The organism is Phycisphaerae bacterium, from assembly GCA_035275405.1.
Classification (GTDB): Bacteria; Planctomycetota; Phycisphaerae; order UBA1845; family UTPLA1; genus DATEMU01.
The window spans coordinates 1,094,892-1,179,204 of sequence record DATEMU010000003.1; the positions used below are offsets into that span (position 1 = coordinate 1,094,892).

The 84,313-nt window shown below is 61.5% G+C and carries 74 protein-coding genes (1 of these 74 running past the window's edge); 46 read left to right on the forward strand and 28 right to left on the reverse strand.

Annotated elements, in window-relative coordinates; all coding sequences use genetic code 11:
- A protein-coding gene (locus tag VJZ71_06600) for a class I SAM-dependent methyltransferase (protein ID HKQ47718.1) crosses the window boundary here: on the forward strand, positions 1 to 412 show its 3' portion. It extends 320 nt beyond the left edge of the window; the window shows 412 of its 732 coding nt (coding positions 321-732); the start codon falls outside the window, past its left edge; the stop codon is at positions 410 to 412.
- Positions 413 to 656: 244 nt separating this feature from the next.
- A complete protein-coding gene (locus VJZ71_06605; protein HKQ47719.1) occupies positions 657 to 1,157 on the forward strand; it encodes a hypothetical protein in 501 nt (166 codons plus the stop codon).
- A gap of 169 nt (positions 1,158 to 1,326) precedes the next feature.
- Here VJZ71_06605 and VJZ71_06610 read toward each other — a convergent pair whose 3' ends face one another.
- The 9 genes from VJZ71_06610 to VJZ71_06650 form a co-directional block, all read right to left on the reverse strand.
- Positions 1,327 to 1,620: a hypothetical protein gene (locus VJZ71_06610; protein HKQ47720.1), complete on the reverse strand. Its 294-nt coding sequence runs from the start codon at positions 1,618 to 1,620 to the stop codon at positions 1,327 to 1,329.
- Complete coding sequence (locus tag VJZ71_06615; GenBank protein ID HKQ47721.1) at positions 1,617 to 3,257, reverse strand: protein kinase; 1,641 nt, start codon at positions 3,255 to 3,257, stop codon at positions 1,617 to 1,619. The genes VJZ71_06610 and VJZ71_06615 overlap by 4 nt, the downstream gene beginning before the upstream one ends.
- A 26-nt stretch (positions 3,258 to 3,283) precedes the next feature.
- Entirely contained in the window at positions 3,284 to 4,000 is a 717-nt protein-coding gene (locus VJZ71_06620) for a site-2 protease family protein (GenBank protein ID HKQ47722.1), read from the reverse strand.
- Between the two features lie 347 nt (positions 4,001 to 4,347).
- Positions 4,348 to 4,692 carry a type II toxin-antitoxin system PemK/MazF family toxin gene (locus VJZ71_06625; GenBank protein ID HKQ47723.1) on the reverse strand — a complete coding sequence of 115 codons (345 nt, stop codon included), beginning with the start codon at positions 4,690 to 4,692 and terminating at the stop codon, positions 4,348 to 4,350.
- 9 nt (positions 4,693 to 4,701) lie between these two features.
- On the reverse strand, positions 4,702 to 4,938 hold the full coding sequence (locus tag VJZ71_06630; protein HKQ47724.1) for a hypothetical protein: 237 nt from the start codon (positions 4,936 to 4,938) through the stop codon (positions 4,702 to 4,704).
- 231 nt (positions 4,939 to 5,169) lie between these two features.
- Entirely contained in the window at positions 5,170 to 7,083 is a 1,914-nt protein-coding gene (locus VJZ71_06635) for a radical SAM protein (GenBank protein HKQ47725.1), read from the reverse strand.
- A 244-nt stretch (positions 7,084 to 7,327) separates the two neighbouring features.
- A complete protein-coding gene (locus VJZ71_06640) occupies positions 7,328 to 7,783 on the reverse strand; it encodes an RNA-binding protein (GenBank protein HKQ47726.1) in 456 nt (151 codons plus the stop codon).
- Positions 7,784 to 8,051: 268 nt separating this feature from the next.
- Positions 8,052 to 8,420 carry a VOC family protein gene (locus VJZ71_06645; GenBank protein HKQ47727.1) on the reverse strand — a complete coding sequence of 123 codons (369 nt, stop codon included), beginning with the start codon at positions 8,418 to 8,420 and terminating at the stop codon, positions 8,052 to 8,054.
- 44 nt (positions 8,421 to 8,464) lie between these two features.
- Entirely contained in the window at positions 8,465 to 9,130 is a 666-nt protein-coding gene (locus VJZ71_06650) for a ribulose-phosphate 3-epimerase (protein ID HKQ47728.1), read from the reverse strand.
- Between the two features lie 76 nt (positions 9,131 to 9,206).
- Between VJZ71_06650 and VJZ71_06655 the strand changes: the two genes are divergently transcribed.
- Both VJZ71_06655 and VJZ71_06660 read left to right on the forward strand, forming a co-directional pair.
- Positions 9,207 to 9,449, forward strand: coding sequence for a hypothetical protein (locus tag VJZ71_06655; protein HKQ47729.1), 243 nt, complete (start codon positions 9,207 to 9,209; stop codon positions 9,447 to 9,449).
- 117 nt (positions 9,450 to 9,566) lie between these two features.
- Positions 9,567 to 10,520, forward strand: coding sequence for a hypothetical protein (locus VJZ71_06660; GenBank protein ID HKQ47730.1), 954 nt, complete (start codon positions 9,567 to 9,569; stop codon positions 10,518 to 10,520).
- Positions 10,521 to 10,613: 93 nt separating this feature from the next.
- Here the strand turns inward: VJZ71_06660 and VJZ71_06665 are convergent, their stop codons facing one another.
- Positions 10,614 to 11,636 (reverse strand): hypothetical protein, encoded by a 1,023-nt coding sequence (locus VJZ71_06665; protein HKQ47731.1) that lies wholly within the window; start codon positions 11,634 to 11,636, stop codon positions 10,614 to 10,616.
- A gap of 286 nt (positions 11,637 to 11,922) precedes the next feature.
- On the opposite strand from VJZ71_06665, the gene VJZ71_06670 reads away from it, so the two are divergent.
- Together VJZ71_06670 and VJZ71_06675 are read left to right on the forward strand one after the other, a co-directional pair.
- Positions 11,923 to 12,492 (forward strand): hypothetical protein, encoded by a 570-nt coding sequence (locus tag VJZ71_06670; GenBank protein ID HKQ47732.1) that lies wholly within the window; start codon positions 11,923 to 11,925, stop codon positions 12,490 to 12,492.
- Between the two features lie 163 nt (positions 12,493 to 12,655).
- Positions 12,656 to 13,951 carry a PP2C family protein-serine/threonine phosphatase gene (locus VJZ71_06675; protein HKQ47733.1) on the forward strand — a complete coding sequence of 432 codons (1,296 nt, stop codon included), beginning with the start codon at positions 12,656 to 12,658 and terminating at the stop codon, positions 13,949 to 13,951.
- 41 nt (positions 13,952 to 13,992) lie between these two features.
- On the opposite strand, the gene VJZ71_06680 is transcribed toward VJZ71_06675, so the two are convergent.
- The 4 genes from VJZ71_06680 to VJZ71_06695 form a co-directional block, all read right to left on the reverse strand.
- The gene (locus tag VJZ71_06680) at positions 13,993 to 14,751 is read right to left on the reverse strand and encodes a GNAT family N-acetyltransferase (protein HKQ47734.1); all 759 of its coding nucleotides are present in this window, start codon (positions 14,749 to 14,751) and stop codon (positions 13,993 to 13,995) included.
- 177 nt (positions 14,752 to 14,928) lie between these two features.
- A complete protein-coding gene (locus VJZ71_06685) occupies positions 14,929 to 16,092 on the reverse strand; it encodes a hypothetical protein (protein ID HKQ47735.1) in 1,164 nt (387 codons plus the stop codon).
- Between the two features lie 173 nt (positions 16,093 to 16,265).
- Complete coding sequence (locus VJZ71_06690; protein HKQ47736.1) at positions 16,266 to 16,520, reverse strand: hypothetical protein; 255 nt, start codon at positions 16,518 to 16,520, stop codon at positions 16,266 to 16,268.
- Positions 16,521 to 16,821: 301 nt separating this feature from the next.
- A complete protein-coding gene (locus tag VJZ71_06695) occupies positions 16,822 to 17,079 on the reverse strand; it encodes a hypothetical protein (protein ID HKQ47737.1) in 258 nt (85 codons plus the stop codon).
- 216 nt (positions 17,080 to 17,295) lie between these two features.
- Here VJZ71_06695 and frr point away from each other — a divergent pair, with 216 nt between their 5' ends.
- The 5 genes from frr to VJZ71_06720 all read left to right on the forward strand — a co-directional run bounded on the left by frr (position 17,296) and on the right by VJZ71_06720 (position 23,005).
- Positions 17,296 to 17,865 carry a ribosome recycling factor gene (gene frr / locus VJZ71_06700; protein HKQ47738.1) on the forward strand — a complete coding sequence of 190 codons (570 nt, stop codon included), beginning with the start codon at positions 17,296 to 17,298 and terminating at the stop codon, positions 17,863 to 17,865.
- Between the two features lie 100 nt (positions 17,866 to 17,965).
- Positions 17,966 to 18,658, forward strand: a complete 693-nt coding sequence (locus VJZ71_06705) for a zinc metallopeptidase (GenBank protein ID HKQ47739.1) — start codon at positions 17,966 to 17,968, stop codon at positions 18,656 to 18,658.
- Positions 18,659 to 18,911: 253 nt separating this feature from the next.
- Positions 18,912 to 19,610 (forward strand): choice-of-anchor E domain-containing protein, encoded by a 699-nt coding sequence (locus VJZ71_06710; GenBank protein HKQ47740.1) that lies wholly within the window; start codon positions 18,912 to 18,914, stop codon positions 19,608 to 19,610.
- Between the two features lie 305 nt (positions 19,611 to 19,915).
- Positions 19,916 to 21,271, forward strand: a complete 1,356-nt coding sequence (locus VJZ71_06715) for a kelch repeat-containing protein (protein ID HKQ47741.1) — start codon at positions 19,916 to 19,918, stop codon at positions 21,269 to 21,271.
- A 72-nt stretch (positions 21,272 to 21,343) separates the two neighbouring features.
- A complete protein-coding gene (locus tag VJZ71_06720; protein ID HKQ47742.1) occupies positions 21,344 to 23,005 on the forward strand; it encodes an FG-GAP-like repeat-containing protein in 1,662 nt (553 codons plus the stop codon).
- A 117-nt stretch (positions 23,006 to 23,122) separates the two neighbouring features.
- On the opposite strand, the gene VJZ71_06725 is transcribed toward VJZ71_06720, so the two are convergent.
- A complete protein-coding gene (locus tag VJZ71_06725) occupies positions 23,123 to 24,475 on the reverse strand; it encodes a Glu/Leu/Phe/Val dehydrogenase (GenBank protein HKQ47743.1) in 1,353 nt (450 codons plus the stop codon).
- A 2,692-nt stretch (positions 24,476 to 27,167) separates the two neighbouring features.
- Positions 27,168 to 27,416 (reverse strand): YgiT-type zinc finger protein, encoded by a 249-nt coding sequence (locus tag VJZ71_06730; GenBank protein ID HKQ47744.1) that lies wholly within the window; start codon positions 27,414 to 27,416, stop codon positions 27,168 to 27,170.
- A gap of 373 nt (positions 27,417 to 27,789) precedes the next feature.
- On the opposite strand from VJZ71_06730, the gene VJZ71_06735 reads away from it, so the two are divergent.
- Complete coding sequence (locus tag VJZ71_06735) at positions 27,790 to 28,182, forward strand: carboxypeptidase-like regulatory domain-containing protein (protein HKQ47745.1); 393 nt, start codon at positions 27,790 to 27,792, stop codon at positions 28,180 to 28,182.
- 42 nt (positions 28,183 to 28,224) lie between these two features.
- On the opposite strand, the gene VJZ71_06740 is transcribed toward VJZ71_06735, so the two are convergent.
- Positions 28,225 to 29,415 (reverse strand): pilus assembly protein TadG-related protein, encoded by a 1,191-nt coding sequence (locus VJZ71_06740; GenBank protein HKQ47746.1) that lies wholly within the window; start codon positions 29,413 to 29,415, stop codon positions 28,225 to 28,227.
- A gap of 214 nt (positions 29,416 to 29,629) precedes the next feature.
- Positions 29,630 to 30,352, reverse strand: coding sequence for a radical SAM protein (locus tag VJZ71_06745; GenBank protein ID HKQ47747.1), 723 nt, complete (start codon positions 30,350 to 30,352; stop codon positions 29,630 to 29,632).
- A 134-nt stretch (positions 30,353 to 30,486) separates the two neighbouring features.
- On the opposite strand from VJZ71_06745, the gene VJZ71_06750 reads away from it, so the two are divergent.
- Positions 30,487 to 32,076 (forward strand): SpoIIE family protein phosphatase, encoded by a 1,590-nt coding sequence (locus tag VJZ71_06750; protein ID HKQ47748.1) that lies wholly within the window; start codon positions 30,487 to 30,489, stop codon positions 32,074 to 32,076.
- 14 nt (positions 32,077 to 32,090) lie between these two features.
- Here VJZ71_06750 and VJZ71_06755 read toward each other — a convergent pair whose 3' ends face one another.
- Positions 32,091 to 33,200, reverse strand: coding sequence for a DegT/DnrJ/EryC1/StrS family aminotransferase (locus VJZ71_06755; protein HKQ47749.1), 1,110 nt, complete (start codon positions 33,198 to 33,200; stop codon positions 32,091 to 32,093).
- Positions 33,201 to 33,545: 345 nt separating this feature from the next.
- On the opposite strand from VJZ71_06755, the gene VJZ71_06760 reads away from it, so the two are divergent.
- The 18 genes from VJZ71_06760 to VJZ71_06845 all read left to right on the forward strand — a co-directional run bounded on the left by VJZ71_06760 (position 33,546) and on the right by VJZ71_06845 (position 53,265).
- Positions 33,546 to 34,613, forward strand: coding sequence for a HEAT repeat domain-containing protein (locus VJZ71_06760; GenBank protein ID HKQ47750.1), 1,068 nt, complete (start codon positions 33,546 to 33,548; stop codon positions 34,611 to 34,613).
- Positions 34,613 to 35,677, forward strand: a complete 1,065-nt coding sequence (locus tag VJZ71_06765; protein HKQ47751.1) for a Rieske 2Fe-2S domain-containing protein — start codon at positions 34,613 to 34,615, stop codon at positions 35,675 to 35,677. Before VJZ71_06760 ends, VJZ71_06765 begins: the two co-directional genes overlap by 1 nt.
- 464 nt (positions 35,678 to 36,141) lie before the next feature.
- Positions 36,142 to 36,927 (forward strand): cytochrome b N-terminal domain-containing protein, encoded by a 786-nt coding sequence (locus tag VJZ71_06770; protein ID HKQ47752.1) that lies wholly within the window; start codon positions 36,142 to 36,144, stop codon positions 36,925 to 36,927.
- A 56-nt stretch (positions 36,928 to 36,983) separates the two neighbouring features.
- Positions 36,984 to 38,168 carry a hypothetical protein gene (locus tag VJZ71_06775; protein ID HKQ47753.1) on the forward strand — a complete coding sequence of 395 codons (1,185 nt, stop codon included), beginning with the start codon at positions 36,984 to 36,986 and terminating at the stop codon, positions 38,166 to 38,168.
- Between the two features lie 3 nt (positions 38,169 to 38,171).
- Positions 38,172 to 42,632 (forward strand): cytochrome c, encoded by a 4,461-nt coding sequence (locus VJZ71_06780; protein ID HKQ47754.1) that lies wholly within the window; start codon positions 38,172 to 38,174, stop codon positions 42,630 to 42,632.
- A 191-nt stretch (positions 42,633 to 42,823) separates the two neighbouring features.
- The gene (locus VJZ71_06785; protein ID HKQ47755.1) at positions 42,824 to 43,666 is read left to right on the forward strand and encodes a TonB-dependent receptor; all 843 of its coding nucleotides are present in this window, start codon (positions 42,824 to 42,826) and stop codon (positions 43,664 to 43,666) included.
- A 225-nt stretch (positions 43,667 to 43,891) separates the two neighbouring features.
- A complete protein-coding gene (locus VJZ71_06790; protein HKQ47756.1) occupies positions 43,892 to 44,884 on the forward strand; it encodes a hypothetical protein in 993 nt (330 codons plus the stop codon).
- A 3-nt stretch (positions 44,885 to 44,887) separates the two neighbouring features.
- Positions 44,888 to 46,684: a cbb3-type cytochrome c oxidase subunit I gene (locus tag VJZ71_06795; protein HKQ47757.1), complete on the forward strand. Its 1,797-nt coding sequence runs from the start codon at positions 44,888 to 44,890 to the stop codon at positions 46,682 to 46,684.
- A 3-nt stretch (positions 46,685 to 46,687) separates the two neighbouring features.
- The gene (locus VJZ71_06800) at positions 46,688 to 47,479 is read left to right on the forward strand and encodes a heme-copper oxidase subunit III (protein ID HKQ47758.1); all 792 of its coding nucleotides are present in this window, start codon (positions 46,688 to 46,690) and stop codon (positions 47,477 to 47,479) included.
- Between the two features lie 10 nt (positions 47,480 to 47,489).
- The gene (locus tag VJZ71_06805) at positions 47,490 to 47,798 is read left to right on the forward strand and encodes a cytochrome C oxidase subunit IV family protein (GenBank protein ID HKQ47759.1); all 309 of its coding nucleotides are present in this window, start codon (positions 47,490 to 47,492) and stop codon (positions 47,796 to 47,798) included.
- The gene (locus tag VJZ71_06810) at positions 47,798 to 48,004 is read left to right on the forward strand and encodes a hypothetical protein (protein ID HKQ47760.1); all 207 of its coding nucleotides are present in this window, start codon (positions 47,798 to 47,800) and stop codon (positions 48,002 to 48,004) included. The genes VJZ71_06805 and VJZ71_06810 overlap by 1 nt, the downstream gene beginning before the upstream one ends.
- Before the next feature lie 12 nt (positions 48,005 to 48,016).
- Positions 48,017 to 48,280 (forward strand): hypothetical protein, encoded by a 264-nt coding sequence (locus VJZ71_06815; GenBank protein ID HKQ47761.1) that lies wholly within the window; start codon positions 48,017 to 48,019, stop codon positions 48,278 to 48,280.
- Between the two features lie 16 nt (positions 48,281 to 48,296).
- Positions 48,297 to 49,364 carry a COX15/CtaA family protein gene (locus VJZ71_06820; protein HKQ47762.1) on the forward strand — a complete coding sequence of 356 codons (1,068 nt, stop codon included), beginning with the start codon at positions 48,297 to 48,299 and terminating at the stop codon, positions 49,362 to 49,364.
- A complete protein-coding gene (gene cyoE / locus VJZ71_06825) occupies positions 49,361 to 50,314 on the forward strand; it encodes a heme o synthase (GenBank protein HKQ47763.1) in 954 nt (317 codons plus the stop codon). The genes VJZ71_06820 and cyoE overlap by 4 nt, the downstream gene beginning before the upstream one ends.
- A 3-nt stretch (positions 50,315 to 50,317) precedes the next feature.
- On the forward strand, positions 50,318 to 51,259 hold the full coding sequence (locus tag VJZ71_06830; GenBank protein ID HKQ47764.1) for an ABC transporter ATP-binding protein: 942 nt from the start codon (positions 50,318 to 50,320) through the stop codon (positions 51,257 to 51,259).
- Entirely contained in the window at positions 51,249 to 52,070 is an 822-nt protein-coding gene (locus VJZ71_06835) for an ABC transporter permease (GenBank protein HKQ47765.1), read from the forward strand. Before VJZ71_06830 ends, VJZ71_06835 begins: the two co-directional genes overlap by 11 nt.
- An 86-nt stretch (positions 52,071 to 52,156) precedes the next feature.
- Positions 52,157 to 52,837 (forward strand): SCO family protein, encoded by a 681-nt coding sequence (locus VJZ71_06840; GenBank protein ID HKQ47766.1) that lies wholly within the window; start codon positions 52,157 to 52,159, stop codon positions 52,835 to 52,837.
- Positions 52,834 to 53,265, forward strand: coding sequence for a DUF420 domain-containing protein (locus VJZ71_06845; GenBank protein ID HKQ47767.1), 432 nt, complete (start codon positions 52,834 to 52,836; stop codon positions 53,263 to 53,265). The genes VJZ71_06840 and VJZ71_06845 overlap by 4 nt, the downstream gene beginning before the upstream one ends.
- A gap of 155 nt (positions 53,266 to 53,420) precedes the next feature.
- On the opposite strand, the gene VJZ71_06850 is transcribed toward VJZ71_06845, so the two are convergent.
- The 4 genes from VJZ71_06850 to VJZ71_06865 form a co-directional block, all read right to left on the reverse strand.
- Positions 53,421 to 53,924: a hypothetical protein gene (locus VJZ71_06850; protein ID HKQ47768.1), complete on the reverse strand. Its 504-nt coding sequence runs from the start codon at positions 53,922 to 53,924 to the stop codon at positions 53,421 to 53,423.
- A 73-nt stretch (positions 53,925 to 53,997) separates the two neighbouring features.
- Positions 53,998 to 56,523 (reverse strand): tetratricopeptide repeat protein, encoded by a 2,526-nt coding sequence (locus VJZ71_06855; GenBank protein HKQ47769.1) that lies wholly within the window; start codon positions 56,521 to 56,523, stop codon positions 53,998 to 54,000.
- Complete coding sequence (locus VJZ71_06860; protein HKQ47770.1) at positions 56,520 to 59,297, reverse strand: tetratricopeptide repeat protein; 2,778 nt, start codon at positions 59,295 to 59,297, stop codon at positions 56,520 to 56,522. The genes VJZ71_06855 and VJZ71_06860 overlap by 4 nt, the downstream gene beginning before the upstream one ends.
- A gap of 9 nt (positions 59,298 to 59,306) precedes the next feature.
- Positions 59,307 to 61,508 carry a tetratricopeptide repeat protein gene (locus VJZ71_06865; GenBank protein ID HKQ47771.1) on the reverse strand — a complete coding sequence of 734 codons (2,202 nt, stop codon included), beginning with the start codon at positions 61,506 to 61,508 and terminating at the stop codon, positions 59,307 to 59,309.
- A gap of 270 nt (positions 61,509 to 61,778) precedes the next feature.
- Between VJZ71_06865 and VJZ71_06870 the strand changes: the two genes are divergently transcribed.
- Together VJZ71_06870 and VJZ71_06875 are read left to right on the forward strand one after the other, a co-directional pair.
- The gene (locus tag VJZ71_06870; GenBank protein ID HKQ47772.1) at positions 61,779 to 63,623 is read left to right on the forward strand and encodes a 30S ribosomal protein S1; all 1,845 of its coding nucleotides are present in this window, start codon (positions 61,779 to 61,781) and stop codon (positions 63,621 to 63,623) included.
- Positions 63,624 to 63,751: 128 nt separating this feature from the next.
- The gene (locus tag VJZ71_06875; protein ID HKQ47773.1) at positions 63,752 to 64,717 is read left to right on the forward strand and encodes an RNA polymerase sigma factor RpoD/SigA; all 966 of its coding nucleotides are present in this window, start codon (positions 63,752 to 63,754) and stop codon (positions 64,715 to 64,717) included.
- 27 nt (positions 64,718 to 64,744) lie between these two features.
- Here the strand turns inward: VJZ71_06875 and VJZ71_06880 are convergent, their stop codons facing one another.
- Entirely contained in the window at positions 64,745 to 66,214 is a 1,470-nt protein-coding gene (locus VJZ71_06880; GenBank protein ID HKQ47774.1) for a family 20 glycosylhydrolase, read from the reverse strand.
- Between the two features lie 66 nt (positions 66,215 to 66,280).
- On the opposite strand from VJZ71_06880, the gene asnB reads away from it, so the two are divergent.
- Positions 66,281 to 68,164, forward strand: coding sequence for an asparagine synthase (glutamine-hydrolyzing) (gene asnB / locus VJZ71_06885; GenBank protein ID HKQ47775.1), 1,884 nt, complete (start codon positions 66,281 to 66,283; stop codon positions 68,162 to 68,164).
- 60 nt (positions 68,165 to 68,224) lie between these two features.
- Here the strand turns inward: asnB and VJZ71_06890 are convergent, their stop codons facing one another.
- Together VJZ71_06890 and VJZ71_06895 are read right to left on the reverse strand one after the other, a co-directional pair.
- Positions 68,225 to 69,223 (reverse strand): glycosyltransferase, encoded by a 999-nt coding sequence (locus VJZ71_06890; GenBank protein ID HKQ47776.1) that lies wholly within the window; start codon positions 69,221 to 69,223, stop codon positions 68,225 to 68,227.
- A 30-nt stretch (positions 69,224 to 69,253) separates the two neighbouring features.
- Positions 69,254 to 71,266, reverse strand: a complete 2,013-nt coding sequence (locus tag VJZ71_06895; protein ID HKQ47777.1) for a tetratricopeptide repeat protein — start codon at positions 71,264 to 71,266, stop codon at positions 69,254 to 69,256.
- 156 nt (positions 71,267 to 71,422) lie between these two features.
- Between VJZ71_06895 and VJZ71_06900 the strand changes: the two genes are divergently transcribed.
- The 5 genes from VJZ71_06900 to VJZ71_06920 all read left to right on the forward strand — a co-directional run bounded on the left by VJZ71_06900 (position 71,423) and on the right by VJZ71_06920 (position 74,113).
- Positions 71,423 to 72,145, forward strand: a complete 723-nt coding sequence (locus tag VJZ71_06900) for a glycosyltransferase family 2 protein (GenBank protein ID HKQ47778.1) — start codon at positions 71,423 to 71,425, stop codon at positions 72,143 to 72,145.
- Positions 72,142 to 72,483: a DUF2304 domain-containing protein gene (locus VJZ71_06905; GenBank protein HKQ47779.1), complete on the forward strand. Its 342-nt coding sequence runs from the start codon at positions 72,142 to 72,144 to the stop codon at positions 72,481 to 72,483. The genes VJZ71_06900 and VJZ71_06905 overlap by 4 nt, the downstream gene beginning before the upstream one ends.
- A gap of 93 nt (positions 72,484 to 72,576) precedes the next feature.
- Complete coding sequence (locus VJZ71_06910; GenBank protein ID HKQ47780.1) at positions 72,577 to 72,861, forward strand: antibiotic biosynthesis monooxygenase family protein; 285 nt, start codon at positions 72,577 to 72,579, stop codon at positions 72,859 to 72,861.
- 39 nt (positions 72,862 to 72,900) lie between these two features.
- Complete coding sequence (locus tag VJZ71_06915) at positions 72,901 to 73,638, forward strand: sulfite exporter TauE/SafE family protein (GenBank protein ID HKQ47781.1); 738 nt, start codon at positions 72,901 to 72,903, stop codon at positions 73,636 to 73,638.
- A 19-nt stretch (positions 73,639 to 73,657) separates the two neighbouring features.
- The gene (locus VJZ71_06920) at positions 73,658 to 74,113 is read left to right on the forward strand and encodes a hypothetical protein (GenBank protein HKQ47782.1); all 456 of its coding nucleotides are present in this window, start codon (positions 73,658 to 73,660) and stop codon (positions 74,111 to 74,113) included.
- Here VJZ71_06920 and VJZ71_06925 read toward each other — a convergent pair.
- Complete coding sequence (locus VJZ71_06925) at positions 74,044 to 74,844, reverse strand: biotin/lipoate A/B protein ligase family protein (GenBank protein ID HKQ47783.1); 801 nt, start codon at positions 74,842 to 74,844, stop codon at positions 74,044 to 74,046. The two genes, VJZ71_06920 and VJZ71_06925, sit on opposite strands and share 70 nt — an antisense overlap.
- A gap of 88 nt (positions 74,845 to 74,932) precedes the next feature.
- Between VJZ71_06925 and VJZ71_06930 the strand changes: the two genes are divergently transcribed.
- Entirely contained in the window at positions 74,933 to 76,156 is a 1,224-nt protein-coding gene (locus VJZ71_06930; GenBank protein ID HKQ47784.1) for a glycosyltransferase, read from the forward strand.
- Entirely contained in the window at positions 76,153 to 77,325 is a 1,173-nt protein-coding gene (locus VJZ71_06935; GenBank protein HKQ47785.1) for a glycosyltransferase, read from the forward strand. Before VJZ71_06930 ends, VJZ71_06935 begins: the two co-directional genes overlap by 4 nt.
- Here the strand turns inward: VJZ71_06935 and VJZ71_06940 are convergent.
- The gene (locus VJZ71_06940; GenBank protein HKQ47786.1) at positions 77,282 to 77,620 is read right to left on the reverse strand and encodes a YlbF family regulator; all 339 of its coding nucleotides are present in this window, start codon (positions 77,618 to 77,620) and stop codon (positions 77,282 to 77,284) included. The two genes, VJZ71_06935 and VJZ71_06940, sit on opposite strands and share 44 nt — an antisense overlap.
- A gap of 91 nt (positions 77,621 to 77,711) precedes the next feature.
- Here VJZ71_06940 and VJZ71_06945 point away from each other — a divergent pair, with 91 nt between their 5' ends.
- From VJZ71_06945 to VJZ71_06965, 5 genes are all read left to right on the forward strand, one after another.
- Complete coding sequence (locus tag VJZ71_06945; GenBank protein ID HKQ47787.1) at positions 77,712 to 80,090, forward strand: VacB/RNase II family 3'-5' exoribonuclease; 2,379 nt, start codon at positions 77,712 to 77,714, stop codon at positions 80,088 to 80,090.
- Positions 80,091 to 80,340: 250 nt separating this feature from the next.
- Complete coding sequence (locus tag VJZ71_06950; protein ID HKQ47788.1) at positions 80,341 to 81,342, forward strand: TlpA disulfide reductase family protein; 1,002 nt, start codon at positions 80,341 to 80,343, stop codon at positions 81,340 to 81,342.
- A gap of 179 nt (positions 81,343 to 81,521) precedes the next feature.
- On the forward strand, positions 81,522 to 82,616 hold the full coding sequence (gene gcvT / locus VJZ71_06955) for a glycine cleavage system aminomethyltransferase GcvT (GenBank protein ID HKQ47789.1): 1,095 nt from the start codon (positions 81,522 to 81,524) through the stop codon (positions 82,614 to 82,616).
- Between the two features lie 24 nt (positions 82,617 to 82,640).
- Complete coding sequence (gene gcvH / locus VJZ71_06960) at positions 82,641 to 83,021, forward strand: glycine cleavage system protein GcvH (GenBank protein ID HKQ47790.1); 381 nt, start codon at positions 82,641 to 82,643, stop codon at positions 83,019 to 83,021.
- A gap of 119 nt (positions 83,022 to 83,140) precedes the next feature.
- The coding region (locus VJZ71_06965; GenBank protein HKQ47791.1) for a glycine dehydrogenase (aminomethyl-transferring) at positions 83,141 to 84,313 on the forward strand (1,173 nt) is incomplete at its 3' end.

The window sequence follows — 84,313 nt, forward strand, 5'->3', positions numbered from 1 at the left end:
GGTGGGCGTGGACCTGTGGCGCAGCGCGGATCAGTCCGGCAATTCCGCCGAGGCCACCCGGCGCAACGCCGAAGCGGAGGGCGTCGGGGATCGCGTTGAATTGCATGACGGGGACATGACGACGCTGCCCTTTGGAGACAACAGCTTTGACCTGGTCCTTTCCAGTCTGGCGGTCCACAACATCAGGGGAAGGGCCGGTCGGGAGAAAGCCGTCCGCGAAGCGGTGCGGGTGCTGCGTCCCGGTGGTCGGCTGCTGATCGCCGACGTTCGGGCCACTCGGCAATACCAGGCCGAGCTTGCCAGGATCGGGATGAACGATGTAGCCCGCCGGCGACTGTGGCGGTTCTGGTGGGGCGGCCCCTGGGCTGCCACGCGTCTCGTGACCGCCACGAAGCCGGAGCGTCAGATTTGACGGCAAAAATAACGAGGTCCTGCGGACACGGCGGGGTCCACCACCCACTGCGGCGGGTAGACTCTGGATCTTCGACCCGCCCAGGTCGCCCAGGCGGCTCGACCAGGCGAGCGGATCTGCGACTTCGACGTGGCGGGGAAGCCGCGTGAACTGGGCTGGACGTCGGGGTGCCGTTTCGGAGGCGGTTCATTCCGGCGGCGGGGCTGGATATCATATTTCTGAACACGGAGCCAAAGGACGATTCATGCCCACGAGCCAGCGTACATTGAGGGAACTGTCGGGAATGCGCTGGCTCGTCGAGGCCCGGAACAAAACCCAGAGCTTGATGGCCGATTTATACGAGGCGTTTCCGTGCGAGCATGTTAGTGTCGACGAGACGCTCCGAGACCGACTTCATCTAATGCTCGGCGCAGCCTTTTCACTGTGGCGCGCAGTCTTTCTCATCAGCCCCGAAGACAGCGAACGATCGTTCGCCGACTTAGAAGGAGACGCCAGGGAGTTTCTGAAACGAGTGATCGATACTAACGCGATCACGTTCAATGACGAACTCAGGTGGCGCGCTTGGTCGGGCGGCTATTACCTAAACAACGCCAGACAGCGCGTCTTTGACCTCGGAAAAAAAAGGGGGTTTGAGGGGTCTGTCCCATCGAATGTGGTGTTGAGGAAGGCGTGGAACAAGATTTATGAAGAACTAGACAAGATCATCAAGAAACACCAACAAATGGGTGAGAGTCAACGCTCATGAAAACGTGCGGCCAAACGCGCGGTAGAGTAGAGCAAGTAGCGCGGCACCATAGCGGCGGGGTGTATCTTGTTGCTGGTCGCGGGGCAGGAGGAGCAGGTTCGAGAGGTTTGGCGGCGCTTGAGTAGCGCGGATGCAACCAGGAACTGCTGAGGTTGCGAGGATTTCGGTCTTAGGTGGAGAGTTTTTCGAGGGCGTTCGCTATCGCTTTTTGTCCAATTGTTTTGAACGCATCGTCGGGCATGTCTTTGTATCGTGAGTGAATCTGGCGGCTTTGAATCGACGGGTGATCCAATCCGGGCTGCCCTGCAAGAAACTTGTAATTTGCAATCTTCTGATTCATGCTGGCCCAGCCCATGCCGAGGCGGTCGGCTAACTCCTGCTTCGAAGTGCCCAGCCCCGCGTCCCCAAAGCGGAAGAGGTAGTAGCCGATGAGGTCGTCATCTTCTGACCATTTGTGATTCATAACGGGTGGCTGTCCGAGTTTCCGGGGGAGCGGAGTTTAGCGAGTTGGGCGATTGCAAAGTTGTCGTTTGGAACCAAATCGAGGACTCTGACGAAACATTGGATCGCCTGATCAATATCTCCCTTGCTGAGGGCAATTAGACCGAAATTGTGCCACGCATTCGCATCTGATGGTCGAGCTTTGGTCCAAGAAGATAGCAATGTTTCGGCGGCTGCAAAGTTCTTTTCATTAAGAACCTCCCTGAGCAGCGCTTCCGCTTTTTCCAGGACAAGCGGCTTGGAGGGGCGAAGCCTGATTGCCTTAGCCGTGAGGGCCGCTGCTTCCGTAAACTGCTTTCCCAGGACGAGAGGTCCAACAAGATTCATCATGGCGGCCGTATTCTCAGGATCAAGGACTAGCGCAGTCGCGTAAGCTTTTCGGATTTCATCAATAGGCGCACTCATCCTGTTGAGCAATATCCCGAGGTTGTTCCAAGAATGAGTATTGTATGGGTTTAACTCCAACGACTTTCGTGTCGCTATAATGGCATCTTGGTATTCACCGCGTTCAATGTGTAGTCGGCCTTTCTCGGTCCATCCGCAAGCGTTCTCCGGATATTGCGACACGTACTTACAGATTGCATCTAGTGCGCGGTCCTTATTCCCAAGAGCCACGTAGCTCTGTGCCTGAGCATAGAGTTCCTCGTCTTCCTTGGCGACTTGTGTTTGTTTCACGAGCTTTGTTTTCAACTTTTTCGCGACGGTGCTCAAGTTATCGAGCAACTCGTTGTAGCTTGCGTATCTTCGGTTTGGGTCCTTCGCCAGGCACCGTGCAACGATCGGCATTAGGGGCGACTCAAGTGGCACGGGCTTCTGTTGGCTGTGCGCCCGGAAAAACTCAGCGGTAACATCAGCAGCTTGCTGATTGATTCGATACGGATACCGATTCCCGGAGGCCATCTGATAAAGGACAATGCCAAAACTATAGATATCGGCTCGATGATCAACATTTCGAGCATTCGTGAATTGCTCCGGCGCCATGAAGGGAGTGGTGCCCATCGCGACCCCCTTGATCGTTCTCGCAAGTGGGCTTGCCTCACGCTTTTTTGCGAAGATCCACCAGCGGCGCTTGTCACTAACGGCGTTGGTGTTAATCGATTTAGCCAGCCCAAAGTCGGTAACTTTGAGCGTCATGGCCTTGTCGATCATCAGATTGTCCGGCTTGATGTCGCGATGGGCAACGACCCCTTTCGATTTCGCATAATCCATGCCGTAACAGAACTGCGTCGCCCAAAGAAGGACAACCTCTGGGCACAATTGGGAAGCCGTCAGAAAGTGTGACAGGTTGTTTCGACCGTCCTCGTCGGGTTCTATGTATTCGGCGGCGATGAAAAGCTGTCCGCCGATTTCACGAACCCAATACGCTTGGACAAGATTTGCATGTGCCCCAGCACTTATCCAAGCATTTGCCTCTGAAATAAATCGGCACCTTGTGCCTTCGTCGCCCGCACCTTGGAAGGTCTTGAGCACGATGGGTCTTGGAATCTCCCAGTCTTGGACGAGATAGACGACGCCCATGCCGGACTGGTTTGCCCCACCGAATACATTCAGGACGGTGTACTCGCCACCTATCTCGTCACCGGTTTTATATTGCTGCATCAGCCTGCTCTTGCTGGTCCTTTTGTTCAGAAGCCAAGCTGACGAATTACAAAGGTCCCTATCGCTAACGCCCATCCTACAAGAAAAGCTGAGAGAACGACTACGCCAATAAGCGACACGCCTACCTGCTGCTTGACGTACTTTTCATAGTCAGTCCGTTTCCACTGGATCAAGGTAAAGAGCGCCTGGCCGCCAGCGAAAAGTGGGATGGGAATGCTGTTAATCGCTGCGAATTTTGCAGCGACCGTGCTTAGGCCAATGGCAACCGTACTATCTCCGATGAATTTCAAAGCTCGTCCTATTAACTCAGGCCCGACGACGAAGGGATGGCGTGCGCCTTCCCAGAATTGGCCGAAAGTCTCTACGGCTTCCGCTGCAACATTTCGGGGGGGTGACAATGTGCAGGCGAGAACGAGCAAAGAGATTGGGCCGCTCAAAATGATAAATGCCCTTGCGATCGGATGGACGTCATCAAAAGTGTCGGTTGGGATGCTCGACCGTGGCATAAGCTCATCGGCCGACGATGCTCGGGTTCGAAACTTAGCGAAACTACCGGTCGGGATCCAACCAACAGACACCTTTACCTGATGGACGACAACCGTTACCAATCGGCGTCCATAGAAGAGCTGGATTTCTTCGAGACGGACGCCGCATATGATCGCGAAAAGGGCTTGCGATCCGGTGAAACACGCGGTACAGAGCGCTGCGTACGCGCAGAACTGCAGGAAGGCAATCACGTCCATTCGTAACCGTTCAGAATCAGAATTCGCTGAATAATAATGCCTTGGCGCTCAGCAAAAAAAATTGAGTGATGCGCATTAGGCCTTTGTCGTGACTCCGTTGTACACCACGGAAATATCATCATCCCGAGCACAGGGCCTGTCGAGGGACGGAGGACCGCTCGATGAAGTCGCCGTCAGGCTGGGACGAGTTCGCGGGGTTGCGCTTGGACGATCGGCGCGCGGCGGATGGGCGGCGTGGGCGATTCTTCCGGCAAATGCTGGATCGCCCAGTTCAACTGCTTGCCGGTCGCCGGGGTGATCATGGATGGGGGCGGGGCGGGGGGAGGTTTCGCCGCGCACGGCCACGGTTATGGTACGGCGATACCGAATGACCGCATCAGGGCTTTTTCGATTTCCTGAAGCAGGGCGGGGCTTATTTTTCCGGCAAAACCGCCCCGGCGCAGGCGGGATCGCATGATGTAGCTGACGTTCTCACATCGGGCCATCGACGGCTGTGATATCCCGCCTTGTCCCTTGGGCAGCGGGACATGCGTCGGGGCCGGGCGGAGGTTGGTGGTCAAAGGAACAGCCAACACGCTGTTGCTGAATTGATTGCGCGCATCCAGCGATACGATCAGCGCCGGCCGCGACTTGGCCTCGTCGGGAAATTCAACCAGCCACACTTCGCCGCGCTCCGGGAATTGACGTTCCACGGCCAGGGCCTATTTTCCTTCCCATGCCTCGCGGCTGTCTCGGGCCACGGCCTCGCCCCACGAATCGTCGTCGGCGTCGGGTGGCGCCTGCTTCTCGTAATACTCGCGCGTCGCGACCTCGAGTTCGCTCGCCGAGTTGCCGTTGGACGATTCGAGCAGCACAACGACCTGCGTCTGCGGCGACGCCTCCAGCGGCTCGTCGGGGACGACGACCGATCCGTCGAAATGTGCCCTAATTCCGATCATGCCTCCATCTTAGCGGCGAGGGGGGCCGTAAACAAGAAAGGAGGGGCAAACGAGAGCCGATAAAGACCATCGCGGCGGACAGGCTGCGCACCAGCGAACCGTACGAAATTGGAGTCTCGCCCTCCCAGGCGTATGCGGCAAGGCGGAGCCTCGCCGTCCCCGCAGCGAAGAAGGTCCCTCGCTGGCGGTTGGCCCCCCGGTGACTCACCGGGGGCTAAGGTGATTTGATGATTACGCGGGGACGAGTTCGCGTGATTTTGCATGAACGACAGGCGCGAGGCGGATCGGGGGTGTCAACGTCTCATCGGGCAAATGCTGGATCGCCCAGTTCAACTGCTCCCCCGTCGCCGGGGCGATCATGGGGATGCGGGCGGGTTGGAGACCGTCCCACATTTCGATGGGGCCGCGCTTCAGTTTGCGGGACCAGGCGAGCATGGGGGGGAAGGTCATGGCGATGCCGATCTGACCGACGATCTGGAAGAGCAGGCGGCGCGCGGAGAGCTTGTCGTTTCGCCAGTTGGCGAGGATGCGCAGCGTGTTGATGGGGTTGTAGAAGGTCGCGTAGCCGCGGAGGACGTTCATCTGCCGCTCCCACGGGCGCGGGTGCTTGCTGGCGGCGACGTGGTTGCCGTCCTGATAGGCCTGGGGGATGGGCTGGCCGCCGACGCTCTTGAAGATGATCTTCGACTTGGCGGCGGGCTCGAAGTCGAGCGTGCCGACGGCGGGGCCGAGATACGTGCATTGATAGGAGACGGCGCCCTTGTCGAACATGTAGCGGGCCTGGTTGACGAGACCGCGGAGACTGTCCTTGGGCGTGCGGAGCGGCTGGTCGTCGTTGTGGATCATCATGGCCATCGGCTCGATGCCGAGCTTGCGGAGGGCCTCGTAGACGATCGTCGTCTTGCCGGGGGTCTGGCCCTTGTTGACCAGTTCGGCGGTGATGTCCTCGATGCCGAACCAGATCGCGCGCATGCCGGCCTTGCGACAGAGGGGGAGGATGTCCAGGTTCTTGTGGACGTCGAACTCGGTCGCCTCGGTGAAGAAGCTGATCACGTCGCCCATGGGCTTGCCGCGGATCTTCGTATTGGCCATCTCGGTCATCAGGTCGATGACGGTCTGGCGGGTGTTGAAGAAGTTGTCGTCGGTGCCGAAAAACTGCTTGATGCCGAAGTTTTCGTAAATGTGCTTGATCTCGGCGGCGAGGCGCTTGGGACTCTTGAAGCGCCAGGTGCGCTGATTGACCGCGGGGATGGGGCAGTAGGTGCAGGCGAACTTGCAGCCCTGGGTGCTGATGAGCGAGGAGACGATGGAGAGCTTGCCGACCTTGTGGGCGGGGTAGGGCTTTTCGGCGAGGGTCTTGCGGCGGTGGGGCGGCTCGATGAGGCGGTAGCCGGCGTCGGGCATGGGCATTTCGTCCAAGTCGCGGAGGAGGCGCTGGACGCCGGTGTTAATCGCGTAGTAGCTGACTTTGGAGAGCGGCCGCCCTCGGCTCGATTCTTCTTCGTCCAGCACTTCGCGCGGCAAGTACACGAGGCCGGGGATGTCGTTGAGTTGCCCATCGTCGCGGGTGCGCTGGTAGGCGCGGAGCATCGACTCGCCCGCGGCGCGGTTGTCGAGCAGGCGTTCGAGCAATTCGAGGAAGACGTAGCCCTCGCCGGTCGAGACGCAGTCGGCGTGCATGCCGGGTTCGGGGCCGAGGTCGAAGTAGTCGACGGGTTCGTAGATGGCCTTGGGGCCGCCGGCGAGGATGAGCGGGCGATTCGCGCCCATGCGGAGGGCGTCGCGGACCATGTCGTAGGCGGGCTCGGCGTGGACCTGCATGGCGGAGACCATGAGGATGTCGAGGGGGCGACCGTTTATGAGCGCGCGGCTGGGCGTGAAGTTGGGGGTCCACTGCTGGAGGACGACGCGGACGTGGCGGAAGCCGGCGGCGTCGAGGCAGTCGGCGAGGGTGCGCACGGAGCAGGGGGCCATCCGCTTGTCGGCGTACCAGTAGGGGAGCATCCGCGTGCGGAAGTCGAAGGCGTAGGGGATGCAGATTCGCAGGTCGTGCGCTTCCGTGCGCTTTCGCAGTCGGCCGAGGATGGCGGTGAATTCGCCGTCGGGGAGGTAGACGTCATTCGGTTTGCGGCGAGGTAGTTCCACTCGGTTCTCCGGGGGGTTGGCGGTCGCTGCAGGGCGGGTTCCACCCGCCACGATGGGGCGCTGGATGCACGGGGGGCTCAGCCCGCCTTACGTGTCGATTCGACCCCGCCGCGCGAGGGGTCAGTGCGCCGAACGATCAGAATCATACGGGTAAAGGAGGATGGTCGCTACAGAGAAATCCGTACGCGGGTTTCACCCGTGGCGAAGGGGTTTTTGCGATGAGCGGGCAGGGACGCCCGCTCCACTACCAGCCGCCCTGATCGCGGCCGCCGCCGCCGCGGTCACCGCGGTCACCGCCACGACCACCACCGCCGCCGCCGTAACCACCGCGCCCGCCGCCGCCGCCACCACCGTAGCCGCCGCGACCTCCACCACCGCCGCCACCGCCGTAGCCACCGCGACCACCACCACCGCCGCCGTAGCCACCACGACCACCGCCACCGCCGGAGCGCGGGGGCTTGGGCTGGGCTTCGTTGACCTTGAGGCTGCGGCCGTCCAGATCGGCGCCGTTCATGGCGGTGATGGCCGCCTGGGCCTCGGCGTCATTGTCCATCTCGACGAAGGCGAAGCCGCGCGATTCGCCGCTGTCGCGATCGCGGACGAGCGAGACCTTGGAAACCGAGCCGTGCGCGGCGAAGGCCTCGCGAAGTGCGTCTTCGGTGGTCGAGAACGAGAGATTGCCAACATAGATATTCTTCAAGCGACTACTCCAATCAAAATCGGCCCTTGCGCCCCCATCCGACCCCGCGGCCCATTACCGCTGGCGGTCCGACCGGATAGGGAGGCAACTGTTCCTTGCGTCGACGAGTTTAGCATCTGGCCGGTGCGAAAATCAGGTCGCCGCAAGGGTTAATTTTGTACCGGGGAGGGCCGAAAGCGTCAAGCGGGGGGTAGCGCGGTCGAGGCCGGGGGACACCGGCCAAGAAAGCGGCCGAGGGCGGCTGCCCTCCAACCGTATCGGGCGCGGGTCATTGCGGCGCTTTGAATTCCACAAGGTAGAGTTCGTTGCCATCGGGGTCGCCGAAAAAAGCGAGCTGGACCGGCGGGTCGTTCACGACGGGCCCACGGAAGGCGACGCCGCGCTTGGTGAGTTCGGCGACGGCCTGGTCGAGGGGCCGGTCGGGCGCGAGACCGATGCTGATCGAGCCGCGCGTGCCGGGCTTGGGGGCCTGGGGAGAGGCCGGGTGCAGGCCGAGGACGAGCCCGCCGCCGGCCGCAATTTGGGCATAGTGACCGCCGGCATTCATGATCAGCTTCATGCCGAGGACATCAGTGTAGAACTTGATGGCACGGTCCATGTCGGAGACGTAGACGTTGACGCTGCCGCTCTTAATCATGACTTTCTCCTTGTTAGGCACCGCGGCGGCCGGGATGGCGGTCGCTACAGTGTCTGACGAATCTCGCGGAGGCTCTCTTCGGGCTTGGCGTTTTGAAAGATGCCGGAGGAGACGACGAGGATGTCGGCACCGGCGTCCACGAGGCGGCGGGCGTTGTCCTTTTTTACGCCGCCGTCCACGGTGATCGAGGCAGGGGATTTGGTCGTTTCAATGAGGCGGCGGATTTCGGTGATGCGGGGGAATGTCGTGTCGAGCATGGCCTGACCGGCGAAGCCGGGGGCGATGCCCATGATGCAGACGTTTTTGACGTAGGGCAGGACGGGCTCGATGGCGGCGGGGGCGGTCTCGGGGTTGAGGGCGATGCCGGGTTCCCAGCCGGCTTTGGCGATGGCCTGGATGGTGCCCATCGCGCGGCGGCTCGCTTCGATGTGGAAGATCATGCGGAACTGACCGCAGCCGGCCATGCGGGTGAGCCAGTCTTCGGGGCGGCTGACCATGAGATGCACTTCGACGGGGAGCTTGGCGACTTGGCAGGTGCGTCGGACGACTTCCTCGCCGAAGCTGATCGTGGGGACGAAGTGACCGTCGCAGATGTCGAGCTGGAGGAGGTCGGCGCCGGCCTTCTGGCAGACGTCGATCGCGCCAGCGAGATGGAGGAGGTCACCGGCGAGGATGGAGCCGGCGAAGAGGGTTTTGCGGGCGGGGGGCATCGGGAGGATGGAAACGCCAAAAAGTCAAAAAGTCAAAACGTCAAAACAAGAGTGGCGGACGGTCGATAGGGCCATTATGGCGGAGGCATCGGACTATCGGTTGGATGTTGTGTCGTCCGCGGAAGAAGCGTCGGTCGAGTCTGACGCGCGGCCGTGGATAGGAATTCACTTCGAGTGCTGCGGGGTTTATGCGCGGGTGTATCGGCGGAGGGAGGAGCGGCAGTATCTGGGGCGGTGTCCGTCTTGCGGGCGGGCACTGCGGGTGCTGGTTCGGGCGGATGGGGTGAAGGCGAAGGTTTTTCGGGCGCGGCCTGCGTAGCCGGGGTTTGCCCTTGGGCCTTTCCATCCACCGGCGGTAGAATCGTGACGGTCGCGCGTGTGGGATGGGGCGTCCGCACGCGACGGCGCGCTACTTCCAGGCATAAGGAGAGTCACCATGAACCCCCTGACACATTGGCGGAACTCGTTTTGGCTGCACCTTGGTACGGGCGCACTTGCGGCCGTGCTCGCCGCGCCGGTCTCGGCGCAGGAACGCAAGACAATCATCGAACCCGGCAAGCTGCCTGCAAATATCCGCGCGGCCGTGGAGAAGGCCGTGCCCGACGGGGTGATCTGGAAGGTGGAACGCGAGCTGGAGGGCGAGGACCCGGGGCAGTACGACGTTTATGTGCGGCTCGGCGGACGGGAATACGAGGTGGAAGTCTCGCCCACCGGGGAGATCATCGAGATCGATGAGAAGACGTTTGGGGGCGCGCCTCCGCGCGATCAAAAAGACAAGAAGTGGACCGACTCGTTCCATCAGGAGCATTGCACGTTCGCGACGGTCGGGCGGAACCGCTATTTCGTCCTGGAGCCGGGTCATCAGCTGGTGCTCCAGAGCGCCCGTGAGAAGGTGGCGATCACGGTGCAGGAGGAGACGCGGAAGATCGGCGACGTAGAGACGCGCGTCGTGGAGGAGCGGGAGGAGGAGAACGGGAAACTGAAGGAGGTGTCGCGGAACTTCTTCGCGATCTGCAAGGAGCACGGGGACGTGTTCTACTTCGGCGAGGAGGTGGATATCTATCGCAACGACAAGATCGTCAAGCACGAGGGGGCGTGGCGGGCCGATGAGAAAGACTCGAAGGCCGGGATCCTCATGCCGGGCACGACGTTAATAGGCGCGCGGCATTACCAGGAGATCGCCCCGAACGCGATGGACCGGGCGGAGATCCTGCGCGACGACGTCACGCTGAAAACGCCCGCGGGCGAGTTCAAGGATTGCCTAAAGGTAGAGGAGACGTCGGGCCTGAATCCGAGTGAGCGGGATTACAAGATTTATGCGCCGGGGATCGGGCTGGTGCAGGATGAAGACCTGTTGTTGACAAGCTATCGAGCGGGGAAGGGGAAGTAACTGACTTCTTTGGTCTTGCGGATGGAGTGAAGGCGAAGGTCCTTCGGGCGCGGCTGGAGTGACTACCGTCGCGGGTTCGCGGATTGACGGCTATTAGTTGATATCGATCGTATCGAATATCCCAAAGAACTGGCGCGTATCCGGGAAAATAGTCGAAGGGCCGAGCCTGCTGCCCGTGGGAAGCCACTGGTGCGGGTTCGAGGACGTTAGATCGCCCTGGGTTTCCACGTGGCCGTCGTGGAAGGCGAGGTTGAGCTTGAAGGCGTCGCCGGGTGCGCCGACGGGGGGATCGTTGTCGGCGTGGCGAAAGGCGTAGCGCCGCGGCTCCCGTGAACCAAGATACCCATTCCCAGGTGCGCGACTTCGATCCCAGGAACGCGTCATTGTTGAATAGGAAGAAATATCCGCGAAGGAGCCTCCCCAACGAGGACGCACGCTAAGATCGTAGTCCGGAGGCGTGTATACATCTGAATAACGAGCGCCGTCTGCTATCCAGACTTTTTGTGAAAGATCGCCCATTCGATCAACGCGTGGCACAAAAGAATCCGGCAGCCGCTCTTCAGCATTATTAGGGTAAGTCGTGACTCCGTCGTCATACGGCGAGTGACCTTCCATATAGAGTTGGTATCTCGCCGTGTTGTAGCTGATCATCGGGCCGGTTCCCGCATTGGGTCCGTAAAAGTGATTGGCGACGAAACCATTTGCGGGACATTGAAATACAAGTGAGTTGCGAATCTGATTAAACCGTTCGATGAGCGCCGCGTTGTTTGCGGGTTGATCAGGCGGAAGGGTGAAACCGAGTCCAAAGAATTCCGCCAATGGGCCCATGAAGTCCCACACTTGAACGGCGTGTCCGTAGGCGTATAGGGTATCCGGCGTCAGATAAGCCCCCGACGTATTCGGCGAGCCGAGGATCCAGCTGTCGTTGGTCTGGCTGTAGTAGGTCGCCGCCTGGGCCAATACCTTAAGTCGATAGGTGCATTGGTGCCGCTGTCGGGCGCGGTCGGCGCTGAGGACCTCGGGGACGCCGACGGCGACCAGCAGGGAAAGCGTGGACAACAGAAATAGCAATTCAACGACGGTCGTTCCACGCCGTGATACAGGAGACGAGGTCATTGTGTTCCTCCTAGGCGGGCAGTGGGGGCGAGCAATAGAGATCATAGACTCGCGGTCGGTGGTGTCAAAAGGGGACCACGCAGCCGGTGCCGCGGATTAATTCGAGTGGGTGTTTTGACCGGATGCTGGTGCGACCGACGTCTCTAAGTTCATGATGCGCTTCGAAATCACGCTGAGACTAGTGCCGGCCCGTCTTATGCTGCATTCCTGGATGGGGATGGCGTTCGTTCTATTGTGCGCGGGCTGTCAACATAAGGAGGCAGAGTCAGCCACCCCAAGTCAGAATGTGCCATCGTCGGCACAGGAATCTGACGAGATGGCGGGTGGAGGCGAGAATTCGCGTACCGCCGGAGATTCGGCGCCGAGACCGAGCGTAGGGTGGGAGGCGGGCTCGGCGCCGGCGAGCGAACGAAAGTCGAAGGACACGAAGCCGCCTGAGCCTCCTGCGCTGACGAAGGCAGAGCAGGCGCGGTATGACGCCGTGGCGAGGAAACTGGTCGCGGCGATCAATGACCGCGACAAAAAGGCGTACCGGGCGCTGCACACGGACGAGGCGTGGGCGAATGCAATCGATTGGTGGCGGGACATGTTTACGGCGCAGGTGCTGCGGTTCGGGCCGATTCAGCGGGCGTATCCGCCGCAGCGCGGGATGATCCGATTCGGGAAGATGGGCATGGGCGGGGATGCGCGGAACGGGGCGAGCTTTGTGGTGATCTTTGAGAAAAAGGTCGGGGGCTTGTTTTCAATCGAGTTGAACGACGAGGACAAGATCGTACACACGTCGGTGTTTATCAAGGAGGAGCTGGGGCAGTATGAGGGGCTGGGGGCGAAGCCAGTTTATGAAAAGAACGGATGAGCCGGGGTGAAGTTAAATCCTCGGGCACTTTTCCGTCCCGAGGATTCAACTAGCGGCTACTCCTGATCTTTGACAGCCAAGGACATCATGGATGTTGCATGCGAGCGGCGGCAATCGATAGCGTCACCTCGAACCACGAGAGGACCCCGCTACAATACGCACGATGCCAACGAAACGACTCCCCTGGCAGGATGAATTGGCCATCATCGACCGCACGATGAAGGCCATCTCCGGCGTGACCGATCCCGAGACACTGGTCAACATCTATTGGGACGGCATCGGCGACTTGCTGCCAAGCGGGGACGACTACATGGCCGTCTCGCGGCGAGGGGTCGAGCCGCCGTACTTCCTGGTCACGCGCTCGTCCCGCTTCACTGAACATTTCAACCCGTGGACGCAGCGCGACCGCCTTCCGAAACTTTCGGGAGGATTGGTGGGAGAAATTGCCTACGCCAATAAGCCCGTCATTATTGATGATCTTCCGAGCCGGCTGAAGCGCGACGATCCGGCGTGGTTTTATCTCGAGGGGTTTCAATCGCTGGTCGCGCTGCCGCAATATGACGGCGGCGAGGCCCTGAACGTCTCCATCAACTTGGCCCCGGCTGGCGCCGAGATCGACCGCTCGTTTATCCCGATGATGCACTGGCAGGCCGGTCTGTTCGGCCGGGGGACGCAGAACCTCGTCCTGCGCAATCAACTCAGCGCGGCCATGACCGAGTTGGACCGGGAGTTGGAAGTGGTCGGCGCCATTCAGCGATCGCTTCTCCCTGCCCGGCTGCCCGAGATCGCGGGATTCGAACTCTCCGCCCACTATGTCACCAGCGCCCGAGCCGGCGGCGACTACTACGATTTTTTCCCGCTCCCGAATGGCCGATGGGGACTGTTCATCGCCGACGTTTCCGGCCACGGGACACCGGCCGCGGTGTTGATGGCGATCACCCACGCGCTGGCGCACGCGCAGCCGGGTACGCATACCCCGCCGTCCGCGTTGCTTTCGTACCTCAACGATCATCTGGCCAGAGCCTATACGCGCAATGGGACGTTTGTCACCGCGTTTTACGCCGTGCTCGATCCGGCTGCGCGGACGCTGACGTATTCCGCCGGCGGGCATAATCCACCGCGGCTGGCGCACGACAGGCGGGTCCTGTCGCTCGACGATGCCGGGTCGCTTCCCCTGGGAATCGTGGAAGGGCAAACGTTCACTCAGGCGGTCGTCACCATGGGATCGGAGGATGTGCTGCTGCTCTATACTGACGGCATCTCGGAGGCGATGGCCCCGGGGAACAACATGCGACCGCATGAGATGTTTGGCGTTGATCGGCTGGACGGGCTGCTCCTGGCGTCTGTCGGAAGACCGGCGGAGGAATGCATCGCTCGGATTCGAGCGGAGGTGGCTTCATTCTGCGGGAATGCGCCGGCGACGGACGATCAGACGCTGGTCGCGATTCGCTGCCTGTAGGTTAGCCATGATTCGCTGTTGGCGGATTCGATAAGCAGGATCTAAGGACGCAGTGACCCGCGAAGAATGTGCCCGCAGGGTTCGAAGCCGGCCTTCTGCAGGGTCCTGCGAGAGGCAAAGTTGTCCGTATTGCATCGCGCGGCAGGGACATGGCCCCCTTCGTAGCAGACCTTCTTTAGTTCCTGAACGAGGTAGGCGCCGAGACCGCGGCGGCGGAAAGGCTCCGCGACTTTCATGAAGATGTCGCCGTAGGGCGGGTTGTAGTGAAAGAGGATTCCGCCGGCGGCGGCGAGCGAGCCATCGAGCGTGACCACCCAATTTGCGTGAGGGTCCATTTCGTGCGCAGACAACTGCGCGGCATCGTCGGGGACGGCGGGGCGAAAGACCGCGTTGGGGATGGCCAAGGCTGTCGTCGCCTTGTCGTGAAAGAGAATTTTTTCGCTGGTCACGTCGTTGGCGTATGTGTGCAGCATGACGGTCAGTAGGACGTCGTTGGTCTGCGTTTCGATGGCGACGGCCTCCGACGCCGCCAAGTATGCCTCGAAGATTTCGAAGATGCGCGAGCGATGTTCCGGAAGGATGTAGAACTCGAAGATGGTGGGCTTGCCTTGCCACGGTCCGCCGATGGCGACGGCGCCATACCCGACCGTCTCGCCGCCCGCCGACAAGAGGTAGGGCTGCGTCCATCCCGCGCGGGAATGAAGCGAGTCGTGGATGATCTGGCAGTTCATCTCGCGACGGTAGGATTCTCGCAGCGGCGATATGTCGTCAACAGAGATCGCCTCTACAGTGATGTCCATGACGTACAGTAGTTAGGCTTGTTAGATTCCGATCGACGAGTTTGGACACACGCACGCTGAAGCTACGCGCGGCGCTCCCTTACGGTCGCGGCTCTGATTTGACGGCATTCTGTCGACAGGGGCGCCGGCTGGTACTCGAACCCTCACCCCGGCCCTCTCCCTAAGAGGGAGAGGGAGCTACTTGATCTTGCACACGATCGTCTTGGCCTTCTGATCCTCGATGTCCAGCTCGAAGCCTTCGAACTTGGCCTCGGCCAGGTGCTCGGTGAAGGTCTCGGCGGTCATGTTGGTCTGGACGGTGAACTTCACGACGCCCTTGACGCCGTCCTTGACGATTTCCTCGACGCCGGGGATTTCCTGGAGCGCCTTTTTGATGGCGATGCCCTGCTTGATGTCCGCGACGTTGCCGATTTCGATGATGATGTCGCCGACGCCGCCGGCCGTGCCGCGGGTCCAGGACTCGAGCAGGTCATAGACGCTGGCATCGGCGAGTTTTTGACCTGTCTTTTCCAGTGTCTGGCGACCGCCGGCCGGGCCGGGGACGCGTGAGCCGCCGCGGACGCCGGTCATGGTGTTGGTGAAGATCGCATCGGCCGTCTCGGTCCAGAAGCCCTGAATCGTGACGTCGGTCTCCCACATATTGAGGTTGATGCCCGCGGCCGTCGTCTGCTCGGGGCCGGAGGCGCGGGAGACGCCCTTGATATAGACCTGCGCGCCGTAGTTCATGGCGAGGGCCTTGAGCGCGGACATGTCGCCTTCCGCGGTCGCGACTTCGGCCTTCTTGCGGTCGATCTCTTTCATCTGACCGGAGTTGACGACCTTGAAGCCGAGTTTGAGTAGCTTGCGCTCGATGGCGGCGCCGAGGATGCTGTCCAATTGAATGATCTCGCGGTTTTCCTCGACGCGCGTCACGTCGTGGATGATCTCGGTGAAGATGATCATGATCTTGGGGCGGCCGAGCTGTTTGAGGAGGATGGCAACTTCGCCCCATGTGGCGTCCAGGAGCTTCTTGCTGACCTTTGCTTCGATCTGAACGGTGGTGACGCCTTGGGCGGTGTTCTTGCTGAGGATCTTATGGTCCGTAACGATCCCGTTGGCGCGGGAGAGGACGACGTCGTATTCCAAAGCGTAATCTTTGGACTGCGACTTGCTGAAGATCTCGTTCTTGCCCCCTGTCTCGATGGCGCGGCGGAGGGCGTCTTTGACGGCGCTGTCTTCGTCGATGCCCTGGCCCTGGACCTTGACGACGACGATGTCGTCATCCGCGCGCGCGGCCGGTGCGGCGAAAAGAATCAGCGCAAAGGCGGGCACAATGAACGCAATTGGGAATCGAAGTGTCATGGGTATCCTCCGTTGATGATTCGCTGGAGACATCGCCCGCGCGATGTCTACGGAGGATTCTGGGAGTGGGAATGGCCGAGGTCAAGCGGCGGAAACCCTGGGAAGGGGGCCCCGCAACGAATCAGCGGCTGTGTGGCCGCGCTCCCACCAAGGACAAAAAGGCGTTGCTAAAGCTAATCGTCGTGATCGTCGCCATCCCAGTCATGGTCGTCGTGGCCATCCCAATCGTCATCGTGATCGTCATGATGATTATCTCCATCAGTGACGAAGATGATGTTCACGTTGTCGACGATGCCGCTGAGTTGATCAAGCGTCGCCTGGTCGAGGGTGACGGAACAGGTACTGGTCTGAAAGACACTGGCGGCAAACGCGACCGCCATGCCCGAGGAAATCAACCGCCGCTTACCTGCTAACTTGAGAATCGTCATGGGCCATCACTCCATTGCGAGGAAGGACTCAAAAATACGCAGCATGCCCCGGATCCACCTGACACTTTGCCTAAGAACGTCAGATGCACTACGTCACGCTCATCGTAGCGGCGCGCCGTTTCACTGACAAACAGATTGACGACGATTTGAATCCGATTGGCTTCCGCCAGAGGAGAGGCATCGCACCCGCGAGCGCGGCTGATCCAAGGCATGTAGAAAGGAAGGGGCCGTGCGGCCCCGGCACACTGGGCGCCGAAGCGGCACGGCCGGGGAGGAAGCCGTGGGTCCAAGGCGGCTTGTGTCAAACCGGATCGTCGGGGCTGTCGTCGGTGTCGCCGGCATCGGGTTCGTCGGCGACGTCGTCCTGGTCAGGACCGTGGTTATTGAAGTGAAAATTTCCCTGCACACTTCCATTTTCCAGTAGGGAAGTGAGCGATTGGAGAAGATTCTCATCCACATTCACCGTACAACCGCCACCCTGGGCGACGCCCGTAAAGAGGGTTGCCGACAGGGCCACCGCCATCGCCTTGCGGGCGCGCGCGAACTTCTTGGTAACCATACTCGATGCTCCATTGCGAGGATGTTTGGAAAAGGCGCGAGCCGCTCCGCCTGGCGTGCTCGTTTACGTGAGTAAAACGTAAGATTGGCCGGCGATCCGGGCAAATCAGGTAGATTGGTTATTGACCGGCCGCGCGGTTAGCGGTCGGGGTGTCGCTGGTGTCGACGGCGGCAAGGGATAAGATATCGGCCGATACCTTTCCCGGAGGTCCTGATTATGCCGTATGACGAGATTGAGTTTGAGGCCGAGGATGCCATGGACAAGGCGGTGAAGTTCCTGAAGAACGAGTACCGCGGGGTACGCACGGGCCGCGCGTCACCGGGGCTTGTCGAGCATGTGAAGGTCAAGGTGTCGGCGTACGGCGACACGGCGATGGAACTCAAGGCGCTGGCGACGATCACGACGCCGGATGCCAGCCTGATCCTCGTCAAGCCGTTCGACCCGACGACGTTAAAGGACATTGAGCGCGGAATCCAGGAGGCGGACGTCGGCATCAATCCGCAGTCGGACGGAAAGGTGATCCGGCTGCCCGTGCCGGCGCTGTCGGGCGAGCGTCGGCAGCAGATCGCCGGGCAGGTCAAGAAGATGGCCGAGGCGCAGAAGGTCGCGCTGCGCAATGCCCGGCGGGACGCGATTCAAAAGATCGACGCGGAAAAAAAGGCGGGCGATATGCCGGAAGATGCCGCCAAGAAGGGCCACGAGGACATCGACAAGCTGACCAAGAAATATGAGGCGATGCTCGACGAGCTGATGAACGCGAAGACGAAGGAAGTGACGGCCGTTTAAGTTCGGCCGCGATTACAAAAATCGCCTATTCTTCTACGGCCCATTTCAGTCGCTACGACTATCATTCCACCATACGACGGTGGTCGGTCTGGAGATAACCATGTTCTTTTTTGATCCGATGTATTTGTTATTCCTGGCGCCGGGCCTTTTGCTGGCCTTGTGGGCACAGGCCAAAGTCAAGTCCGCCTATCACCAGGCCGGGCAATATCGAGCACGGAGCGGGCTTTCGGGGGCCGAATGTGCCGAGCAGATTCTGGATTCGCACGGGATTCGGGATGTGATCGTTGAGCAGACGCCGTCCATGTTGGGGGACCATTACGATCCACGAAATCGCGTGCTGCGGCTCAGCCCCGATGTCTATGAAGGTCGCACCCTGGCGTCTCTGGGAATTGCGGCGCACGAAGTCGGTCATGCGATTCAACACGCTACCCACTACACGCCGCTTGCTCTACGATCGGGCCTGGTTCCTGTCGCGGCTTACGGCCCACAACTTGCGTATCTGCTGATCATCGCGGGTATAGTCGTTTCCTCTTTTCGACCGCTGGCGTTCGTCGGTTTAGCCATTTTTGGCGTGTCGGTCCTTTGCACGCTGGTGACGCTGCCTGTCGAGTTCAATGCCTCGCGTCGGGCCCGGGCGATTCTGACAACGCAGGGGATGGTGACGCACGAGGAAGATGCCATCGTCGGCAAAGTGCTGAACGCCGCCGCACTGACTTATGTCGCCGCGGCGATCACAGCGCTACTCACTTTTCTTTATTACGCTTCGTTGGTCATGGGGCGGCGGAACAATTAGGGTCGAACAGTGCCCTTTGACCGCCTACGGGGCCGTTTTCTTCCTAACTATCTATAATCAAAGTGTTTAGGCATAATCTCGGGCGTCGTTCGTCCGTGCCAATATGACCAAGTGAAAGTATTGACTTACGACGGCGATTTCGGTTATTATCACTCGATAATGGTTGCGCGAGGTCTTATCCCGCGCAGCGAGTGGCAATAGGAAAGAAGCGGCCCGGCTGTCCTCAGTGCGGCTTGGCATGGGAAGGGAATGCATGAAGCTCTCAAGATACTTAAGCCTTATCGCAGGCGTTTCGTTGAGTTGGTCCAGCGCCGTTCAGGCGTTTCCGACCATCACTCAGACGATCCCGTTTGGTCCGGAAATTCCGGACTACGATGCGACACTGACGTTTAACCAGTTCAACGGCAACCTTGTTGATCTCGTTTCGGTCGAGGTCTCGCTCGAATTGAACGTGGATGGCGGCATTTTGATTATCGATAACGACTCGCCGAATCCCGCCCACGTGGACGCCCACATCGGCGCGGAAGGCGCCATTTCCTCGGTGGATGTCGGCCTGCTGGCGTGTCCGTTTATCCCGGTCGTCGGAATGGTCACCGCGGAGACGATTGCTTCCTTCGACTTGGATCCCAATATCGGCGACGGCGCTAACGACTTTGATCCCACCCCTCCGGACGGCGCCCAGCTCAACGGCGGTGCCGCGACGGATAGCGACAGCGGATTTGTATGTAGCACGTTTTGGGCCGGCTACGTTGGCGCGGGGACCTTTGACGTCCTCGCCAATATTGATCAGTTCTTCGACTATGGCGCGGTCAGCGGCGTTGAAATCGGCTATACGCCGGTGGTTGCCGATGGATCGGTCACGGTCGTTTACGAGTTTGTTCCCGAGCCATCGACCCTGGCGCTCCTCGCACTGAGCGGACTCGGCCTGATTCGAAGGCGTAGGACCGCTTAACGAAGTGCTGGTCGCCCCGGCTGTTGTTTGCAATCCAAGCCTCCGATCGCAAAACGATCGGGGGCTTTTCTGTTTCTGACGTACAAAATCCAAATCTGCTCGTCAAATCTTTGTCGCCTGCAGGCTCCCAATCCTCCATTTTCTTGGCGTTACGAAAACCAATGTGTTATGATAAGCGGCGGATCGGGAAACGCCGTTGGTCGGCACTTGTTTGAGGGGAAAGCCAGCGGAAGCCTCAAACAACCAAATTAAATCCCCTGTAGTGACTCCGCGACGTCTGCGCCCCTGCCCACGAGGGTTGCAACTTGTTTGATTCGACGTCAATTCAGGTCCAGCCGGGCCGCCCGGCCAGGCCGCGCGCGGCGATATTCGCACTCTGCACCATCCTCGCAATGACGGGCAATACGCGGGCGTCGGCGCAATGCACCGGCGTCTGGACCGGTTCGCCGGGACCGGCGCCTTCCGCACGCAACTATCACGCCATGGCCTATGACGCGGCCCGCGGACGGACGGTCTTGTTCGGTGGCCAGAACGCCGGAGGTAATCTTGCGGACACATGGGAATGGGATGGGTCCGCGTGGGCCTTGGTCGCGACGACCGGCCCGGCGGCGCGCTCGCTGCACGCGATGACCTACGACAGCGTCCGAGGAAAGGTGGTGCTGTTCGGCGGTTTTGGATTCAGCTTCCGCCGCGATACCTGGGAATGGGACGGTGTCGCGTGGGTGCAGAAATCCAATACGGGTCCGACCGCCCGATTCCTGCCCGGCCTGGCATTTGACGCGGTTCGGGGCAAAGTCGTGCTCTTTGGCGGTTTTGACGGCCTTTCCAAGGCCGACACGTGGGAATGGAACGGTACGACGTGGACGCAGGTGATCGCCCCGGGCCCCAGCGCCCGGTATGCGCTTCCGTTGGCGTTCGACGAGGCCCGCTCACGGATCGTTCTCTTCGGAGGATTGGAGGCCGGCACCACGCCGCGCGGGGACACGTGGGAGTTCAACGGGACTTCGTGGGTCCTGGTCTGCGGATCGGGGCCGAGCCCGCGCTACGGACACATGATGTGCTTTGATTCACTACGCGGCCGAATGATGGTGTTCGGCGGAACGGACGGGGTCCCAAAGAACGACACATGGGAAGCGAATGGCGCGATCTGGAACTGGGTCACGAGTTCCGGACCGACGGCGAGATATTCCGGGGCGGTGGCGTTCGACATTGATCGACAAGAGGCGTTCTTGTTTGGCGGCACTCCCGGCACCGGGTTTTTGGGAGATGCCTGGCGCTACAAAGGCCCGGGACCGCCGACGATCATCAACAGTCCGCTGGGCGTGGCCGTCAACGTGGGCCAGATGGCATCATTCACGGCATCCGCGACCGGCAACGGGCCATTCTCGTGGCAATGGCGGGCAAACGGCGTCAATTTGGCAAACGTCGGACCCTATTCCGGCGTCAATACACATACGCTGACCATCAATCCGATCACCATGGCAGAGGTCGCGGCGTATGATTGCGTAGTCGCGAATTCGTGCGGTAGCGTGCGCAGCAACCCGGCGGCCCCACAGGTAATACCATGCGTGGGCGATCTCAACGGCGATCTGCTGATCGACGGGCAGGACACGCAGATTCTGGTTGATATGATGCTGCTGACCAACGGGGTTTGTCCGTAGTATCGCAGTGACATGCCGCAGCTTCCATCCGCCGCGCGGGCGGGAAAGAACCATTCCAGAAGGGAGCAAATAATGTCCGCGAAAAAATCAATCATCGCCGTCATCGTCCTCTTTAGCACGACCCACGCCGCGGCGGTCGACCTGCAAGTCGTCTCGGTCTCTCCCTCGCGGCACGCGCTGACCGCCCCGCTGAACACGCCGATCAGCATTACCTTCGATCGGGCGGTCTCGCCGCCTTCCATCACTCCAAACAGCTTTCGCGTCGCGGGCCGATGGAGCGGGCCGATGTCCGGCACATTCAGTTTTTCCAACGGAGATCAGACCGTGACCTTTACGCCGCAGGCGGGGGGTTCGTACTCTGCCGGCGAGATCGTCTACGTTAATCTCTCGACGGGCATCCTGGCCGCGGACACCGCGCCGCTCCGGCCCGGCGGATACGCCTATCAGTTCTGGACGGTCGCTGCGCCGGCAGCCCGGGAGTTCAATTCGATCGCCGTCATGTCCAACCGAACTCCTCCGGGCACCTCGAACACAAGAATCTACGGCGCGATGGGCGCCGACCTGAACAACGACGGCTACCTCGATCTCACCACCGTGAATGAAGACAGCCACGACCTCCGCGTCTTCATGAACAAGGCCGACGGAACCGGCCTATACGACCCCTTCCTCACGCCGCCCCTGCCGATCGGCGTGGAGGCCAGCCCGAACGAGCCCGGCGATTTCAACAACGACGGGTTCGTGGACATCGCGGCGGCGGCTTCTTCCTCCCACAGTGCGTGGATCGCCCTGAGTGACGGCGACGGCACCTTCTCGCCCGCCCAGGAAGTCGCCGTCGGTAACACTCCGCACGGTCTCGCCGTGCTCGACGTGGACGGCGACGCCGATCTGGACATCGCCGTCACCAACACCGGGTCGGGCAACGTCGCGCTGATGATCAACAACGGAAGCGGTGTGTTCGGTCCGGCCACCTTTTTCGAGGGCGGGGGCTCCAACGAATACGGCCTGATTTCCGCGGACATGAACAACGACGGTCTCTACGATCTTGTCGTCGGGGCGCAAGGCTCCCACACGTTGATTGTCCACCTCGGCAATGGCAACGGCACGTTCACGCCGCAGCCCCCGACGTCGGCGGGCGGGGCCGTCTGGATGCTGGCCGGCGGCGACGTGAACGCCGATGGCAACATGGACGTCACCGCGGCCAACAGCTACAGCCAGAACGGCGCGATCGCCCTTGGCAATGGCGCCGGCGGGCTGGGCGCGCCGATCATTGCAGCAATATCCATCCATTGCATCGCCACCGATCTGGGCGACCTCGACGGAGACGGCGATCTAGATTGGGTGCTGTCGAGCTTCTCCGGAGGCTTCTGGCGTCTCTATACGAATAATGGGGCGGGCGCCTTTACGTCCGATCAGGACTTCGACGCAGTGTCTAATCCGTCTTGTGCCATCATGCTCGATATCGACAACGACCGCGATCTGGACTTGGTCTTGACCGATGAGATTGCCGATCTCGTCAACGTATGGAAGAACCGCGGGCCGGCGGTCAAGGGTGACATGAACTGCGACGGACGAAACGATGGGATGGACGTTGGCGCGTTTACTCTGGCGCTGCTGAATCCCGCCGCCTACAACGTGGCCTATCCTCACTGCCTGATTGAAAACGCGGACGCGGACCTGAATACGATTATCAATACGGGCGACATCTTGCCGTTTGTGCAGTTGCTGGTCGAGTGACCCGGGGGATGCGGCCGGGCGCGGTTGTGATTTTTTTGTCGCGGCCCCGCTCCGTCGGGGCCGACGGAAAGACCGCGAATTGCGAGATGTCTCGTCGTCCGCCACAGAGGGCGGACGCTACGGGAAAATCCCGCGTTCCTTATAGACCGTCTCGATGTGGGTGATGGCGACGATGTACGCCGCCGTCCGCCAGTCGGTCTTCAATTCGGCGGCCTTGTCGCGGACCTTGCGATAGGCGGCGAGGACTTTTTTGCGCAGCTTCGTATCGACTTCCTCGACATCCCAGAACTCGCTCCGCTTGTTCTGGAGCCATTCGAAGTAGCTAACGATCACGCCGCCGGAGTTGCAGAGGAAGTCCGGCATGAGGTCGATGCCGCGTTCTTGCAGGATCGCGTCCCCCTCGGGGTCGGTCGGGCCGTTCGCCCCTTCGGCGACGAGCTTCACGTTGAGCCAGGGGGCCGTGTCCCTGGTGATCTGGCTCTCCAATGCGGCGGGGATGAAGATGTCGGCCTTGGTCTTCAAAAACGTCTCGTGGTCGATCGGCTTGGAGCCGGCAAAACCCCTCACTCCGCCGGTCGCGCGGACGTGCTCGGCCAGATGGTCGGGGTGCAGGCCTTCGTCATTGGCGATTGCACCGGTGTGGTCCTCCGCGGCCAGCAGCGTCGAGTCGTGTGGGGCCAGGAGCCGCGCCGCCCATGAGCCGACGTTGCCGAAGCCCTGCACAATGTACGACGCGTGCGTCAGATCGACGCCCTTGTCCTTGGCCCACTGCTCGATCAGAAACACGACGCCCTGACCGGTCGCCTTGTCCCGGCCCTGGCTGCCACCGGAGACGATCGGCTTGCCGGTGACGACGTGGGTGCAGCGCTGGCGGTCGTGCGCGGGGATGGTGGAGAGATAGGTGTCGAGGATCCACGCCATGATCTGCGGGTTGGTGTTCACGTCCGGCGCGGGGATGTCGTAATCCGGGCCGATGTTCTCGCCGAGGGCGTAGGTGAAGCGGCGGGTGATCCGCTGCAGCTCGTGCATCGTGTATTTCTTGGGATCGCACTGGATGCCGCCCTTCGCCCCGCCGAAGGGGATGTTGGCCAGCGCCGTCTTCCACGTCATCCACGCGGCCAGTGCCCGGACCTCGTCGATATCGACGGAGGGGTGATACCGCAGACCGCCCTTGTAGGGGCCGAGGGCGTTGTTGTGCTGGACGCGATAGCCCGTGAACATTTCGATGCGGCCATCCTCCATGCGCACGGGAAAGTTGACGGCGATCTCGTTGGCGGTCATGGCGAGGATCTTGCGGATGTCGGGATCGAGCCGCATGAGATCAGCGGCCTTGTTGAACTGGGTGATGACGTTGTCGAAGAGGGTGGGCTTGTGGTGGCGGCGGTCGGGGGTGGGCGTAGCGGTTGGGGCAGCGGCGCTTGCTTGAGGTCTTTGCTCTGTTGTCGGGGCTACGGGCGTGTGGACGGTCATGGTGCGCTTCCTGGTACTTGTGGAGCAGCCACCCTCGGCTGCCGCCTTGTCTGGCCGCGAACGAGGGCATTATACCGGAAAGGCACGTAGAAGATGACTCCCTACGGGGTTCCACAAAAAGCACGGCCTCTGGCTCTGAATTCGCTCGTTTTGGAACGTGTTTCGGGAGGGCGAACATGGAACATTCGCCTTCCAAACGGTATGATGAAAGCTATCGATCGAGGCATTCATGGGTAAACGCACCTGCTCGGCACTTAACAGGCTCGCGATCGGGGAAGATTCAGGGGCTGGAGACTATGGATCGAATCAGAAATTCGTTCGTATTCGATAGGTCGATAATTTGGATTGTCTTAGTTGCTTTCGGATTCTCCCCTCCTGCGCTGGGTCAGCATTTTCATGAGGAACTCGCGATTGGAAGAGTTGATGAGCTTTCACAAGTCAGATGGAAGGGGCCCATCCTCCTCACTCCTCGTTATAACCATGCAATGAGCTACGACAGTGCGCGCGGTGTGACGGTCCTGTTTGGTGGGTACCGCTACGGCAATTATGACGGCGGAGACTTTATTGGTGAGACGTGGGAATTCGACGGCACTAAGTGGACACTGCGTTCAACCGTTGGGCCGTCGCCTCGCTTTGCACACGGAATGGTTTACGACTCCCGCCGTGCTGTCACGGTTCTGTTCGGAGGCTACACCGATAGCCAATTTGACGGCGAGACGTGGGAATGGGATGGTTGCACCTGGGTGTTACGGTCAAGTGCTGGCCCGGCGCCCCGTTTCGGTCACGCGATGTCATACGACAGCGCTCGCGGCGTGACGGTGCTATTTGGAGGAAGGTCCGGGAGCACTACATTTGGCAGCACGTGGGAGTGGGATGGTAGCACTTGGACGTTGCGCTCTACCATTGGGCCATCTCCCCGCACGACACACGGGATGGCCTACGATGTCAATCGTGGCGTGACAGTGTTGTTTGGTGGCAGTGGCAACGGCGACACATGGGAATGGAATGGTATCACTTGGACACTTCGATCCGCTAGTGGACCATCGGCCCGCTCCCTACTCGCGATGTCCTACGACTCCCTCCGTGCTGTCACGGTACTTTTCGGAGGCTATCACAGTACCCAATCTTACGGTGATACGTGGGAGTGGAATGGGAGCACCTGGAGTCTCCGTTCCACAGGTGGACCGTCGCCACGCAGTGACCACGCGATGGTTTACGATATCGGCCGTGGTGAATCAGTTTTGTTCGCGGGGGTGATAGGTACCCCACCTAGCCAAGGCGCCATCGTTGTAGCCGATACCTGGAGCTGGAATGGCGACATATGGACACAGCGCTCCCCCTCGCCCGCCATTCCTTCGCCCCGAAATCGACACGCAATGGCATATGATTCAAGTCAAAACGTCACGGTGCTATTTGGTGGCAACACAGGTGATTCTTTTTTACCTAGTAGCGAAACATGGGAGTGGAATGGCACCATTTGGTCCCTACAATCGAGCAGCGGTCCCGCGGGCCGCCAGCGGCATGCAATGGCATATGACTCAAGCCGCAACAAAACGGTAATGTTTGGGGGCAGTAGCGATTCTGGCGTCGCCAACGGCGAGACATGGGAGTGGGATGGCAGCTCCTGGCTGTTTCGTACCAACGTCGGGCCGTCTCCCCGATGGGCGCACGCAATGGCCTACGATGCCGATCGCGGCGTGACCGTCTTGTTTGGGGGCCGAACAGAAGAATTCCCTAATATTAGCGATGAGACTTGGGAGTGGGACGGCACCGTTTGGACAATGCGAACCGCCACTGGGCCACCACCGCGGCTTGGGCACGCTATGGCGTATGATTCTGGCCGCGCCGTCATCGTGTTGACTGGCGGATTCCAATACGACAACGGAAACTACGGTTACTCTGAAGATACTTGGGAATGGGACGGTAACGCGTGGACGCTGCGTGCCAATAACGGATTCCGCCCCGGTACAGGAGTTGCGATGGCGTATGATTCCGGCCGTGGCGTGACAATGCTCTTTGGAGGAGACCACAACTTCAATAACTTGACTTGGGAGTGGGATGGAAATTCTTGGATGTCGACTCTTCGTCGAGACAAAGTAAGCCCCGCCTCGACTTGGGATGGTAGCACCTGCACTCCAAGTTTTACCGGTCCGTCGCGTCGTAATGAGCACGCGATGGTATACGACACTGCCCGAGGATCGATCGTTTTGTTCGGGGGAATCGAGAATAGTGGCAAATTTAAGTGGGATACATGGGAATACGGCGCGCCCTAGCTCACTCCCAACTCGTATTTTCCAAGAACCCTGTCAGCTTCAGGACTTTTTGAGCAAGGCGAGCTTTTGCCGGACGCGTTGGTAGTTTCGAGTGGGCCCACACAAAGAAAACCCAATGGCCCGACTTGCCTTTTTCGGATTCCGCGCTATATTAGTTAGGTATTAGTTCGGCACGAGGCTTACGTTACGAACCGCCCTGGTCATCGGCATGGGTTTGCGCGGGAAGTGCGTATGGCTGCGAACGCGATCTTCGGTCAAATCCGTCCGAATGTTTTTCGCTTGTTTTCGTTCGTTTGCACATAGAAAAAATTCTGGGAGCGAGAGGGGTCGTTTCCCATGCCCCCAAGGGGGCTGTATCCGTTAGCCCGGGGTTGGTCGGGCGCGCCGGGGACGTGCGTGGCGAGCATCGATTGGGTTGACTACATGGCCTCGGCCAGATCGAAGGTCGGAACCGAGATCTTCTTGGCCCCATTCATCGCCTTGGAAGCGAACTCGTCCAGCGTTTCGAGGACCGGGCCGGGGTAATAGCGCTCTCCGCACTTGGTGCAAACGCCGATCGGCACGTTGTAAAAGACGTAGAGCCGCTCGCCCCGACGAAGATCGACCGTGACCCGACGCGAACGAACCGGGCCGCCGCAACATTCACATTTGTCGAATTTGGTTCTCATAATGCGTAAACCGTGATGAACCGGACAATTCCCAGGGACGTAAGGCGGCAAACGACGCCGATACCACGACGATCAACGGCCTTTCCGTGGATCACGTCCTTCCGAGGTCCAGCACCGTGCCGCTGCGTTGCCACTATTGTACCCGAATAGACGCACGATTTCACGTCGTCGATGGTGAAGCCGTCCTGTTCCATCTCGTCTTTCGCGTGCCCGGTCAGTTCATACTGGCCAAGCGCCACCTTACGCCGTATTATGGAAATCCGCGATGCCATTCTTCCTGGCCACAGGATATGCGAAACGCAGGGTCAGGAGAACCTGCGGAACCCGCGGGTTCGATTCCGCATACCACCTGCCTATAATCGTTTGGAGTATCGTGGTTCTAATCCGCCCGTACCTTCGATCGCTGGTGTGTCTGTTGCTGCTTGTAGCGGGCGGCTGCGACGTCTTGCCCTTTTTTGGGGGCGACAACGGTATCAACGGCGTCATCCTGGCCGGGCCGACGTGTCCGTTTCAGATGGAAGGCGAAGATTGCGACGACCGGCCCATTGCCGCGACGGTCATCGTTCGCCAGCCCTTTGGGTTCGAAGTGACGCGGTTCACCTCGGACGACGACGGGCGGTTTCGCGTCGAACTGCCGCCGGGGAACTACCAGCTCGACCCGCAGCCGAACGAGTGCTGCATCGGCACGGCCCCATTCCAGACCGTCACGGTTCAAGACGGGCAGTTCAACGAGATCGTAATCTCATACGACACGGGCATTCGATAGGGTGTTCTGCCGTTCGGCCCCCCGGAGGGGGGCCGCTACAGTTCACCGCACCAGCACCACCCGGCCTACCTGCCCTCCCGTTGGACGGGCGTTGGGATTGATGGACACTGCGTCGCTGGTGTAGGCGACGGGTTGGATGACAAGGGCCCGTTCAGCGACCGCGCCGGACAGGTCCACGTGCATGATGCGGCCGAAGCGCAGGCCGATGTTGCGGAAGGAGGCGTTGGTGCCGGGGTCGGTCACCTGGTCGTGGACGAAGAAGCCGATCACGTCGCCGATTCGCGCCTCAAGGTCGGCGCCCATGCTGGACATCGCGCCGGTCTGGCCGGACATCGAGTATGTCGTCGGCTCACCAGACTCGGTAACGTAACTAACGTCCGTCGTGCCGATCGCGGCTTGCAGGTCGGCCGGGGTGATGCCGTTGCGGATCTGATCGCCAACCGTGCTGGCGCCGCCGCTTCCGAAGTCGAGGACGCCGAAATTTCCGGAGCCATCCGATGAAGTGCTTCCGCCGGAACTACTTCCACCGCCTCCTCCTCCGCTTTCCTTCCACGGGAACAGCTTGACTTCCGAAATGCCGTCGCTGCCTGACAGCGGTCCGTCGTCGTAGGCGTAAGCGTCCGGGCCGTTGGCGGACATATCTTCATAGACGCTGATGTTGACCGTAAACGGCAGGAGCGCCGGGCCGCGGTTCGCCTCGTAGCGGTAGCCCGCGAACCGGTCATCCATCGCGGCGATGGCGGAGGCGGTGACGGCGGCCTCTTTCATTCCCAGGATCCCCGCGAAGTAAAAAGCGACGGCCCCGTTGGGGCTGTCAGCCGATCGCCGGGTCGTCGCCTGCACGGCGTTGAAGCGCTCAGAGCCGGAGACGCTGAAGGACTCGGTACGTTCGGCGAAATCAAAAGACGCGAGGGTGATATCGGAGACATCGATATAGGTCGGCCCGGACCGGAAGGACTGGTTGTGTGCGGCGAATTCCTGCGTCCGCGACTCCACGATCGAAGCGATGCGCGAGGTGTCCTGGGCCAGTCCGGCGTCGCTGAAATAGCCGGAGACACCGGCGAGGGCGGCGGCGTCGGCGGCGTTCTGCAGGTCGCCGCGGACCGAATAGAGCAAGCCGACATCGACCGCCAACGCGGCCACGCCGGCAAAAAGGACTGCACCGATGACGACGTGAGCCACGACAAGTCCGCGGCGCTGCGCGGGGCGAACTGCGAGACAGGCGAATTTCATGGGACGACCTCCTAAGGCGCTTCCCGTTTAGATAACAACCGCGGAACGGGCCTGACACCCGCAGTCCGCACCTGTGGCGATTCCGTTTTCAGGAAGGGGCCCGCAGGTCTATCGGGTAACTCTGCAATTCGGGAGATGGAAATGCAAAGTCCGGTAGTGCCGATGCGTGGCGGGGGGGCAATCAAGTCGGTATGGGACGAAATCATACGGGACGTTAGCCCACGCCGAGCCCCGTGTTTTCCCAAAGGACGGTGAGGTTGGGCTCTTTTTCCAGCCAGCCATATTCGGAACGGAACCAGTCTTTGATCGCTTCGTCCATGAGACCGGCACTGAGGCGATTCTCGCTGAACATGTTGATGAAGCCGCATTTGAATTTGGTGAGCAGTAGGTCAATGTCGCGGCGGATGATGTCGGGCGTCTGACCGCGGATGCCGATCATGAGGCAGATGGCGTCCGTGGCGGCGGCGACTTCGTCCGCGCTCTTCCAACGCATCGCCTTGTTGAGCACGCGGTTGCGGAGGTCGTCGTCGAAGGTTTCCACGCCCAGGAAGAGGTAAGTCGGCACCCCGAAGAAGGCCCGCGTGGCGGCGTAGTCCTTGCGGTAGGACCAGTACGATTCGGTCCAGAATTCGCGGATTTTCCGGGCCGCCAGCAGGTCGCGAATTTGCTCACGGACGACGAGCGGCAGCTCCTGGATCGAGCCGCTGTTGATGACTTGCAGGCGACCGAACTCGCCGGTCACCCTGGCGAGCTGTTCATCCGCGACGCGGGCGATGGTTGTCTCGTCCGTCGTGTTGTCGTCGATGTAGTCGCAAAACGTGCACCGGCTCCAGATGCAGGGCAGGCCCTTGAGCAGCACGACCTCGCGCGGCAGGTTACCGGTGTAGCGGGCGTAGCGGACAAGTTGCCGGGGCTGCGACTGGCCGAGCAGGTCCATCCCTGTTATGATAGTGGCCGCCTTCGCACACGTCGCGGACTTCGCCAAACGTCAAAAAGCCAGAACGCCTAACGGTCATTACGGCAAGCGGGCGCAGCTCTGATGTGCAAGCGGAGGATGAAAGGAAGAAGTGCTTGGTCGAGCACGCCAAACATCTCGCGATGCAACTGACAGACGTTGTCGACCTGGAGACGCTCCAGTCGCTCCAAGACGGCTTTGCGCGCCTGACCGGTCTTTCCACGTCCATTCGCGATACAGAAGGCAGGCCTATTACGCGACCGCACGAGAGCAACGGCGATGTAACCCGGTTCGAAGCGCCCATCATGGTTCAGGAAGCGCGGCTTGGGAGCATCGTGCTGGGCGATCCCATCGCTGTTCCGCCCAGCCCCGACAATCCAACGATTCCGGTTACGGGATTCCTGCAGGACCTCGCTGAGACTATTGCGCAGCTTTGCCATCACGCCTTGCAACATCGCAGCCGCGTCGATGAACTGGCCGTCGTCTATGAGATGTCATCGCTGCTGGCGAAGCGCACCAAGCTTCAGGACTTGCTCGATACGGCGACGCGACAACTGGTTGAGACGATGGGCCTGCGGGCGGCGTCGTTGCGGCTGCTCGATGAAGAGTCGGGCGTACTGAAAATGGCATCGGTGGCGAACCTGTCGCCGAGCTATCTCGACAAGGGACAGATTCTGGCTTTGGACAGCCCGATCGATCAGGACGCGCTGGCCGGGAAGACGGTCTATATCGAGGACTTGCGGACCGACCCACGCGTGCACCATCAGCAGAAGGCGCGCGAAGAGGGGCTGGTCAGTTGTCTCGTCACCGGACTGTCGTCGGGCGGGAAACGTATCGGCGCGCTGCGGATCTACATGGACCATCGGCACACCTTTACGCCGTTTGAGGTGTCGCTGCTTCAGGCGATCGCCTCACAGGTCGCGGCGGCGATCGTCCACGCGCGATTCCGGCGGGATGCCGTGGAGGCCGAACAGCTTGAGCGGCAGGTGCGGCTGGCCGCGGACGTGCAGCGGCGCATGATCCCGTCGCGGTTGCCGACGAACTCTCATTACCAATTCGGCTGTGTTTATGAGCCGGCGTCCAACCTGGGCGGCGACTTTTACGATTTCATCGGCTTCGAGAACGGCGACACGGGCCTCGTCATCGCGGACGTCGTGGGCAAGGGGGTGCCCGCGTCGCTGCTGATGGCCAGCGCGCGGTCGGCGCTGCGGTCGAATGCCCGGCGAGTGGAGGACATCAGCGAAATCATGCGGTCGGTCAATCGCCGGCTTCACTTCGATACGCTACCGAGTGAGTTCGCGACGCTCTTTTACGCCGAATTGAGCCACAATGGCCGGGCGTTGAAGCACTGCAACGGCGGACACGAGCCGCTGATTCTGCTTCGGCGCGGGGAGATCATCGAACTGGACGTCGGCGGCCTGGCGCTGGGGATCGACCCCGACTTTCGCTACGAATGGGCCGAGCAGGCGCTGGAATCGGGCGATCTTCTGGTACTTGTGACGGATGGGATGACCGAGGCGCTGAATTACGATGGTGAGCGTTACGGGCGGGAGCGCTTGCACACATCGATCAAGCAATATGGTTCGATAACGGCGGACTTGACGGCCGAGTTGATCGCCAAGCAACTCTTCTGGGATGTACGACGGTTCGTCGGACTCGCCCCGCGCTCGGACGACATCACGCTGGTGGTGGTTCGCGTCAAGTGACGCACTGCACGATATCAAAGCAGGGCGTTAAGCGTCTTGCAGACGTGGTCGACTTGCGATTCAGTCAACCCATTGTGGAAAGGCAGTGCAATCGTGCGGGCGGCGACGCGTTCGCAGGCGGGGAAGTCGCCGGGCTTGTAGCCGAATTGCTCGCGGTAGAACGGTTGGAGATGGATCGGGCTGAAGTAGTTGCTGCAGCCGATGCCGCGCTCGCGGAGGGCGGCGATGGTGGAGTTGCGGTCCTGCTCGCTGTATCGATCGGCGAGCTTGATGACGAAGACGAACCAGCTCATCTCGCAATCGGGGCTCGTCTTTTGTAATTCGACGCGGTTTTCGTCGAGCAATCGTTGCCGGTACCAACTCGCCACACGGGCGCGTTTGCCGAGGATTTCGCCGACTCGCTGCATCTGCACCGCCCCGATCGCGCAGGCGATGTCCGACAGACGGTAGTTGTAGCCCAGTCGCTCGTGCGAGAGCCAGCCCATGCCCGTGTCGCGGCCCTGGTTGCGCATCGAGATGCACAGCCTGGCGATCTCGTCGTCGTTCGTGGTGATCATCCCGCCTTCGCCCGTTGTGATTTGCTTGTTGGGGTAAAAGCCGAACACGCCGGCATCGGCCAGACCGCCGGACATGCGGCCCTTGTATTTCGCGCCGAGCGATTCGCACGAGTCTTCGACGACACGGAGTCGATGGCGTTTCGCGATGGCGTTGATCGCGTCCATCTCGGCGACCTGACCGAAGACGTTGACGGGGATGATGGCTTTGGTCTTCGGCGTGACCGCGGCCTCGACTTTCTTGGGGTCGATATTCCAGGTCTGGGGATCGATGTCGGCGAAGACCGGGCGAGCCCGTTCGAAGAGGACGCAGTTCGTCGAGGCGACGAAGGAAAACGGGGTGCTGATGACCTCGTCGCCGGGGCCGATGCCGACGGCCCGCATGAGCAGGTGCAGGCCGGTCGTGCCGCTGGAGACGGCGACGGCGTGCTTGACGCCGACGTAATCCGCGACGGCCTTTTCAAAGCGCGGGACGGCGGGGCCAAGCGATAGGCGGCCGGAGCGCAGGACGTCGGCGACGGCGTCGATTTCGGCCTGGGTGATGTCGGGACCGGAGAGTTCGATGTTCATGGAGTTTTGGGCTTTCCCCCGATTTTCGGCGACCAGGCCGCGTCGATTGAGCCCTGCCGGCGTTTCGTCGAACGAGCGGGCAGGCAGGATAAGGCAGAAACGGGCAAAGTTCTCCCCTTAACACGGGTGTCGGGCGGGACTAGTTCGGCCCAAGCTACAGGTCTGCTTGACAGGCAAAGTCCCACGTCAAATAATCCCCTTAAATCCCTAGCCGCGTAAGTGGTTGTGCGGCGATGGGGCCGGGAACACTGTTGAAAACGGCGGTTGGTAACCCGCCGTGTTTTTGGGCCGCACTTCGTGAATTATTTCACGGAGCGTGGTTGCTAGCAAGCCCCCATAGATGCAATGAACGCAGATTCCCAAACTCCGACAAACACCACAGACGCGACGGGCGAACCGATGACGGGCCGTTTGATGGCGCGGCTGTTTATCGTGCCGGCGATCATTGTCTGTTTGCTCCTCGCCGTCGCCGTGGTCGTTGTTCTTTTCGGAAGCACCAGTCTGGAGAAGCCCGTTTCGACGGCGGACCTGCTCGCGCAGATCGAGGCCGATCGCGGCGAGCGGACAATGGATGTGATGCTGCTGCCGCACGCCCGCGAGTCATGGCAGGCGGCCCAGGAGCTGGCCCGGCGGTTCGAGCAGAAGGACAAGTTCCTCAAGCCGGAAGAAATCGCGCCGACGGCGGATCGGCTGGTCACGCTGCTCAACAAATACGAACCCGGTCGCGATGTCGACGAGGCGGGACCGGCGCAGCAATATTTTCTGATCATGGCGCTTGCGAAACTGGAAGCGCCGGCGGGCGTGGATCCGCTGGTCAGGCTGCTCCGCGATCCGAACGCTTCGACGCGCCGCACGGCACTGCAGGCGCTAGCGGACATGCGGCGGGTACCGGAGGCGCGGCAGGCGGTCGCGCACGTCCTACCGCTACTTGATGATGCGAAACCGGCGGTGCGGTTGGTGGCCTGCGCAACGGTGGCGTGCCTGGCCGAACCGGGGGACAGCACGGCGATCCGCGCCGTTGCGCCGCTCCTGGAGGCGGAGGCGGAGATTCAGTGGAACGCGGCGATGACGCTGGCCCGCCTGGGAAGCCGCAGCGGCAAGCTCGTCCTGATGAACATGCTGCAGCGGGCCTACTGGGAAAAGCTCGAGCTGGAGTACCTTGAAAACGGGGCGCAGGTGCGGCGGAAGTTCTCGGATCTGGAGGTGTCCCGCAATCTGGCGTCGGCAATTGACGCCGCAGGGCATTTGAACGATCCTGACATCGCCGGGCTGATTAATGCCCTCGAAAAAGACCCGTCGGTGACGGTTCGCGATGCGGCGCGGGCCACGCACAGCCGGGAGACGTCCGAAAAGACGGCGGGCGCAAAAGCGCCGGTCGGCGGCGTCGATCCCGCGGATGTGGAGATTCTGTAATGGCCACCCAAGAGATGGTCACCAAGGTCTGGATCGCCCCCGGGTGCATCGTCTGCGATGCGTGCGAGACGACCGCGCCCGATGTGTTCGAGGTCCAGCACGACAACGAGACGTGCATCATCCGGCCCGAAGCGCTGGACATGGAGTTCACCAAGCCGCGGACCAAGAGCATCATCGAGGCGGCGGAGGAATGCCCGGTCGACGTCATCAAGTTCGAGACGGTCCCGGTTGAGGGCGGCGCTGTCGTCGCCGAAGCGGCGTCGCCCCCGGCGGCGAAGCCTGAAAAGGCCGCGGCTACGGCGGAGGCCGCGACTCATGCCCCGGCGGCGAAGGCGTCGCCCGCGAAACCGGCCGAGCCGCCCAAGCCGAAGGTTCTGGACCCGGCGATTCAGGCGCTGCTCGCGGCGACGACCGTGCGCGGCGGGAACGTCGTCATCCATCGCGACGTCAAGGACATGCCGGATGCGGTGAAGAACCTCGCGAAGCTATCCCCCGACCAATTGCCGCCCGATGCGCGGTTTCAGAAGGTGCTGGAGAAGGCTAAGCCGAGCAAAGCCGAGCCGACCCGGCGGGATATGGTGCTCGGGGCGGGGTGGGCGGCGCTGGCGATTTCGTTCGGTGCGGCGCCGCTGGTGGCGTTCAACCGGTTCATGGCGCCGAACGTGCTGGAGATGGAGGACCCGAAGGTTCGCTGCGGGTCGCTTGCCAAGTTTCAGTCGATGGCCCCGGGAGATGTCAACGAAGACTACAAGCCGGTCAAACCGAGCGGGTTCTGGATCATCCGCGAGGAAGAACGCATAAGTGCCTTATCGATTATCTGCACGCACTTGGGCTGCATCCCGTCGTGGCTGCCGAACGACCGCAAGTTCAAGTGCCCTTGCCATGGCAGCGGGTTCAAGCCGAACGGGACGAATTTCGAAGGCCCCGCTCCGCGACCGCTGGAGCGGTTCAAGATCTATCTGGACGGCGATGAGGTCATTGTTGATCGATCAAGGAAATTCTTGGCAATGGGACCGAACGATACGGGCCCGTGGAATGATCCGGATGCGTCGATTCCGGTTTGATGAAGTGAAAGGCGTTCGGAGATTGATGCCTCTTCTTGTTTTGAGCCTTTTCGGAGGAGCCGCTTGCCATCTAGATGACAGGTGGCCGCCGACGATGACACTCCAAGAGAAAACAAAGGCCCTTGTTTCTTTTATTGTCAGTGATTACGAAAAAAGAGCTATAACGTGCAGCCCGTCAGTAATGAGGCTCGAGTATTTTGCATCGCTTACTCCTTCGCATTTAAGCCGGACCCTGTCAAAGGCGCTTTCTCCTTTGCGGGACTCGATAGTTGCCGGGGCTTATCACATCTCGGTGGCAAACGACACGATTGACACGTCCTATTCAAACCAGCTCGGCATGTGGATTTTGGCAATCAAGGCCGACGGTAGTACTGAGGTAGTATTTCAAAACCTCCAGTTTGACGGAATTGGAGAGCGTTGGTATCGACTAAGCGAAGAACCAAGTTAGGAAGGCGAGTTAGGGCATGGGTCTGTTTAGCGCGGCGGGAGATTACATTCGGGAGAGCCAGGTCTGGGGCTCGATCTTTCGGCACGGCGTGCCTAAGGATCGGCGGACGCGGGCCATGGCCATTCTCAGCAACGTCTTTCTGCACCTGCATCCGGTCGCGGTCCGCAAGAGCGGCATCCGCCTCTCCTTTACCTGGTGCATGGGGGGGCTGACGTTCTTTTTGTTCCTTGCTGAGACGATCACCGGCGTATTGCTGATGTTTTACTACCGGCCGGTCGTGGAATATGCATACGCGGACATCGTGGGGCTGCGGGCGCATGTGACGCTCGGCCTGATGCGCGAGATTCATCGCTGGGGGGCGCATGCGATGGTCATCGCGATTTGGCTGCACATGCTGCGCGTCTTCTTGACGGGCAGCTATAAGCCGCCGCGGGAGTTCAACTGGGGCGTTGGCGTCGTGCTGCTGACGCTGACGCTGCTGCTGTCGTTTACCGGATATCTGCTTCCGTGGGATCAGTTGGCCATCTGGGCGATTACCGTCGGGTCGAACATGGCCCGGGCGACGCCCTTTGCCGGTCATGAAGGTCCCGGTGCCGCGGCGTTGATGGTCGGGGATGTACCTCTGATTCACGGCGGATCGGACGCGAGGTTTCTATTACTCGGCGGGACGGTCGTGGGACCGGGCGCGCTGTTGCGCTTTTATGTGCTGCACTGTATCTTCATCCCGCTCGTGGCCTCGGTGTTGATCGCGGTCCACTTTTGGCGGGTGCGCAAGGATGGCGGCATCTCCGGGCCTCTTTAGGGCGACGGAAAAGCGGGAGTTTTTCAGTTTCATATAAGGCGGACCGTAGAGAATAAATGCCGGCAATCCTTCACACCCTCCTGGCCTCGACCGACGCGGCCGCGCATGAGTCGAGCTTCATCGAAAGCGTCAAGGGCTTCATCGACGCGCTGTGCGCTCCGTACTACTTCGTCCCGCTGACGACGGCGATGCTGATCATCGGCCTGGCGACGTATCGGCGCTGGACCCGGCCCGCCGCGGCCCTAATGGTGCTGTTCGTCTTCACCGCGTTTTATGGCCTGAGCATGCTGGATGAGGACTTCTTCAAGATCATCAAGAAGCCCGACAACGTCCCGATCACGATGATGATCTACTTCACCGGCTTCTGCTCGTGGCTGGGGCTGCGGCAGGCGGCGCTGAACGACGAGCGGATCGAACGCGGGGAGCCGCTGATCGAGAGCGGAGCGGATGACAAGGTGCTGGTCTGGCCCGATCTCGTCTATACCGAGTTGATCTGCCTGGTGCTCTGCACGCTCGCGCTGATCGTGTGGGCGATTATTCTCAAGGCCCCGCTGGAACCGCCAGCGAATCCGACGAACATTCCCAACCCGTCGAAGGCCCCGTGGTATTTCCTCGGCTTGCAGGAACTTCTCGTCTATTTCGATCCGTGGATTGCGGGTGTGCTGCTGCCGGGGCTGATCATCGTCGGGCTCATTTCGCTGCCGTATCTGGACAAGAACCCGCGGGGCAACGGGTACTTCACGTTCAAAGAGCGGCCGATGGTCATTTCGATCTACATGTTCGGTTTCGTCATCATGTGGGTCGTGCTCATTGTGCTGGGGACGTTTCTTCGCGGGCCGAATTGGAACCTGTTCGGGCCGTATGAAACATGGGACCCGCACCGACCGGCGGCGCTGCTGAATATCAACGTCTCCGACGTTTTCTGGGTCGTTTTGCCGGAGAAACTTGGCCTGGCGTGGTGGAAGCCGGGTCTGCCCACGCAATCGGTGGCGGGAGTGCCCGCCTTTCTGATTCGCGAGGCGCCGGGGTTGGTCCTGGTGGGGGGGTATTTCTTTATCCTGCCCGTCATTTTGGCGCGAACGGTCTTCCGAAAGATTTACGCTCAGATCGGGTTGATCCGCTTTTGCGTGTTCTGGCTGCTTCTGTCGTGGATGTTCATCGTGCCGATCAAGATGGTCCTTCGCTGGCTCGTCAACATGAAATACTTTGTCGCCATCACGGAGTTCTTTTTCAACATTTGAGCCATGCCGGTACCTACTGAAACATTCCGTAGCACGAAGCGACTCAACGTCTGGTTCGCGATTACGTCCGTCGTCACATTGGCGGGCACAGCGTGGATGTTCTGGCACGACTACCAGCGACCGTGGCGGGGCATGCAGACCAATTATTTCAATGTCCGCTCAGCGATGGCGCATTTCGACGTGCTGGGCTATGAGAGCCCGGGAGAGAAGGCCCGGCGCGAGGAGCTGGCGAAGGCGGTCGCCGACGCGGAGGCGGAGTTGGCCACGCCGGACAATCGCCGTCGGGAGCGCGACCTGCTCGACCGCGAGAAGGAACTGAACGGGAAGTTGCAGGGCGTCGCGCTGACTTACGGGAACATGAACGCCGAGATGCAGGTGCGAATCTTTGACTTCGAGGAGGCCAAGACGCTGCACGGCGAGAATGATCCCAAGACGCTGGCCATCAAGACGGATAACGATCGCGCGGCAAAGGAGCTGGCGGCGACCAAGGTGAAGATGGACGAGTTGGAGGACGATCTGCGCGATGTCAAGGGGCAGATCAAGTCGCTCTATCGAAAGCGGACCGAGGCGCAAAAGGTCCTGGCGGCATATGACAAAGGCTTGAACGACGCCAAGCGGCTAGACTCCATGTACGGTCCCGGCATCAAGCGGGCGGCCCTGAACATCCCCCTGCTCGACTATCTGGCGCCGAAGGATACGCCGGGACACGAAGAGGTCCGGCAGATCTTCACCAAGACGATCCGCTTCAATTACAACTTCGTCGATTCGTATATCACCGATCGATGCATCACCTGCCACATGGGGATCGACGATCCGAACCTCACGGTGGAGAACTTCGTGCGGCGGTCGGAAAAGGCGCTGCACAATGAAGAGGTGCAGGAGACGCTGCGGCGCGAGAACCCCAAACTTCGCCGGGAGATGGAGCAGCGGCTGCTCGAAGCGGCGGACGATCCCGAGTTCGCCACGCTTACGGTTGAGAACCTGGACGATGTCACACGGGAAAAATACATCCGGCGGCTCGTGCGGGCGGTGAATGACTATCTGGACGATATCCAGCGGCCGGAAATCGATGTCCAGGAGATCATCGATAAACACAAGGACAAGGAGCCGCACACGCGCGGGCGGATCGCCGACACCATTACGGCGAAGTTCAACAGCATCCTCAAGGTCGAACGGCCGAAGGATGGAGTCGGGAAAAAAACGCTGACGTACGATGAGATGGACGAGAAGCAGCGGATGGCGTACGTCGCGTCGCTCACCGCCGCGCTCAACCTCCATCTGGCCGATCAGGGCCGGCCGCCGATCGACTTCAAGAAAGAGATCAAGGCCCACCCGCACCTGGACCTGTACATCTCGCCGAATTCGGCGCACCCGATGAAGCTGATGGGCTGCACGGTCTGCCACGAGGGGGCGGGGCAGGACACGGATTTCATCCTGGCGGCGCACACGCCCAAGAACAAAGAGGAGATGAAGCACTGGGAGAAGGAATACTATGTCAAGGAACTGGGCATCCCGCTGGCGACGTTCCACCTCGTCGAGGAGTTCTGGGAGCGGCCCATGCTCCTGCCGGGCTATACGTCAGCGAGTTGCCGTAAGTGCCATGCGCAGACGTTTGACCTCGAACGGCATAAGACGGAGCCGCTGGCCTCGGCCCGACCGATCGTCGAGGGCCGAGATTTGTTCACCTCCCTCGGCTGCATCAACTGCCATGCCGTGGACGGCCTCACGGACTCGCGTCGGGTCGGTACGGACCTGACGCACGTCGGCGAGAAGCTCACGACGGGCTTTATCCAACGGTGGGTGGAGTATCCCGCGAACTTCCGGCCGAGCACGCGGATGCCGCACTTTTTCCATCAGGAGAATAATCTGCCGTCGAGTGCGAACGAGTTCGATCCCGATCCCGTGCTGAGAACGGAGGCGGAGATTCAGGCGATCGCGCATTACCTCAAGACCTTCTCGAAGCCGTTAGAGTTTCTCCCCGTGCCGGAGGGGATCACGGGCGACGCGAAACGGGGAGAGGAACTTTTCGTCTCCATCGGCTGCTTCGCCTGCCACGCCAATCTGGAAGCGAAGGACCCGCTCGCGCAAGGCGGCGAGAATCTGGGCGAGCGGTGGATTACGGCCGACCTGATGCACAAGGAGGGGATTTCCGCCGAGGATGCCAAGAAGAAATATGAGGCGATGTCGCATAACGACCGGACGCGCTACGCCATGCGCCGTCTGACGCCGCTGGAGAGGGAAGCGGCGATCGCGCGGGCGCATGAGGAAGAGGTGGCGGCGGACCGCGAGGGCCGCGAACCCGATCCGAAGAAGATGTACATCCCCGCCGCGTTCAGTCGCAATGCGCCCGAGCTGACCGGCATCGGGACGAAGCTGGTCAACGATCCCAACAACGCGGAGCAGGTCGAGCGCGGGCGTCGGTGGCTGTACAACTGGCTAAGCGACCCACGCCATTACTCGTCGTACACGCGGATGCCGCGGCTGTTCCGTGATAATTACTACCAGTACGACAGCCCCGAGGAGCAGAAGAAGAAAAACGATCAGGACATCCTCGACGTGGCGGCGTATCTGCTGACGATGCGCAACGACGATTTCAAGATCGAGTCCATGGCCGAGGACGACAAGCACGTCGAGGAAATGCGCCGGCAGATCCTCGGCATCCTCGGCGGTCAGAACACCGAGAGCGTCTCCAAGCTGATCCTTGAAGACGGCAAGTTGGAGGATTCCGATCCCTACGGCCGGCTGACCTCGGCGATCGTGGCGCAGGCCTTCAAATCGTTCGGAGGCGGCGAGGAGGGCAAGAAGGCGGTCGCGGAGATCATTGCCGAACGTTCCAACAGCCTGGCCGAGCGACAGAAGCTGTTCTTCGGCATGAAGATGATCAGTCATTACGGCTGCTCGGCGTGCCACACGATCGCGGGGTTTGAGGAAGCGACGCGACCGGGGACGGACCTATCGTTGTGGGCGCAGAAGTTCATGAGCCAGCTCGATTTCGCCTTCTACTCGCCCGCGTTTGAGCACGAGGTCGAGGATAATCCGGCTGTCTTCGGCAGGCTGTACATCGATTCGCCGGAGTCGGCGCACCTGATTCGCGATGCGGACGGCAACCCGCGGGAGGAGATCCTGCACAACCACGCGTCGTTTGCGTATCACAAGCTGCTGAACCCGCGGATCTGGGACCGTGAGAAGATCAAGAAGCCGTACGAAAAATTAAAGATGCCGAATTTTTACCTGAGCGAGCCGGAGGCCCGTTCGCTCACGACGTTCCTCTTAAGCATGCGCGAGAGCAACGTCACCAGGGACGTGCAACTGGCGTACAACACGACGCCCGCGGGCAAGATCGCCAAAGGACGGGCCCTCGTGCGCGAGTTGAACTGCATCGGCTGTCACAAAATCGAGCGCAACGAGCCGAACATCTCTCAATACTACACGACGGACACGAGCGTGGACGACAACTATCCGTTCGGTCAGCGCTTCAAGCCGCCGCTGCTCTGGGGCGAAGGGGCGAAGGTGCAATACGACTGGCTGTTCTCGTTCCTGAACAACGTGGAGATGCTGCGGCCGTGGCTGAAGGCGCGGATGCCCAGCTTCCATCTCACCAAGGCGGAGGCGACGACGCTGGTGGAGTATTTCGCGGGTCTCAGCCAGTACGAATCGGCGTTCCTGGCCGAGGATCTGGATCCCGTTATCAGGCATCTTCGGGAAGTGCACGCTAATGTTGCCGCAGGTGAGGACAAGACCGCCAATGGAGGAAGCGCGTGGTTTCTTGACGAAAAACTGGCGCCGCAGGCCGAGTTTCTCGCCCGATACGCCGCCGAGCACGAACAAATTCGGCGAATCGAACTGAATACCGGCGATGCGTCGACACCGGGCCAGATCGCTGAGGTCCTGGGACCTGTGTATGACAAGATCGTGCAGCGGGCGCAGTTTCTGGCCAATGTGTATCGGGTCGAGTTCCCGTTTACCGACCCCGTCTCGCACACGACCGACGACGCGCGGTTCAAGCTGGGCGAGGAGTTCCTTTACAACCAGAAATGCCTCGCCTGCCACGTGGCGGGCGATCCATCGGTGCCGGGGACGACGACGGACATCAAGGCGCCGAACTTCGCGCTGACGTATAAGCGGCTGCGGTATGACTGGGTGATCAACTGGCTGCAGGACCCGCAGTCGATTCAGCCGGGGGCGAACATGCCGCAGATCTTCCAGGGCGGCAGCGCGTTTGCGGGCGTGCCCGAGGAAACCAGGAACGAGTTGGAAGCGAAATTCGGGAAGACCGTTCCGGAGCAATCCACGCTGCTGGTAGACTTCCTCTACAATCTCGGCGAGCGCCGCTTTACGGCGATCCAGCCGGGCGGTGCGCAAGCCGCGCCGAAGCCCGCAGAGCAGAAAGGACTGGAAGGCGATTTCGACTTCGATGCGGGGGAACCGACGACGAAGCCGGCGGAACCGGAGTTTGACTTTTAGCAGAATCCCGGAGTGGCACAGCGCGTAACTCTAGCTATGACCGTTAGTTGGAGTCGCACCGGGGATTTACAAACTATCAGTACTTGTAGCAAGTTGGTCTAGACTTTCGGAAGTGGTTATTATGCCCGCGGAAAAAATGCCATCGGGCGCTCGATATCAAGACAAGTGAAAACTTTCACAAGGAGTCGAACATGACGATCAAGCAGCTCGGAAGTTGGGTGTTGGCCGGATGCGTGGCGGTAGCGCTGACCGCGACGACGGCGCTCGCGGATAACGAGAAGGGGACGGCGGTCATCAAGGGCAAGGTGACGTTCGATGGCACGCCGCCGAAGATGAAGGCGCTGGCCATCCAAGGCGACAATCACTGCGCGCAGGCGCATACAAAACCCGAAGCCGACCAGGGCACGATCGTCTATACGAAAGACGGGAACACCATCCCGTATGTGTTCGTCTATGCGAAGAGCGGCGTGACGGGCAAGTACACGGCCCCGACGACGCCCGTAACGATCGATCAGAAGGGCTGCATGTACCATCCGCACGTCTTTGGCATGGTCGCCGGTCAGCCAATCGACATCAAAAACAGCGACTCGACCAATCACAACATCCACTCGCTGGCCAAGAAGAACCCGACCTTCAATTTCGCCCAGTCTCAGCAGGGCATGGTCAAAAACCTGGCGGGCAAAGACACGTTTACTCGCGAAGAGATCATGGTCAAGATCAAGTGCGATGTTCATGCGTGGATGTCCACCTACGTCGGCGTGTTGACGCACCCGTTCTTCGACGTAACCAAGTCGCACGAGGATGACGGCGGCGACAAGGCCAAGCGCGGCACCTTCGAGATCAAGGAACTGCCCGCCGGCGAATACGAGATCGAGGCGTGGCATGAGTCCTTCGGCACGATGACGCAAAAGGTCGCCGTCAAGGACGGCGAGACCAAGGAGATCGAGTTCAAGTTCGGCGGCGCCAAGAAGGCCGAAGCCCCCACGCCGACGCGGACCGTGATCCTGGGCGCGGAGACGGGCGCGCAAAAGTAGCGTGTGATTCGGGGCCCTGGGCTCCGTCGTCGATAAGTAAGGGTGGCCCCTCGGCCGTCGGCCCAGGGCGCGGATCTGATGGATCGTTCGGAATCGGCCGCTCGATGTCGGCGCGGTACGCGAGCGGCCTGCCACGGATGGATCGCTTCCATTCTCAGATCGCCTCCGGTACCCTAGCTTTTTGTGGCAGCGGCGGAAATTCCGTCGCCGGGAGTTTGATTCACCATGCTGGCGGCCCTGCACTACGGTAACTGGCTTCCTCCCATGCTCTCGGAGCACGGGGACCGGATCGATCGGATCATCGACATTCTGCACGTCTTCATGGCGCTGCTCTTTGTGGGGTGGGGCGTTTTCTTCGTCTATTGCCTCGTAAAGTTCCGGCAGCGGTCCGGCCATCGCGCCGACTACTCCCTCATCAAGGCCAAGGCCACGAAGTACGCGGAAGTGGGAGTCGGGATTTTCGAAGCCGTGCTGCTGCTCGCGTTCTCCATGCCTGTCTGGGCCGACTACAAGAACAAGCCGCCGGAGGCGGACAAGCGGTTTGAGGTTCGCGTGATCGGCGAACAGTTCCAATGGGACTTTCATTACGCAGGCAAGGATGGAAAATTCGGCAAGACCGATACCAAGCTGATCTCGCCGAGCAACCCCGCCGGGCTGGATGAGAGCGACCCCGGCGCCGCCGACGACATCGTTACGGTTAATGAGTTTCACCTGCCGGTCGGCAAGCCGATTTACCTGCGCCTGACGTCCAAAGATGTCATTCATTCGTTCTCCGTGCCGACCATGCGGGTCAAGCAGGACGTGATTCCGGGGATGGAGATTCCGATCTGGTTTACGGTGAAGCCGTCGGCCACGAGCGATTCGATTCGGGAGCAGATGACCGAGATGTTCCGCGTGGAGCGGCTGTCGTGGTACCGGGTTCGGCATCACATCGCGGCGGAGGATGTCAAAGCCAAGGATGGCGAAGTTCTGCTGGCCAAGGGAGCGGACCTGGGCGCGGACTTAAAAAAGGGCAAGGAAATGATCGCCCGGCTAAAGAGCGCGGGCATCGCGGAAGTGAAATTGCAACCGCGGCAACCCCTGGAAGTGGTCTGTGCGCAGCTTTGCGGCAACAGCCACTTCAAGATGAAGGCCCAGCTCGTCACGCACGACGAGGCCGGGTTTGCCCAGTGGATCGAGGAAAAATCCAAGAAGGTTGAAATCCAAGAGGACTTTTAACGCATGAGCGGCCACGACCATCACGCCGGGCACGACGCCCACGGCGACCACCATCATGACGAGCCGGGTTTCTGGCGGAAGTGGGTCTTTTCCGTCGACCACAAGATGATCGGCTGCCAGTATGCCGTCACCGGTCTCTTGTTCCTCTTCTTCGGCTTCACGTTGATGATGATCATGCGCTGGCAGTTGGCCTATCCCGGCCAGCCGATTCCGTTTATCGGCAAGTGGCTGCCCAGCTATGTCGCGGATAACGGCATCATGAGCGGCGACGGTTACAACGCCTTCGGCGCCATGCACGGCACGATCATGGTATTTCTCGCCATTGTGCCGCTCGGCGTGGGTGGATTCGGCAACTATGTCCTTCCGCTCCAGATCGGCGCGCCGGACATGGCTTTTCCCCGGCTCAACATGGCCAGCTACTGGGTCTATTTCTGCGGCGGCGTGGTCATGCTCGCGAGCTTCTTCGTGCCTGCCGGTCCGGCAGCCTCAGGATGGACCTCCTATGCCCCGCTGTCGGTCATCGCGCAGCCGGCCAATACGTTCTTAATGAAACTCTTGTCGGGGCAGTCGCTCTGGCTGATCGGCATGATCTTCCTGATCACGTCGTCGCTGCTCGGCTCCGTCAACTTCATCGTCACGACGGTTCAATTACGGGCGAAGGGCCTCTCGTTTTTCCGCCTGCCCTTCTTTGTGTGGGCGCAGTTGGTGACGTCGTTCCTCCTTCTCCTGGCGTTTCCGCCGTTAGAGGCCGCCGGCATCATGCAGCTTCTGGACCGTGTCGCCGATACGAGCTTTTTCTCGCCGGCCGGGCTGGTGGTCAGCGGGGTGCAACAGAATCAATACGCCGGCGGCGGCAGCGCCCTGCTCTGGCAGCATTTGTTCTGGTTCTTGGCCCATCCCGAGGTGTACGTGCTCATCCTCCCGGCGATGGGCATCGTGTCGGAAGTCATCGCCAACAACACGCGCAAGCCGCTCTGGGGCTATCGCCTGCTGGTTTATTCCGCCATCTTCCTGGGCTTTATGTCGTTCATCGTCTGGGCCCACCACATGTTCATGACCGGCATGGGCACCACGCTGTCCACGTTCTTCCAGGCGACGACGATGATCATCTCCGTCCCGTCGGTGATCATCCTGACATGCCTGATCCTCAGCCTGTACGGCGCGTCGATTCGGTTCAATGTTCCGATGCTCTTCGCACTGGCGTTTCTGCCGATGTTCGCGATCGGCGGGCTGACGGGTCTGCCGCTGGGTCTGACGGCGTCCGACATTCACCTGCACGACACCTTCTATGTCATCGGGCATTTCCATTATGTCGTCGCGCCGGGGACGATCTTCGCCGTCTTCGCGGGCATCTATTACTGGTTCCCCAAGGTGACGGGCCGGAAGATGAACGACTTCCTCGGCAAGCTGCATTTTTGGCCGTCGTTCATTTTCATCAACGCGGTGTTCATGCCCATGCTGTTCCAGGGCATGGCGGGCATTCTTCGCCGCCAATATGACCAGACCGAGCAGCTTCACGGCGCCAGCGCCCAGGGATTGTCCGTGATGGTCTCGTGGTCGTCGTGGATGCTGGCCGTCGCGCAGCTCCCGTTCATCATCAACTTCGTCTGGAGCATCTTCGCGGGCAAGAAAGTCGGCGCGAATCCATGGGAGGCGACCACGCTCGAGTGGGCCGCCCCATCGCCGCCGCCGCACGGCAACTTCGCGCATGTGCCCGTGGTTTACTGCGGTCCGTATGAGTACAGCGTTCCCGGCAAGGACCGGGATTATTGTCCGCAACACGTTGCTCTGGAGGCCTAGCCCTTGTCCGCTGTCGCCATTCCGCACGATATGGATCCGCATCCCGATACCGGGATGTACAACGGCAAGTTCGGCATCTGGCTGTTTCTGGCCTCCGAAGTGATGCTGTTTGGGGCCCTGTTTTCGTCTTATGTACTGCTGCGCGTCGGCGCGCCGGCGGGGACCTGGCCGCATCGCGGCGACGAGATCCTCAACGTCTGGATGGCGATGATCAACACCTTCGTTCTCATCACGTCCAGCGTGACGATGGTGATGGCCTGGGCATCGCTCAAGATGCACGACCTCGCCAAGGGCAAGCGACTCCTGCTCATTACCTTTGCGCTGTCCTCGGTGTTCCTTGTCGTCAAGTTCTTTGAATACAAGGCCAAGTTCACGCACCACGAGGTATTCCTTAACACGCCGGTCACGCTGCACGGTTCGGACAAGCCGGTGACGAGCATCGACGGGCATTTGGAGGAGCAGACTGACGCTCACGTGAGAATCACTCCGTATCCCAAAAAGGGCGAAAAGGGGCATGGGGAGCCCGTCACGATCGAGGCCGCGAACATCAAGCGGCTGTCCACCTATGGCCCCAGTCATAGCACGTTTCTGGCGACCTATTTCACGCTGACCGGCCTGCATGGATTGCACGTCATCGGCGGGATGGTCGTGATGATGTTTCTGTTCCTGACCGGCGATGCGATGTGGAAAAAGTCGCCGGACAAGTTCACCAATCGCGTCGAATGCACCGGTCTTTACTGGCACTTTGTCGACCTGGTCTGGATCTTCCTGTTCCCCGTGTTGTACCTGTTGTAGGAGCGTATGCATGAGCGCGGCGTCGGCTGAAGAGATGCGTAAGCACCTGAAGGTCTATTACATGGTCTTCGGGGCGTTGGCCGTGCTGACGGTCATCACGGTCGGTGTGGCCGAGCTGCACTTCCTGACGGTCCCGCAGGCGATCACAGTGGCCCTGGCCGTCGCCATCGTGAAGGGCTCATTGGTGGCGTGCTATTTCATGCACCTGATCAGCGAGCGGGGGATGGTGTTCTGGATTCTGGGCATCTGCGGGCTTTTTTTCATCGTCCTATTATTAATTCCGGTGGTGACGGTGTCGGAGTCGGTAGGGCTGCACTGATGTCGCTCAAGGCTTTTCATGTTTTTTTCGTCGCCGTGTGCCTGGTGCTGCTGCTGGGCTGCGGATGGTGGGGGTTGCGGGACTATCGCGCGGGGGGCGGCGTCGAATCGCTGTATCTGGGCGCGGGTTCGCTGGTCGCGGCGTTCGCACTCGGGGTATATGGTGCGTGGTTCCTGCGCAAGCTTAGAAACGTCAGTTACGTTTGAGGGGCACGATTCTTGAATCGAGTACGGTTGATCACCCTGGCTATTGCGGCGGCGGCGGTGGTATCGCTTTGCACCGCCATCCCTTCGTGGGCCTGCGCGGTCTGCGGGGGCGATCGCGACTCCGATCTCGTCAAAGGCGCGGAGGCCGGCGTGCTGACGATGGTGGTCATTACGTACGGCGTCCTGCTGTGTTTCGGCGCCATGGTCGTGGCCTGCTTCGTGCGCTCGCGGAGGCTTCGCCGCGCCGCGGACCCGTCCCATACCCCCGGCGAGTGAGCACCGCGGCAGCACCATGAATCCCTCGAATCTGGATTACGCAACTCGCAGCCTGCCTCGCCCCGCGAATCGCTGGCTGCATCGCTTTGCCATCCTTGTCGCCGTCGCGACGTTTGTCCTTATCATCGCCGGCGGCCTGGTCACCAGCACGGGGAGCGGTCTCTCCGTTCCGGATTGGCCGACGACCTACGGCCACAACATGTTCACCTTTCCGTGGTCGCAATGGGTCGGCGGCATTCGGTTCGAACACAGCCATCGGCTGATCGCCTCGACGGTGGGATTTTTGACCATCGTACTATGCATTTGGCTGTGGCGGCGCGAACCTCGCCGCTGGCTCTGCTGGTTGGGGACGGCGGCGCTCTTGGCGGTCATCACGCAGGGCGTATTGGGCGGCCTCACGGTTCTCTACCTGTTGCCCACACCGATCTCGGTGCTGCATGGCTGCCTGGCGCAGATGTTTTTGTGCATGGTCGTCTCCATCGCCGTCTTTACCTCACCGCGATGGACAGCGCAGCCAAAACTGGAACCGGCGATCAACGCTGGCGCGCCACAGAAATGGGCGCTGTTGCTGACACTTGGCATCTTCGGCCAGCTTATCCTCGGGGCGGTCATGCGCCACACCGAATCGGGCCTCGCCGTGCCGGATTTCCCGCGAGCCTATGGCCAGTGGGCGCCGGACCTGGGCGAGTCAGCCATCGACCGCTACAACGAGCAACGGCGCTTTGAGATGCTCCTGCCGGTCGTGACTCGAGAACAGATCGTTTATCATCTGGCCCATCGCGCCGGCGCGATCGCCGTGGCGATCCTGGTGTTGGCCGTGGCCGGACGGATGCTGCGGGACCATGGGCGGCTGGCGTCTTTGCGGCGTCCGGCCGTGTTGTTGATGGTGTTGTTGGCCGTGCAGATCGCCCTCGGCGCATGGACGGTCTGGTCGGAGAAATCCGCGCTGATCGCCACGGCCCATGTTGCCATCGGCGCGGCGATGCTGGCGACGGCGTGGGTGCTGACACTGCGATGCTATCGCGATGTGGCTCCGATTCGGCAGGAGCAACTGGAGTTTGATTTGGCGAGGTCCGCGGTATGAAGGCCCCGTTTGAACAAGGCGATGGCGGCGTGGCTTCGGGTGCGGTGGCGTCCGGCGCTTCGGCGTCGCTGCCGATCGGGCTGGCCGTCCGCGGCCGCCTTGCGGATTATTCGGAGCTGGCCAAGGTCCGCCTCTCGCTGCTCGTCCTCGTCGTAGCGGCGGTGGGGTTCTGTCTGGCGGACTCCGCGCCGGTCAACCTTTCGCTTTTGGCACACGCTATCGTCGGAACGGCCCTGGCGGCGTTTGGGGCCAATGCACTGAATCAATACATGGAGCGCGATTTTGACCGGCGGATGCGCCGCACGGCGCAACGGCCCTTGCCCGCCGGCCGGATGGCTCCGCGCGAGGCGCTGTTGTTCGGGACGACCGCAGCAAGTACCGGAGTCCTGTACCTGGCCCTGGTGGTCAATAATCTGGCGGCGTCGTTGGCCCTCGCCACCGTCTTGCTTTATCTGCTGACCTATACACCGCTCAAGCGAAAGACCGTTTGGAATACGGCGGTGGGAGCGATACCCGGCGCGCTGCCGCCGATGATCGGCTTCGCGGCCGCCGCCGGAACGCTTCAACCGATGGCCTGGATGCTGTTCGCCATTCTTTTCGCCTGGCAGCTTCCGCACTTTTTCGCCATCGCGTGGATGTACCGCGAGGACTATCGCGCCGGCGGCTATCGGATGCTCTCCGTTGCCGATCAGACCGGCCGCGCGACGGGGCGGCAGACGGTCCTGTTCTCGGTGGTGTTGTTGGTCGTGAGTCTGTCACCATGGATCGCGGGTTTCTCGGGGCCTGTTTATTTACTCGGCGCCATCGCGCTCGGGGCCCTGATGATCTTTGCGGCGGCGCGGTTCGCGAGACTGCGCACGACGGCGGCGGCGCGGGTCGTGCTCTGGGCCTCCCTGGTCTATCTGCCGCTTCTGATGATGCTGCTCCTTCTCGATCGCTGGCCCGTGTAAGCCATGGCCGACCTCGTTCAGGTTGACGCCCTTCGCCATCAATACGGATCGAGGGTTGCGCTCGACGGCGTCAGCTTCGCGGTCACTGGCGGCGAGTGTTTCGCATTGCTCGGCCCCAATGGCGGGGGCAAGACCACGCTGTTTCGCATCCTGACGACGTTGCTTACGCCCTCCGGCGGGACGGCGCGAATCTGCAGTTGCGACGTGCGGACCGATCGCCCGGCCGCGCGGCGGCGAATCGGCGTCGTCTTTCAATCGCCGAGCCTCGATATCTACCTGACGGTCCGCGAGAATCTTCGCCACGCCGGGCACTTGTACGGAATGTCGGGGCGCGAATTGGAGCGGCGGATCGTCGAACTGCTCGGCCGTCTGGGTCTTGCCGGCCGCGAGGATGATCTCGTCAAGACGTTGTCCGGCGGTCAGCGCCGGCGGGCGGAAATCGCCAAGGGGCTGCTGCACGAGCCTGCGCTGCTCATCCTCGATGAACCGAGCACCGGGCTCGATCCGGTCGCGCGGCGCGAGTTGTGGCAGATGTTGCAGGAGCTTCGACAGTCGACGGGCGTGACGATCCTGCTGACCACGCACTTTATGGAGGAGGCGGAGCGGTGCGACCAGCTGGCGATCCTCGATCGCGGTCGGCTAGTGGCCTGCGGCAGCCCGGCGCAGCTGAAGGGTCGCCTCGGCGGGGATTGCATTACGATTCAGTGCGACGATCCGGCGGCGCTTCGCGAGCGGGCGGCGCGAGAACTGGGCGTCGAAGCGGCGGTCGTCGATGGGATGGTGCGGATCGAGACGGCGGACGGTCCGGCGGTCATGGCCCGGCTGATGGCTACGTTCGCCGCGGAGACGAAGGCGATTACGCTGGGCCGACCGACGCTGGAAGACGTTTTCGTCCATGAGACCGGACGGCGGTTTGATACGGAGGTCGCCGCCGATGCAGCCTAGCCAAGACACGGCAATCGTTGGCCTCTGGCAGCCCTGCTCGACGCTCTGGCGGCGGGAGATGGTTCGCTTCCTGCGGCAGCGCAGCCGGATCATCGGCGCGCTGGGCACACCGCTGGTGTTCTGGCTGCTCGTCGGTGGGGGGCTGAAGCAGTCGTTCAAGCTGCCTGGCGTGGACTCGCGGATGACGTATCTGGAGTATTCGTTTCCCGGGGCGATCGTCGCAATCCTGCTCTTCACCGCGATCTTCTCCATGATCTCGATCATCGACGATCGCAAGGACGGCTTTCTCCAGGCCGTGCTCGTTGCGCCGGTCTCGCGGGCGTCGATTGCGCTGGGAAAGATCCTGGGCGCGATGACGCTGGCGGTAGGGCAGGCGCTCGTCTTCCTTGCGCTGGGCCGTCTGGCTGATATTCGCATGGGGGCGCTGTCGATCGCCGCGACTTTCGCCACGATGACGCTCGTTGCCTTCGCCCTGAGCGGGCTGGGCTTTGTGATCGCGTGGCGGATGGAATCGACGCAGGGTTTTCACGCGATCATGAACCTCGTGCTGATGCCCATGCTCGTGATTTCCGGCGCATTTTTCCCGCCGGGCGGGTCGGCGACGTGGCTGCGCTGGATCATGCTGGTCAATCCGGTAACCTACGGCGTAACGCTCCTGCGCTGGGCGATGTATCTCGACTCGCCCGCTCCGCATCCCAGCCTCGACGGCAGTCTGGCGGCGGCGTGGGTGGTTACAATACTCTTTGCGTGCACGATGTTCCTGCTGTCCATGCTCGCCGTCCGGCAGGACGCCGCCAGGGTGCTGCAATGACTGCCGAATCATCCAACTCGACTCCACCGCTCCCTCAACCCGAAAGCCCCCACAGTCGACCCGGAGCGGGATTCTGGATTCTCTTGATGCTCTCCCTGGCTGCCGTCGGCGGCGTGGCCTTCCTGCAATATTCCCGCGTAGACAAGGCGCGGCTCCGCAAGGCGTCGTTGGAACAACTGACCGCCCCGAAGCCCGAGCCCCTGCCGGTCATCGCCACGCTGCCCGACTTTACCCTGATCGACTCCAGCGGCAAGCGAGTGTCACTCAACGACCTGCGCGGGCGCGTCTGGGTGGCGGACTTTTTCTTCACGTACTGTGCCGGCCCCTGTCCGGTCATGTCGCGGCGGATGAGCGAGCTGCGGCAGATTCTCAAGGACGAGAAGATGGACGACGTCCTGTGCGTCTCCATCAGCGTGGATCCCGAGCGCGACACGCCGAAAGTCCTCGCCGAGCACGCGGAGATGTTGAAGGCCGAGCCGGGCAAATGGCTCTTCATGACCGGCAAGAAGTCGCAGATTTATGACCTGGCCATCAAGGGCTTCAAGGTGGTCGTCGCCGACTCGGAGCAGGCCGACGAACAAATCCTGCACTCGACGCGATTCGTGCTCATCGACCGGCTCGGGCGGATCCGCGGGTATTACAAGGCGCTGGCCGACGATGAAGAAATGGACCCGCAGCTTGCCGTCCCCGGGCGCGGCATGCCGCAGGACATCCGGAGCCGCCTGCTGACGGATATCCGCGTCCTTCGCGACGAGGCCGCGAAGTGAGCATCAGCGACCTGCCGCACGTCAACGCCGCGTTGAATACGCTTGCGGCGATCCTGCTCGTCGTGGGGCATCATCAGATCAAGCGGAAGCGCGTCGCGGCGCACAAGGCGTGCATGCTCTCGGCGACGGGCGTCTCGGCGGCGTTTCTCACGAGCTACCTGATCTACCACTACGCGGTCGGGAGCGTCCGCTTCGCGCACGGCGGGGCGCTGCGGACAGTCTACCTCGCCATCCTCGGTTCGCACACGATCCTGGCCGCGATGGTTCCCATCCTGGTTGTCATCACGCTCTGGCGGGCCCTGAAGGGCGACTTCGTGCGCCACCGCCGGATCGCCCGGTGGACGTATCCGATCTGGCTGTACGTCAGCGTGACGGGAGTGGTAGTGTATTTGATGCTATACCAGCTCTTTCCCGGGCCGCGGCCATAATTGGAATGTTTTTTCCACAGATTGCCGCAGATGGCACAGACGGGTTTCACGCGAGCAACAACAGGTGGCTGTGGGGCTGTTCATAATCTCTGGCATTGGCCGAGACGAGTTCGGCGCGGCCGTCCCCCTTCCACTGGACAGCGCGAATTGACGGGTTACTCCGCGATTCCAAGGGTCGAAGGCGGCTGTTCTTCGCTGGCTCGTCTTACATCTTTCTCCTTCATCCGTTTAACGATGTCCGAAAGCTCAGTTGAACTTAACTCGTGCCGCGGTTGCCCCACTACAATCGCTGATGGGTAGACCATGATACCCGACGGCTTATCCAAATAGGTGGGGATTACGATTCTCCATTGAGCAAATCGGGGTTCTCTTAATAGACTCTGTAAGGCAAGTAGTACCTTTATGTGCAACACCGAAGGATCAACAATCTCAAGGTATTGCGTTCGGTCGCCAAAATTATCACCTCGAAAATAAAAATGGCATCCCTTTCGATAACCGACTTTTCCAAGCCTCGATAACCAGTCCTCCATCACTTCGTACGCGCGATCGTATTCCTCATTCGTTACGTCTGGATCTGACGGAGCGCTTTTCCAAAGTCCATTCGAGTCTTCCGTGCTAGGAGTGCCGTAGACGTAATCCTTATCGTTTTGCGTGCCCATTCCGACATCCGCATAAACCGGATATTAGTGACGGCCACCTGACTCTTGCCCGTTCGGAGAACATTCTACCATTTCAGGATTTCCGCTCCAGCCTTTCCAACGCTTGCCTGAGCCCCTCCTTCGCCATCTGCAGATCAGGCTGGAGTTGCAGGGCTTTTTCGTATTCGCGGATGGCCTCGTCGAGGCGGCCGAGTTGGAGCAGCGCGGCGGCGAGGTTGGCGTGGGCTTCGGGCCAGTTTCTACGAAGGCGGATGGCCTCTTCGTAATGGCGGATCGAATCGCTGGTGCGACCGAGCCGGACATACATGGCGGCGAGATTGTGGTGCCCCTCGGCGGATTGCGGATTGAGGCGGATGACCGTCTCGAATTCGGCCGCGGCGTCGGCGAATCGGCTCTGGCGCTTGAGGAGGAGGCCGAGGTTTTTGTGGAAGTGGTCGTCGTCGGGCCGACCCTCCAGAGCCCGACGATAGAGTTCCGCGGGCCTGTCGGTCATCCCGGCGACGGCGAGTTCCTCGCCGATCGCGGCGAGGTCATCGGCCGAGTCAACGACCATCGGCGGCGGTGGCCCCGTGAGGGCCCGCTCAAGGTCCGACGGCGTCAGATAATAGATGAGGATGGAACGGCCGACGTCGGCGTCCGGCTCGCGCTCGCGGAGGAAGGCGCAGAGCCGACCGAAGCGGATGCGGCGGACGATCTCGTCGGGGAGCCCCTTCGCGTCGGCGGGTGAAGCGAAGTCGTGCCGTTGCAATTGTTCGATCCGCGGGAGGGCCGCTTGATACAGCGATTCCAACTCCGGCGTCCAACGGCTGACGGGGAGCAGATAGACCTGTTGGAGCAGGGTGGCGCTGATGCAATAGATACCGGGCTCGAAGGCGGGGTAGTCGCCGGTCTGCCACCAGGAATTGCTGGGGAGGTAGCGCGGACGTATTCCGTAGAACTCCGGATTGCCGTTGCCGAGGTAGGACAGATAGACAGGCTGCGCGCCGGGCGATTGCGGTGGGTTGTGGTCATTGAGCCAATCGGCAAGACCCCGCAGGTCCTGGCCCCAGTCGACGGAGCTGTCGACGAGATGGCGATAGCCGTTTCGCCCGACAAAGCTATTGAAAAATGAAAGATAATTTGGCCAAGCCCAAAGGGCAGCACCGGCGTGGAGGGCGAGAATGGCGGCGGTAATGGTAACGACCGGCCTCTTACGCCACTGCACGGTCGCCAGGGCCCCGCAGGCGATCATGAGCGGCGGGTAAATGGGGAGGATATGGCGGTGACCGATGTTGAAGGGACTGGCGATCGCCGTGGCCCAATAGAGGATGAAGAAGATGATGAGGGGCAGGGCGCGGTACCAAGTTGGAGTATTAGGAGCAGTCGTCGCATTCTGAACCGGCTGGTCGCTTCGCCGACGCAGCCGTGTCACGAGCGAAAGGAGAAGAACCGCCAGGAACGGCAAAGTGGTTTTGATCAAGAATGTGTAGGGGAAATAGGAGCGGAACCCGGTCCGACGACGTTCGCCGTTGAGAAAGGCGACGCTGCCCTTGGTCATGTTCTTCGCGTAAAGGAAGCCATAGAGATAGGCTTCAGGCAGGAGGCGGTGGTCGCGCGCGAAGGAGACGGCGGGAGCGACCCAGCCCGCGCGGTTCAGTTCGAAATCCCACTCGGGTTGGCGCGACTCGGGCTCGGTATTGGTCGACATCCAGCGATCGACGCCGGGGCGGGCGTTGACAAAGGCCGGGTATTTCAGGCCGTGGGCAAGCCAGATGCCGCCGGTAACGATCAGGACTTGTGCAGCGAAGACGGCGGCATGTACTGCGAGTCGTCGCAGACGCGGCGCGATGGCCACAGAGCGGCCAAATGCCACATCCAGCGGGCGATTTGAAATACACCGCGCCAGGAGCAATACACCGTAGCAGGGAATAACGAGGACGGCGGAGAGCTTGGCGTTGAAGAGCGCGGCCAACGCCACGCCACTGAATAGTACTGATGCGATACTGACGCGATGGAGCGCCCACCAGATGGAGAGCAGCGAGAGGAGGAAAAAGAGCGTGGCCGCCATGTCGGTCGTAATCTGGAATCCGTGGGCGAGCATCTCCGGTGAAAAAGTGAACAGGGCTAATGCAATCAACCCACCGGCGACGCCGAACCAGCGCCGGGCGACGAGGTAGATCGTCAGTCCCAGACCGACGCTGAAGAGCCCGATCATCGCCCGACCGGCCAATAGCATTCGATCCAGCGGATTGCCCAATTCATAGAAGAACTGCCAGCCGAACTGCCACTGATTGGAATTGTGCCAGGCGGGTTGATCGAGGCTGGGTAGTTTGAGCGACATGAAATTGAGCGGGAGAGAGGCCCACAGTTCGATCAATGGGGGATGTTCGGGCACAAGCCGGTAATCGCCGGTCTGCCAGTAGGTGTAACCGGCAGTCAAATACGCGATTTCGTCGCAGGAGCAGGACTTCCGCCAGACACTGGTAAGGCCGAGTGCGTAGTGCGTGCAGAGGAGCACTGCGACGACCCAGCGTGCGTTAAATCGCCGTGGCTCGGCCGGGACGCCGTGCGCTGCGCGGGTCGCGCGGGGCGGTCGAGATGAAACGCGTCGAGCCGTCATTGTTCACGCGGCGGTGCGGCGACGTCGGGGCCAGTCGTTGCCGGCCGGGATGTGGTCATTTCCGCGAGCCGCCTGGCCGCGGCCTTGTCTTCCGGGTTGATGCGTAATGCCTCACGGTAGGCGTGCCGCGCTTCGTCGGCGCGGCCGAGTTGGCGAAGGGCGTTGCCCAGGTTGACATGTACGGCGGTCGTGTCGGGATCCTGGCGCAGCGCCTCATGGAAACTGGCGACGGCCTCGTCAAAGCGGCCGGCGCGCGCCAAGGCAATGCCGAGATTGTTGTGCATGGCGGGCCAGTGGGGATGGAGCCGCAGGGCCTCGCGATAGTGGATTATGGCATCTGGCAGATCGCCTTTTCCGGCATAGAGACCGGCGAGGTTGGTGTGGGCCTCCGGCCAGTTCTTGCGGAAGCGGATCGCCTGCTCATGATGGTGGATGGCGTCATCCATGCGGCCGAGTTTCACATACATGGCCGCGAGGTTGTTGTGGGCCTCGGCGTATTTCGGGTAAAGACGGATCGCCTCCTGGAACTCGGCGGCGGCCTCGGCGGACTTGCCTCGGCGACTCAACATGATGCCCAGGTTGTTGTGGCAGCGATCGTCGTCGGGCGTAAGCTTGAGGGCCTCGCGGTAATACTGCTCGGGAATTCTGGTGAGACCGGCCATGGCAAATTTATCCGCCATGTCGGCGAAGTCCCGGGCGGTCTCGGCGACCATGGGCGGCGGCGGGCCGTACAGTGCACGATGGATATCCGTTGCCGACACGCGATAGATCAGGATCGAGTGACCGACCTCATCGTCGGGTTCGCGTTCGCGCAGAAATGCGCAGAGCCTTCCGAAGCGGAGATTGCGCACCACCTGCTCCGGTAAGCGGTCCTCGGGGTCTTCGCCCGGGAGCGTCGTGGGGAATGGTTGATACTGCTGCATTCGATCGATCCGCGGGCGACTCAATTGATAAAGGGCCTCCAGGTGCGGCGACCAGCGGGAGAGTGGAAGTAGAAACACCTGCTGGATCATTGTCGCGCTGATGCAGTAGATGCCGGGCTCGAATGCGGAGTGCTCCTCTTTCTGCCACCAGCTATTACTGGGCAAATAGCGGGGCTTGATGCCGTAATAGCCCGGCGAACAGTTGCCCAGATACGAAAGGTAGACGGGCTGCGCGTGGGGGGAATCGGGCGGGTTATTCGCCTTGAGCCAGTCGGCCAACCCCATCATGTCCTGACCCCAGTCGACGGAGCTGTCCACGAGATGGCGATAGCCGTTGCGCGAGCCGCCGATGGAGCTGTTGAAGAAGGAGAGGTAGTGTGGCCAGGCCTGCGCCGCGACGCCGGCATGGAGGACGACGAGAACGGCGACCACAGCCACAATCGGAACTCGACGCCATCGTACGGTCGCGAGTGCCCCGGCAAAGATCATGAGCGGCGCGTAAATGGGCAGAATGTGGCGGTGACCGATGTTGAACTGACTGCCGATGGCGGTGATCCAATAGATGACGGAAAAGATAATGAAGGGCATGGCCCGATACCAGACGGGGGCCGCGCGCCAGTCCTGCGCCGTTGTTTCATCGCCGCGCGCTTTGATGAGTGTGGTCCAGGCGACGAGCGTCAGGAAAAAGAGTCCCAGGGCCGGAAGCGTCGTCTTGATAAGGAATGCGTAAGGGAAGTAGCTGCGAAACCCCGTTGACTGCCGCCAGCCATTGAGGAAGGCCTCGCTGGTCTGCGTCATGTTTCGGGCAAAGAGGAAGCCATAAAGGTATGCCTCCGGCAGAAGCCGATGATCGCGGGCGAACTTTACGGTGGGGGCAAACCAGCCGGCGCGGTTCAGTTCATAGTCCCAGTCCGACTGCCGCGATTCCGTGTCGGGATTCGTGGAGAGGAAGCGATCGACGCCGGGCGTCGAATGGACGAACGCTGGGTATTTGAAACCGTGCGTCGCCCAAATTCCGCCGGCGACGATCAAGCCCTGCAATACAAAGACGGCGGCATGGACCGCCAACCGCCGCAGTCGAGGGCGAATTTCAATGATCCGACCGACGGCCAGTTCCAGCGGACGACGCGAAATGCAGCGGATGGCAATGAGAATAAAGTAGGCAGGGAAGATCAATACGGCCGACAGTTTTGAGTTGAAGAGCGCCGCCAGGGCCAGGCCGCTCAGGAGAACGCTGGCGGTGCTGACGCGATGCAGTGCCCACCAGATCGAGAGCAGCGAGAGCGTAAAGAAGAGCGACGCCGCCATGTCGGTGGTCACCTGGAACCCGTGGGCCAGCATCTCTGGCGCGAAGGCGAACAGCGCCAGCGAGATGAGGCCGCCGAGGGGCCCGAACCAGCGCCGGGAGGTGAGGTAAATGGTCAAGCCCAATGCGACGCTGAAGAGGCCGATCATGGCGCGACCGGACATGAGCATTTTTTGGAGCGGATTGCCGAGTTCGTAAAAAAACTGCCAGCCGAATTCCCATTGGTTGGATGCGCGCCAGCTCGATTGATCGAAGCTCGGCATTTTCAGGTTCATGAAGTTCAGCGGGATGGTCGACCAGAGTTCGATGACCGGGGGGTGCTCGGGAACCAGTCGATAGTCGCCGGTCTGCCAATAGGTGTATCCGGCCGTCAGGTAGGCGATTTCGTCGCAGGAGGATGACTTACGCACAACACTGGTGATGCCCAGCGTGTAGTGAATGCAGAGCAGCAGCACGACGATCGGCCAGGAAATCAGCCAGCGCGGCAGCCTGCGGCTATCGGATGCGGCGGCCCATTGCGTAGTGGAATCTGGAAACTGTGTCATTGTGCCGATCTATTTGCTCGACTGAGTCGTGGAAACCGGGGGCGTATTCCTGGCGGCTAATTCATGCAGCCGCGCCGCAGCCCCACGATGCTGAGGGTTGATTTTACGGGCTGCTTGAAACTGTTCCTCCGCTTCCTCGCGACGGCCCGCCTGCATCAGCAATTGGCCGAGGTGGAAAAGCGGGTCGGCGTCGCCGGGCCGCGCCCGCGCGAGTTGGCGACATTGCTCCAGGGCCTCCTCGATCTTCCCTTGTTTCATCAACGCCTGAGCCAGATTGTAATAGGGCGAGGTTTCGGCGGGCTTCAGTTGGATGGCAGTTCGGAATTGAATAATGGCATCATCCAGCCTTCCCTGGCGGGCCAGGGTTATGCCGAGATTGCTATGCACTTCCGCCCAGCCCGGCTGCAGGCGCAAGGCTTCCTGATAATGTTCCGCCGCTTCGTCGAGCCGGCCCAGTTTGGCCAGCACATTGCCGAGGTTGTTGTGCACGCGCGGCCATTCCGGCTTGTAGTAGATCGCCTCGCGGTATTGTTCAACCGCTTTGTCCGGTTGGCCGAGTCGCGCGAGCAGCTTTCCCGCCGCATTGTGTGCCTCGGGATAGGCGGGATCGAGCCTGATCGCCTCACCGTATTCGAACAGGGCTTCCTGGTGTTTTCCCAATTCGCCCAGGACGAGGCCGAGGTTGAAATGGGCGCCGGGGTGCGCCGGCGCGAGCCGAATGGATTCTCGAAACGAAGCCTCCGCCCCGACGTAATCGCCCCGCTTTGCCAGAACCGAAGCAAGATTGTGATGGGAATCGCCGTGGTCCGGCCAGCGCTGGAGATTCTGGCGATAGAGCGCCTCGGCTTCGTCCAGTCGATCGAGCCTTAAGTAGGCCGTGCCCAAAGCGTCGTAAGGACGCGGGCTGTCGGGTCGCTTGGCGATGACATCCTCCCAGATGGAGATCTCCGTTCGATAGTCGTAGTTGCGGCGAAGAGTCAATCCCATCAACACGATCGCGACCACCGTAGGCAAACCGACCGATAGGGCGCGCGTTCCGGCGTTCGAAATGCGACCGGAGGCGGAGGCGCGTTGTACGAGACGGTGGATTCCCACGACGGCAAGAACACAAATGGCCGCCAGAGGCAAGTACATGCGGTGGTCAAACGCCCGGTCTTCGATGGGTATGATGCTCGACGTCGGTCCGAGGATGAGAAAAAACCAGAGGCCGCAGAATCCCCACGCGGGCCGGCGCCGCAGTGCCCACACGGTCGCCGCGACGAGCAGGGTAATGACGATCCCCGGCCCGATGATGGCGAGCGGGTCCTTCGCCAGCGGCCAGCCGTAATCAAGACAGAGCGGATAGGGCAACAGCGTTAGACGGAGGTAATGGAGGATGACGCCGAACTGGGTGAGCGCGTAACTGAGGGGAGTTGAACTCTCGACGGAGAACCCGGCGGAGGAGGCGCGCGGTCCGCCGATGTTGAGCCAGGCCACGATTATCCACGTGGAAAAGAGCGCCAGGTAAAAAGGCCCCCGCCGCCGGAACTGTTCTTTGAACGACTCTGCAAAAAAAATCCGATCGAACGCCAGCAGGGCGAGCGGGGCGGTCGCCATGACCTCCTTCGTGGCCATGCCCAGAGCGCTGGCGATGACCGACGCGGAGTACCAGCAAAAGGCCGAGCCTCCGGCCATCCCGCGAAGCGCGGCGTACAGCGTCAAAAGATAAAAAAGTCCGCAGAGTGACTCCGCGCGCTGGATGATGTAGGTCACGCTTTCGGTCTGGAGCGGGTGGACGATCCAAATCAGGGCTGCGACGAGCGCCAGGCCGGTTGAGGAATCCGCGAAGGCAATGGTCCGCCGGCTCGCCAAAAGCGTCCGACGGAGGATCCCAAAGAGGAGGAGTCCGGCGAGAAGGTGGATCACGAGATTGAAAATGTGGTATCCGGGAAGCCGGAGGCCGTGGAGGGCATAGTTGACGGCCAGGCTGAAATTGACGATAGGCCGCCCCGAGACGGTCGTGTCGGGGGCCGCGTGCAGAGAGTAACTCAGCGGCCAGAGTCGGCGGATGAAGACGTTGTGCCGGATGGCATCGTGGTCATCGAAAATGAACGGGACGTGGAAAGTATTGCAGTAGGCGAGGATACCGCTGGCGACCAGGATCGCCGCCGCGGGCAGGACTCGTAAGGGGGGCCGGGAGGCGGGGGACGGACGTGGCAGCGATTCCTCCATGTCGTGAGGCTACAGGATGTTCCAGGCGCCGCCAATCGGCCGTTTGCCCGCTGGCGGAGGTCCCGTTATAGTACGGGGCTGCGCTACGTATGCCCTGGGCGCTCGCGGGCGTTCCGTGAGCCATCAAGGGCGTCGGGTTCAAGGGTACGACATCCGTCGGACTGCCTGACCGGTTTCCCATCCCATCGGCGAGTGGGCTCCGGCAGGATGATAGTACGAATGGGCGATGCGGGGAGTGGGCCCCGGCGTCGCCGCGGACGGAAGGTTTTCATGCAGCGAATCAACAACGAAATGCTTGCCCAGATCGATGTCTCCGACGACGAGTTGAGTCAGGAATTGCGGACCGCGTTCGGGGACACGGCCGATGCGCCTGCCCTGGAAAAGGCGATCGGCAACATGGTCGCGGACTTCAAAGCCGACACGGTCATCAAGGGCAAGGTCGTCGCCATCAGCGGGCAGGACGTGGTTGTGGACGTCGGGCTGAAGAGCGAGGGATACGTACCGCTTTCAGAATGGGAAGACTCCGGCGAAGTGGACGTGGGCGACGAGATCGAGGTCCTTCTGGAGACCATCGAGTCGGACAGCGGCGTGGTCATCCTGTCCAAGCGCAAAGCGGATCGGATTCGCGGCTGGGAGCGAGTGCTGGAGAATTGCAAGGAAGGCCAGCGCGTCAGCGGCAAGTGCACGCGGAAGATCAAGGGCGGGCTCCTGGTGGACATCGGCGTGCCGGTGTTCCTGCCGGCCAGCCAGGTCGACACGCGGCGGCCCGGCGATGTGGGCGAATTCATCGGCAAGACCGTCGAGGCCGTGGTGCTCAAGATCGACATTGAGCGCCGCAACATCGTTATTTCCCGCCGCAAGCTCATCGAGATGGAGCGGGCCGAGTCCAAGGCCAAGGTGATGACGAACATCGAAGTGGGCGAGATTCGCGAGGGCACGGTCAAGAACATCGCCGACTTCGGCGCGTTCATCGACTTGGGCGGAATCGACGGCCTGCTGCACATCACGGATATGAGTTGGGATCGCATCGGCCATCCGAGCGAAATCCTCCGAGTCGACGACAAGGTGAAAGTCAAGGTGCTCGCCGTCGACAAGGAGAAGGAGAAGATCGCCCTGGGCCTGAAGCAGACGCAGATCAATCCGTGGGACGAGGTGGAGACCAAATACCCAATCGGGACCAAGGTCCGCGGCTCGGTCGTCAACATCACCAACTACGGCGCGTTCATCAAGCTCGAAGGCGGCATCGAAGGGCTTGTGCATATTTCCGAGATGTCCTGGACGCGGCGAATCACCCATCCTTCGGAGATTCTCTCCCTCGGCCAGGAAATCGAAGTCGTGGTCCTGGAAATCAACAAGAACAAGCAGGAAATCTCCCTCGGCATCAAGCAGACCGAGATGAACCCGTGGACGAAGGTGGCGGAGAAATACCCGCCGAATACCGTCGTGACCGGTCAGGTCCGCAACCTCACCAACTACGGTGCGTTCATCGAGATCGAAGAGGGCATCGACGGCTTGCTGCACGTCTCCGACATGAGCTGGACCAAGAAGGTCAGCCACCCCTCAGAGCTGATCAAGAAGGGCGACGAGATCAAGTGCGTCGTGCTGACCGTGGATCAGGAGAAGCAGCGAATTGCCCTGGGCCTCAAGCAACTGACGGAAGATCCGTGGTTGCACGCCGTCCCCGAGCGGTATATCCCGGGCATGATCGTCAAGGGCAAGGTGACGAAGATCACCAACTTCGGCGTGTTTGTCGAACTTGAGCAGGACCTCGAAGGGCTCCTGCACGTGTCCGAATTGACCGACCATCGCATCGAGGACCCCCATCAGGAAGTCGAAATCGGCCAGGAGATCGAGGTCAAGATCCTCCGCGTCGATACGGGCGAGCGTAAGATCGGCCTCTCCAAGAAGCGGGCCGATTGGGCGTCCGATACGACGACCGAGGGTGGCGCGGGGTCCCGCAAGGAAATCAAACAACGGCGCGGCGGTTTGCACGGCTCGACGGGTGAGGAGACGACGGGCATCATCAAGGGCACCGATCTGCTGACGGAGCACACCGAAAGCAAGCCGGATGAGGTTCCCGCGGCGGAAAACGAGACCAGCGACACACCATCGTAATTACAGGACGAAATGTACGGCGGGCGGGGCGGCCCTGACCTAGAATGTGGGGCGCGCCGTGCCGCGGTCCCTAAATATCCGGAGGCGGCAAGGGGCGGCCTCGGAATTCAGGCGAACCAGCCGGCCACTTGGCCGATCTAGGTAGACGAGTTGCCGCCGACACGGCGGGTCTTGCATCCAGGGCGTCGTCGAAGCGGGAGGATAGGACCATTTCATCAGTTGAGCCGGGCCTTCAGCAGTACCTCAGGCAGATCAACGAGTCGGCCCTTCTTTCCGCGGAAGAAGAGAAGGAACTGGCGCAGGCGATCATGCGCGGCACCGCCGCGGCGGGTCGATTTGCCCGGCGCGAGATCAACCACGAAGAAAAGCACGAACTCGAACAGACGGCGGCGACGGCCCGCGAGCGGATGATCCGCAGCAACCTTCGCCTCGTCGTCAACATCGCCAAGGCGTATTCCAATCGCGGCATGCCGCTGTCCGACTTGATCGAAGAGGGCAATCTTGGGCTCCTGCGGGCCGTCGAAGGATTCGATCCCGAAATCGGGGCGCGCTTCAGCACGTATGCGAGCTGGTGGATCAAGCAGGCCATCAAGCGAGCACTGATCAACGCCGTTCAGCCGGTGCATATTCCCGCCTACATGGTCGAGATGATCGCCCGATGGAAGCAGGTTCATACCGAGCTGATCGAGGAACTGGGCCATGCTCCGACGGTGCAGGAGGTTGCCGAGCGGATGCAGCTTCCCGAGCGAAAGGTCCGGATTATCAAGCGGGCCGTCCGGGCATTCACCGCTCCGACGCAGTCCTCGATGAACGATGCGGGGGTGCTGCTCTCGGACATGCTCCCGGACGAAAAATCACCCACGCCGGACGAAGCCGTCTTCAACGAGGCCGAGTCGCAGATGCTGGCGAAGCTGGTCGATGCGCTCGATCCGCGGGAGGCGACGATCCTGCGGCTGCGCTACGGTCTGGATGAAGAGGAACCGATGACGCTCAAGGACATCGGCGCGCGGATCGGATTGACCCGCGAGCGCGTCCGGCAACTCGAGGGCGAGGCGCTCCGCAAGCTCCAGGAAACGCTGGCACCATCGGTGTAGCCACTCCCGCCACCCATCAATCACTGATTACCACGCGGACATGGCCGTCACCATCAATGGCTGATACAGAATCTCGGGCGGCATGTTGTACCACGCCGTCGAGATGATCCCCAGCGCGGACTTGTTTTCCGTACAGCGTCGCGCGTGCGTACGGATGTTGTGCTCGAAGCGCGTAAAGTTCGGCACGCCGTCCTTCGTGTCGCCGTTGCCGATTGCCGTGGGGCTTGTGATCACGTCGTGACCGCGGTCCTGGTAGTACTCGAGGTAGGGCAGCGCCCGAATCCAGCGGGGGAAGCCGCCGCCGAGATAGCGGCCGAATTCGGCCATGTAGGGTTTTCCCAACGCGGTCTTGAGCCGGGCGGGCTCCGAATAATTCTTCATCACGTCGCGTTGTACGTCGGGCACCTTGCCGCGTTTGTCGGCAACCGTCCAGCGCCAGTCGTGGCAGACGCGCGGCGCGCCGTCCAGGTGGGCCATGCGGGGGATCAGGACCGGCGTGGGGTCGGAGACGGCGATGTAATCCCAATATTGGATGATCGTTTCCTTGGGCAGATGCTCCAATGCGGCGGGAAAGGCGCAGAAGGTGTCGTCCCAGACGATGGGGCGCAGGCCTTTTTCGAGAATCCACCGCGTCGCCTCGCCGATGTAGCGGCCGAAGAGCGCGCCGACACCCTCCTGTTTGGCGATGGGGGCGCAGCGCGAACAGGCGCCAATCTTGCGGGCCTCGTCGGCGCCGAGGTGGAAATATTTTGCGTTGGGGTGCAGGGCGAGGATGTCCTGTGCGAGGGCTTTGAAGAGCGGGAGACTTTCGGGGTGTAGCGGGCAGAGCAAATTGGACTTTTCGGGCCGTTCGCGGAGGTGTGCGAGGTGCGGATGTCGCAGGGCGAATTCCAGATGGGCGATGCTTTGCTGGAAGGGAATGATCTTGATGCCGAGTTCCGCTGCGCGGGAATTGAGTCGGCCGATGTCGTCGGGGGTCAGCGCGAGGTCGTCGCGTAGTTGCGGGTGCGACGTGAAGGGGAATCGCGAGCCGTATTCGACCAATAGGACATTAAGCTTGAACGCGGCGGCCGCCTGCATGAGTCGCAGGGCCTCGTCGATGCCCATGCGGCGGTAGTGGTCGAAGTTGAGATGGAAACCGCGGAAACGCAACGTCGGCCCGTCGCAAATGCGGCCGGTCGGTACTCGCCCGCTGGATGCGATCTGCTTGAGTGTGTTGAGGGCGTAACGGAAGCCGTTGATGTCGCCGGCGCGGACATCTACGTGAGATTCGCCGAAGTCCAATTCGTAGCAGGATGCCGGGAGATCGCCGGCTCCCAATCGGACAGACATCACGCCGTCGGCGCGGCCGCCCAGGTCCGATGCGTATGCGTTGCGCAGCGGCTCGGCCGCCGGCACTTCGCAGGTTACTTCGATTTGTCGCGGCCACGGCTGTTCGGTCGGGTGAAGATCGTACTTCTTGGGGATGGGGATGATCTCGCAGGGTTTGTTGCTCATAATGTCATCGCCGGAGTACCATGCCGACCGCGCGGCGGAGTATAACCGGTCGCGGCGGGAGACGTCATGTGCGGGATCGTCGGCGGCATTTCGATCGAACCGTTTTCCGGATTGGCGGAATCCGGCCGGCTTGATGCCGCGATTGACACACTGGCGCATCGCGGTCCGGACGATCGTAGCAGGGCGACTTATTCCGACGGCCGCGCTTTCTTTGGGCATCGGCGGCTGTCGATCATCGACGTTGCGGGCGGGCATCAACCGCTCTCCAACGAGACGGGCACGGTCCACGCGATCTACAACGGCGAGATCTACAACTACCGCGCGCTCCGCGACGCGCTGGCGTTTCGCGGACACGAGTTTCGCACACAGACCGACGGCGAGGTGGTCGTCCATCTGTACGAAGACAAGGGCGCGGACTTTGTACGTGAACTGTCCGGCATGTTCGCGGTCGCGATTTACGACGAGACGGCGCGGAAGCTTACGCTGGCCCGCGATCGCAACGGCATCAAGCCGCTCTACTACTTCCACGACGGCCGGTCGCTGATCTTCGGATCGGAGTTGAAGGCGATTCTCGCGCTGTTGCCCGCGCGACCACGGCTCTCCGCGCATGCGCTCGCGGAATATTTGCGATGGAAGTATGTCCCCGCGCCATGGTCGATCTATGAGGGCATTCATAAACTGCCGCCGGGCCATGTGTTACGCGCGGGGTACGACGAGGGGCGGATCGCGGTCGAGACCCGTCGGTATTGGGATGTCGATTACGGCGTCGCGAAACTGTCGGACGAGCGCGAGGCGATTGAACAACTCGACGCCAAGCTCCGGGCGGCTGTGAAGAGCCATCTGGAGTCCGACGTCGAGGTCGGAGCGCTGCTCAGCGGCGGGGTCGATTCGTCGCTCGTCGTGGCGCTGGCCTGCGACATCGGCGGACGGCCGATCAAAACATTTTCCGTGGGCTTTGAGGAGGAGGGGTTCGATCAGCTTCCTTTCGCACGGCTGCTGGCAAACCGCTACGGTACCGTGCACCACGAGGAGCACGTCCGGCTCGATCCGATGCAGGCGATGCCCCTCCTGGTGCGGCAGTTTGATGAGCCGTTCGCGGACTCGTCCGCGCTGGCCTGCTACGCCGTGTGTCAGGTTGCCGCGAAGCACGTCAAGGTCGCGCTGACCGGGGACGGGGGCGATGAGAGCTTTGCCGGCTACGGCCGGTACGAAGAGGTCCTGACCGCGCAAAAGCGATCCGGCATCTGGCGGGGGCTGCGGGATCGGGCGATCATCTCATCCTCGTCGGCGCTCGTCTCGCCGGAGGCCAAGTACCTCAAACGGTTCCGCCACGCGGCGCTCGCTCCGCTGGAGCGGCACGAGCAGCACCAGAGACTGTGCAGCGACTGGCTGCTCAACAAGCTGTTGACAAACGCGTACGCCCGCGAAGCCGGGCCGAATGTATTTGGCGAGCATCGCGACCGGGCGACGGGGCGGGGGTGGTCGGCGGTCGATGTCGCGCAGTACGTCGACCTGCACGTGTCGCTGCCGGACGACATGCTCACAAAGGTCGATCGGACCAGCATGGCGTGCAGTCTGGAGTGCCGCGTGCCGCTGCTGGACCACACGATCACCGAGTTCAGCGCGAGTCTGGCGACCGACTTGAAAATACGCGGCGGCGTACGGAAATACCTGCTGAAGAAGCTGGCGGAGCGATACGTGCCGCGCGAGCTGTTGTACCGGCCGAAGATGGGGTTTCGCATCCCGATCCGGCGATGGCTGAAGCGCGGTCTGCTCGCGCAGACGGAGGCGCTCGTCGTGGATGGGGCGCTGGTCGGACATGGGATCATCGACCCGCAGGCATTTCATTGGATGGTCCGGCAACAAGGGCGACCGTGGATCGATTTCGGGAGCCAGTTGTGGGGGCTATTGTTTCTGGAGCAGTGGGCGAGGGAGTATCTGGGGGAATGACGAATGGCGCGACCGGACTGGGTGATGTCCACCAAGTAACCTAACCCACTTGAAGACGCGTCAGCGAACCCCGGCAAAGAAATAGGCGAGCACACCCTGGGTCATGCCGATGCCTCGCCAGAAGGCGCGAAGGAAGCCGAAAGGGGCGTACCAGAGATATTTGGCCTGCTGCGTGGCGGTGGTGAGGCGGATGGTGCGCGGAAACTGCATCAAGAGCAGGATGATTGCCAACAGATGCGGCAGGCGGTTGAGGCCGGGGATGAACAGGAAGACAAGTGAGGCTAGGGTGAGCATCGCGACCGCAGGTTGCGCGTGGTCGATCAGGTCGCTGTACGCGTCGCCGGCCGCCTTGCTTCGATGGCGCATGTGCAGGAAAACTCGCCAGTAGCCGTGATGGCGCTGGGCGCGAAGGTAGCGGGTCAGTCGCGTCGGGTGAAAGTGGCGGACGATACTTCTTGGCTCGAAGCGGAGGAGGTGACCGGCCTCGTGGACACGGTAGGCCAGTTCGGCGTCCTCCGCGCCGGGGGAGCCGGGTCCGTTGTAACGGTGCTCGTCGAAGCCGCCGACCTGTTCGAGGATCGCCTTGCGGTAGAGGACGTTGAAGCCGCCGAGGAAGTTGACTTCGGCGGGCATCGAGCGGTGTCGCTGGATGATTTCTTCGTGGATGAGGCAGGCAAGCAGTGAGTCTGGGCACATGTTGCCGTAGCTTCCGCCTGCCCCGCCGACCTTCGAATCATCCAGGTGTGGCAGGAGTAGGGAGAGCGCGTCGGGCTGGGCCACGCAGTCCGAGTCGATGAACCAGACGAGCGGGTGGGCCGCGGCCTTCCAGCCGATGTTGCGCGCCGCACCCGGGCCGCCGCCGGGGCCGGTCAGGCAGCGGACGGGATAGGTGGCGACGATGGACGCGGTGTCGTCGGTCGAGCCGTCGTTGACGAAGATGATCTCGGCCAGGCGGGAGCCATCCTGATTCAGCAGCGGCACGACCGCATCGAGACAGGTCCGGATCGTCCGGGCGGCGTTGCGGCCGGGGATGACGAGGGTGACAAGTTCGGCGCTCACGTCCGCACTGTAATCGGCGCGGCGGCGAATTCAACGCGGAGCGGACGCCGGCTGCACGGCGTCCTCCTTTCCCACGTAATGTTCCAGCGCCACGCGGGCGGGGCCGTAGTCGGGGTTGATGGCGAGGGCGGCGCGATAGGCGGCCACGGCCTCGATGGGGTGTTCCATGCGCGTATGGGCATAACCAATGCCGTACTGGGCTTCGTAGTGTTGCGGGTTCAGGCGGACCGCCTGCTCGTATTCAATTAGTGCCAGGTCGTTGCGACCTTCCTTGGCGAGCGAGTTGCCGAGATTGTAATGCGCCTTGGCGAGAGTGAGGGGGTTCGATTTGGGCCCGGCCGCGGCGATAGCGGTCTGAAACTCCTCGATGGCCTCGGTCTGGCGGTCCTGTTCGGCGAAGAGGTTGCCGAGCATGATGTAGGCCTCGAGGTATGAGGGGTTGAGTTTCTGCGTCTCGCGGTATTCTGCAATAGCCTCCGCGGGACGACCCAGCCGTTTGAGACAGTTGGCCAGGTTATAGTGGGCGTCGACCAGGCCCGGCTGCAATTCGACCGCCCGGCGATAATGTGCCGCGACTTCCTCGAATTGTCCCTTCTTGGCGAGTTGATCGGCGACATTGACATGAATCTTCGCCGTGTTCGGCGAAATCCTGAGAGCGCGGCTGAGGTGCTCCAGGGCTTCGGCCGGATCGGCCCGATCGCGGAGGGCGATGGCCAGGTTGTTGTGCGCGCGGGCGTTGTTGGGGCGCCGGGCGACGACGCCGCGCCACATTTCGACGGGGTCGGCGTAGAGTTTGTTGCGCGTCCACGTCGCCGCGGAGAGCGCTACGGCAACGACCAATACCACTGCGACCGCGGGCTTGCGCCATGAGGGTCGGGCGGACGCCGCGGTCCCGAGTCCGACCATGATGAGCGAAATCAGCGCTGCGAGCGGCAGGTACATGCGGTGCTCGAAGGCCATGTCTTGCACAGGAACAAAGCTGGAGGTCGGCGCGAGGATGATGAAGAACGCGGCGGCGAGAAATCCAACTCCCGGGCGCCGGACCCAGAGGAACATGGTCGCGATCAAGAGAAGGGCGACCGTCATGAGCGCGGGAAAGGCCTCGGCCAGGCTTTTCACGACCGGCCAATCGAAGTAGTCCAGGCAGAGCGGATGCGGCCAGAAGGTGAGGCGCAGGTAGTGGAGGATTACGCCCGGCTGCGTTAGTGCGTACTGAGCCGGCGTTACTGCGCCGACACCGAAGCCGACGGTGGAGCCGGCGTCGGGCGAGGTTTCCAGGACGCCGCTGAAGATGCCGAGCCACCAGAGGACACTCCAGGTCGCTGCGAGGGCGAGGTGGACTGGCCAGCGGCGCAGAAGGACATGCCGCCAACTAGGTGAGAGAACTGCCCGGTCATAGAGGAGTGCGACGACGGGGGCGGTGACCATGACGGCCTTGGTCGCCATGCCCAGCGCGCAAGAAGCGACGGCGCAGACGTACCACGGGATGGCCCGACGTGAATCGGCTCCGCGAACGAGGCCGTACAGCATCAGGAGGTAAAAGAGGCCCATCATCGATTCGCCGCGTTGGATGACGTACGTGACGGCCTGGGTGTTGAGGGGGTGCACGGCCCAGAGGATCGCGGCGCAGGCGGCAGCGCCCGTGGCTAGGGGTTCCGCGGGCTCTCTTAGGGTACGCGCCAGGCTTCGCCGCACGAGGCCGAAGAGGGTGAGCGCGGCGGCGAGGTGGACAGCCAGATTGAAGGCATGAAAGCTCCAGGGCTCGATGCCGCCGATGGCGTAGTTGATGGCCAGGGAAAGATCGACGACCGGCCGGGGACCGGTCAGCAGCGGCCAGGGGGGCCATGGATCGGCGAAGCGATCATCGGCAAGGTGGGCGTAGTCGTCGAGGAGAAAGGCGCCGTGGAAGCTGGTGTAATAGGCCGCACTGGTGGCGGCGGCGATCACGAAAACGGCCAGCCAATGGTAGGCGCGGAGATTAGGCTCTGATCCCCGTTTGGCGGTCGGTTGTTGAGGCGCGGCGTTTCGACACTTCTTCGCCATGTTGTCTTATTGGAGCGTAGGAAGGCTTCGAAGAAAAGCGATCCGCATCGGAGTTGGCGGGGACGACGCTTCTGTACAGTGCAAGGCTGTGTTGGTGGATTCTCCGTGCATCCTTGTTTAGGATTCGCCGAGGTCGCAGTACGGAGCCGTACGCCTTTGTCGAAAGAATCATCCGCCGTTGAAACTGTCTTGCCGCCGGAGGCGCGGGAGGGGACCTTCGTCGTCATTCCCGCGTTCAATGAGGCGGGGGCGATCGAGCAGGTGGCGCGGGGGGTGGCCGACGCATATCCCAATGTGGTGGTGGTGGACGACGGGTCGCTGGATGAAACGGGCGCGGCGGCGCGGCGATCGGCGAAATACGTCCTGCGGCACGCGATCAATCGCGGACAGGGGGCGGCGATTCAGACGGGCATCGAATTCGCGCTGAAGGCTGGAGCGAAGTACATCGTCACCTTCGATGCGGATGGACAGCACCGCGTGGAGGATATTGCCGCACTGGTCGGGCCAATTTGGCGGGGGGAATGCGACGTCGCCCTGGGGTCGAGGTTCCTGGGCGAGGCAGAGGGGCTTTCGAGCGGCCGGCGAATGACACTCAAGCTGGGCGTCTTGTTTACGCGCGTGACCAGCGGCGTGAAACTGACGGATACGCACAACGGCCTGCGGGCATTTTCGCGGGCCGCGGCCGAGCAGATCGAGATCAAGCTGGACGGCATGGCCCATGCGAGCGAGTTGATCGACCTGATCGTGCGGTCAGGGCTGACGTACAAGGAGGTCCCTGTCACGGTGCGCTACACCGCCTATTCGACGGCCAAGGGTCAATCGTCGCGCGGGGCCGTCCGCGTCGCGCTGCATTATCTGGTCGGGAGGATGATTCGATGAACGTGTTTCAAGTGCTGGTGCTGGGTGTGTTGGCATTTCTTCTGCTGGTGGATTTGATCGCGCTGGCTCGGGGCTGGCTGACGCGGAAGGAGGGGTTCGTCTGGGGCGGCATTTGTCTGGCGACGGCGCTGGCGATCTATGACCCGCAAATGATTCAGCGGATAGCGAAGGCGCTGGGGATCGGGCGCGGCGCGGATTTGATCCTTTATTGCGCCGTCGTGATTACCATGATCGGGTTCTGGATGGTGTATGTGCGGCTGCGGGGATTGCGGCGGGAAATGACGCTGCTGGTGCGGCATCTGGCGATCCTTGAGGCGCAGCGGGAACAGAAGGACTAAGGGTTCGTTGCGATGGCAACTCCGCATATTATCCGATAGGATCGCGTGCGGCGCAAAGCCCGAATACAGAATCGCCACACGAGGAGTCGAGATATGGTCACTGTTGGCATGAACTACAAGGTCCTTCCCGGCAAGGAGGAGACCTTTGAAACCGCGTTTCGCAAGGTCATTGCGGCGATGAAGGACATGGCGGGACACACGGTCACGCGGATGTACCGGGACATCGACGACGCGCGTTCGTACGTGATCCTCTCTGATTGGAGCGACCGAGCGGCGTTCGACGCGTTCATCGCGTCGGATACCTTTCGGGCCGTCGCCAACTGGGGCAAGGAGAATATCCTGGCGGGTCGACCGGCGCACACGTACTACGAACATTGAGTTGGGCCCCTCGTCGCCACCCCTCCCGGCGGGTTCCTCATGATCGAGACGCTCGTCCTGCCCGCGGCGTTCTTCCTGATTGCGATGCTCTATTCGTCCGTCGGCCATGCCGGGGCCTCGGGATATCTGGCGGCGATGGCGCTGGCGGGCATTCTACCGGAGGTCATGAAGCCGGCCGCCCTGTGCATGAACATCCTCGTGGCCACGATCACGGTGATTCGGTTTTACCGGGTGGGGGCCTTCTCGTGGGCGAAGCTATGGCCATTCGCGCTGGGGTCGATTCCAGCGGCCTATTTCGGCGGGGCGATGGCGCTTCCCACACAAGCGTATCGCCCGGTTGTCGGGCTGGTTTTGCTCTGGGCGGCGGCGCGGTTGTTCATGATCGGGATGAAAGAGTCAAATAAGCCGCTCCGATCTCCGCCGCTGAGCACCGCGCTTTGCGTCGGCATCGCCATTGGGCTTTTATCGGGGCTGACCGGCACGGGCGGGGGGATATTTCTATCGCCGGTGCTAATCCTGATGCACTGGGCCGGGACGCGTGAGACGGCGGGCATCTCCGCCGCGTTCATCCTGTGCAATTCCATTTCCGGCCTGACGGGCAACCTGGTGAGCGTCGGCCATTTACCGTCCTTAATTCTTCTGTGGATGGCCGTGGCGGGGATCGGCGGGCTGGCGGGCGCAGGCCTGGGCAGCAAGCGCCTCGATCCGATGCTGCTCCGGCGACTTCTCGCGGTGGTGTTAATCATCGCCGGGTTCAAGCTGATTTTCTTTCCGTAACTCGCGTAGAATCGCGGTCGTGGAAGCGCGGCGAAAAAACTGGCCCTATTTTCGCACGCCGATCGGCATCTATGTGCTGGTCATGGCCCCGATCTGCGGGCTGCAGGTCTTTTTGCTCGTCACGGATTGCCCGAATTGGATGCGGGTGTCCGCCGGTGCGGTCGTCGCGCTAACGGTTTGGGGATTTGTGCGCGGATACGTGAGGCGATTGGTGATGGAGGATGCCGGAGTGCGGTTGAAGCGGTTGGGCGGCGATCTGTTCATCGCGTGGGCGGATATTCGGGGGATCGGCGTCTATGTGCCCGGCGGGGGGGTCGGGGCGACGGAGTATTTGTACGTGACGACGCGCGATTCGCCGCCGCGGGGCAAATGGGACATCGGCGACCAAACAATTCAGATTCAGAATCAGCCGGGGGCGTTGGAGGCGCTGCAAGCCGCCCGGTCGCGATCGACAGTCCAGGCGCGGCCCGCATAGCGCCCTTCAAAACGGAATGCGGCGTCCAATTCCTCGTCGCGCCATTCGGCGGGATCAAGACGCAGGCCCAAGGCTCCCTCAAACGCAGGCATGAGCAGCTCTACGGCCTTTGTGAAATCGGTTGGGCCATTGTGGCTCTTCCAGGTCGCGACGGGTTGTTGCTCGAAGCGCGAGTCGAGAATGATGGACCCGTGCTGAAGGATCGCTGCGGCCGTCCGTCGCTGCGCTGAGCCGGCAATTTTTGAGAAGCCGTTGGGGCCGCTGGCATCGGGGACGACGACATCCAGGTCGTGTCGCCGGGCGAAGCAGAAAAAGGGGCCGCGATGGGAGGACTCGTCGCAGCGACCGCCGCCCTCCCCGAGCATCCGCGCGGGGGTGCCGATCGCGCTAATGATGGCTCGATGGGCCAGGCGGTATAGGTCGTTCGGTTTTCCGTGTACCAGGGGATGAGTAAGCGGAATGACGAGCGAGTAGGTGACTTCGAGATCGTGCAGAATGGCCCCGCCGCCGGTCGTTCGGCGGACGACGGCCAGATCGCCGGCCGGCGGTTCCAGCCTCTCATATTCCGCGTAGTCCTGAAAATAGCCCAGCGAGATGGTTGGCGGTTTCCACGCATAGAAGCGCAAGGTAGGCGCTGAATCGGGTACGCAGGCCTGAAGGAGGGCCTCATCGCGGGCCATGTTGACGGGGCCCGGGAGAGGGTCGTCAATCAGCAATCGGACGCGATTCATGCCGTACATCGTAGCCGAGGGATGGCCGCGCCGCGCTCGAGCGGCCGATGAGTAAGGGTGGCCGTTGGGCAGTCATAGGTTTTCTTCGATGGCGATCCTCTCGACAACGCTTTGCTATCCGCACGCCGATGCACCGACGCAGGGCATCTTCGTTCAACGGCGATTGCGGGCCATTTCGGAGATCATGCCGGTACGAGTGGTCGCGCCCGTCCCCTGGTTTCCGGGGTTGGTCGGAGCGCCGTCGGAGAACATCGTGCGCACCGAGTTGCCGCCGGTCATGCGGCCGCGGATGTTTTATTTTCCCCGCGTTTTCAAGTCGCTGGACGCGCATTGGTACGCCCAGGCGCTGGCCCGCGGCATTGACGAGGTGCGCCGGGAAACGCCGATCGACCTGATCGACGCCCATTTTGAGTGGCCCGACGGTGTGGGGGCGTGGCGAGTCGCGCGAAAGCTAGGGCTTCTCTTCGTCTGCACGCTGCGCGGAAAACTCGTCAGCCAGATTGCAAATGCGTCCAAGCGGCGGCAGATTATTGAGATGCTTCGCGGGGCGGACGGGCTTATAGCCGTCTCGCAATCCCTGGCGGATTTAGCCTGTCAGGTAGCCGGCAAAACCCTCGATGTTCGGGTCATTCCCAATGGCGTCGATGCTGAGGTGTTTCACTGCTATGGCGATGCTCCCGATGCCACGGCCGTATCGCCCGTCGCCCGCCGCGAGTTGGGCTGGTACCCCGGCGTAAAATACGTCGTCTCGGTCGGCCACCTCCAGGCGCTCAAGGGCTTCGACCGGCTGGTGGCGATGTGGCCGCGCGTGCGACAGGTCTTCGGCGATGCGCGGCTGGTGCTGGTCGGTGGGGCCGCGGGTGAGCCCGCCTATGAGCGGCGGATTCGCGAACAAATCGAAACTTCGGGGATGCCGACCGGCGCAATCACGCTGGCCGGTCGCGTTCCGCCCGAAACCGTCGCACAGATGCTCAACGCGGCCGACCTATTCGTCCTAGCGACTCGCTCCGAGGGTTGGTGCAACGCCATCGCCGAGGCGCTGGCCTGCGGCTGCCCGGTCGTGGCGACAGACGTGGGCGGCAACCGCGAGGTCTTGAATGACTGGGGCTTGGGCTGGGTCGTGCCGTTGGACAACGAGGAGGCTTTTTTTGAGCGCGTCTGCCAGGGGCTGCGCGAGCCCAGGGATCGCCGCCGCATCGCCGAGATCGGCGGGCGGCGGAGTTGGCAACAGGTGGCCCGGGAATGCGTCGATGTATTCCAGGAAGTACTTGGGGAAAAGCAGAAAAGTCAAAAAGTCAAAACGTCAACATGATCGAAGGTCGCAATATCGTCTGCATCGCGAGCAACTGGGCGGCGGATCCGACGAGCAAACACCACATCATGCGGCTCGTGGCCGAGCGGAACGAGATCGTGTGGGTGAATTACCACGGTTCGCGGCGGCCGCGGGCCAGCGCGGCGGATGCCGGAGCAATTGTCGGGAAGCTGCGGCAGGTGATCGAGGGGCCTCGGCGCGTGGCCGAGCGAATCACCGTCGTCACGCCGCTGGTCGCGCCGCTTCCGGGGAGCCGGGTCGTCGCCGCGCTGAACAAGCGGCTCCTCGTTCGACAAATCAAGAGGGTAATTCGCGACCTGCCACCGCGACCTGTGCAGGTCTGGTCGTTCGCCCCCGACGTGGATTTTCTGTGCGGCAGCTTTGACGAAGAGTTCTTTGTTTATTACTGCGTCGATGAGTTCAGCGAGTTCGAGGGGTACGATCGGGACGCGATTTTGTCTGCCGAGGCGCGCCTGGCGGCAAAGGCGGATCTGGTCGTCGTCACGTCGCAGGCGCTTTGCGAAGCGAAACAACGGCTCAATCCGCGCGTGGTCCTCGTGACACACGGCGTAGATTACGAGCATTTTGCAAAGGCCCGGCGTGGCGAGGTTGTGATACCGGAGGAAATTGCGAAGTTGCCCCGGCCGATCCTGGGTTTCTGGGGGCTGATCGAGGGTTGGGTGGACGTGGACCTTATCGCCGCTATGGCCCGCGCCAGGCCGCACTGGTCGATTGTGTTAATCGGCCGGTTTACAGCTGATGTTTCGGCGTTGGAGGAGTTGGCCAACGTCCATTTGCTCGGCCGGCGGCCGTACGAACAACTCCCGGCCTACGCAAGGGGCTTTGACGCAGGGCTCATTCCCTTCCGCGTGAATGAACTGACCCGCGCCGTCAATCCCATTAAGCTCCGCGAATACCTCAGCGCCGGCCTGCCGGTCGTCTCCACTCCGATGCCGGAGGTGGAGCGTTATGGGCCGCACGTTAGCATTGCGTCGGATGCTGCCGAATTTGTCGCGGCGTGTGAACGGATGATCGCGGAAAACTCGCCGGGGAAGATTCTGGAGCGTCAGACCGCCATGCAGCGCGAAACATGGCAGTCGAAAGTGGAAGAGGTGTGCAGCCTGATCAGGCCCCCTCGGCCTGTGTCGCTTCATCGATCGCCGAGTTAATCCGGTGCATCATTTCCAGGTAATCCGCCTGGTGCTTCATCATTTCCTTGAGCTTGTCGTTGCCCGCGAGCTGAGCCTCGCAGTCCATCAGCTTTCGCTTGTCCTCCGGCTCAATGGGCTTGCCTGACGCTTCGGCCTCGCGAATCCTGTTCACCTGATCTTGATAGGCCTTTAGCACGTCCTGCGCCGCCTTGTCCTCGGAGACCGCCTTGGCGGCAACGAGAAACTTGGCGGTGCGGGGATGCGCGGCGATCTTCTTGCCCAGAGCTTTGGCGTCGGCGATGATGTCTTCCATGGCGGTCCTTCCTTTCGGCGGCCTATGAATTTGTTGACCTCATCTTCCCCGCGAGGTGGCCCCGGGGCAAGTTGATCGAATTGGAGCATGAATGTCCAAGCGGTTCTCGGAACGAATCCTCGAGTTTCTGCGGCGACCAGAGTATTCGCCGATGAAGGCGCCGCGCCTGGCCAAGGCGATGGGGATCGCCGACGCCGAGCATGGCGATTTTCACGACGCCGTCGATTCGCTTCGGCGGGTCGGTCGCGTCGTGCTCGGCACCGGCAACGCCGTCATGCTCCCGCATCCGCCGAACCAGGTGGTCGGGACCTTTCGCGGCAACCAGCGCGGATTCGGTTTCGTCGTGCCGGACGGGGTGACCACGCACGGCGATTTGTTCATCCCCCCCGACGCGACACTCGATGCGGTGACCGGTGACAAGGTGCTGTGCGCGGTGCAGTCGCGCGGCATGCGCGAGGGCAAGGCGGCGTTCGGTGGTCGCGTGCTCAAGATCATCGAGCGAGGCGACAGCCGATACGTCGGTGAGCTGCGGAATGAGGGCGGCGTGCATTTCGTGCAGCCCGACGGCAATGCGCTGCACGTGCCTATCCTGATCGGCGATGTCGGGGCCAAGGGGGCCAAGGCCGGTGAGCAGGTCGTCGTCGAGATCGTCCGTTATCCGAGCGACGGCAAGCCTGCGACCGGCGTCATCGTCGAACGATTGGGGAAGCGCGGCCAACCCGGCGTCGATCTGGTCAGCATCAAGCATCAGTACCATCTGCCGGACGAGTTTCCCAAGGATGTGCTGGCGGAGGCGCGGGGGATCGCGCAATCGTTTGACGCGGACGCGGCAATTCGCGAACGCGAGGACCTGACGGGCACGCTGACGATTACGATCGATCCGGACGACGCGAAGGATTTTGACGATGCGATTTCGCTGGTAAGATTAGACGGTATGGGAAAGGATTCCCATGGAGGGCGGGGAGCGAGAAGGGATTCTCGCACCAGCAAGTCCTCAAGCCTCAAGCCTCAAGCCTCAGGCCTCGCCGCCTGGGAACTCGGCGTCCACATCGCCGATGTCAGCACGTTCGTTCGGCAGGGTGGGGCCATTGATACTGAGGCGGTCGAGCGCGGGACGAGCGTCTATTTCCCCGGTCATGTCGTGCCGATGCTGCCCGAGATTCTCTCTAATGGCCTGTGCAGCCTGCAGGAGGGCGAACCGCGGCTCTGCAAGAGCGCGTTCATTCAGTACGACGCGCACGGCAAGGTCGTCGGGGCGCGCTTCGCCAATACGGTTATTCGATCCGCCAAGCGTCTCACCTATCGGCAGGCGACGGCGATCCTCGAAGGTCAGCGCGGCGGCACGCCCAAGCCGGTCGTCGAACTCGTCGAGCGGATGGACACGCTGGCGAGGATCATTCAACGTCGGCGGCACGATGAAGGCATGATCGTGCTGGATTTGCCCGCCGTCGATCTGATCCTCGACGAGGATGGCCGCGTGGTCGATGCCGAACCGGAGGACAAGAGCTTCTCGCACACGATCATCGAGATGTTCATGGTCGAGGCGAACGAGGCGGTCGCGCGGCTGATGGACCGGTTGGGCGTGCCGTGTCTGCGGCGAATTCACCCCGACCCCGACGAAGGGTCGCTGGAGGCGATGGCGCGGTTCATGCGGGCGGCCGGGTTTTCGGTGCCCAAGAAGATCACGCCGGGAGATTTGCAGCGGCTGCTGGAGCCGCTGCGGGGAAAGCCGGAGGCGTACGCGATCAACCTGGCGGTGCTCAAGTCGATGGAGATGGCGGAGTATTCACCCAAGCACGTGGGGCATTTTGCACTGGCCAGCAAGCACTACGCTCACTTCACCAGCCCGATTCGCCGGTATCCGGATTTGATGGTGCACCGGCTGTTGGAAAAGCACCTCGAAGGCGGGCTAGGCAAAGGCCGCCGGGGGCTGGAGGAAGTTCCGAGCGAGGAGGAGCTGGTCGAGGCGGGGCGAAAGCTCTCGTACCTCTCGCGGCGGGCCGAGGCTGCCGAGCAGGAGCTGCGGACGGTCAAGGTGCTGGAGCTGCTGTGTAAGCACGTCGGCGAGGAGTTCGAAGGCGTGGTGACGGGCGTGACGAATTTCGGGCTGTTCGTGCAGCACCCGAAGTACCTGATCGATGGGCTGCTGCGCGTTGAGGACCTTGGCGACGACTGGTGGGAGGTGGATGTAAAGCTCGGCCGCGTGGTGGGGGAGCGGACGCGGCGGATGTTCACGATGGGGACGCTCTTGAAGGTGCGGATCGGCGAGGTGGATGTCGCCGCGCGGCAACTGAGCTTGATTCTTGTTGGGGCTGGACCCTCGCGCCGGCAGTCTCAGATGGGGCGTGGCGAATCCGGTCGTTCCCGGCCCGGGGGATCGAAGCACGGCCGGGATCGTCCAGGCGGGCGTCGCGGCAAGTCGGAAGGTGGACGTTCGAAGAGTTCCAGGAATCGAGGGAGGAGGCGTTGAAGTGCGAATAAATGCATTTGCAGTTTTTGTGCTTGTCGTTCTCTGTCTTGCGTCGAGCGCGCATGGAAGGGCAAACCAACTCTATCGGGCTGTGTTGAAGACCCAAGCTCAAGAGATTCCCTTTTTTCTCGAATTGTCCGAATTCCGTGGGGAGTGGGCGAAGATATGGAACGGCAACGAAAAAATAACTATACAGGGATTTGAAACTAACGGCAGCGAAATTGTCATCGAGTTTCCGCATTACAGTTCAATGATAACAGCAAAGAGCGATTCCAATGGCCAGTTAATCGGTGAGTGGAAAAAGCAGACTGGAGAGGACAAGTGGACTTCAATCGAATTCGCCGCAAAACGGATTGCATACTCTAAGAAACCGCTTAGGTTTCCCCGTCATTTCAAGATCACCGAAGAAATCGAAAAGCCCACGACCGTTGATGGCCGTTGGGCCGTAAAGTTTTCAAGCGAAGAATCCCCGGCCATCGGCGTGTTCAAGGAAGGTAAAGACAAGACTGTCGAAGGCACCTTTCTTACCGCGACCGGCGATTATCGGTACCTGGCGGGTAGTTACGAGTACGGCCTTTTACGGTTGTCGTGCTTCGACGGGTCGCACGCGTTTCTGTTTCACGCGCGGATGCAGTCGGATGGGACTCTTCAAGGCGATTTTTGGTCGGGGGCGAAGTGGCACGAGACGTGGACGGCCAAGCGCGACGACAACGCGGTGCTGCCGGACGGGTTCGACCTGACGGAGATCAATCCCAAGGTGCGATTAAAGGGGTTGAAGTTCCCCGATTTGGAGGGCAAGGAGCGGGCGCTGGGCGAGCCGGGGCTGCTTGGCAAGGCAACGATTATTGAGATTTTCGGGAGCTGGTGCCCGAACTGCCACGACGCGGCGGAGTTGCTCGTGGAATTGGAAAAGAAGTACGGCCCTCGCGGGCTCAAAGTCGTCGGGCTCGCCTTCGAATCCGGCGACACCGAGCGCGATGTCCGGCAGGTGAAGCGCTACCTCGAACGGCACAAGGCGATGTACCCGGTGCTGCTGGCCGGCGTGCGCGATCGCGAGAAGGCCTCCGTGGCGCTGCCAGTCATCGAAAAGCTGCAAAGCTATCCGACGTTTCTGTTCGTCGACGCCGACGGCGAAGTCCGCTCGGTCTATTCCGGCTTTTCCGGTCCGGCGACGGGGGAGGAGTACGCGAAGCTGCGCAAGCAGTTCGAGGGCGTGATCGAGAAGTTGCTGGCAGGACCGGGCGGGGATTAAAAAGGATCGTGTCACGGGGCGCTTTGGAAGGTCACCACAGAGGCTCAGAGGCACCGAGACGAAGATTTCCGATGTTTGATTTTTTAATTGGCTCCGTCTCTGTGTCCTCTGTGGCTCTGTGGTGAATTCTTTGGACGCCAAACTTGCTGCACCATGATTGCGGCCATAAACTCCGCCCAATGCTACGAACCTCCCTTTACGAAACCCACAAACGCCTCGGCGCCCGCCTGATCGACTTCGGCGGCTGGGAAATGCCGGTCATGTACCGCGGCATCCAGGACGAGCACCTTTACACACGCACGGCCAGCAGCATCTTCGATGTCTCGCACATGGGGCGGCTGATTTTCAAGGGGGCCGATGCCGAGGCCCTGCTTCAAAACGTCTGTACGCGGAATGTCGCCATGCTCAAGGTTGGCCGCAGCGGGTACAGCCACGTATGCAACGAGAGCGGCGGCATCCTCGACGACGTCATTGTCTCGCGCTTCGAGGATCGCTGGTACATGGTCTGCAACGCGGGCAATCGCGAAAAGATCGTCGCGCACCTCAATAAACACGCCGCCGGGCGCAAGGTCACCATCGACGACACGACAGCCAAGACCGTCATGATGGCCGTGCAGGGCCCGGCGACGATGGAGCTGTTCAAGTTGCACATGCCGATCAAGATCGGCGACCTGGGGCGGTACGGGTTCGTGACCGGCAGCTATATGGGGCAGCAGTACACAGTCTTTCGCAGCGGCTACACCGGCGAGGACGGCATCGAGATCGTCCTCGGCGCGAGCGTCGGCGGGATGGTGTGGGATTATCTCACGCAGCCGGGCGAGGACGGCCGCGCGACGATCAAGCCCGCGGGCCTTGGGGCGCGGGATACGCTGCGGCTGGAAGCGGGGATGCCGCTGTACGGGCACGAGTTGAACGAAGAGACCGACCCGCTATCGGCGGGTTGCGGGTGGTGCGTCGATCTGGAGAAGGAGTTCATCGGAGTTGTGGCGCTGCGGAAGATCGCGTCCGAGGGGCCGCGGCGGAAGATCACGGGGCTCGTGCTCGAAGGCAAGCGGATCGCGCGGCAGGGGGCAAAAGTCTTCGCGGGTGATCGCGAGGTTGGCGAGGTGACGAGTGGCACGCTCAGCCCGACGCTGGAAAAATCAATTGCCATGGCCTACGTTGACTCGCCGTCATCGGTCGAGGGACAATCGTTGTTGGTGGAAATCAAGGACCAGCGTGTATCGGCGACAGTGGTGCCCTTGCCGTTTTACAAGCGTGCGACGAATTCATAGGATCAGTCTTTCGGAGGGCGATTCGTGGGCGTTCCAACAGACCGGCGGTATCTCAAGAGTCACGAGTGGCACAAGCTCGAGGGCGACACCTGCACGATCGGCATCACGCAGTTCGCCGCCGATGAGTTGACGGACATTACCTACGTCGCACTGCCCAAGGTCGGCAAGGAAGTGACGGCCGGTCAGCCGATGGGGGAGATCGAGAGCGTCAAGGCGACGAGCGATCTGTACAGCGGCGTCTCGGGGGTTGTCAGCGCCGTGAACGACAAACTCGGCAGCGCGCCGGAGTTAGTGAACAGCAACCCTCTTGACGACGGGTGGATGGTCAAGATCAAGGTCTCAGAACCCGCCCAACATGCCAAGCTCCTGACGGCCGAGGCGTATGAGGCCCAACTCGCCGGGTAGCGCCTGTCGTCTCGGAAGGCACTGAGGGCCGCATCCCCAAAGCAGCCATTCCGGCGGCCTTCCGATACAATCCCTCTCGGAGCGGCGCAACCATGACTTGCAACCAGGATGACACTATCATGCTCGGCCCCTCGGACACTTTTGTTCATCGCCACATCGGTCCCAACCCTGCCGACATCGAGCAGATGTCGGCGCTCGTCGGCTGTCGCAACCTCGACGCCCTGGTCGAGGAGACGGTCCCCGCGGAGATCCGGTTCAAAGGGTCGCTCCAGATCGGTCCGCCGCGCGGTGAGCACGAGCTGCTCGAGGAACTTCGTGGGCTGGCGAATCAGAACAAGACGTTTCGCAACCTGATCGGCATGGGCTATCACGATTGCATCGTCCCGCCGGTCATCCAGCGGAACATCCTCGAAAACCCCGGCTGGTACACGCAATACACGCCCTATCAGGCGGAGATCGCCCAGGGGCGACTCGAGGCGCTGCTGACTTTCCAAACGATGGTCGCGGACCTGACGGCGCTGCCGATCGCGAACGCCTCGCTGCTGGATGAAGCGACCGCGGCGGCCGAGGCGATGGTCATGTGCCGGGCAATCGGCGACGACGACGGCCGGGACGGCTTCTTCGTCGCACAGGATTGCCATCCCCAGACAATCGCCGTGCTCCAGACGCGGGCTGCGGGCATCGGCGTCAAGTTGCACATCGGCGATCCAGACAACGCCGATTTCGCAAAACACTCGCTGTGTGGCATCTTGCTTCAATATCCGACGACGGACGGATGCATCCGCGATTACGAAGGTGTCTGCAAAAAGGCGCACGATGCCGGGGCGCTCATTGTCGTGGCCACGGATTTGCTGGCGCTGACGCTGATCCGACCGCCGGGCGAGTTCGGCGCGGACATCGCCGTGGGCTCGGCGCAGCGCTTCGGCGTTCCCCTGGGCTTCGGCGGTCCCCACGCGGCGTTCATGTCGTGCAGGGACGAGTTCAAGCGGCACATCCCTGGCCGGCTGGTGGGCGTCTCGAAGGATGCGCATGGTCGATCGGCGTTTCGGCTGGCCATCCAGACGCGCGAGCAGCACATCCGCCGCGAGAAGGCGACGAGCAACATCTGCACCGCGCAGGTCCTGCTCGCCGTCGTCGCCTCGATGTTCGCCGTCTACAACGGCCCCGCGGGCATCCTGCGCATGGCTGAGCGCACGCATCGCTTCGCGGCGCTCTTCGCCGCTGCCGTCAAGTCGTTCGGCTACGAGGTCCAGACGCGCTCGTTCTTCGACACCGTCACGGTGCACGTGCCG

Coding starts and splice junctions, on each gene's coding strand:
- gcvT (HKQ47789.1), top strand. CDS start 81,522: ATGCTACGAACCTCCCTTTACGAAACCCACAAACGCCTCGGCGCCCGC.
- VJZ71_06680 (HKQ47734.1), bottom strand. CDS start 14,751: ATGGACATCACTGTAGAGGCGATCTCTGTTGACGACATATCGCCGCTG.
- VJZ71_06770 (HKQ47752.1), top strand. CDS start 36,142: ATGGGTCTGTTTAGCGCGGCGGGAGATTACATTCGGGAGAGCCAGGTC.
- VJZ71_06610 (HKQ47720.1), bottom strand. CDS start 1,620: ATGAATCACAAATGGTCAGAAGATGACGACCTCATCGGCTACTACCTC.
- VJZ71_06690 (HKQ47736.1), bottom strand. CDS start 16,520: ATGACGATTCTCAAGTTAGCAGGTAAGCGGCGGTTGATTTCCTCGGGC.
- VJZ71_06830 (HKQ47764.1), top strand. CDS start 50,318: ATGGCCGACCTCGTTCAGGTTGACGCCCTTCGCCATCAATACGGATCG.
- VJZ71_06655 (HKQ47729.1), top strand. CDS start 9,207: ATGGCGGAGGCATCGGACTATCGGTTGGATGTTGTGTCGTCCGCGGAA.
- VJZ71_06795 (HKQ47757.1), top strand. CDS start 44,888: ATGAGCGGCCACGACCATCACGCCGGGCACGACGCCCACGGCGACCAC.
- cyoE (HKQ47763.1), top strand. CDS start 49,361: ATGAAGGCCCCGTTTGAACAAGGCGATGGCGGCGTGGCTTCGGGTGCG.
- VJZ71_06935 (HKQ47785.1), top strand. CDS start 76,153: ATGATCGAAGGTCGCAATATCGTCTGCATCGCGAGCAACTGGGCGGCG.
- frr (HKQ47738.1), top strand. CDS start 17,296: ATGCCGTATGACGAGATTGAGTTTGAGGCCGAGGATGCCATGGACAAG.
- VJZ71_06925 (HKQ47783.1), bottom strand. CDS start 74,844: ATGAATCGCGTCCGATTGCTGATTGACGACCCTCTCCCGGGCCCCGTC.
- VJZ71_06895 (HKQ47777.1), bottom strand. CDS start 71,266: ATGGCGAAGAAGTGTCGAAACGCCGCGCCTCAACAACCGACCGCCAAA.
- VJZ71_06760 (HKQ47750.1), top strand. CDS start 33,546: ATGAACGCAGATTCCCAAACTCCGACAAACACCACAGACGCGACGGGC.
- VJZ71_06720 (HKQ47742.1), top strand. CDS start 21,344: ATGTCCGCGAAAAAATCAATCATCGCCGTCATCGTCCTCTTTAGCACG.
- VJZ71_06755 (HKQ47749.1), bottom strand. CDS start 33,200: ATGAACATCGAACTCTCCGGTCCCGACATCACCCAGGCCGAAATCGAC.
- VJZ71_06775 (HKQ47753.1), top strand. CDS start 36,984: ATGCCGGCAATCCTTCACACCCTCCTGGCCTCGACCGACGCGGCCGCG.
- VJZ71_06620 (HKQ47722.1), bottom strand. CDS start 4,000: ATGGACGTGATTGCCTTCCTGCAGTTCTGCGCGTACGCAGCGCTCTGT.
- VJZ71_06810 (HKQ47760.1), top strand. CDS start 47,798: ATGTCGCTCAAGGCTTTTCATGTTTTTTTCGTCGCCGTGTGCCTGGTG.
- VJZ71_06910 (HKQ47780.1), top strand. CDS start 72,577: ATGGTCACTGTTGGCATGAACTACAAGGTCCTTCCCGGCAAGGAGGAG.
- VJZ71_06710 (HKQ47740.1), top strand. CDS start 18,912: ATGAAGCTCTCAAGATACTTAAGCCTTATCGCAGGCGTTTCGTTGAGT.
- VJZ71_06940 (HKQ47786.1), bottom strand. CDS start 77,620: ATGGAAGACATCATCGCCGACGCCAAAGCTCTGGGCAAGAAGATCGCC.
- VJZ71_06685 (HKQ47735.1), bottom strand. CDS start 16,092: ATGACACTTCGATTCCCAATTGCGTTCATTGTGCCCGCCTTTGCGCTG.
- VJZ71_06945 (HKQ47787.1), top strand. CDS start 77,712: ATGTCCAAGCGGTTCTCGGAACGAATCCTCGAGTTTCTGCGGCGACCA.
- VJZ71_06880 (HKQ47774.1), bottom strand. CDS start 66,214: ATGAGCAACAAACCCTGCGAGATCATCCCCATCCCCAAGAAGTACGAT.
- VJZ71_06705 (HKQ47739.1), top strand. CDS start 17,966: ATGTTCTTTTTTGATCCGATGTATTTGTTATTCCTGGCGCCGGGCCTT.
- VJZ71_06850 (HKQ47768.1), bottom strand. CDS start 53,924: ATGGGCACGCAAAACGATAAGGATTACGTCTACGGCACTCCTAGCACG.
- VJZ71_06785 (HKQ47755.1), top strand. CDS start 42,824: ATGACGATCAAGCAGCTCGGAAGTTGGGTGTTGGCCGGATGCGTGGCG.
- VJZ71_06740 (HKQ47746.1), bottom strand. CDS start 29,415: ATGAAATTCGCCTGTCTCGCAGTTCGCCCCGCGCAGCGCCGCGGACTT.
- VJZ71_06835 (HKQ47765.1), top strand. CDS start 51,249: ATGCAGCCTAGCCAAGACACGGCAATCGTTGGCCTCTGGCAGCCCTGC.
- VJZ71_06745 (HKQ47747.1), bottom strand. CDS start 30,352: ATGGACCTGCTCGGCCAGTCGCAGCCCCGGCAACTTGTCCGCTACGCC.
- VJZ71_06660 (HKQ47730.1), top strand. CDS start 9,567: ATGAACCCCCTGACACATTGGCGGAACTCGTTTTGGCTGCACCTTGGT.
- VJZ71_06840 (HKQ47766.1), top strand. CDS start 52,157: ATGCTCTCCCTGGCTGCCGTCGGCGGCGTGGCCTTCCTGCAATATTCC.
- VJZ71_06730 (HKQ47744.1), bottom strand. CDS start 27,416: ATGAGAACCAAATTCGACAAATGTGAATGTTGCGGCGGCCCGGTTCGT.
- asnB (HKQ47775.1), top strand. CDS start 66,281: ATGTGCGGGATCGTCGGCGGCATTTCGATCGAACCGTTTTCCGGATTG.
- VJZ71_06870 (HKQ47772.1), top strand. CDS start 61,779: ATGCAGCGAATCAACAACGAAATGCTTGCCCAGATCGATGTCTCCGAC.
- VJZ71_06665 (HKQ47731.1), bottom strand. CDS start 11,636: ATGACCTCGTCTCCTGTATCACGGCGTGGAACGACCGTCGTTGAATTG.
- VJZ71_06950 (HKQ47788.1), top strand. CDS start 80,341: ATGATAACAGCAAAGAGCGATTCCAATGGCCAGTTAATCGGTGAGTGG.
- VJZ71_06805 (HKQ47759.1), top strand. CDS start 47,490: ATGAGCGCGGCGTCGGCTGAAGAGATGCGTAAGCACCTGAAGGTCTAT.
- VJZ71_06695 (HKQ47737.1), bottom strand. CDS start 17,079: ATGGTTACCAAGAAGTTCGCGCGCGCCCGCAAGGCGATGGCGGTGGCC.
- VJZ71_06860 (HKQ47770.1), bottom strand. CDS start 59,297: ATGACACAGTTTCCAGATTCCACTACGCAATGGGCCGCCGCATCCGAT.
- VJZ71_06915 (HKQ47781.1), top strand. CDS start 72,901: ATGATCGAGACGCTCGTCCTGCCCGCGGCGTTCTTCCTGATTGCGATG.
- VJZ71_06605 (HKQ47719.1), top strand. CDS start 657: ATGCCCACGAGCCAGCGTACATTGAGGGAACTGTCGGGAATGCGCTGG.
- VJZ71_06630 (HKQ47724.1), bottom strand. CDS start 4,938: ATGATCGGAATTAGGGCACATTTCGACGGATCGGTCGTCGTCCCCGAC.
- VJZ71_06675 (HKQ47733.1), top strand. CDS start 12,656: ATGCCAACGAAACGACTCCCCTGGCAGGATGAATTGGCCATCATCGAC.
- VJZ71_06790 (HKQ47756.1), top strand. CDS start 43,892: ATGCTGGCGGCCCTGCACTACGGTAACTGGCTTCCTCCCATGCTCTCG.
- VJZ71_06930 (HKQ47784.1), top strand. CDS start 74,933: ATGGCGATCCTCTCGACAACGCTTTGCTATCCGCACGCCGATGCACCG.
- VJZ71_06645 (HKQ47727.1), bottom strand. CDS start 8,420: ATGATTAAGAGCGGCAGCGTCAACGTCTACGTCTCCGACATGGACCGT.
- VJZ71_06650 (HKQ47728.1), bottom strand. CDS start 9,130: ATGCCCCCCGCCCGCAAAACCCTCTTCGCCGGCTCCATCCTCGCCGGT.
- VJZ71_06820 (HKQ47762.1), top strand. CDS start 48,297: ATGAATCCCTCGAATCTGGATTACGCAACTCGCAGCCTGCCTCGCCCC.
- VJZ71_06615 (HKQ47721.1), bottom strand. CDS start 3,257: ATGCAGCAATATAAAACCGGTGACGAGATAGGTGGCGAGTACACCGTC.
- VJZ71_06725 (HKQ47743.1), bottom strand. CDS start 24,475: ATGACCGTCCACACGCCCGTAGCCCCGACAACAGAGCAAAGACCTCAA.
- VJZ71_06865 (HKQ47771.1), bottom strand. CDS start 61,508: ATGGAGGAATCGCTGCCACGTCCGTCCCCCGCCTCCCGGCCCCCCTTA.
- VJZ71_06780 (HKQ47754.1), top strand. CDS start 38,172: ATGCCGGTACCTACTGAAACATTCCGTAGCACGAAGCGACTCAACGTC.
- VJZ71_06855 (HKQ47769.1), bottom strand. CDS start 56,523: ATGACGGCTCGACGCGTTTCATCTCGACCGCCCCGCGCGACCCGCGCA.
- VJZ71_06905 (HKQ47779.1), top strand. CDS start 72,142: ATGAACGTGTTTCAAGTGCTGGTGCTGGGTGTGTTGGCATTTCTTCTG.
- VJZ71_06765 (HKQ47751.1), top strand. CDS start 34,613: ATGGCCACCCAAGAGATGGTCACCAAGGTCTGGATCGCCCCCGGGTGC.